At 62.9% G+C, this 115343-nt stretch carries 96 protein-coding genes and 1 pseudogene (1 of these 97 only partly in view); 28 read left to right on the forward strand and 69 right to left on the reverse strand.

The window, feature by feature from the left end:
• Positions 1–135: 135 nt before the first annotated feature.
• The 3 genes from HUK72_RS18325 to HUK72_RS18335 are packed head-to-tail and all read right to left on the reverse strand — an operon-like array spanning position 136 to position 4625.
• A complete protein-coding gene (locus HUK72_RS18325) occupies positions 136–2664 on the reverse strand; it encodes a TonB-dependent siderophore receptor (protein WP_176598225.1) in 2529 nt (842 codons plus the stop codon).
• Between the two features lie 34 nt (positions 2665–2698).
• On the reverse strand, positions 2699–3709 hold the full coding sequence (locus HUK72_RS18330; protein ID WP_176598226.1) for an ABC transporter substrate-binding protein: 1011 nt from the start codon (positions 3707–3709) through the stop codon (positions 2699–2701).
• Positions 3710–3761: 52 nt separating this feature from the next.
• On the reverse strand, positions 3762–4625 hold the full coding sequence (locus HUK72_RS18335) for a TauD/TfdA family dioxygenase (RefSeq protein WP_176598227.1): 864 nt from the start codon (positions 4623–4625) through the stop codon (positions 3762–3764).
• 250 nt (positions 4626–4875) lie between these two features.
• Here HUK72_RS18335 and HUK72_RS18340 point away from each other — a divergent pair, with 250 nt between their 5' ends.
• The 7 genes from HUK72_RS18340 to HUK72_RS18370 all read left to right on the forward strand — a co-directional run bounded on the left by HUK72_RS18340 (position 4876) and on the right by HUK72_RS18370 (position 14425).
• The gene (locus HUK72_RS18340) at positions 4876–6213 is read left to right on the forward strand and encodes an LLM class flavin-dependent oxidoreductase (RefSeq protein WP_176598228.1); all 1338 of its coding nucleotides are present in this window, start codon (positions 4876–4878) and stop codon (positions 6211–6213) included.
• Positions 6214–6376: 163 nt separating this feature from the next.
• Entirely contained in the window at positions 6377–8953 is a 2577-nt protein-coding gene (locus tag HUK72_RS18345; RefSeq protein ID WP_176598229.1) for a TonB-dependent siderophore receptor, read from the forward strand.
• Between the two features lie 4 nt (positions 8954–8957).
• Complete coding sequence (locus tag HUK72_RS18350; protein ID WP_176598230.1) at positions 8958–10475, forward strand: FAD-dependent oxidoreductase; 1518 nt, start codon at positions 8958–8960, stop codon at positions 10473–10475.
• Positions 10476–10490: 15 nt separating this feature from the next.
• Positions 10491–10997, forward strand: a complete 507-nt coding sequence (locus HUK72_RS18355; protein ID WP_176598231.1) for a RidA family protein — start codon at positions 10491–10493, stop codon at positions 10995–10997.
• Between the two features lie 100 nt (positions 10998–11097).
• Entirely contained in the window at positions 11098–12450 is a 1353-nt protein-coding gene (locus HUK72_RS18360; protein ID WP_176598232.1) for an LLM class flavin-dependent oxidoreductase, read from the forward strand.
• Positions 12447–14039, forward strand: coding sequence for an FAD-binding protein (locus HUK72_RS18365; protein WP_176598233.1), 1593 nt, complete (start codon positions 12447–12449; stop codon positions 14037–14039). The genes HUK72_RS18360 and HUK72_RS18365 overlap by 4 nt, the downstream gene beginning before the upstream one ends.
• Positions 14036–14425, forward strand: coding sequence for a 4Fe-4S binding protein (locus tag HUK72_RS18370; RefSeq protein ID WP_176598234.1), 390 nt, complete (start codon positions 14036–14038; stop codon positions 14423–14425). Before HUK72_RS18365 ends, HUK72_RS18370 begins: the two co-directional genes overlap by 4 nt.
• Positions 14426–14902: 477 nt before the next feature.
• Here the strand turns inward: HUK72_RS18370 and HUK72_RS18375 are convergent, their stop codons facing one another.
• Positions 14903–15565, reverse strand: a complete 663-nt coding sequence (locus HUK72_RS18375) for a peroxiredoxin-like family protein (RefSeq protein ID WP_176598235.1) — start codon at positions 15563–15565, stop codon at positions 14903–14905.
• A 159-nt stretch (positions 15566–15724) separates the two neighbouring features.
• Entirely contained in the window at positions 15725–16363 is a 639-nt protein-coding gene (locus HUK72_RS18380) for an amidohydrolase family protein (RefSeq protein WP_255325864.1), read from the reverse strand.
• Between HUK72_RS18380 and HUK72_RS18385 the strand changes: the two genes are divergently transcribed.
• The 3 genes from HUK72_RS18385 to HUK72_RS18395 all read left to right on the forward strand — a co-directional run bounded on the left by HUK72_RS18385 (position 16332) and on the right by HUK72_RS18395 (position 19725).
• Positions 16332–17498, forward strand: coding sequence for an NAD(P)/FAD-dependent oxidoreductase (locus HUK72_RS18385; RefSeq protein ID WP_255325865.1), 1167 nt, complete (start codon positions 16332–16334; stop codon positions 17496–17498). The genes HUK72_RS18380 and HUK72_RS18385 overlap by 32 nt on opposite strands.
• Positions 17499–17588: 90 nt before the next feature.
• The gene (locus HUK72_RS18390) at positions 17589–18494 is read left to right on the forward strand and encodes a LysR family transcriptional regulator (RefSeq protein ID WP_176598238.1); all 906 of its coding nucleotides are present in this window, start codon (positions 17589–17591) and stop codon (positions 18492–18494) included.
• Between the two features lie 7 nt (positions 18495–18501).
• Positions 18502–19725, forward strand: a complete 1224-nt coding sequence (locus tag HUK72_RS18395) for a DNA alkylation repair protein (protein WP_255325866.1) — start codon at positions 18502–18504, stop codon at positions 19723–19725.
• Between the two features lie 36 nt (positions 19726–19761).
• On the opposite strand, the gene HUK72_RS18400 is transcribed toward HUK72_RS18395, so the two are convergent.
• From HUK72_RS18400 to HUK72_RS18460, 13 genes are all read right to left on the reverse strand, one after another.
• Positions 19762–20490 carry a glucose 1-dehydrogenase gene (locus HUK72_RS18400; RefSeq protein WP_176598239.1) on the reverse strand — a complete coding sequence of 243 codons (729 nt, stop codon included), beginning with the start codon at positions 20488–20490 and terminating at the stop codon, positions 19762–19764.
• A 42-nt stretch (positions 20491–20532) separates the two neighbouring features.
• The gene (locus HUK72_RS18405; RefSeq protein ID WP_218036172.1) at positions 20533–22560 is read right to left on the reverse strand and encodes an acetoacetate--CoA ligase; all 2028 of its coding nucleotides are present in this window, start codon (positions 22558–22560) and stop codon (positions 20533–20535) included.
• Between the two features lie 51 nt (positions 22561–22611).
• Positions 22612–23433, reverse strand: coding sequence for an alpha/beta fold hydrolase (locus tag HUK72_RS18410; protein ID WP_176598240.1), 822 nt, complete (start codon positions 23431–23433; stop codon positions 22612–22614).
• A gap of 111 nt (positions 23434–23544) precedes the next feature.
• Positions 23545–24345: an SDR family NAD(P)-dependent oxidoreductase gene (locus HUK72_RS18415; RefSeq protein WP_176598241.1), complete on the reverse strand. Its 801-nt coding sequence runs from the start codon at positions 24343–24345 to the stop codon at positions 23545–23547.
• 11 nt (positions 24346–24356) lie between these two features.
• Positions 24357–25529: an acetyl-CoA C-acyltransferase gene (locus tag HUK72_RS18420; protein ID WP_176598242.1), complete on the reverse strand. Its 1173-nt coding sequence runs from the start codon at positions 25527–25529 to the stop codon at positions 24357–24359.
• 56 nt (positions 25530–25585) lie between these two features.
• The gene (locus HUK72_RS18425; protein ID WP_176598243.1) at positions 25586–27628 is read right to left on the reverse strand and encodes a 3-hydroxyacyl-CoA dehydrogenase NAD-binding domain-containing protein; all 2043 of its coding nucleotides are present in this window, start codon (positions 27626–27628) and stop codon (positions 25586–25588) included.
• A gap of 30 nt (positions 27629–27658) precedes the next feature.
• A complete protein-coding gene (locus HUK72_RS18430; protein WP_176598244.1) occupies positions 27659–28741 on the reverse strand; it encodes an acyl-CoA dehydrogenase family protein in 1083 nt (360 codons plus the stop codon).
• Positions 28742–28746: 5 nt separating this feature from the next.
• A complete protein-coding gene (locus tag HUK72_RS18435) occupies positions 28747–29943 on the reverse strand; it encodes an acyl-CoA dehydrogenase family protein (RefSeq protein WP_176598245.1) in 1197 nt (398 codons plus the stop codon).
• Between the two features lie 141 nt (positions 29944–30084).
• On the reverse strand, positions 30085–31179 hold the full coding sequence (locus tag HUK72_RS18440; RefSeq protein ID WP_176598246.1) for a DUF2855 family protein: 1095 nt from the start codon (positions 31177–31179) through the stop codon (positions 30085–30087).
• 76 nt (positions 31180–31255) lie between these two features.
• A complete protein-coding gene (locus HUK72_RS18445; protein WP_176598247.1) occupies positions 31256–32905 on the reverse strand; it encodes a fatty acid--CoA ligase in 1650 nt (549 codons plus the stop codon).
• Between the two features lie 27 nt (positions 32906–32932).
• Positions 32933–35152 (reverse strand): TonB-dependent receptor, encoded by a 2220-nt coding sequence (locus tag HUK72_RS18450; protein WP_176598248.1) that lies wholly within the window; start codon positions 35150–35152, stop codon positions 32933–32935.
• A gap of 153 nt (positions 35153–35305) precedes the next feature.
• Positions 35306–36265: a nitronate monooxygenase family protein gene (locus HUK72_RS18455; protein WP_255325867.1), complete on the reverse strand. Its 960-nt coding sequence runs from the start codon at positions 36263–36265 to the stop codon at positions 35306–35308.
• 83 nt (positions 36266–36348) lie between these two features.
• Positions 36349–37632 carry a TetR/AcrR family transcriptional regulator gene (locus tag HUK72_RS18460; protein ID WP_176598249.1) on the reverse strand — a complete coding sequence of 428 codons (1284 nt, stop codon included), beginning with the start codon at positions 37630–37632 and terminating at the stop codon, positions 36349–36351.
• A 185-nt stretch (positions 37633–37817) separates the two neighbouring features.
• On the opposite strand from HUK72_RS18460, the gene HUK72_RS18465 reads away from it, so the two are divergent.
• On the forward strand, positions 37818–38963 hold the full coding sequence (locus HUK72_RS18465; RefSeq protein WP_176598250.1) for a helix-turn-helix domain-containing protein: 1146 nt from the start codon (positions 37818–37820) through the stop codon (positions 38961–38963).
• Between the two features lie 36 nt (positions 38964–38999).
• Here the strand turns inward: HUK72_RS18465 and HUK72_RS18470 are convergent, their stop codons facing one another.
• The 9 genes and pseudogenes from HUK72_RS18470 to HUK72_RS18510 form a co-directional block, all read right to left on the reverse strand.
• Entirely contained in the window at positions 39000–39515 is a 516-nt protein-coding gene (locus HUK72_RS18470) for a MaoC family dehydratase (protein ID WP_176598251.1), read from the reverse strand.
• A gap of 15 nt (positions 39516–39530) precedes the next feature.
• Positions 39531–40300: pseudogene (locus HUK72_RS18475) on the reverse strand (SDR family NAD(P)-dependent oxidoreductase).
• On the reverse strand, positions 40297–41085 hold the full coding sequence (locus tag HUK72_RS18480) for an SDR family oxidoreductase (protein ID WP_336950319.1): 789 nt from the start codon (positions 41083–41085) through the stop codon (positions 40297–40299). Before HUK72_RS18480 ends, HUK72_RS18475 begins: the two are co-directional and overlap by 4 nt.
• A 137-nt stretch (positions 41086–41222) precedes the next feature.
• Positions 41223–42350 carry an NADH oxidase gene (locus HUK72_RS18485; RefSeq protein WP_176598253.1) on the reverse strand — a complete coding sequence of 376 codons (1128 nt, stop codon included), beginning with the start codon at positions 42348–42350 and terminating at the stop codon, positions 41223–41225.
• A 120-nt stretch (positions 42351–42470) separates the two neighbouring features.
• Entirely contained in the window at positions 42471–44120 is a 1650-nt protein-coding gene (locus tag HUK72_RS18490) for an acyl-CoA synthetase (RefSeq protein ID WP_176598254.1), read from the reverse strand.
• A 96-nt stretch (positions 44121–44216) separates the two neighbouring features.
• Complete coding sequence (locus HUK72_RS18495; RefSeq protein ID WP_218036173.1) at positions 44217–45506, reverse strand: aspartate aminotransferase family protein; 1290 nt, start codon at positions 45504–45506, stop codon at positions 44217–44219.
• A 324-nt stretch (positions 45507–45830) separates the two neighbouring features.
• Complete coding sequence (locus tag HUK72_RS18500; protein ID WP_176598256.1) at positions 45831–46562, reverse strand: TetR/AcrR family transcriptional regulator; 732 nt, start codon at positions 46560–46562, stop codon at positions 45831–45833.
• 48 nt (positions 46563–46610) lie between these two features.
• Entirely contained in the window at positions 46611–47357 is a 747-nt protein-coding gene (locus HUK72_RS18505) for an SDR family NAD(P)-dependent oxidoreductase (protein WP_176598257.1), read from the reverse strand.
• A 12-nt stretch (positions 47358–47369) separates the two neighbouring features.
• Positions 47370–49730, reverse strand: coding sequence for a TonB-dependent receptor (locus HUK72_RS18510; protein WP_176598258.1), 2361 nt, complete (start codon positions 49728–49730; stop codon positions 47370–47372).
• Positions 49731–50065: 335 nt separating this feature from the next.
• On the opposite strand from HUK72_RS18510, the gene HUK72_RS18515 reads away from it, so the two are divergent.
• Positions 50066–51565, forward strand: a complete 1500-nt coding sequence (locus HUK72_RS18515) for a N,N-dimethylformamidase beta subunit family domain-containing protein (RefSeq protein WP_176598259.1) — start codon at positions 50066–50068, stop codon at positions 51563–51565.
• On the opposite strand, the gene HUK72_RS18520 is transcribed toward HUK72_RS18515, so the two are convergent.
• The 4 genes from HUK72_RS18520 to HUK72_RS18535 form a co-directional block, all read right to left on the reverse strand.
• Complete coding sequence (locus tag HUK72_RS18520) at positions 51545–52714, reverse strand: hypothetical protein (protein WP_176598260.1); 1170 nt, start codon at positions 52712–52714, stop codon at positions 51545–51547. The genes HUK72_RS18515 and HUK72_RS18520 overlap by 21 nt on opposite strands.
• Positions 52715–52784: 70 nt before the next feature.
• Entirely contained in the window at positions 52785–53873 is a 1089-nt protein-coding gene (locus tag HUK72_RS18525) for an acetoin dehydrogenase dihydrolipoyllysine-residue acetyltransferase subunit (RefSeq protein ID WP_176598261.1), read from the reverse strand.
• Positions 53870–54892 (reverse strand): alpha-ketoacid dehydrogenase subunit beta, encoded by a 1023-nt coding sequence (locus HUK72_RS18530; protein ID WP_176598262.1) that lies wholly within the window; start codon positions 54890–54892, stop codon positions 53870–53872. The genes HUK72_RS18525 and HUK72_RS18530 overlap by 4 nt, the downstream gene beginning before the upstream one ends.
• 10 nt (positions 54893–54902) lie before the next feature.
• Entirely contained in the window at positions 54903–55868 is a 966-nt protein-coding gene (locus HUK72_RS18535; RefSeq protein ID WP_176598263.1) for a thiamine pyrophosphate-dependent dehydrogenase E1 component subunit alpha, read from the reverse strand.
• A gap of 313 nt (positions 55869–56181) precedes the next feature.
• On the opposite strand from HUK72_RS18535, the gene HUK72_RS18540 reads away from it, so the two are divergent.
• Positions 56182–57615 (forward strand): aldehyde dehydrogenase family protein, encoded by a 1434-nt coding sequence (locus HUK72_RS18540; RefSeq protein ID WP_369806013.1) that lies wholly within the window; start codon positions 56182–56184, stop codon positions 57613–57615.
• Between the two features lie 106 nt (positions 57616–57721).
• On the opposite strand, the gene HUK72_RS18545 is transcribed toward HUK72_RS18540, so the two are convergent.
• From HUK72_RS18545 to HUK72_RS18555, 3 genes are all read right to left on the reverse strand, one after another.
• Positions 57722–58390, reverse strand: coding sequence for a TetR family transcriptional regulator (locus tag HUK72_RS18545; protein WP_176598264.1), 669 nt, complete (start codon positions 58388–58390; stop codon positions 57722–57724).
• Positions 58387–59670 carry an aminotransferase class III-fold pyridoxal phosphate-dependent enzyme gene (locus HUK72_RS18550; protein WP_176598265.1) on the reverse strand — a complete coding sequence of 428 codons (1284 nt, stop codon included), beginning with the start codon at positions 59668–59670 and terminating at the stop codon, positions 58387–58389. The genes HUK72_RS18545 and HUK72_RS18550 overlap by 4 nt, the downstream gene beginning before the upstream one ends.
• A gap of 64 nt (positions 59671–59734) precedes the next feature.
• A complete protein-coding gene (locus tag HUK72_RS18555) occupies positions 59735–61927 on the reverse strand; it encodes a TonB-dependent receptor (protein ID WP_176598266.1) in 2193 nt (730 codons plus the stop codon).
• 174 nt (positions 61928–62101) lie between these two features.
• Here HUK72_RS18555 and HUK72_RS18560 point away from each other — a divergent pair, with 174 nt between their 5' ends.
• Positions 62102–62875 carry an SDR family NAD(P)-dependent oxidoreductase gene (locus HUK72_RS18560; protein ID WP_176598267.1) on the forward strand — a complete coding sequence of 258 codons (774 nt, stop codon included), beginning with the start codon at positions 62102–62104 and terminating at the stop codon, positions 62873–62875.
• 239 nt (positions 62876–63114) lie between these two features.
• On the opposite strand, the gene HUK72_RS18565 is transcribed toward HUK72_RS18560, so the two are convergent.
• The 5 genes from HUK72_RS18565 to HUK72_RS18585 all read right to left on the reverse strand — a co-directional run bounded on the left by HUK72_RS18565 (position 63115) and on the right by HUK72_RS18585 (position 68272).
• Entirely contained in the window at positions 63115–63906 is a 792-nt protein-coding gene (locus tag HUK72_RS18565) for a class II aldolase/adducin family protein (RefSeq protein WP_176598268.1), read from the reverse strand.
• Between the two features lie 82 nt (positions 63907–63988).
• Positions 63989–64933: an ABC transporter substrate-binding protein gene (locus HUK72_RS18570; RefSeq protein ID WP_218036174.1), complete on the reverse strand. Its 945-nt coding sequence runs from the start codon at positions 64931–64933 to the stop codon at positions 63989–63991.
• Complete coding sequence (locus HUK72_RS18575; RefSeq protein WP_176598270.1) at positions 64923–66290, reverse strand: TonB-dependent receptor domain-containing protein; 1368 nt, start codon at positions 66288–66290, stop codon at positions 64923–64925. Before HUK72_RS18575 ends, HUK72_RS18570 begins: the two co-directional genes overlap by 11 nt.
• Before the next feature lie 347 nt (positions 66291–66637).
• Positions 66638–66973 (reverse strand): hypothetical protein, encoded by a 336-nt coding sequence (locus tag HUK72_RS18580; protein ID WP_066562264.1) that lies wholly within the window; start codon positions 66971–66973, stop codon positions 66638–66640.
• A 1125-nt stretch (positions 66974–68098) separates the two neighbouring features.
• Positions 68099–68272 carry a DUF6771 family protein gene (locus tag HUK72_RS18585; protein ID WP_176598271.1) on the reverse strand — a complete coding sequence of 58 codons (174 nt, stop codon included), beginning with the start codon at positions 68270–68272 and terminating at the stop codon, positions 68099–68101.
• A gap of 536 nt (positions 68273–68808) precedes the next feature.
• Here HUK72_RS18585 and HUK72_RS18590 point away from each other — a divergent pair.
• Positions 68809–69537, forward strand: a complete 729-nt coding sequence (locus tag HUK72_RS18590; RefSeq protein WP_176598272.1) for a cytochrome P450 — start codon at positions 68809–68811, stop codon at positions 69535–69537.
• On the opposite strand, the gene HUK72_RS18595 is transcribed toward HUK72_RS18590, so the two are convergent.
• Positions 69429–70778 (reverse strand): IS66 family transposase, encoded by a 1350-nt coding sequence (locus HUK72_RS18595; RefSeq protein WP_176597181.1) that lies wholly within the window; start codon positions 70776–70778, stop codon positions 69429–69431. The genes HUK72_RS18590 and HUK72_RS18595 overlap by 109 nt on opposite strands.
• Here HUK72_RS18595 and HUK72_RS18600 point away from each other — a divergent pair.
• Positions 70759–71487 (forward strand): cytochrome P450, encoded by a 729-nt coding sequence (locus tag HUK72_RS18600; protein WP_176598273.1) that lies wholly within the window; start codon positions 70759–70761, stop codon positions 71485–71487. The genes HUK72_RS18595 and HUK72_RS18600 overlap by 20 nt on opposite strands.
• Positions 71488–71598: 111 nt before the next feature.
• Here the strand turns inward: HUK72_RS18600 and HUK72_RS18605 are convergent, their stop codons facing one another.
• Entirely contained in the window at positions 71599–72441 is an 843-nt protein-coding gene (locus HUK72_RS18605; protein ID WP_066562934.1) for an NAD(P)-dependent oxidoreductase, read from the reverse strand.
• 129 nt (positions 72442–72570) lie between these two features.
• On the reverse strand, positions 72571–75030 hold the full coding sequence (locus HUK72_RS18610) for a TonB-dependent receptor (RefSeq protein ID WP_176598274.1): 2460 nt from the start codon (positions 75028–75030) through the stop codon (positions 72571–72573).
• Between the two features lie 453 nt (positions 75031–75483).
• On the opposite strand from HUK72_RS18610, the gene HUK72_RS18615 reads away from it, so the two are divergent.
• Positions 75484–76368: a helix-turn-helix domain-containing protein gene (locus HUK72_RS18615; RefSeq protein WP_145907668.1), complete on the forward strand. Its 885-nt coding sequence runs from the start codon at positions 75484–75486 to the stop codon at positions 76366–76368.
• A gap of 103 nt (positions 76369–76471) precedes the next feature.
• On the opposite strand, the gene HUK72_RS18620 is transcribed toward HUK72_RS18615, so the two are convergent.
• Entirely contained in the window at positions 76472–77695 is a 1224-nt protein-coding gene (locus HUK72_RS18620; protein ID WP_066562938.1) for a cytochrome P450, read from the reverse strand.
• A gap of 116 nt (positions 77696–77811) precedes the next feature.
• Here HUK72_RS18620 and HUK72_RS18625 point away from each other — a divergent pair, with 116 nt between their 5' ends.
• Positions 77812–78177, forward strand: coding sequence for a hypothetical protein (locus HUK72_RS18625; protein WP_066563889.1), 366 nt, complete (start codon positions 77812–77814; stop codon positions 78175–78177).
• 35 nt (positions 78178–78212) lie between these two features.
• Here the strand turns inward: HUK72_RS18625 and HUK72_RS18630 are convergent, their stop codons facing one another.
• The 3 genes from HUK72_RS18630 to HUK72_RS18640 form a co-directional block, all read right to left on the reverse strand.
• Positions 78213–79013 (reverse strand): SDR family NAD(P)-dependent oxidoreductase, encoded by an 801-nt coding sequence (locus HUK72_RS18630; protein WP_082749133.1) that lies wholly within the window; start codon positions 79011–79013, stop codon positions 78213–78215.
• Positions 79014–79091: 78 nt separating this feature from the next.
• On the reverse strand, positions 79092–81485 hold the full coding sequence (locus HUK72_RS18635; protein ID WP_066562939.1) for a TonB-dependent receptor: 2394 nt from the start codon (positions 81483–81485) through the stop codon (positions 79092–79094).
• A 149-nt stretch (positions 81486–81634) separates the two neighbouring features.
• A complete protein-coding gene (locus tag HUK72_RS18640; RefSeq protein ID WP_066562941.1) occupies positions 81635–82513 on the reverse strand; it encodes an AraC family transcriptional regulator in 879 nt (292 codons plus the stop codon).
• Positions 82514–82757: 244 nt separating this feature from the next.
• Between HUK72_RS18640 and HUK72_RS18645 the strand changes: the two genes are divergently transcribed.
• Both HUK72_RS18645 and HUK72_RS27330 read left to right on the forward strand, forming a co-directional pair.
• A complete protein-coding gene (locus tag HUK72_RS18645; protein WP_255325869.1) occupies positions 82758–83873 on the forward strand; it encodes an MFS transporter in 1116 nt (371 codons plus the stop codon).
• Between the two features lie 5 nt (positions 83874–83878).
• Positions 83879–84046: a hypothetical protein gene (locus HUK72_RS27330; protein ID WP_255325870.1), complete on the forward strand. Its 168-nt coding sequence runs from the start codon at positions 83879–83881 to the stop codon at positions 84044–84046.
• Between the two features lie 53 nt (positions 84047–84099).
• Here the strand turns inward: HUK72_RS27330 and HUK72_RS18650 are convergent, their stop codons facing one another.
• The 3 genes from HUK72_RS18650 to HUK72_RS18660 all read right to left on the reverse strand — a co-directional run bounded on the left by HUK72_RS18650 (position 84100) and on the right by HUK72_RS18660 (position 86814).
• Positions 84100–84495 (reverse strand): carboxymuconolactone decarboxylase family protein, encoded by a 396-nt coding sequence (locus tag HUK72_RS18650; RefSeq protein ID WP_066562944.1) that lies wholly within the window; start codon positions 84493–84495, stop codon positions 84100–84102.
• Positions 84492–85340, reverse strand: coding sequence for an NAD(P)-dependent oxidoreductase (locus HUK72_RS18655; protein WP_066563895.1), 849 nt, complete (start codon positions 85338–85340; stop codon positions 84492–84494). Before HUK72_RS18655 ends, HUK72_RS18650 begins: the two co-directional genes overlap by 4 nt.
• A 127-nt stretch (positions 85341–85467) precedes the next feature.
• Positions 85468–86814, reverse strand: a complete 1347-nt coding sequence (locus HUK72_RS18660) for an MFS transporter (RefSeq protein ID WP_255325871.1) — start codon at positions 86812–86814, stop codon at positions 85468–85470.
• A 126-nt stretch (positions 86815–86940) separates the two neighbouring features.
• Between HUK72_RS18660 and HUK72_RS18665 the strand changes: the two genes are divergently transcribed.
• Positions 86941–87213 (forward strand): PRC-barrel domain-containing protein, encoded by a 273-nt coding sequence (locus tag HUK72_RS18665; protein ID WP_066562946.1) that lies wholly within the window; start codon positions 86941–86943, stop codon positions 87211–87213.
• Positions 87214–87283: 70 nt separating this feature from the next.
• Entirely contained in the window at positions 87284–87913 is a 630-nt protein-coding gene (locus tag HUK72_RS18670) for a TetR family transcriptional regulator (protein ID WP_066562947.1), read from the forward strand.
• Here HUK72_RS18670 and HUK72_RS18675 read toward each other — a convergent pair.
• The 12 genes from HUK72_RS18675 to HUK72_RS18730 all read right to left on the reverse strand — a co-directional run bounded on the left by HUK72_RS18675 (position 87878) and on the right by HUK72_RS18730 (position 98957).
• Entirely contained in the window at positions 87878–88450 is a 573-nt protein-coding gene (locus HUK72_RS18675) for a VOC family protein (RefSeq protein WP_176598275.1), read from the reverse strand. The genes HUK72_RS18670 and HUK72_RS18675 overlap by 36 nt on opposite strands.
• Positions 88447–89715: a hypothetical protein gene (locus HUK72_RS18680; protein ID WP_066562952.1), complete on the reverse strand. Its 1269-nt coding sequence runs from the start codon at positions 89713–89715 to the stop codon at positions 88447–88449. The genes HUK72_RS18675 and HUK72_RS18680 overlap by 4 nt, the downstream gene beginning before the upstream one ends.
• The gene (locus HUK72_RS18685) at positions 89712–90488 is read right to left on the reverse strand and encodes an SDR family NAD(P)-dependent oxidoreductase (protein ID WP_066563898.1); all 777 of its coding nucleotides are present in this window, start codon (positions 90486–90488) and stop codon (positions 89712–89714) included. Before HUK72_RS18685 ends, HUK72_RS18680 begins: the two co-directional genes overlap by 4 nt.
• A gap of 16 nt (positions 90489–90504) precedes the next feature.
• Positions 90505–91698, reverse strand: coding sequence for a sulfotransferase (locus HUK72_RS18690; RefSeq protein ID WP_176598276.1), 1194 nt, complete (start codon positions 91696–91698; stop codon positions 90505–90507).
• Positions 91699–91819: 121 nt separating this feature from the next.
• The gene (locus HUK72_RS18695) at positions 91820–92950 is read right to left on the reverse strand and encodes a phosphotransferase family protein (RefSeq protein ID WP_066562957.1); all 1131 of its coding nucleotides are present in this window, start codon (positions 92948–92950) and stop codon (positions 91820–91822) included.
• A 2-nt stretch (positions 92951–92952) separates the two neighbouring features.
• On the reverse strand, positions 92953–94035 hold the full coding sequence (locus tag HUK72_RS18700; RefSeq protein WP_066562959.1) for a TIGR03857 family LLM class F420-dependent oxidoreductase: 1083 nt from the start codon (positions 94033–94035) through the stop codon (positions 92953–92955).
• Between the two features lie 60 nt (positions 94036–94095).
• On the reverse strand, positions 94096–94551 hold the full coding sequence (locus HUK72_RS18705; protein WP_066562961.1) for a nuclear transport factor 2 family protein: 456 nt from the start codon (positions 94549–94551) through the stop codon (positions 94096–94098).
• Positions 94552–94562: 11 nt separating this feature from the next.
• The gene (locus HUK72_RS18710) at positions 94563–95756 is read right to left on the reverse strand and encodes a DUF1214 domain-containing protein (protein ID WP_237230090.1); all 1194 of its coding nucleotides are present in this window, start codon (positions 95754–95756) and stop codon (positions 94563–94565) included.
• A gap of 93 nt (positions 95757–95849) precedes the next feature.
• Positions 95850–96614, reverse strand: a complete 765-nt coding sequence (locus HUK72_RS18715; protein WP_066562965.1) for a tyrosine-protein phosphatase — start codon at positions 96612–96614, stop codon at positions 95850–95852.
• Between the two features lie 4 nt (positions 96615–96618).
• The gene (locus tag HUK72_RS18720) at positions 96619–97131 is read right to left on the reverse strand and encodes a VOC family protein (RefSeq protein WP_102999864.1); all 513 of its coding nucleotides are present in this window, start codon (positions 97129–97131) and stop codon (positions 96619–96621) included.
• Positions 97132–97164: 33 nt separating this feature from the next.
• Positions 97165–97956, reverse strand: coding sequence for an SDR family NAD(P)-dependent oxidoreductase (locus HUK72_RS18725; RefSeq protein WP_066563899.1), 792 nt, complete (start codon positions 97954–97956; stop codon positions 97165–97167).
• A gap of 122 nt (positions 97957–98078) precedes the next feature.
• Positions 98079–98957 carry an AraC family transcriptional regulator gene (locus tag HUK72_RS18730; protein WP_066562968.1) on the reverse strand — a complete coding sequence of 293 codons (879 nt, stop codon included), beginning with the start codon at positions 98955–98957 and terminating at the stop codon, positions 98079–98081.
• Positions 98958–99107: 150 nt separating this feature from the next.
• Here HUK72_RS18730 and HUK72_RS18735 point away from each other — a divergent pair, with 150 nt between their 5' ends.
• The 3 genes from HUK72_RS18735 (at position 99108) to HUK72_RS18745 (ending at position 101349) form a co-directional block, all read left to right on the forward strand.
• Positions 99108–100397: a sulfotransferase gene (locus HUK72_RS18735; protein WP_176598277.1), complete on the forward strand. Its 1290-nt coding sequence runs from the start codon at positions 99108–99110 to the stop codon at positions 100395–100397.
• Positions 100398–100487: 90 nt separating this feature from the next.
• Positions 100488–100805, forward strand: a complete 318-nt coding sequence (locus HUK72_RS18740) for a 2Fe-2S iron-sulfur cluster-binding protein (protein ID WP_066562971.1) — start codon at positions 100488–100490, stop codon at positions 100803–100805.
• A 40-nt stretch (positions 100806–100845) separates the two neighbouring features.
• Complete coding sequence (locus HUK72_RS18745) at positions 100846–101349, forward strand: ester cyclase (RefSeq protein ID WP_066562972.1); 504 nt, start codon at positions 100846–100848, stop codon at positions 101347–101349.
• A 32-nt stretch (positions 101350–101381) separates the two neighbouring features.
• On the opposite strand, the gene HUK72_RS18750 is transcribed toward HUK72_RS18745, so the two are convergent.
• Positions 101382–102047 (reverse strand): TetR/AcrR family transcriptional regulator, encoded by a 666-nt coding sequence (locus HUK72_RS18750; protein WP_066562973.1) that lies wholly within the window; start codon positions 102045–102047, stop codon positions 101382–101384.
• Between the two features lie 66 nt (positions 102048–102113).
• Here HUK72_RS18750 and HUK72_RS18755 point away from each other — a divergent pair, with 66 nt between their 5' ends.
• The 3 genes from HUK72_RS18755 (at position 102114) to HUK72_RS18765 (ending at position 105285) form a co-directional block, all read left to right on the forward strand.
• Positions 102114–103052 (forward strand): Rieske (2Fe-2S) protein, encoded by a 939-nt coding sequence (locus HUK72_RS18755; protein WP_066562974.1) that lies wholly within the window; start codon positions 102114–102116, stop codon positions 103050–103052.
• Between the two features lie 14 nt (positions 103053–103066).
• Positions 103067–104140: an aromatic ring-hydroxylating dioxygenase subunit alpha gene (locus HUK72_RS18760; RefSeq protein ID WP_066563901.1), complete on the forward strand. Its 1074-nt coding sequence runs from the start codon at positions 103067–103069 to the stop codon at positions 104138–104140.
• Between the two features lie 62 nt (positions 104141–104202).
• Positions 104203–105285, forward strand: a complete 1083-nt coding sequence (locus tag HUK72_RS18765; protein WP_066563903.1) for an LLM class flavin-dependent oxidoreductase — start codon at positions 104203–104205, stop codon at positions 105283–105285.
• Positions 105286–105467: 182 nt separating this feature from the next.
• Here HUK72_RS18765 and HUK72_RS18770 read toward each other — a convergent pair whose 3' ends face one another.
• The 7 genes from HUK72_RS18770 to HUK72_RS18800 form a co-directional block, all read right to left on the reverse strand.
• Positions 105468–107123: an FAD-dependent oxidoreductase gene (locus HUK72_RS18770; RefSeq protein ID WP_066562975.1), complete on the reverse strand. Its 1656-nt coding sequence runs from the start codon at positions 107121–107123 to the stop codon at positions 105468–105470.
• A gap of 73 nt (positions 107124–107196) precedes the next feature.
• Positions 107197–108117, reverse strand: coding sequence for a TIGR03619 family F420-dependent LLM class oxidoreductase (locus HUK72_RS18775; protein ID WP_066563905.1), 921 nt, complete (start codon positions 108115–108117; stop codon positions 107197–107199).
• 213 nt (positions 108118–108330) lie between these two features.
• Positions 108331–108987 (reverse strand): NADPH-dependent F420 reductase, encoded by a 657-nt coding sequence (npdG, locus tag HUK72_RS18780; protein WP_066562976.1) that lies wholly within the window; start codon positions 108985–108987, stop codon positions 108331–108333.
• Entirely contained in the window at positions 108984–109814 is an 831-nt protein-coding gene (locus tag HUK72_RS18785) for an SDR family NAD(P)-dependent oxidoreductase (RefSeq protein ID WP_066562977.1), read from the reverse strand. The genes npdG and HUK72_RS18785 overlap by 4 nt, the downstream gene beginning before the upstream one ends.
• The gene (cofH, locus tag HUK72_RS18790) at positions 109811–112150 is read right to left on the reverse strand and encodes a 5-amino-6-(D-ribitylamino)uracil--L-tyrosine 4-hydroxyphenyl transferase CofH (RefSeq protein WP_066562979.1); all 2340 of its coding nucleotides are present in this window, start codon (positions 112148–112150) and stop codon (positions 109811–109813) included. The genes HUK72_RS18785 and cofH overlap by 4 nt, the downstream gene beginning before the upstream one ends.
• Positions 112147–113148: an LLM class flavin-dependent oxidoreductase gene (locus HUK72_RS18795; protein WP_240962272.1), complete on the reverse strand. Its 1002-nt coding sequence runs from the start codon at positions 113146–113148 to the stop codon at positions 112147–112149. Before HUK72_RS18795 ends, cofH begins: the two co-directional genes overlap by 4 nt.
• 105 nt (positions 113149–113253) lie before the next feature.
• Positions 113254–115343 carry the 3' portion of a TonB-dependent receptor gene (locus HUK72_RS18800; protein WP_369806014.1) on the reverse strand. Its footprint extends 130 nt past the window's final position, so only the last 2090 of its 2220 coding nucleotides appear in the window; its start codon lies beyond the right edge, outside the window; the stop codon is at positions 113254–113256.

Genomic DNA, 115343 nt, shown 5'->3' on the forward strand with positions numbered 1-115343 from the left:
CGCACTTGCGATGGAACGATGGATCGGCACGATAAACCGATCACATAAAGAACCAAAGTCCCGAAATGTGGATCGCGAGTCAGATTGGGCCGGACTCGCTGATCAGGAAGGAAGAAGCAGAGGCCAGGGCGGCGGCTAAAAGCGCGCCGACATCCGTCCATAATAGAATCCGCCGCTAAGGCCGAACGGCGCGAAATTGCCATAAGCGCCCGACCCATCATAGGCGATCACGCCATGGCGGTCCGGATAGGTGTCGAACAGGTTATTGGCGCCGACCGACAATGTCAGCCGATCGCTGATGTCATAGCCGACGTCCAGATCCGCAATCCATTTCGCGCCGAAGCGGCGATCGCCGCTCGCGACATTGCTCGATTCCACATAGCCGCCGAAGCGGGTCAACCGCGCCAACGCATGCAGCGGCCCCAGCGACCAGTCGTTCGTCAGCACCAGCTTCGTGCGCGGCGTCGCGGCGACCAGATCGCGCTGCGCCTGCCGCCCGAACAGGGTGACGTTGAGCGAGGCGAGTTGCTGTGGCGTGTCGATGACATGGGTGATCTTCGTGCGATTGAAGCTATAGGCGGCGTTCAGACGGAAATTGCCGAGCCCGCCAGTGCGCAGCGTATATTCGGCCACGACGTCAACACCGCGCGTGCGGGTGTCGATGGCGTTGGCGAAGAATTGCGCGCTGTCGACGTCATTGATGCCGTTGGCGACCAGAATGGCACGGATGGCCGATCCGCCATTGGACGCCGTGCCCAGGAATTCGGTCTTGACGATGCGGTCGTCCACCTTGATCTGATAGGCGTCGACCGTCAGGCGGAACGGTCCGCGCTCGAAGGATAGACCCGCCGTGTAGTTGAGCGACTTTTCCGGCTTGAGCGGACTGGCGCCCAGCGCCTGGGCGGCGACGCTGCCGACCGGCAGGAATTTCGAGGTGGTGCTGACCCGCTCATTGCCGATGATCGTCGCCGTGTTCTGCGTGGTCGAAAAGCCGCCCTGCGCCAGCGAAGGCGCGCGGAAGCCGGTATTGACGCCCCCGCGCAGGGCCAGGCCGGGCGCGAATTCATAGCGGGTCGAGAATTTGCCCGATACCGTGTCGCCCGCGCTGTCGTCATAATGTTCGAAGCGCCCGGCGACGCCCACGAACCAGCCCGGCGTGACATCCGCCGACAGGTCGACATAGGCGGCAAGGTTGTTGCGGCTGAGCGTCGCCTCGTCCGCGGGGGAGGTTCCGGTAAAGGACACCAGCCCCGGCGAAGGCGACCGGCCGCCATAGGCGTTGCCGAATGGCGTTCCATCGGCGGGGATCACATAGCCGCCGTCGCGATAGCTGTCCGGCTCCCCAGCGCGGTTGCGGAATTTTTCCCAGCGATGCTCGAACCCGATCGCCACGTCCAGCGGCTGAGCGGTGCCGATGTCGTAGCTGCGGGTGAATTCCAGATTATTGACCCAAAGATCCTGTATCTGCTTGCCCATGAAGAAGCTTGTCGGGCTGGCAGGGCCGAGCGAGGGATTGAGCGTACCTACCGCCCCCAGCTTTACATGGTCGCGGCCATAGCTGGCGGAAAGATCGAAAGACCATCCCGCCGTCAGATCGCCGCGCAGGCCGACGGCCGACTGCCAATCCCATTCCCGGATGCGCCGCCGCGCCTGAAAGCCGGAAGGATAGATGCCCGGCAGGGACGCCTGTCCCTGACCATTGGCCTGCCCCCCATAGCCGGTCTTTGCCGGGACAATGGCGCCTCGCTTGTCGTCGATGTCCCGATAGCTGAGGGTGGAGAAGCTGTAGGCGGTCAGCGCCGCGCCCACGGGCAGTTCTGCATTCAACGATCCGTTGACGATCTTGTCGCGGTTGGAGCGGCCATAGCCGCCCGCGATCAGATGATCGGCATTGGCCTCGCGCGGGTCGGGCGCGCCGTTCACCAAGGGATAGACATAGGGCACGGGTTCGGCCGAACTGTCGGCGCGGTCGTGATATTTCCCCTCCACGGCAAGGCGGATGAACCCGTCGCCGCCGATGCGCGTGCCATAGCTCAACCCCTGCTGCACCAGCGCGCCGCCCTTTTCATAAAGCTGCCCGGCGGTGGCAGAGAAAGAACCGCCCTCCGGCGCGTCGTCCAGCAGGATGTTGATGACGCCGGAAATCGCGTCCGACCCATATTGGGCGGCGGCACCGTCGCGCAGCACCTCGATCCGGCCCACGGCGTTGGTGGGGATCAGGTCGATGTCGACCGGCGTGGAGCCGCCCGATATGCGCGAAAGATTATTGATGAGCGCGGTCGTGTGCCGCCGCTTGCCGTTGACCAGCACCAGCAGATAGTCGCCCGACAGACCCCGAATGGAAATGGGGCGCACGCTGGCCGATGTGCCGCCGCCGCCCAGCGCCGGCATGGTGAGCGAGGGGATGATGTTGCCCAGCACTTCCTTAAGGCCGGTGCGGCCGGTCGCCTGCAATTCCTGGGGGCTGATGACATCGATCGGCACGGGGCTGTCCGCCACCGTCCGTCCCCCGCCCCGGCGCGTGCCGGTGACGACGATCGCTGATCCGGCCGCCTCCGCATCGTCGGCGGCGGCGGGCGGGACCGCGTCGCCAGTCTGCGCGAAGGCATAGGACGGGATGGCGGCGCCGGACAGGGCGGCACCGGCAAGGAGCAGGCTTTTCATCGGGATTCCTTCGAAATGGGGAAAAAAGAGGGCGTCAGTCCCGCCGGGCCAGGGTCGTGGCGTTGAAGGAGGGATCATAGGCGCCGCGAATGTCGGGCAGCGCGGGGATGATGCCGGCGCGGCGGTAGCGGGCGAAGATTTCGGCCTGTTCGCGGACCAGCGCATCGTTTATCGGTTCCGCCGTGCCGACATAGGCGGCGATAGAGAAGCGGGCGACCTTGATGGGCAGACCGGTCTCCTGCGCCAGCGTCCGGGCGAAGGCGTCGGGATGCGCCGCCGCCCAGCCCCGCGCCCGGTTCAACCGCGCCAGGAAATCGGCCAATATCGCCCGCTTGCCGTGGATCGCGGAATCCGATGCCGCGAAGAAACCGGCCTGGGCGGGCAAGCCGCTGGCATCGCCCAGCACCCGGTCGCCATTTTCCATGACGGCAATGCCGACATAGCTGCCCCAGGTCGACCAGGCGTCGATCGCGCCGCTTTCCAGCGCGGCCTTGGCGCCGCCATTGTCGAGATAGGTCCAGCGGACATCGGACGGCGCGAGGCCCGCTTCCTCGATCAGGCGGAGCGCCAGATCCTGCCCGGCCGAACCGCGCACGGTGGCGAGCTTGCGCCCCTTGAGCTGCGCCAAGGACCGGACCGGCGAATCCTTCGGCACGACGATGGCGGAGGCGCGGCCAACGCCCGGCCCCTGGGGGCGATAGGCGAACACCGCCTTGATCTTCGCGCCGCCCGCATAGGCGAAGGCGAAGGGCGGAGCGCCGACGCCTCCCACATCGATCGCCCCCGCGCCCAGCGCCTCCAGCAAGGGAGAGGCCGCCGGGAACTGCGCCCATTCGATCCGGTAGGAAACCCCGTCCAGCTCCCCGGCGGCGCGCATCAATGCCTGGGCGCCGCCGCGCTGGTCCCCGATCTTCAGGACCGGCCGGTCATGGCCGCTCCCGCCTTGCGGGCGGAACCACAGGAGGCCGATGGTCACCGCCCCGATCAGGACGGCAAGGGCGATCCAGGGGACAGCCCTGCGGCGGAGGGTGGGATTGCGCGTCATGGCGTCTCCGAGGCCGGCGGCGGCGAGAAACCGCAACCGGCCAGTCGAGGAATCAGAGGTTTGCGTAGAGCGGTTCGTCCGCGATCAGGATGCGCTCCAGGACGCGCGGGAAATCGCCATAGTTGCGCACGGCATAATGGACCGCGGCCCGATTGTCCCAGAAGGCGACCGAGTTGGGACGCCAGGAGAAGCGCACCTGATATTCGGGCCGCTTATATTGGCGGATGATCTCCTCCAGCAATTCGCGGCTCTCGGCCAGCTCCACGCCCAATATCTGGGGCCGCTGGGTATAGTTGACCCAAAGAATCTTCTGTCCGGTTTCGCGATGGATGCGCACGATGGGATGGGCGACGATGGGATAGTCATGCCCGGAGCCGGTCAGCGCCTCCCGGAAGTCATGGGTGACATGCAGTCCCTCCAGCCGGGCCTTCACATCGTCCGGCAGGCCTTCATAGGCGAGATGGGCGTCGACCCAGATGGTGTCCCCGCCCACTTCCGGCAGGGTGACGGCGCGCAACACCGCGCCCCAGGTCGGCACCAGCCGCCAGCTCGTGTCGCTGTGATAGCCGTCGCCCGGCTTCACGTCGCGATGGATGCGCTTTTCATATTTGGCCGCATCGACCGCGGCGATCTTGTGGATGGGCGCGATCTTGGGATCGGCGGTGGTGCTGGGATGGGTATAGAGCGGGCCGAAAGCGCCGGCGAAGGCCGCATGCTGGTCGTTGGTGAGCGGCTGGTCGCGGAAGAATATCACCTTGTAGCGCAACAGCGCGGCGCGGATGGCGTCGCGCTGGTCCGGGGAAAGCGGCTTGCTGAGGTCGACGCCGTCGATTTCGGCGCCGATGGTCGGCTGAAGGGGGCGGATGCCGATGATCCCGTCGGCGCGGTCCAGAATATCTGCTGCTGCGGAGGACATATCATCACCTTTCAAGTCGCCGGACAATTCCGTGCCTGACCATTGCTAAGGGACGAATGGGCGGCGCTGTTATGACGATTGGGCGGGCAGGCTTTGAATCTGCCAATATTATTGGCGCGCCTCATCCATTCGGAAAATCCGGTCAACAGTTTTGCAGAACGCATAAGTCGCCGTTCATTACGCGTTGGTCGGCGCGCATCCCGGCATTTAGGTTTCTCACCGCCACTTATTTTTGAGCGAGACAGCGATCATGCCCCACCAGCGTCATATCAAGCTAGGCTTTATCCTGCACGGCGTCGGCCGCACCTGGAACGACTGGCGCCACCCAGACCGCGACGTCAACGCCAGCACCAGCCTGGCCTATTATCAGAAGCAGGCCGCCACCGCCGAGCGCGGCAAGTTCGACTTCCTCTTCGTCGCGGACAGCCTGTCGATCACGGAAAAGTCCAGCCCGCATTATCTCAATCGGTTCGAGCCGATCACCATCCTCTCCGCGCTGGCGGCGACGACGTCGCGCATCGGATTGGTGGCGACGCTGACGGTCAGCTATTCCGAGCCGTTCAACGTCGCGCGCCAGTTCGCCTCGCTCGACCATCTGAGCGGCGGCCGGGCGGGATGGAATATCGTGACGTCCTGGCTGGGCGACACGGCGGCCAATTTCAGCAAGACCGAACATCCGCCCCATGCCGTGCGCTACCGCATCGCCGGGGAATATCTGGACGTGGTCCAGGGCCTTTGGGATAGCTGGGAGGACGGCGCCCATGTCGCGGACAAGGAAAGCGGCCAGTTCGTCGATCCCGACCGGCTCCACCGGCTGGATCATAAGGGCGAATTCTTCCAGGTGCGCGGGCCGCTCAACATCAAGCGGACGCCGCAGGGCCAGCCGGTCATCTTCCAGGCGGGCGCATCGGACGACGGGCGCAACTTCGCAGCGAAGCGGGCGGAGGTCATCTTCACCCATGCCGAGGATGAGGAGGCGGGCCAGGCCTATTATGCCGACGTGAAAGCGCGGGCCAAGGGTTTCGGCCGCGATCCGCACCAATTGTTCATCCTGCCGGGCATCTCGCCCCTCATCGGGGAGACGGACGAGGATGCGGAGGCCCGCTATCGCGAGCTGGCTTCGCTGGAATCGATCGACACGGGTCTTGGTTTCCTGTCGCGGACCTTCAGCGACCATGATTTCCGGCAATATGATCTGGATGCGCCTTTCCCGGATGTCGAGCATATCGGGCTCAACAGCCAACAGAGCGCGACGCTGCGCATATTGGCGCTGGTGCGGTCCGAAAATCTGACCTTGCGGCAAGTGGCAGAGCGGCTGGCGACGCCGCGGGGCGTGTTCGTCGGATCGCCGGAAACGGTGGCGGATCGTTTGCAGCAATGGTTCGAAAGCGGAGCGGCCGACGGTTTCGTCGTGTTCGAGCCGCTGCCAGGCCAACTCGACCTGTTCGTCGACAAGGTGATCCCGATCCTTCAGGCGCGCGGCCTGTTCCGCACCGAATATGAAGGCGCCACCTTCCGCGAGCATCTGGGCCTGGCCCAGCCGGACAATCGCCACAGCAGCAAGGCGGCGGAGAAGAGCGCGGCATGATTGCAGCGCAAGGCCGGTGGGATATGTTCCGCACCGGCCCATCTATGACGAAAACTTGATTGCCTCAGAAATCTACCGATTTAGTAGATAAATAACCATCGGGGCGGGATGAGACCCTATCCCGCCCCGGCGGACCATACGACAATCATAAGCGGGGGACTTCATGCAATCGGTGAAAATCTGGGCCAGGGCCGGCGTGGCTCTGGCGGCGGTGACGCTTGCCCAAGGCGCGCAGGCGCAGCTTCCGCCAGTCGAAAATGCGGCGGCGACCGGAAGCGACCGCGACGCGATCATCGTCACGGGCACGCGCCGGACGGATCGCACGGTCAGCGAATCCGCCGTGCCGGTGGACGTCTTCGGCGCCGACGATCTGGCATCGCAGGCGACCAGTGACATCAAGGCCGCGATCAAGAATCTGGTTCCCTCCTTCAACCTTCAGCGCAATGCGCTGTTCGACGGATCGGCCTTCGTCCGGCCGCCGACGTTGCGCGGCCTGCCGCCAGACGAGACGCTGGTGCTGATCAACGGCAAGCGCGTCCACCGTTCCGCGCTGGTGCAGGTGAGCGGCGGGTCGCTTGCCGCCGGGTCGCAAAGCGCCGATCTGTCCCAGATCCCCGGCGCGGCCGTGCAGCGGGTCGAGGTGCTGCGCGACGGCGCCGCCGCCCAATATGGGTCGGATGCCATTGCCGGCGTCATCAATTTCGCGCTCAAGAGCAATGCGCAAGGGCTGAGCCTCAACGCTCGCTATGGCGAATATTATGAGGGCGACGGACGCGACATCCAGTTGTCGGGGAATTGGGGATTGAAGCTGGGCAATGAAGGCGGCTTCATCAACCTGACCGGAGAATATATCAACGCGCATGACAGCAATCGCGCCGTGCAACGTCCAGACGCGGTGGTGCTGGAAACGCTGGGCTATGACGTCAAACAGCCTGTCACCAAATTCGGCAGCCCCGACACCGAAGCCTATCGTTTCTTCGTCAACGCCGAATTGCCGCTGGGCGACGACGCGCTCTATTTCTTCGGCAATTACGGTTATTCGGATCAGGTCATCGACTTCAACTACCGGCGTCCCGTCGCTGCGACGACGACGGGGCCGAACGGCAGTCCCTTCACCTTCGGCAAGTCGATTTCGCTTTATTATCTCGACCGCAATACCGATGGCACATGGAATGCCGATGGGCGGACCTGGAATGACGCCACTATCTTCCCCAATGGCTTCACCCCGCGGTTCCGCAGCACCAATACGGACATTTCCGCCGTCGGCGGCTATAAGGGCGAGATTGGCGGGCTGCATTATGACGCCAGCATCGGTTACGGCCAGAACCGGATCAAATATTATATCAGCGACACGTTCAACCCGTCACTGGGCCCGGACTCACCGACCGACTTCTATGACGGATCGCTGGAGCAGCGGGAACTGAACGCCAATCTGGACCTCCGCTATCCGCTGGAGATCGGCCTCGCCAGTCCGCTCAACATTGCGGGCGGCGTCGAATATCGACGGGAAAGCTTCCTGATCGGCGCGGGCGACGCGGCTTCCTATACGCAGGGCATCTATGCGTCCCAGACGGTGCGGCGCGCCGACGGTTCGACCTTCCTCGTCACCCATCCGGTCGGGTCCAACGGCTTTCCGGGCTATGGCCCGACCTCGATCGTCGATCGATCCCGCGCCAGCCAGGCGGCCTATCTGGACCTCGAAGTCGACGTAACGCCGCGCTTCACCCTGGGCGGGGCGGTGCGTTACGAACATTATGACGACTTTGGCGGCACGACCAATGTGAAGGCGACGGCCCGCTATGCGCTGAACGACGCCATCGCGTTCCGGGGCGCGGCCAGCACAGGCTTCCGCGCACCGACGCCGGGGCAGCTTTACCTGCGCAACCTGCAAACCTCCTTCATCGGCACCAATCCCGTACCGGTGCAGATCGCCACATTGTCGCCCGAGGACGCCGCCGCCCGATATTATGGCGCGACCTCATTGAAGCCCGAGGAGTCGGTCAATTTCAGCGGCGGTCTGGTCCTGACGCCCACGCCGTCCTTCACCGTCACGGCGGACTATTATAACATCAAGGTGACGAACCGCATCGGACTGACCAGCCGGGTTTCGGTGACGGATGCGGACCGGGTGCAACTGGCAGCGCTGGGCGTGGTCGATCCCAATTCGCTGGGCGCGGTCCAATATTTCACCAATGGTTTCGGCACCCGGACCCAGGGCGTGGACTTTGTGGCGAATTACTGGGCAAATACGGGCTGGGGCAAGTTGGGATCGTCGCTGGCGGTCAATTACAACCGCACGAAGCTCAGCTATCGCCGGACCATCACCTTGCCGGGCGGACGGTCCCTGCAACTGATCGACGACGAGCGCAAGCGCGACATCGAGACGCTGCTCCCCCGCTGGCGCGGCGTCTTCACGCAGACGGCGGAGGTCGGGCCGGTCGATGTCGTCGCCCGCGCCAATTATTTCGGCAAGTTCACCAATAACCAGCTTGCTTCCAATGGCGGAGACAAGACTTTCGGCGCGGAAATTTCCTTCGATCTGGAGGTCGGCGTGAAGGTCGCGGACAAATTCCGCATCGCCGTGGGCGGGGAAAATATCTTCGACAATTATCCCGACCGCGAGACCCGGCTGGTGTACCCTTCCACCGGCGCTCCGGCGAGCGGCTTCATCTATCCCGACGCCTCGCCGCTCGGCGTGCTGGGCGGCTTCTGGTATCTCCGTGTCTCGGCGGAGCTTTAAAGGCGTGGCGCCGCTCGACCGGCGCGCCCTGCTCCGGTCGCTGGGCAGCGCCACGCTCGCGGCGGCGCTTCCCGCTCCGGTCGTTGGTGCGACCCGGACGGACGGGGTGGGAAGCGTCGTCGTCCTGGGCGCGGGCATAGCCGGGCTGGTCGCCGCGAGGGAACTGGAGCAACGCGGCGTCGACGTCACAGTGCTGGAGGCGCGCAGCCGCGTCGGCGGGCGGGTGTGGACGCTGCGCGGCGGCGACAGCTTCACCGACACAGAGGGGACGACGCAGCGGGTCGGCTTTGGCGACGACCTGTATCTGAATGCGGGCGCGGCGCGGATTCCCAGCCATCATGACGCTATTCTCGGCCTTTGCCGGGAACTGCATGTGCCACTGGAGGTGCTGGTGAACAGCAGCCGCAGCGCCTTCATCGCGGATGCCAACGGACCGCTGCGGCTGCGGCAGGCGGCGAACGATCTGCGCGGGCATCTGTCCGCCCTGCTGGAAAAAGCGCTGCGCTCAGGCTCGTTCGACCAGACGCTCGACACGCCGACGCGCAAGGCGTTGGAAAGCTTCCTCGCCAGCTATGGCGATCTGGCGGCGGACGGCCATTATGGCGGCAGCGCCCGGTCGGGGCTGGCGCGGCCGCCGGGCGCCTTCGACCAGGCCCAGCAGGCAGTGGCGCCCCGCACGCTCGACCAGTTGCTCGCCAATCCCAATCTGGCGGGCCTGCTGTTCGAGGAAGAGATAGTGATGCAGGCGACCATGCTGGCGCCCGTCGGCGGCATGGACCACATCCCCCGCGCCCTGGCGGCATCGCTGCGCAAGCCTGTCGTCACCGGGGCGGAGGTGCAGGAGATCCGGCGGTCCGGCGCAGGCGTCAGCATCGTCTGGCGCGATGCGAAGGGTGGCGCGCAGATCGTCCGGGCGGACCGGGCGATCATCACCCTGCCCTTGCCGGTGCTGGCGGGGATCAAGGGCGATTTCAGCGCGCCCGTGCGCCGGGCGATAGCCGCAGCGCAGTATCAGGACACGGTCAAGGTCGCCTTCCAGAGCCGTCCCTTCTGGGAGGAGCAGCAAATCTATGGCGGGCTGTCCTTTGTCGGCGGCGAAACCTCCGTCATCTGGTATCCGTCCGACCGTTTCCAGCAGCCGCAGGCGGTGTTGCTCGCCGCCTATATGGCGCTGGGGGCGGCGAAGAGCTTTGCCCAGCGGCCGATCCCGGAACAGGTCGCGCTGGCGCGCGCCGCCGTGGAGCGCATCCATCCTGGTCATGGCGCGGACCTGCAATCGCCGGTCGTCGTCAACTGGCGCAAGATACCGCATAATCTGGGGCCATGGCTGGATTGGAGCGGTGACGGCAACAGCCTGGACGATTTCCGCCTGCTCAACCAGCCGGAAGGGCCTTTCCTGTTCGCGGGCAGCCATTTGTCCCAATATTCGGGCCATTGGCAGGAGGGCGCCGTGCTTTCCGCCCGGCGCGCAGCCGATATAGTGGCGCCGTCCGGCGCAAGCATCACGCCCCGTCACGCCTGAAAGAAGGAGAATATCATGCCGCAGCCTTTCCTACGTCCCCTCGCCGCCCTGGGTCTGCTGGTCGGCGGCGCGGGCAGCGCCCATGCCGCATCGGCGGTGGTCCGTCACGGCGCAGACGGCCCTTCGCCCATATTGACCGGCGTCACCGTGCCGGCCGGGGCGGAGACGCTCTATCTCAGCGGACAGGTGCCGCCCGTCGCGGACAAGGCGGCCGATCCGGCGACGCCCGCCGCCTATGGCGACACGCGGACGCAGACCATCGGCATCTTCCGGAAGATCGAGGCGCTGCTGGCGGCGCAAGGCTATGGCCTGAAGGATGTGGTCAAGCTGACCGTCTTCCTGGTCGGTGATCCGACGCTCGGCGGCAAGCAGGATTTCAAGGGCTTTTCGGAAGGCTATGCCCAGTTCTTCGGCACGGCCGCGCAGCCCAACAAGGTCGCCCGGTCGACGGTGCAGGTCGCCGCGCTCGCCAATCCGGGCTTTCTGGTGGAAATAGAGGCGACCGCCGTCAAGGCGAAATAAACCCTTCTGTTCAGAAGCTTCAAACAGCCTATGAGAAGGCCTCGTTGGTCACTGCCCCGCCGCCTGGTCTAGACTTCCCCCATATTCGGAGGATTTGGACATGGCGGAAACGGCAGAACGGCAATTGCATCTTGGCGCGATATTGGAAGGGGTCGGGGCCGACCATGTCAGTTGGCTCGATCCCGACCTGCCGGGCGATGCCAGCATCGATATAGACTGGTATATCGACAATGCCCGGGCAGCGGAGGCGGCGAAGTTCGACCTCGTCTTCATCGTGGATTCGCCCTATATCACGCCCGACACAGCGCCGCATTTCCTGAACAGGCTGGAGCCGCTGACTTTGCTCTCGGCGGTGGCGGCGTCGACATCGCGTATCGGCCTGGTGGGCACGCTCACCACCTCCTATTGGGAGCCCTATAATGTGGCGCGGCAATTCGGGTCGCTCGACCAGATCAGCCGGGGCCGGGCGGGGTGGAATGTCGTCACCACGGGGCTGGAGGGCGCCGCCCGCAACTATGGGCGGGAGGAGCATTTCGATCACAAGGTCCGCTATGCCCGCGCCCGCGAATTCGTCGATGTCGTGCAGGGCCTGTGGGACAGCTATGAGGATGACGCCTTCCCGCGAGACCGTGCGGCGGGCGTCTTCCTCGACAAGAGCAAGCAGCACCGTCTGGACCATAAGGGCGCGCATTTCTCCGTCGCGGGGCCGCTCGCGCTCAGCCGGTCGCCGCAGGGACAGCCGGTGATCTTCCAGGCCGGGGACAGCCATGAAGGCCGCAATCTGGGCGCGGCCATTGCGGAAGGCACCTTCACCAGCGGCGAGAATTTCGAAACGAGCCGCGCTTATTATGCCGACCTCAAGACGCAGGCCGCGGCGCAGGGGCGCAATCCGGACCTCATCAAGATCCTGCCGGGGCTGGTGCCGATCATCGCGGAGACCGATGAGGAGGCGCAGGCCATCGCCGCCGCGGCGCAGCAGGCGCTGGACGTCGACAAGCTGCTGGTGCAGATCGGCCGGGCGTTCAACTATCATGATTTTTCCGGCTATGATCTGGACGCGCCCTTCCCCGACCTCAGCGGCGTGACGCTGAACAGCTATAAGGGTCATGCCGAGCGCATCATCCGGGAGGCGCAAGAGCAGAAGCTGACGCTGCGTCAGGCGGCTTATCGCTTCGGCCAGTGGCGGTCGGACTTTGTGGGATCGCCCGAAACCATCGCCAATGAGATCGAGCGCTGGTTCACCGGGCGGGCCGCCGACGGCTTCCTGCTGCGCGTGACCCGGCCGAAGGACTTCGCCCTGTTCCGCGAGCGGGTGGTGCCGATCCTGCAGGCGCGCGGGCTGTTCCGCAGCGATTATGCGCACCGGACATTGCGCGGCCATCTGGGCCTGCCGGTTCCGGAAAACCGCCATGCGCGGGCGTCGCAAGAGCCTGCCGCAATCGCCGCCGAATGACGGATCGGCGGATCGATCTTCAGGCCGACGTGCTGATCGTCGGCGGCGGCATGGCGGCCTGCTGGGCGGCCATCGCCGCCGCGCAGGCGGGCGCCGACGTGCTGCTGGTGGACAAGGGGTTCGTCGGCACCAGCGGCGTCACCGCGACCGGCGGTCCCAACCATTGGTGGGTCGCCCCGGAACCCGGCAAGCGCGAGGCCGCCGTGGAAGAGCGTCATGCGCGCAGCTTCGGCCTGGCCGAGCGGCGATGGATGGCGCGCATCATCGAGGAAAGCTGGGCCGCCCTGCCCACCCTTGCCCGCTATTATCCGTTCGGCGGCGACGGCAGGGGCGGCACCTTTTATGCGGGCGTGCGCGGCCCGGAATATATGCGGGCCTTGCGCCATCATGCGACCGATGCAGGGGTCCGGATTCTCGACCATCATCCGGCGCTGGAACTGCTGGTGCACGACGACGGCGCGGTTGCGGGCGCGGCCGGGCATGCGCGCCTGACCGGGGAATCCTGGCGCGTTCGGGCAGGCGCGGTGGTGATGGCGACGGGCGGATGCGCTTTCCGGTCGGGCCTGATCGGCAGCCATGGCAATACGGGCGACGGGCTGCTCATGGCGACGGAGGCAGGGGCCTCCCTGTCCGGCATGGAATTTTCCGTTTTCTATTCGCTCTCCCCCGCCTGGAATTCCACGCGCACCCTGCCCTATTTCGCGGCCCGCTTCTTCGACCGCGAAGGCCGGGAGCTGGATATTCCGCCGCCGATGAGCGGAGAAGCCGCCCATTTCAAGGCCCTGGCGACGGCGATGATGGCGGGGCCGGTGACGGCCGACCTCAGCGACGCGCCGGAGGGGTTGAAGCCGATATTGCGGCGCATCCAGCCCGCCTCCCCTACGCCCTTCGATCGGCGCGGGCTGGATATTTTCCGCGACCGGTTCGAGATCAAGCTGTTCGGGGAAGGCACTGTGCGCGGGACTGGCGGGCTCCGGATCGTGGACGAGGATTGCCGGACCAGCCTTGCCGGCCTTTATGCCGCGGGCGACAGCGCGACCCGCGAACTGGTGGCGGGCGCGACGAGCGGCGGCGGCGCGCAAAATGCCGCCTGGGCGCTGACGTCGGGCCGGATTGCGGGCGCGGCGGCGGCCAGGCGCGCAAAACGCGACGGCAGGCGTCTCGCCGCATCGGCGCGGGCCGTGGGTCAAGCGGGCCTGCGCCCGGCGTCCAGCCCGCGCCCAGTCGATCTGGCGGCGATCCTGCCGGTGGTGCAGTATGCCGCCATCGGCTATGACGCCGCCCTCTGGCGCAGCGCCGCGAAGCTGGAGCAGGCACGCGACGAACTGGACGCGGCCTGGCGGGCGCTGGCCGATCATGGCCATGGCGCGGGTTTGGAGAGGGTCGCGCTGCGCGAGCATGTCGCCATGGTCGCCGCCGCGCGCTGGATGACGGCCGCGGCACGCGCCCGCGATGAGAGCCGGGGCATGCATATGCGCGTGGACCGTCCCGCCACCGAAGCGGCCTTCGCCAGTCGCCTGCTGACCGGCGGAACGGATAAGGTCTGGACCCGCTTCGAAACCCCCGCCTTGCAGGAGGCCGCCGCATGATCGCCCATATTTTCGAAGACCGGTGCACGGGCTGCAACGCGTGCGTTTCGGCCTGCCCCACCCATGTGCTGGACGCCGGGGCGGACGGCCCGCCCCGCATAGCGCGGCTCGACCAGTGCCAGACCTGCTTCCTGTGCGAACTTTATTGCGAAACCGACGCCATCTATGTCGGGCCGGACCAGAGGCAGAGCGAAACCCTGTCGCCGGAGGCGATCCTGGCGTCCGGACAATTGGGCCGCCTGCGGCACGATCATGGCTGGGGGCGCGAGCCGGAACCGGGCAGCACCGGGCATTTGCATGACTTCTGGCAACTCGGCCCACTGCTGCGCGAAGGCGCGGAGATCGCGGCGCGGCGCTATGCCGAACGCCATGCGGAAGGCGCTTAGGGAAGGCCGGGCAAGCCGAAACCCGCGATCCGCTCGGACAGCGGACTAGCGGGTCATACCGAGTTCAGCTCTAGGCTGCGTGGACAAATTCGGAATGTCGGGAAATGGCCAGCCGCCATTCAGCGATACGTGCTCCTGCGAAGGCAGGAGCCCAGTTTAGACGGTTAGAGGACACACTGAGGGCGGGACTGGGCTCCTGCCTTCGCAGGAGCACGTTTTGCTTCAAGGAGCGGACGGTCCGCCTTCTACTCAAATCACTCAGTCCGACGAGTCTTGAATTTGTCCACGCCGCCTAGAATGTGTGGGGATTCAGTGCAGGGCGAGGCGATCCGAAGACCAGCGCAGCTAAAATGGTAGATTTCGAGAACCTCAAAACGAGCCACTTGCCTCGTTTCGACGCTGCGTACTTCAAGCACCGGAGGCGCAGAAAGCCGCGATTTGCAGCCCGCCATGGGCTGAACCCACACACACTATAGGTCAGTCGCGATATTGGTCGACATGATGGAGGACCGTGTCCGCCTCCGGCCGGTCCAGCCAATCGGGGCTGACCTGCAACCAGCGCAGGACGCGTCCGGCACCGAGCAGGAGGAAGGCTGGCTGGGGCAATTCCCAACTGCCCGTGCCCGTGACTTCACCGATCCAGCCGGACGGCGGCGGCGACGGGCGGTGATCGGGCTGGAAGCTGATATGCAGCAGCCGCGCCAGCGCATTGTCGGCATCGGTCGCGACCTGGAAGGGCAGATCGTGCCGCGCCTTGATTTCGCGCAGGAGCAGGGGCGGCTGCGGGCTCAACGCCACGAGCGGAATACCCCTCTGCCTCAGCGCCGGAAACAGGGATTCGGCATAATAGGGCAAGGCGATGTTGCAGGCCGGACAGCCCGCATAGCGAAAGAAGACGAACAGCGCCGCGCCGCCCGCGGTGAGGGCGTCCAGGCTCAGCGTCTCGCCATCCACTTCTTCGAAGGACAAGGGCGGCAGCACCGTGCCCGGCTGGGCCACGGCGGCGGGGTCGAAACGCTCCACCAACTGATTGCGTTGCCGCGCATTGCCCTCAAGCTGCGCCGGGGGCCAGCTCCTCTCGCGCTCCGCCTGCAGGGCAGCATAGCGGGACCTGAGCGTTTCGTTGACTGTGGTGGCCATGATGATCTCCTTCGCCGTGCAGGCCCCTTTTTGGCGACGGCGGCCGGGCGTCGCCAATGAGACTTGGCCCGCCAATCACGAAGAATCTTCATAGATGCCGTTTTCGCGTTCGGGTGAGCGCGTGGACCTTACGGTTTGAACCGTTCAATGCTCCGCCGGCTATGCCAGATCGTATAATTGCATCGCGGTGCCGCCCAATATCGCCTTTGCCTGATCTGCGGGGACGGCGCCCAATATCTGCTCGATGATTTCCGCCGTATAGCCGTGCGTGCCCTCATTATGAGGATAGTCGTTCGACCACATGACCCGGTCGGCCCCGATATAGTCGATCAGTCCCAGGCCGACCTTGTCGGACATGATGGTGGCATAGCAATGCCGCTGCCAATATTCGGTCGGACGCCGCTCCAGCTTGGGCTGAAGCAGCTTGCCCCATCCGTCGCAGGCCATTTCGGCATCCTGCAGCATGCCGGGTATCCAGTTGATATTCGCCTCCGCGAACACGATCCGGAGCGGGGGATGACGGTCGAAGATCCCGCCGAACATCAACTCGCCCATATTGCGCCGGAACGGCATGAAGGTCGACAGGACCACCGTTCCTATGCCGCCCGGCTCCTCCAATGCGGCGCTGGCATTTTCACCGACATGGTAGTTGATCGGCAATCCGGCCTCCTCGGCGGCCTGCCAGAGCGGTTCCATCTCCATGCTGGCATAGAGGATGGGCTTGCCCTCGACATTCTTGCCCGTCGGCAGCGCGCAGGTCGCGGCGATGCTGCGGACGCAGAAGTTCGAGGGCAGCATCGCGATCGTCGGTGACGAAACCGAGCTGCCCTATGAACGGCCGCCGCTGTCGAAGGAATATTTCGCGGGCGAGAAGACGTTCGAGCGCATTCAGCTCCGCCCCGCCAGATATTGGGAGGAACGGTCGGTCTCCCTGCTTCTGGGCCAGCGCGTCGTCGGCATCGATCCTCTCGCGCATGAGGTCCGCACCGGCAGCGGCGCGACGATCGGCTATGGCAAGCTTGTCTGGGCGACCGGCGGATCGCCGCGCATGCTGCCAGTACCCGGCGGCGACCTGCCGGGCGCGCAGGGCGTGCGCACCAGGGCCGATGCCGACGCCCTGAAGGCGGCGTCGGAGACCGCGAGGCAGATCGTGGTGATCGGCGGCGGATATATCGGGCTTGAGGCCGCGGCGGTGCTGACCAAGGCGGGGAAGAAGGTGGTGTTGCTGGAGGCGCTGGATCGCGTGCTGGCGCGCGTGGCGGGCGAAGAGCTCTCGCGCTTCTACGAGCAGGAGCATCGCGGCCATGGCGTGGACCTGCGGCTCGGCGTTACTGTTCAGGCGATCGAGGGTGAGGATCATGTGACCGGCGTGCGGCTCACGGACGGCGAAGTCATCCCCGCCGATCTGGTGGTCGTCGGCATCGGCATCATCCCGGCGGTGGAGCCGTTGATCGCGGCAGGCGCGCAGGGCGGGAACGGCGTCCTGGTCGACCGGCATTGCAGGACGAGCCTCCCCGACATCTATGCGATAGGCGATTGCGCGGCGCATGCGAACGATTTTGCGGAAGGGGCGGTCATCCGCCTCGAATCCGTCCAGAACGCTAATGATCAGGCGAATGTCGTCGCCAGGGGCATTTGCGGCGACGAAATCCCCTATCATGCGATCCCCTGGTTCTGGTCGAACCAATATGATTTGAGGCTGCAGACCGCGGGACTTTCGACCGGGCACGACCAGGCGGTGCTGCGCGGCGATCCTTCGACGCGCAGCTTTTCCGTCGTCTATCTGAAGGCCGGCCGGGTGATCGCGCTCGACTGCGTGAACGCAGCCAGGGATTATGTGCAGGGGCGCATGATCGTGAGCGCCGCGCTGGAAGTCGCGCCCGATCTGCTCGCGGATGCGGACAGGCCGCTCAAGGAGTCACTGCCGTCCTGACCCTGACGAAACCACGCCTGTCCCGGCCCGGACGACCAGCCGGAGGTCGCGGGCAAGGATGCGACGCGTGGCGGTGCGATGGCCGGCATCATGTATAAAACCTCCCTTCACGAGCTGGACGCGGTCATCGCCATCGCCCGCCGCACCTCCTTCCGGGGCGCCGCGCGCGAGCTTGGCATTTCGACCACCGCGCTGAGCAATGCCGTGGCCAAGCTGGAAGCGGGGCTGGGCGTGCGCCTGTTCACCCGGACCACGCGGAGCGTTTCCCTTACCGACGCCGGACGCACCTTCATCGAACAGGTCGGTCCCGCCTTGTACGACATGCACGGCGCCCTGGAGACCGTGCGGTCCCATCAGGCGTCACCTTCAGGGACGCTGCGCATCAACAGCTCGGCCAGCGCCGCACGCGAGATACTTGCCCCACTCGTGCTCGAATTCCTCCGCCGTCACCCCAAGGTTCATATAGACCTCGTCACGGAAGGGCGGCTTGTCGACGTGGTGGCGGAAGGTTTCGACCTGGGCGTCAGGGTCGCGGAATTGGTGCCAAGCGACATGATCGCCGTCCCGCTGGGCCGCCCGCAGCGCTTCGCCGTCGTCGGCTCTCCCGACTATTTCAAGGATCACCCGGTTCCGCTGGTGCCGCCCGACCTTCTCCATCATCGATGCGTCAAGATCCGGCTGCCTGACGGCGAGCCCTTCAAATGGCGGTTCGAGAAGAATGGACGGGTTGCCGAGATCGACGTGCGCGGGCCGATGACGCTGGATGAGGCGAGTCTCGCCCGGGCCACCGTCATGAGCGGCATCGGCCTTGCCTTCTTCATAGAGGCCGATGTGCGGGCCGACGTGGAAGCTGGCCGACTGATCGAGGTGCTGACCGACTGGACGCCGCCGCGAACGCCGCTTTGCCTCTATTATCCCCGCCGGCGCAGTCCCTCCGCCGCGCTCAAGGCCTTTGTCGGCCTCGCGCGCGAAATCCAGGCCCGGACGCCGGCATGAGATTCGCATGCGGGCAACGCGGAGCAGCCTTGCGGCGATGGCCAAGATCGACGAACGGGACATCGACGAACGGGACAGGGCAGCGCATGCCCCTGGCCAAGCGGAGGATAGACAATTTATGACGGATGCGGCTTCTCCCGCTCTTCTGAAGGATATACTCGGCCCGCAAGCATTGGCGAGGATCGCGGAAGCGGGCCGGCTCGCCTCGCCGCGCTTCGATGATGCCCTGTTTATGGCGAAGGCTGGCGAGGGCCTTACGGCGCTGTCGATCATCGAGCGCGTCCGCCATATTGCCGACGCTTTGGCGCCCGCTCTGCCGGCCGGTTACGCGGCGGCGCTGGAGGTCATACGCGCAATGGCGCCCCATCTGTCGCACGGCTTCCAGGCCGTCGCGCTGTGCGAATATGTCGCCCGCCATGGCCTTCATGATTTCGACCGGTCGATGGCGGCCTTGGCGGACCTTACGCGCTTTGGCTCCGCCGAATTCGCCATCCGGCCATTTCTCGAACAGGATGCCCGGCGGACCCTGGCCGTCATGCTGGGCTGGAGCGGGAGTAAGGACGAACATGTGCGCCGCCTGGCCAGCGAGGGCTGCCGTCCCAGACTGCCCTGGGCGACGCGCGTGACGGCGTTGAAGCGCGACCCGACGCTGGGCGCGCCGATCCTGGAGGCGTTGAGGAGCGATCCCAGCGTCTATGTCCGCAAATCCGTGGCGAACCATCTCAACGACATCGCCAAGGATCGTCCCGATTGGGTGCTCGATCGCCTGGACCAGTGGCCGCAAGACGATCCGGGGACGAAGTGGATCATTCGCCACGCCTTGCGCACGCTGATCAAGCAGGGGGAGTCCCGCGCATTGGCGCTGATCGGCGCCGGTTCCCGTGCAGAGGTGGAGGTCCGCCATTTTTCGGTCGCGCCGGACGTCGTGCGGTTGGGCGACAGGATCGCCATCGGCGTCGACCTCGCCTCCACGTCCGACCGGCCCCAGCGGCTGGTCGTGGATTACCGCCTTCATTATGCGCGCGCCGCCGGCAAGACGGCAGCGAAGACTTTCAAGCTGCGGACCTTCGATCTCGCGCCCGGCAAAGCCGCCCGTCTGAACATCCAGCAGACGATCCGGGACTTCAGCACGCGCCGCCATCATGCGGGCACGCATGTGGTGGAGCTTGTCGTCAATGGGCAGACGCTCGATCGCGCCACGTTCGATCTCGCAACCGATGCCGAGCCATGAAAACACAGATTGGCGACCGGCGGATGCCCAGCGGGATCAGATCTGAGCCCGTCCGCCATCCGCGAATAATTCCACGCCCGCGATAAAGCTGGAATCATCCGACGCCAGGAATAGAGCCGCCTTGGCGATCTCCTCGCTGCGTCCCAATCTGCCGATCGGAATGCTTGCCACCAGCCTGGCGATTGTTTCGGGCGAATGATGTTGGAAAATCGGCGTATCCGTCGGCCCTGGACTCAAGACATTCACGCGAATGCCCCGGTCCTTCAGTTCAAGCGTCAGGGTACGGGCCAGATTGCGTACCGCGGCCTTGCTGGCGCCATAGATTCCGAATGTCGGCGTCGCCTTTGTCCCGGCGACGGAGCCGGTGAAGATGATCGAGCCGCCATCGTTGAACAGCGGCAATGCCTTTTGCACGCTGAAGATCACGCCTTTGACATTGACGCCGAAGATCTTGTCGACATGCGCTTCGTCCACCTCCGCCATCGGCGCGATGTCGCCAACTCCGGCATTGGCGAAAAGAATGTCGATGCGCCCGGCATTGCCCACGGTCTCGTAAAGCCGATCGAGGTCCGGCATGCTGGCGACGTCCGCGCGAATGGCCGTGATCGCGCCGCCAATGGTTGAAACGGCGCGGTCCAGCTCCTCTTGCCGGCGGCTGGTGATGAATACCCGCGCGCCTTCCTCGACGAAGAGCTTGGCGCTGGCCAGTCCTATGCCACTCGACCCGCCGGTGATGACGGCGTTCTTGCCGCTCAATTTTCCCATGCCCTTCATCCTCCTGGTGCGTATTCTTGGCGGGAGGCCGGATCAATTGCCTCGAAACTGTGCAGCCTTGGCGATATACCAGTCCACCACATGCGGGTTCGACATCGCTTCCCGGCTCAGGACGGAAGCGGCATCCTGCCCTAAGAACAGCTTCTTCATCGGGACTTCCTGCTTCTTGCCCGAAAGCGTCCTGGGAATCTCGGGCGCGCAGATGATGTCATCCGGCAGGAAGCGCGGCGACAGGCCCGTGCGGATCGCGTCACCGATCCGCGTGGCGAGCGCCTGATCAAGCGCCTGTCCCTCCCGCAGCACGACAAACAGCAGCAATCGCCCGTCCTGTCCCAGAAATTGCAGGTCCAGCACCATGGAATCCAACACTTCCGGAATCGCTTCCACGCAATTGTAGATTTCGCTGGTGCCCATCCGGACGCCATGCCGGTTGATCGTCGCATCGCTCCGCCCGTAGATGATGCAACTGCCGTCCGGGAGTATCCTGATCCAGTCGCCATGGCACCAGATGCCCGGATATTTTTCGAAATAGCTGGATGAATATCGCTGATCGTCCCGGTCTCCCCAGAAATAGAGCGGCATGCCGGGCGCCGGCCTGACGCAGACCAGCTCACCGACCTGATCGATCACCGCCTCGCCGCTGTCATTCCAGGCTTCGACGGCGGAACCGAGTTCACGGCATTGCAGCCGGCCCGCTATCAGCGGAAGCTCCCGATTGCCGGTGCAGAAGGCGCCGCTGAGATCGGTGCCGCCCGAGACATTGTACCACCAGAGATCGGGCGTTCCGATCCGCTCGAATTGCCGCTGCGCCCAGAGCTGCACCTCTTCCGGCAGGGGCGATCCGGTGGCGCCCAGCGCCCGGATCGAGGAGAGGTCGCCGCAGCGATCGAGGTCCAGGCCCGCCTTCATGCAATTGCCGTGATAGGCGGCTCCCGCCCCCAGGAACGTGACCTTGTGGCGCGCCGCGAAACGCCACAGCACGCCCCAATCGGGCCGGTCCTTCGTGCCGCTCGGGCTGCCGTCGAACAGGCAGATGGTCGTTCCGGAAAGCAGTCCCTCGACCTGGGCATTCCACATCACCCAGCCGGTCGACGTGAACCAGTGGAAACGTTCCGCGAAATTATTCTCGCTGTAACTGGGGCCGTGGTCCTTGTGCAGGATGTTGACCAGGGCGGAGACAAGCACGCCCCCCTGCCCATGGACGATCGCCTTCGGCTTGCCCGTCGTGCCGCTCGAATAGAGGATCCAGATCGGATGGCTGAAGTCCAGCCATTCCGGCTCGAACGCCCACACGGCGGCATCGTCGCGGGCGGCGACCGCCGCGAACTGCATTTCGGCGGGCACTCGTCGTTCGGCATAAGGGGTTTCGATCAAGAGCAGGGCGGTGACGCTTGGCAAGGACGCGCGCAGCTCCGACAGGAATGCGCTTCGGTCCAGCGACTTCCCGGCATAGCGCACGCCGTCCACGGCGATCAGCACCTTCGGTTCGATCTGGGCGAAACGGTCGAGCACGGCCTGCGCGCCCATATCCGGCGCGCAAAGGCTCCAGATCGCGCCCAGGCTTGAGCAAGCGAGGAACGCTATCACCGCTTCCGGACCGTTGGGCAGATAGGCGGCGACGCGGTCTCCGGCAACGACCCCATGCTCCCGCAATGCGACGGCGAGCGCATAAGCCTGGCGCCTCAGCTCGCCCCAGCCGATCCGGCGAACCTCGCCCGCTTCATTTTCGGCAATGATCGCAGGCTGCCCGGCGGCGTCGGCGGCCTCGACATGACGGAAGACATGCCGCGCATAATTGACCCGGGCGCCTTCGAACCAAGTCGCGCCCGGCATCTTCTCCTCCCCCAGCACCTTTTCGAAAGGCGTCGGGGATTCGATCCGGTTATAGGCCCAGATGCTTCGCCAGAAGGCGTCGAGGTCCGTGACGGACCAGCGCCACATCGCCTCATAATCCTGGAAGCTCAGCCCAACCGACTGGCGGAGCCATTCGCGGTAGAGGGCGAGCTGGGGCACGGGCTGGGAGGACGTCATGGCGGCGAAGCTCCGAAAGGGGTAACGCATGGGCGCGCCCGCCGGAGACAATCCGGCGGGCGCCGATCATCGGTCCGGCGATCAGCCAAGATCCTGCACGAACCGGATGACTTCGCGGGCGGCAAGCTCGGGCGCTTCCAGCGGCAGCATATGGCCTTCGGTCGAGAAGCAGACCTCCTTGGAATTCGGCAGCGGCCGAAGGGTGGCGCGCTGCTCGTCATTGCTGACGATAACGTCCCGCCCGCCCGTGACGCCCAGCACCGGCAGGCTGATCTCGGAAAGCCTGTCGGTGATGTTGATCGACGGATATTCGTGCCAGAAATAGGTTTTATGAACCTTGAGGTCCATCATCACGACGGCATCGAGGACATGCCCGAACTGGCCGGCGGCGGGCGGGCGCATGTACATGCCGGCGAACAAGGGCTCCATCGTCTCCCGGTCCTGGCCCTTGGTCGAGATGGTGGCCTTTACCTCGTCAGGGGTGGCGCCCCCGCCGCTCGCCGCCGCCGGCGCCAACAGGCTGAGCGCCCGGAAGGTGCCGGGATGATGGAGTTCGGTGAGGAGCCCCATGAACCCCCCATAGGAATGGCCGGCATGCACGGCGCCCGACAGGCCGAGATTGGAAACGGCGGCCGCGATGTCATCCGCCATTTGCGTGAAGGTCCATCCCTCGACCAGATGCGCGGACGCTCCATGGCCTCGCGTATCGAGCGCGTAGATGGTGAAGGCTTGCTGGAGATGGCCGTACAGATCCCGGTAGAGCGGTCCGGTCGACCGCAGCGAATAGCCATGGATCATGACGAGCGGCGGTTTTCCCGATCCCTCTCCGATCACTTCATAGCCAAGCGCGGCGCCCGGCACATCGACATAACGGATTGCGCTGTTATCGCTTTGGGTCGTCATCAGGGGCCTCTCGTTCATTGCCATCGCTCGAAACCTAATCCTCCCGCCGATGCCAACAATGGCGAGTCCGGGCAAAGTGCGGGTCTTGTTTGCCCTCACCGATGGCGGGCATCATTCGTAATTGACGCGCCCGCCCGCGATCATTCCGCCGTCCACCACCAGCTCATGGCCGTTCACATGCCGTCCTTCCTCCCCGGCAAGATAAACAGCCGCGCGGGCGATGTCATCGGGCGTGCCACTGCGCCTCACGGGCGTGGCCTTGGCGAGCGCGGCTTCCAGTTTCGCCAGTTTGGCGGCGGCATGACCAGGTTCGAGCGATGCCGCCGCGGCTGACCCGCCGAAGAAGATCGGCGTCGCGACCGCGCCCGGCGCGATGCTGTTCACCGTGATGCCATGGCCGCCCAACTCGATCGCGGCAAGGCGCGTCGCATGCGCGACGCCCGCTTTCGCGATGCTGTAGAGATAGTCGCCCATATGGCCGCGCAGCCCGGCGACGCTGGTCGTGTTGATGATCCGGCCGCCGCCTTGCGCCCGCATCACCGGCGCGGCGTGCTTCATGCCGAAAAGGACGCTTCCCAGCAGCAGGTCCATCGACGTGGCGAAGTCTGCCCCGGTAATCGACTCGACATCGCCCGGCGTGCCGGACCCGGCATTGTTGAAGAGGATGTCCAGCCGCCCGAAGCGGGACCGGGTGGCGGCGATGGCCGCTTCGACCGCCTTCTCGCCGGCGATGTCGCCCTGAACGAAGGCAACGCCTTCGCCCAGTTCGGCGGCCAGCTCATGCCCCTTGTCGGAGCGCCCGGCGATCATGACCGACGCGCGCTGATCCACGAACAGGCGAACGGTCGCCTCCCCGATCCCGCTGGTCCCGCCCGTGATGAGCGCGACCTTTCCCGCCAGTCTCTTCGTCATGGCCCGCCCTCTCAAAGAACCTCGAACAGTCCGGCCGCGCCCATGCCGCCGCCCACGCACATGGTGACGACGACATGGCGCGCGCGCCGGCGCTTTCCTTCGATCAGCGCGTGGCCGACCATGCGGGCGCCCGACATGCCATAGGGATGACCGATCGAGATCGCGCCGCCATCAACGTTCAGCAGCTCATCCGGGATGCCCAGCCGGTCGCGGCAATAGATCACCTGGACCGCGAAGGCCTCATTCAGCTCCCACAGGCCGATGTCGTCCATCTTCAGACCGAAGCGCTGGAGCAATTCGGGAACCGCGAAGACCGGGCCGATCCCCATCTCATCGGGCTTGGTGCCCGCGACCGCCATGCCGACATAACGGCCAAGCGGCGTCAGGCCCCGCTGCTCGGCCAAACGAGCCTCCATGACGACGCAGGCCGACGCGCCGTCCGAGAGCTGGCTGGCGTTGCCGGCCGTGATCACGCCGCCCTCGCGGACCGGCTTGAGCGCGCTCAGCCCCTCCATCCTGGTGTCCGGCCGATTGCCCTCGTCCCGGGCGAGTTCGATCGTCTGGCGCGAAATCTCCCCACTGGCGCGATCGGTCACGGCCATGGTGGCGGTGACGGGAACGATCTCGGCATCGAACCGGCCCGCAGCCTGCGCCGCCGCCGTCCGCTGCTGCGATTGCAGCGCATAGGCGTCCTGCGCCTCGCGGCCGACGCCATAGCGATTGGCGACGATTTCGGCGGTGTCGATCATCGGCATGAAAATATCCTCATGCATCGCCACCAGCTCCGGATCGGCCTCCACGCGCATGTCCGGCGTCTGCACGAGCGAGATGGATTCGACGCCGCCCGCGACGACGACGTCCATCCGGTCGACGATGATCTGCTTCGCCGCCGTCGCGATCGTCATCAGCCCGGAACTGCATTGCCGATCGATCGACATGCCCGCAACGCTGACGGGCAGTCCGGCCCGCAGAGCCGCCGTGCGCCCGATGATATATTGGTGCCCCTGCTGGATCGAGGCGCCGATCAGCACGTCCTGGATTTCCGCCGGATCGACGCCGGAGCGGGCGACGGCCGCCCGGATCGCATGCGCCGCGACGGTGGGCGCGGGGGTGATGTTGAAAGCGCCGCGATAGGCCCGGCCGATCGGCGTGCGGGCGGTTGATACGATGACGGCATCGCGCATATTCATGTCTCCGCTACTGTGGATCGCCGGCGGGTCCGCCGTGCGATCCTGGAAGGTCAGAAGGCTTCGCCCTTGTCAGCCTTGTCGACGAGGAGCGAGGAAAGCCGCAGACCGCCGATCCTGTCGGCATGGCGGCGCAGTCCGGCGACGACCGCATCCAGCCCGACCGTGCCCGCCCAGAACATTGGCCCCCCGGTATAGGCCGGCCAGCCATAGCCGTTGAGCCAGACGGTATCGATGTCGGACGCGCGCTGCGCCATGCCCTCTTCCAGGATCAGCGCGCCTTCATTGATCATCGGATAGAGCAGGCGCTCCAATATTTCCTGCCGGTCGATCTGGCGCTGCGGGATGTTCCGGCTGGCCGCGAAATCGGTGATAATCCGCTCGACCTCCGCCGAGGGAGCGCGCTGGCGCTTCTCGTCATAGTCATAATAGCCCTTGCCGGTCTTCTGGCCGCGCCGTCCCCGTTCGCACAATATCTCCTGCACGCTGCGGCCCGCCGATTTCTCCGCTTCCCAGCCCAGATCCAGCCCCGCGAGATCGAGCATCTGGAACGGCCCCATCGGGAAGCCGAAATCCAGCAGCACCTGATCGACATCCGCTGGCTTCGCGCCTTCCAGGACAAGCGCATCGGCCTGCGCCTGGCGCGGCTCCAGCATCCGGTTGCCGATGAAGCCGTGGCAGACGCCCGAGACGACGGCGATCTTGCCGATCCTTTTCGCCAACGCCATCGCGGTCGCCAGCACCGAAGGCGCAGTCTTTCCCCCGCGGACGACCTCCAGCAGCTTCATGACATTGGCGGGCGAGAAGAAATGCAGGCCGATCACATCCTGCGGGCGCGTGGTGGCGGAGGCTATCTCATCGACGTCGAGGAAGGAGGTGTTGGTGGCGAGGATCGCGCCCGGCTTGACGATCGCGTCCAGCTTGGCGAACACCTCCTTCTTGACCGCCATCAGTTCGAAAACGGCTTCGATCACCAGGTCGCTGTCCGCCAGCTCCTCCATGCGCAGGCTGGGCGTCAACAGCGCCATCGCCGCCTCGACCTGGGCGGCGCTCATCCGTCCCTTGCGGGCCGTCGCCTCATAATTGCCGCGGATGATCGCCACGCCCCGGTCGAGCGCGGCCTGCTCGCGTTCGACCAGCGTCACCGGAATGCCCGCCGACAGGAAGTTCATGGCGATGCCGCCGCCCATGGTCCCGGCGCCCAGAATGCCTATCTTCGCCACCGGCAGCAGCGGGGTCGAAGCGGGAATATCGTCGATCCTGGCGGCGGCGCGCTCCGCGAAGAACAAGTGCCGCATCGCGGCGGATTGGGTACCGGAAAGCAATTGCATGAAAAGCGCGCGTTCCAGCGCGACGCCCTGTTCGAACGGCAGCTCGACCGCTGCTTCGATCGCCTTGGCGCAGGCGGCGGGCGCCTCGAAATTCTTGAAACGGCGCGCATGGACTTCCTGGAACGGCGCGACGAGCGCGACGTCGCCGGAATCGATCCTGTCCCGGCGCGCCCGGGACACAGGCAATGGCTTGCCGATGGCGGCCCGCGCCAGCGACACGGCATCCTCCTCCAGACTGGCCTCTCCCGCCAGCCGGTCGATCAGTCCGATGGCCAGCGCCTTGCCCGCGCTCACCGGATCACCGAACAGGATGATCGGCAACGCCTCCGCGACGCCGACGACGCGGGGGAGCCGCTGGGTTCCGCCCGCGCCGGGCAGCAGGCCCAGCTTGACCTCCGGCAGCCCCAGGCGCGCGCCGGGCACGGCGATGCGATAGTGACAGGCCAGCGCGACCTCCAGCCCGCCGCCCAGCGCGGTTCCGTGGATCGCCGCGATCACCGGCTTGGCCGATCCCTCGATCGCGTCGCAGACCGCGCCGAGTTCGGGTTCCCTGATGGGCTGCCCGAATTCTGTGATGTCCGCGCCCGCGAAGAAGGTCCGGCCCTGCGCGATGATGACCACCGCTTTGACCGCATCATCGGCTGCGGCCTCGTCCAAGGCGGAGACGAGCCCGCTTCGCACGGCAAAGCCCAGAGCGTTGACCGGCGGATTGTCGGACATGACAAGAAGGACGTCGCCGTTCCGGCGAGTGGTGATGACGGACATGACAGCTCCGGATGTGATCGATGATAAGGTTCAGGCCAAGCGGCCAAGGTCGATGAAGCGTTCGAGATGATGATCCTCGTCCCCGAGCTGATGGCCGATCATCATCAGGCGCTTGGCATAATGCGACAGCGGCAGTTCCATGGTCATGCCGATGCCGCCATGAATCTGGATCGCCTCCTCCGCGACGGTCAGTCCGGTCCGGCCGATCGTGAACTTCGCCGCCGACACGGCCCGCTCGCGGTCAAGGCGGGGGTCTTGCAGCGATGCGGCGGCGCGAATGGCCGCCGAACGGGCCTGCTCTATGTCCAGGGCGACCGTCGCCATGCGATGTTGCAGCGCCTGGAAACTGCCGATCGGAACGCCGAACTGCGTGCGGGTGCGCATATAGTCGATGGTCGACGCCTTGATCACGTCCATGATGCCGACGGCTTCCCAGCACAGGGCGACGATGCCGGCGGCCACCGCCTCTTCCAGCACGGGAAGCGCCTTGCCCTCCAGGCCCACCAGACGGCCGGGAGCCGCGTCCAGACGAAGGTCCCCGGCCCGGCCGCCATCGATCAGCGCATAGTCCTCCACCGTCACGCCCACGGCATGCGGCTCGACCAGGAAGAGGGAAAGACCCGAGGCCGTCATCGCCGGCACCAATATCCCAGCAGCCGCGCCAAGATGCGGCACGACGGCTTTCCGCCCGTCCAGCCGCCAGCCATCCGCAGCGCGGCGGGCGGTGGCCGACACCCGGTCGAGCCGGTAGCTGCCAGGCTCCTGATGCGCGCAGGTCAGCATGCGCCGGCCCGAAAGCAAGTCTTCCGGCAGTTCCCGGCCCATGACGCGGCCAGCGATCAGAACCGCCAAAAACGGCTCGACGAGGAGGAAGCGGCCGAATTGTTCGAACAGTACGGCAATATCGAAGCCGGTGCCGCCGAACCCGCCGGCCTCTTCGCTGAACAGGGCGCCGATCACGCCCATTTCCGACAGGGCGCTCCAATGGAGCGGCGAATAGCCTATGGCGGACCGGGCGGCCTCTAGCCGCGCCTCCATGCCGTAGCGATCGGACAGATAGCGTTCGACGGTGTCGGCCAGCATCCGCCGTTCTTCATCATGCTGGAAATTCATGGTCGTCAAAGCTCCAGCATCGTTTTGGTGATGATGCCGCGCTGCACCTCGTTCGATCCGGCATAGATCGAATGCTTGCGGCCGTTCAGATATTCGACGGTGGCGGCGGTGGCCCAGGGCGGCCCGGGCACAGCGCCGGAAAACCCCTCCTCCAATGCCCCCGCTATGTGGAGCTGCGCATAGGGGCCCAGCGCGCGGCGGGCGAGCGAGGCGATGTCCTGGCGCAGTTCGCTGCCGCGGATCTTGAGCATCGCGCTTTCCGCCATCGGCGCGGCGCCTTCGGCCGAGGCGGCCAGGATGCGCAGTGTGGTGACCTGCAGATTGTCGAGGTCAATCTCCAGCCGGGCCAGCCGCGTGGCGAACATCCTGTCCTCGCAAAGCGGCTTGCCGTCCTTCGCCAGAGTGCGCGCCTGATGTCTCAGGCGCCCCAGCTCGGCCAGCGATTCCCCGACGAACGCCGCGCCGGTGCGCTCATGCGTCAGCAGATATTTCGCGTAGGTCCAGCCGCTATTTTCCTCTCCGATCAAATGGGCGGCGGGCACCCGGACATCGGTGAAGAATATCTCGTTCACTTCATGCTCGCCGTCGAGCGTGATGATCGGACGCACCTCCACGCCCGGCATGGCCATGTCGATGACGAGGAAGGAGATGCCGGCCTGCTTCTTCGCCGCAGGGTCCGTCCGGACGAGGCAGAAGATCATATTCGCGTAATGGCCGTACGTCGTCCAGGTCTTCTGGCCGTTGACGATATAATCGTCGCCGTCGCGCACCGCCGTGGTGCGCACTGCGGCAAGGTCCGAGCCGGCGCCGGGTTCCGAATAGCCCTGGCACCACCAGTCGCTGCCGTCGAGGATGCGCGGCAGCCAGCGCCGCTTTTGTTCCTCCGATCCATATTTGATCAGGACCGGACCGATCATTGTCAGCCCGAAAGGCTGGATATGCGGCGCGAAGGCGGCCGCCGCCTCGATCGAGAAGATATGGCGCTCGACATAGCTCCAGCCGGTACCGCCCCATTCGACCGGCCAGGCCGCCGCCAGCCAGCCCCGCGCATGGAGGATGGCGTGCCATTCCTCATAATCGCGCTTTTCCAGTCGCTGTCCGCGCCTGACCTTTTCCGAAAGGCGACAGGGAAGATTTTTCCGGATGAAGTTGCGTACTTCTTCCCGGAAATCCCGTTCTGATGCAGAGAAATTCAAATCCATCTGGCAACCCCGATTATCGTAGGTGCACTTTTGTCCGGAAGCAGTCCTGACGATAATGACGTTATCCAGCGATTATCAGGTAGCAACTTGCCTCAGACCAATGTCGCGTCTCGCAGGGACTGGTAACGATATGGTCCCGTATCAATCCTGGATGCTGGCCATCGCCGCAAATCTTGGCGAAAACTGTCCTTCCAGCACCGCATTATACAGACGCTCCACCTCCTCCCGACCCGAATGGAAGGAGATGTCGAGCAAACCGTCCACGGCGTCGGCAAAGGGTTCCCAGGCTTCGCTGAGGCGTTTCTCATAGCCCTCCACGCCCCACATCGCGACCTTCGCATCGACATGGCCGGGGGCAAAGAACATCGTCGGCCGGGGGCCTGGAAGACCCGACGCCCGCCCCGGGTCCTCCCAGTGCGAACTGCCCACCGCGCAGCTATAGCGCAGCGCATCCTGGAAATGATGGTGCACGGCCGAACGCAGCCGGGCGCTGCCAGCCATGTCGCCGAACACGGTGGGAGCGACGGCAAGCGTCCCGACCGCCTCATAATCGATCACATCGTCGTAAAAGCGGGTTTCGTCGACGAACCCCATGTTCGAGTCCGAGGTCAGGCCAATGATCTGCAACCCGTCGCGGGACCGGTTCTTCAGCAGGCAGGCCAGCGCGAGAGAAGTCTTGCTCGACGCGCTCGAAATCAGCACTTGCCGGGCGCCGAAAAAGCCATTCTCCACCAGAAAGCCGGTGATCAGGAACGAAGTCGCGAAAAGCGGCCGGAAGATGGACTGCAACGCTTCGAGCCTGGGCGATCCGAAGGCCTTGTCCTCCGATATGCGCCAGTAGCGGTTGTAGACCGCCGACAATTCGGAACGCCAGGGCGACGCGTCAGCGAAGCCCGCGGCGGTAAGGTCGCCCACCGTCACCACCAATTCGCTCGACATCGGGAAATAGCCGTAAATCCGCTCACCGGCGGCCAGCCCGTCCGCCCGGCTTTCCGCCACGTCCGCCATGCCCCAGACAGGCAGCCTGCCATAGCCGTCGGGCGCCGGGAAGAAGTCCCAGTAACGCAGCTTCTCACCGAACACCGCATAGGTGATGTTGTTCGCCGTCAGGGCGAAGCGATCGATGCGCAGGCGCGCCTGCCCAGGCCGCAATTCCTCCGCCGGTTCCTGCCGCCAGGCCGTCGACCGGAAATCCTTCCGATCGATGAGAAAGTCTGTCCTGTCGTGCGTCATCATGCATTCCTAAACCTGTTCGACGCGTCCGTCGATTGCGCCATTACGCGGGCATCCCGCCTGTTGAAGCCATCCGGGCTCATGCCTGTCCGCGCCCGTCAGCGAACTGGCGGCGAAGCGCCTTCTTGTCGATCTTTCCCACGGTCGTCCTGGGCAAAGCGGCCACGCATTCGATCCGGTCGATGCGCGCATAGCGGCTGATCGCGCCGCGCGCCGAGGCGGCCTGAAGCGGCGCGTTGACGGCATCGAGCGACAGGGGTTCCTCCCCCGACGGGACGATGACGGCGATCGGCCGCTCGCCCCAGCGCGCATCGGGCACGCCGACCACGGCCACTTCACCAACGCCCAGCACCAGCGCGATGATCCGCTCCAGATCGAGCGAGGGGATCCACTCCCCGCCTGACTTGATCACGTCCTTCAGCCGGTCGCAAATGGCGATGCGGCCATGCTTGTCGATCGTCGCGACATCCTGGGTATGCATCCAGCCGCCCTTCCAGAGCGCCTCGGTCGCCGCTTCATCGCCCAGATAGCTGGAGGCCAGCCAGGGCGAGCGCAAGACCAGCTCGCCCCGCGACTGTCCGTCCCGCGGCAGTTCGCGCATATCCTCGTCGACGACCTTCGCGTAGACGAGCGGATAGGTGATGCCCGCCCCGGTCATCGCGGCGATTTGCTCACTGCGATCCTCGGCTTCCCCGGCGGGCGGCCGGGCGACGGAGATGGACGGGCATGTCTCCGACATCCCATAGCCGGCAACCAGCCTCATGCCCCGGCGCAGCCCCTCTTCGTAGAGCGCGGGACTGAGCGCCGATCCACCAATGCCCATCGTCCAGCCCGTCAGGTCGGTGCCGGTGCTTTCGGCGGTGTCCAGCAGCATGCGAAGCACCGTCGGCACGCCGTGCGAATAAGTGACCCCTTCGCGCCGCCGCAACTCGCAGATCAAGGCGGGATCGTAGCGGCCCGGATAGACCTGCTTGCACCCCAGCATCGTGGCGACATAGGGCATGCCCCAGGCATGGACATGGAACATCGGCGTCAGCGGCATATAGACCGCGTCCAGGCTGATCGCTTCATTCTGCGTCAAGCCCGACGGCAGGGCAGTCACCAATGTGTGGAGGACCAGTTGCCGGTGGGTGAAGCACAGCGCCTTGGGATTGCCCGTCGTGCCGCTGGTGTAGAAGGTCGTCGCGACCGCATTCTCATCGAAATCGCGAAAGGCGAAGGCGGGCGACGCCTGCTCCAGCAGGACCTCATATTCGCCCGCCGCGAAGGCCGGCAGCGCGTCATCCCCGCCATCCAGCATGACCACGATCGTCCGCAACGCGGGCAGACGGTCGCGAAAGTCCGCGAGCAGCGGCAGGAAGTCGCGATGGACCAGCAATATCTGGGCGCCGGCATGCGCCAGCGTGTAAGCCACCTGTTCGGACGGCAGCCTGACATTCACGGTCTGGAGCACCGCCCCCATCATCGGGACGGCGAAATAGGCTTCCAGATAGCGATGGCTGTCCCAGTCCATCACGGCGATGGTGTCGCCCTCCCCCGCGCCCAGGGCGGTCAGCAACGAGGCGAGCCGGCCGACCCGCCCGCGCAGGTCGCGATAGGTGAAGCGCAGCCGATCCCGATAGACGATCTGCTGATCCGCGCTGGTCAGCAGCGCGGCCTCCAGGAGATGGCCGATCGTCAGCGGATACCGATATGCTTCAGCGGCGGGTTCCACAAAGCGAAGAGGCATTGCTATTCTCCTGGCCTATTCTCCTGGTCAGAATTTGTAACCGACCGAAGCCCCGATCTGGCGCGCAGGCTGGTAGCGCGTGACGCCCAGGGAGCCGATGAGGGACGATACCACGACGACATTCTCCTTGACCTGGCGGTTGGTCACGTTGAGCGCGAAAATGCTGGCGTTCCAGCGGCCGTCCGCGCTCACATAGCGGGCCGACAGGTTCAGCTTGCCGATCGCCTTCTGCGAAGAGACGGGAATGTTGAACTCGCTGAAATAGACCCGTGACTTCCAGTCGTAGCGCGCGCCGAGGGTGACCGTCGCCCCGTCCACGGGAATATCATAATAGGCGCCGCCGCTGGCGCTGTATTTGGGCGAGTTGGGCAGCGCATTGCCGGCCAGTTGGATGCCTTGGACCACGACGCCGTTGATCGTCGCACTGTCCGGCAGGAAGGTCGGCCGGGCGTCGTCCCGGGTGAAGAACTCGTCGAATTTCGCGTCCAGCCAGGACGCGTTGAGATCGAAATGCAGCGGCGGGACCGGCCGGAGCTTGATTTCCGCCTCCACGCCCTTGACCGTGGCGCGGGCGGCGTTCGTCACCTGGACGAGCGGACCCACAATCTGGTTTACCTGCAAATCCTTGTACTTCATGCGGAACGCCGCCAGATTGGCCTGCAGCACGCCGCCGAAATAATTGCCCTTCAGGCCCACCTCGATATTGGTGTTGGTCTCCGGATCGAACGGGATCGCCGCCGCGCCGGCGGAAAAGCCGCCGCCCTTGTAGCCCGTGCCATATTTGGCATAGCCGGTGATCGCCGGACTGAACTTATACGATGCGCCGAATTCATAGGTGACGCGACCCCAGCCTTCGCTTCCGGTGGCAGGCGACACGCCGAAATTATTATAGTTCGAAATCGACTTGCGATCATGCGTGTAGCGCAGCCCGGCGAAGAGACGCAGCGCGTCGGTGGGCCGGTATTGCACCTGGCCGAACCCGGCATAGGATTCCGACTTGATGGAGTCCGCGCCAAGATTGACGGTGACCGCGCCCAGCACGTCGAGCGGCGGCGGAAGGATGCTGATCGGCACCGAGATGTCCTGGCTCAGACTCTCGTGGAAATAATTGGCGCCGACGATCAGGCTGAGCGGCTTGCCGGCGTCCGACGCGTAGATCAGTTCGCCATAGGTCTGCCGGGCGTCGTTTTCCTGAAAGGTCGAGGTGTGGTCCACCGCGGTGCCGTCGCCATCGGTCAAGATGACGATATTCGTCTCGCCATAGGATGCCGTCGCCTTCAATTCGCCGCCGCCGATCTGAAGCGTCGAGACCGAGGTGATGAACTTGGCCTTGTTGTTCTTGTAGCCGTAATTGTTGAACAGCTTGCGGTCGCTGACGTCGCCGCGCGACGCGCCGGCCAGCACGGCGGGCACCGTGCCGTCAGGCGTGCCGCTCAGCCATTGGGAGGGACCGGCGCCGCGGTCCTTCATATATTCCAGGGACAGGCGGGTGACGAACGGGCCGTTGCCAGCCTCGATCTGCGCCCGGACCGAGGCGCTGTCGACATCGTCCATCCTGGAGGGTGCCGCGCTCTTGCCGGTCGTCGGGACGAGGTTCCTGGTATAGCCCTGATTGTAATTCTGGCTCACCGACAGGCGTCCGCGCACCCCATTGGTGATCGGTCCGCTCAGATAGCCCGAAGAACGCACCATCCACGGATCGAAACCGACCGAGGTGTCGATGCCATAATGCAGGTCGGCCGTCGGCCGGTTGGGTATGACGTTGATCGCGCCGCCCGTGGCGTTACGGCCGAACAGCAATCCCTGGGGGCCCCGCAGCACTTCGACGCGCTCGACATCGTTCATGGTGGCGAGGGTCAGGACCGACTGCCCGATATAGACGCCGTCGGCATGCACGGCGACACCCGCATCGGCGCCTGCATTGATCTGGGCGTTGCCGATGCCGCGAATGGTGATATTCGCATTGTTGTTGTAGGTGCTGATCTGAATATTGGGCATGCTGGAAGCGAGATCGGCCAGATTGGCGATCTGCGCCGCCTTGAGCGCGTCGCCGCTAATCGCGGTGACGGCGGTCGGCACGTTCCGGATGCTGTCGCTGCGGCGGGACGCCGTGACGATGATGTCGGAAATCGCCTGATCGCCGGACGTGGCCGCAGCCGCGGGATTTTCGCCGCTCTGGGCAAAAGCCGGCCCCGCAAGACCAAGCGCCGCGATCGATATGGTTCCCAAGAGATGATACCGCGCCATAACCCCTCCTCCTCTGTATATTTCTTGATCCTTTCTAGGGGGTGGTGGACTTCCCTCTAGGACGCCACTGTGCAATTTTCAGGTGGCATTTCCCCTCATCGAACCGATCGCCTCTCAACGTCATGTCGTGGCGCGCGCCGGGGCAAGGCGCGGTCAGACCCTTTCGGCGGTCTTATGCAGGCTAAGCGAAAACTGCCGGACCATATCGTGCAGGATGTCCCGCACCGGCTGCACGGAGTCTATCCGGCCCGCCACCTGCCCGGCCAGCGCGATCGACGCTTCCATGTCTCCGCCGAAATAGAGTTGCTTGGCCTGCTTGAACTCATCGAAGGCGGCGAAGCTCGGCAATTGCTCCAGCCGCGCCGTGCGCTCGCTGCGCAACGCCCGCAGCGACGGCCTGCCAAGGCGGTTGAGCAGCACCGTGCCGGTATCGGAGGCGGACAGGATCGCCTGCTTCCAATTGGGGTGGACCGGCGACTCTTCCGAAGCCACCATGCGCGTGCCGATCTGAACCGCTTCCGCCCCCAGCACAAAGGCCGCGGCCATTGACGTGCCGTCGCATATCCCCCCGGCCGCGCATAGCGGAAGCCGGGTGCGCGAACGGACGAGCGGCAGCAGCACGAAGGTGGATACCGGTTCAGGCCCCTTGAAGCCGCCGCCCTCGCCGCCTTCCACGATCAGGCCGTCGACGCCCGCATCCTCCGCCTTCAGCGCTGCGCTCAACGACGGCACGACATGGAAGACGGTGATGCCCGCATCCTTCAGGCGGCCGCACAATGCCCTTGGGTCGCCGGCGGAGGTGGTGACGAACCGGACGCCCGCTTCATGCAGGAAGTCCACGATGCTCTCGTCGCGCATGAAAAGCTGCGGCAGGTTCACCCCGAACGGCTTGCCGGTGAGGGAAGGCATGCGCGCGATTTCCGCCTTGACGATGTCGAGTTCGCCCGACGACGTCTCGACGATCCCCATGCCGCCCGCCTCCGAAACCGCGGAGGCCAGCGGGGCACGCGCGATCCATCCCATCGGCGCCTGGAAGATCGGATAATCGATCCCCAGCATCCGGGATATGCGGCTGTCGATGGGCGGAGGCGGCGGTACCGTATCGATGCTCAAGGCGAAGCTCCTTTTCTGCTATGATGGGTCGGGCCGGTACGCTGGCGACCGCGCCATGGAAGATCGCGATCGGAATATTTTCATCAATCCGTACTATTTTTGTCGAACGCCCAATTTCCTGCGATGATGTCGTTCAGCGCGAAGGCGAATTCGCGGCGGGCGGCGGCCAGATCCTCGATCCGCGACCCGGTCGCCAGAATGCGGGTGAGCTTGCCGAGGAAGAGCGCCTGCGCCAGCAGAGGATCGAACGGATTAAGCTCCTGCTTCCAGCGGCCCAGCACATTTCTCCATGAAATATGCTGGTCGGCGGTGACTTCCCAGACCATGGCCCTGATGAGCGGTTCCTGATCGGCCCGAAGCCAGATGGAATAATTGGCCACGCAATCGCTGGAATATTCGGTGACCTCGCGAAGAAACACGGTCGCCGTCCGGTCGATAAGATGCTCGAAGTCCGCGTCGCTGCCGCCGAACTCCGACAGGCCCCGCCGATAGCGCTCCTTGGACCGTTGGAACAGCGTCCGCTGCGCATTGACCAGCAGATCGGGCACCGAATCGAAATAATAGAATGCCGCCGCCTTGGAGAGATTGGCGCTCTCCGCGACGGTGCGGCGATTGACCGCCCCCGGCCCCTCGGCCTTCAAAATGTCGATGGTCGCGGACAGGATCTTGTCCCGTGTGGCCGCGGCTTTCGCGCCGGTCCGCGCCGGGCCCGCGCTATCCTTGCCCGGAACCGCCGGACGAAAGTCGAGCAGGTCATGGCCAGCGATGATCTTGCCGATCTGCCGGTCGTCGAGACCGAGACCCACGACCAGCAGGAGCAGGCCGATCAGCGCGTCCGTGGCGACGATCGCCCGTTCGGCAGGCCGGTCCACGCCGCAGGTCGCGATGATGTCCTCCCAGACCGCGACCAGCCGCCCGAACCAATTGCGAGTCATGTCGAGATTGGCCGGGTGACGGGGCATGTCCAACATGATCTCGCCCCAACAGGTGGCGCGCAGCCGTGCCCTGCCTGCGGTGTTCTGCATCAGGTCGATGAAGAAATCGAAGAAGGCGCCGCGCGATCCGCCCTGCTTGCGGAACCGTTCGCGCGCACGCGCGAAAGACCGGTCATAGCCCTCCAGCACAGCCTGGGTCGCGGCGCGGATGATGTCGGCCTTGCTCTCGAAATGATAGGTCGTCGCCGCGAGCGGAACGCCGGCCTGCCCGGCCACGAGCCGATGGGTGAGCCCGGCTATGCCGTGCGAGGCGATTACCTCGCTGGCTGCCTCGCTGATCGCCCGGCACCGGTCCTGGGCGCGAACCTGCCTGGCGCGCGTCGCGGCCGGCCTTGCTCCATCCTCCAGAATCGCGGCCTTCCGCCTCGCCAACGCATTCCTCCCGATTTTCGACGATCACGGCGCGTCCAGCGCTCGCCGCCGTCGAACGGCCACCCCCGACCTTACCGCGAAGTGCCTTAAAGCCCCGTTGACTGTCAATATATTTTTATTCTATTGTACCATTTAACAGGTGGCGATGCGCGAATCGCGAACCACAGCCGATGGAGAGGTCTTCCATGCATGCTGCAACGGCAAATCAGAGCGCGCCGGCCGAGTTTCCGCGCAATTGGTTCGAGCGGACGGCGACCGCACCGGGCCCGCAACTCCAGGCCGTGGAGGTTCAGCCGAACAAGGCGTTGAATGGCGCCAACGAGAACCAGCACATGGTCTCCAGCCACTATGCCGACAATTTCTTCGGCACGGATTTCGCAAGGCGGCTGATGATGTCCGCCGGGCTGTGCGAGCGGTCGGACATGCCTCCGGCCTTCATATCCTGCGCCGATTTCTGGATGATGTGCATCGCCAGCATCAATGAGGCGAATGATGAAAATCACGGCTGCACCGGGCAGCCAATGCCGAAATCGAGCTGGGCGATGGTCTATTCGTCGGTCAACCAGATGGAAACCGTCGGCGCCGGGCTGAAGCGCTTCGCGGAACTGGCGTCGATCATCCCGAACGGCCTGACGATTTCCTTCAGCTACAGCGCTAACGTCGCCAAGCTCAGTTACGAAGCGGGGCCGGGGGTCGTCGATGTCGAACGGGCGGAGCGCTATGCGGAACTGATGGCGCTCGTTTTCCATTGCGTGCTGCTCTGGGGCGCCGATCATCCGATCCGGCCGCGCTGCGTCAAGCTGTCCGAGCATCTGGCCGACGCGGACGGCTCCATGGCCAGCCTGCTCTCGCCCAATCGCTGCCGGATCGGCGGCGGCACGACGGTCAGTTATCATCGCGACGACATGGCCCTTCCGCTCGGCGTGCGGCGCTACAAATCATGGGCCAGTCACGAAACGTCGATGTTCCTGGAACTGGTCGGCAAGTCATCCCCCGCCGAAGAAGCGCCGGAAGAGGCGGACACCACCGTGGCGGGCAAGTTGCGCCAGATGCTGAACCACAGAAATCTTTCGCAGGAACAGGCGGCCCGGAAGCTGGGCATGAGCGTCGCCACATTGCAGCGCAGACTGGCGGCGACCGGCGACAGCTTCCGGGAAATCTCGCGGGAGATCCGGGCGCTCAAGCTGCGGTCCCTGCTGGCCACGGACAGCAATCTCGACGACATCGCGGTCGAGCTGGGCTTTGCCGAGCGCCGCAGCCTGTGGCGCGCCTGTCAGGAATGGCTGGGCATGTCGCCCGCCTGCTATCGCCGGATGCTTCGCGCTCGCTGATCGCGGCGCGGGTCGCCGCGATCCGCCGCCGCCCCGCTATTGCAGCAGGAGCAGCGTCAGCCATGTCGCGACGAGCGCCGGTTTGCCGATCCCCTCAATCTCCACCACCCCTTCATGGCTTTGCTGAATCTGGCCCGGCGACCGCTCCGCCACCGAGACAAGCCTGGAGGCGAGGCGGATACGGCTCCCGGACCGGACCGGATTGATGAAGCGGACCTTGTCCAGCCCATAGTTGATCATCATCTCCACCCCCGGAATCGGGTCCGGCGCGATGATCTCCTGCAGATGCGCGAGCAGCGACAGCGTCAGGAAGCCGTGCGCGATCGTTCCGCCCAGCGGCGTCGTGGCGGCGCGCGCGGGGTCGACATGGATATATTGCCGGTCGAGCGTGGCGTCCGCGAAACGATCGATCATCGCCTGGTCGATCAACAGCCAGTCCGAATGGTGGACGACGCCGATCTGTCCGGCAAGCCGGTCCAGCGCCATGCTCGCGCCCGAAGCGGCGCCATGCCGCGGGTCGGCCGGGGCGTCGGCCTTGGCAAGATCAATCATCCGGTCATTTCCTCTTCAAAGGGTGGCTGCGCCCTGTTTCCGGGATTTCGCAAAGGGATGGGATGTGGAAAGGCCGCCGTCGACGACCAGCGCATGCCCATTGACATAGCTGGCGCCGGGGGAGGCGAGGAAGGCGATCGCCTCGGCTATCTCCCGCGCCTCGCCCCCGCGCTGGAGCGGATTGAGCCGGCCGATCTGGTCGCCCCGGCCATGGGCCCGGGCCGCCTCATAGACCGGCTTCGTCATGCCGGTCTCGATCAGTCCGGGGCAGACGGCATTGACGCGGATGCCCGAGCCGGTGAGCTGCTGCGCGGCGTTCTGGACGAGGTTGATTAGGCCGCGCCCCCTGCCCCCGCCCGCAGCCCGGCGACCGAAGCGGTGCAGATGATGGCGCCCCGGCGTCCGGCATCGATCATCGCGCGCGCGCCGTGCTTGACCGCGAGGAACGCGCCGGTCAGGTTGATGCGCAGCACCTCTGTCCAGTCCGCTGCGTCCTGGTCGAACAACCCCGCAGTGCCACCGCTGATCCCGGCATTGGCGACGATGATGTCCGGAACGCCATGCGCGCGCGTCGCCGCCGCGATCATCGCGGCGACATCGGCTTCGTTGCCTGCATCGCCGCGCATCGCCACGATCGACCCCTGACCCGCCAAGCCGGAATCCGCGTGCAGGTCCATCGCCAGCACCCTGGCGCCCTGCGCGGCGAACAGCAGCGCCGTCGCCCGTCCAATGCCCGAGGCGGCGCCGGTGACGATCACGCTCAACTCCTGGAAATCGCGGCTCATACAATCCCCTGGATCGTGGTGCCGCCATCGACGACGATGCTCTGCCCGGTCACATAGGCGCCCGCCCGAGAGGTCAGGAACAGCGCCGCGCCGGCAATATCCTCCGGCTCACCGATCCGGCGCAGCGGAATCGCCCTGCGCAACGCCGCTTCGGCCTGCGGCTCGTCCCACAGCGCCCGGGCGAAATCAGTGCGGACCACGCCCGGCGCGATGCAGTTCACCCGGATATTATGGGGACCAAGCTCCACCGCGAGATTGCGCGCCAACTGGAAATCGGCCGCCTTGGAAACATGATAGGCCCCGATCACGTCGGAGCCGATCATGCCGCCGGTCGAGGAGATGATGACGATCGCGCCGTTCCGCCGGGCGATCATCTCCGGCGCGACCATGGTGACCAGCCAGTGATTGGCCAGGATGTTGTTCTCCAGCACTTTGCGGAACTGATCGTCGGATATGCCCGACATCGGACCATAATAGGGATTGGACGCGGCGTTGCAGACGAGGATGTCGATCCGGCCGAGCCGTTCGCTGGCCTGCGCGACCATGGCCTGAAGCGCCGCTTTGTCTGAAAGGTTCGCCGCGATCGGGACGGCGGCGGTGCGGCCGAGCGCGGCATTGATCGCTTCGGCCGCCTCTTCGCAGGCCGCCTGCTTGCGGCTGGAGACGATCACCGTCGCGCCCGCCCGCGCCAAGGCTTCGGCAATGGCCCGGCCGATGCCGCGCGACGAACCGGTGATCACCGCGACTTGACCGGTCAGGTCGAAAAAGTCCGCCTCACGCGCCATGGACTGGCTCCGCATCGTGGCCGGGCTGGGGGATCTGTTGAAATGCCGTCATCCTGCCGGGATGGCATCCCTGGCGGGCGCTTGCCATGACCGGGGCGGTCAGAATGGAGATGACAAATTGCCTCAGGCCTCACGCCTCAGCCATGGGGTGCGATCAGATATTTTTCCCCGGTCGCCTTGCGCGCATAGGCCGCGACATGGTCGGGGTCCAGCGCTTCGGCAAGATTCAGCGACCGGGTATAGCGGCTCGCGAAGGTGGTGGTGAGCTCGTCCGCGATCCGTTGCCTGAGCCGGGCGACGCCCGCATCGCCCAGCGTGCGCAGTCGGTAGGTCAGGAGCCAGCCCGAAAGGCCCCATGCATAGGCCAGCCAGCGGTCGATCACGATCGGCGCGGCGTCGAGCTGGCCATAAACATAAACCTGCTTGTAGATGCCGGAGCCATAGCGGTCGAACCCGGCCGCCTTCTTGTTGGCGACCTTCTCCATCGCCGCGAGCAGACGGCCGCCCTGGATACCGCCGGCGATCGGATCGAAGGCCAGCGTCGCGCCGGTTTCGGCCAGCGCATCGGCCAGCTCTTCCTCATAAGCCGCGCTTTCGCTGTTCAACACCCAGCGCGCCCCGGCATCCCGCAGCAGCGACGCCTGCACCTCGTTCCGGACGATGTTCACCAGCGGGATGCCGTCCTTGATGCAAATCCGATTCAGCATCTGCCCCAGGTTGGACGCCGCCGCGAAATGCACGATCGCCTTGTGCCCCTCCGCCTTCATCGTCTCCACGAAACACAAGGCCGTCAGCGGATTGACGAACATCGAGGCGCCGTCGACCACGGTGGCGCCATCGGGAATCGGCATGCAATGGGCCGCGTCGATCACCCGATATTGCGCGTACATGCCGCCGCCCTGCATGCCGACCCGGCGCCCGATCCATTCCCGCACCTTGCGGCCCGCATCCACCACGGTGCCCGCGCCTTCATTGCCGGGTGTCGCGACAAGGCCAAGCCGTCCCTCGACCGAGGCCATCGCCGCCGCCGGAATGGACCCCATCAAAGCCGGCCGGCCAGCGACGGTGCCCGCCTGCAACCCGGCGGGATCGACCGGGCCGAACAGCAAGGCCAGGTCCGAAGGGTTGATCGGAGCAGCCTCGACACGGACGACCAGTTCATGATCTTCCGGCGGCGCGGCGGCGATCTCGGCAAGATCGACCTTCAACACGCCCGATGCGTCTATCGTCGACCGTAGCTGCACTCCGGCGAAATTGCGTTCCATCTCCTGATCCTCGAACCGATCCTGACAACCGGCAGCGCTGATCCGTTCGGGGATTGGAAACAATGACTTTCGACCGCACAGTGCGGGTAAAAAAATGCCTCGCTTCGGGTCCGGCAGGGTCTAACCCCCACCAACCTCCTCGCCAAGCTTTCGCGCCTGTTCACGCAGATATATTTTCTGAACCTTGCCAGTCGATGTTTTCGGAATGATCCCGAATATGAAGTCCTTTGGCGTCTTGAAACCCGCGAGGTGCAGGCGGCAGAATGATTCCAGCTCCGCCGCATTCACCGCATGGCCATCGCGCACTTCAACGAAAGCGCAGGGCACCTCGCCCCAGCGGGCGTCCGGCTTGGCGACGACTGCGGCGATCAGCACAGCGGCATGCTGGTGAAGAACATCCTCGACCTCGATCGAGGAGATATTCTCTCCACCGGAAATGATCACGTCCTTCGAACGATCGGTGATTCGGGCATAACCGTCGGGGTCCAGGACGGCGAGATCGCCCGTATGAAACCAGCCGCCGGCAAAGGCCTCGGTGGTCGCATCCGGATTGTGGAGATAGCCGCTCATGGTGGCATTTCCCCGGAACATGATCTCACCCACCGTTTCGCCGTCGGCCGGGACCGGCGTCATCGTTTCGGGGTCCAGAACGCGCATCGCCTCTTGCGAGATCATGGCGACGCCCTGCCGGGCGTTGAGCCGGGCTCTTTCCTCCGCCGATTTCTCCGCCCATCCGGGCTGCTTCACGCAAACCGCGGCGGGCCCATAGACCTCCGTCAAACCATAGACATGGGTCAGATCGAATCCGCTGCGCTCGCAACCCTCGATCAGCGCGCTTGGCGGGGCGGCTCCCGCAACCAATCCTCGCACGGGATGGGACAATATTCTCGCTCGCTTTCCCAATTCATCGACGAGCATGGCGTAGACGATCGGCGCGCCGCACATGTGCGAAACTTCATGCGCTTCGATAAGGTCGATAACGGCTGGAGGATCGATACGGCGAACGCAGATGTTCGTGCCGCCCTGAGCGGCTATCGCCCAGGGGAAACACCAGCCGTTGCAATGAAACATCGGCAACGTCCAAAGATAGACAGGATTTTGCGGCATCGACCATGTGATGATCTGCGCGAGCGCGTTGAGATGCGCGCCGCGATGATGAGTCACCACGCCCTTGGGATCGCCCGTCGTGCCGGAGGTGTAGTTCAAAGCTATCGGCTCGCGCTCGTCTTCCGGAGGCGCCCACTCTCCGCCCGTCGCGCCTTCTGCCAGCAGCGCCTCATAATCGCGCTGGCCAGCGCGGACTCCGGTTCCGGAATGAAGCGCGTCATCGATGTCGACGACGATGGGCGGATGTGGCAGCATCGCGATGGCGGAAACGACGGTCTCAGCAAATTCGCAATCGGCCAGCAGCATGCGCGCGCCGCTATGGGCGAGCTGGAAAGCGATCTCCTCGGCCTTGAGCCGCGTGTTGAGCGTATTGAGCACCGCGCCCGCCATCGGAACGCCGAAATGCGCTTCATACATGGCAGGAGTGTTGGGCGCGATGATCGCCACAATGTCGCCGCGACCGATGCCGCGACTTCGCAATGCCGACGCCAGTCTCAGGCAACGATCATGGGTTTCCCGCCATGTCTGCCGCAGTGCCCCATGCACGAGTGCCACCCGATCGGGATAGAGCATCGCGGCTCTCGGCAGAAATGACAGAGGCGTCAGCGGCGCAAAATGCGCCCTGAGCGCGTCGGGCGTGGATTCGAAAAAGCCAAGGGCCATGATATTCGTCTTTTTTGCTTTGTTGGCGCATTGCCTTGCGGCGCCGCGCCTGACTGCCGACCCGCCCGCCGACCGGCGGGAGAGGCCTGTCCCCGCTTAGCCGGGATCGGCATCGACGGCGGCGATCACCTCGCGCAATGCGGCGAAGGTCCGTTCCAACTCTTCCACCGTGACGATCAGCGGGAAGATGAACGCCACGCTTCCCCAAAGTTCGCGCGCAATCACGCCTCGCTCGAACAATCCGAGATTGACGCGGTGACAGAGCGCCGCCACATCGTCTTCCTTGCCGCTGGCCGCCTTGAACTCGACCGCCGCCATGACGCCGATCCCGCGAACATCGCCAACGATTCCGAACTGGTCCAAGCCCTTCAGCCCCTCAACGATCGCCGGTTCGATCTCGCGCGACACGCGCTGCGCCAGTCCATTTTCGATGACGGCGATATTCGCCAGCGCGACAGCCGCGCCGACCGGATGCGCGCAATAGGTGAAGCCATGCTCGAAATCGTCCGGAGACGCGTCCAGCACCGACGTGACCTTCTTCGAAACGCCGACCGCCGACATGGGGAAGTAGCCGGAGGTCAGCCCCTTGGCCAAGGTCATCATGTCCGGCTCGAAACCGAATTTCTGATAACCGAACATCTCGCCCGTCTTGCCGAAGCCGGTGACGACCTCATCGGCTATCAGGAGAATGTCGTGCCGGTCGCAGATGCGCCGCACTTCCGCCCAGTAGGAAGAGGGAGGAACGATGATCCCGGCGGTCGCCTGAATCGGTTCAGCGACAAAGGCGGCGATCTTGTCGGCGCCAACCTCCAGGATGATGCGCTCGATCGATCGCGCCGCTTCGAGTCCGAAAGCGTCCGGGTCGAGCCCATTGCCATATTTGTGGTGAAAGGGCGCGTCCGCATGGCGGACCAGGCCCGGCAACGGCAGGCCGAACTGCGGATGATAGAGATCGAGCCCCGTCAGGCTGGTCGCCACGATCGTATTGCCATGATAGCCATGCCTGCGCGCAATGAGCATGCGCTTTTCCGGCTGGCCGCGCAGCAGCCAATAATAATAGGCTATCTTGATCGCGCTTTCATTGGCGTCCGATCCTGTCGACGCGAAGAAAAAGCGGTCGAACACGTCGCCATTCATCGCAACAAGCTTGCTGGCGAGCAATGCGGCATTCTCATTGGTCAGGCCAGCGAAGCCGTGCGAATAGCTGAGGCGTGCCATGGCCTCCGCCGCCGCGCTACAGACCGACTCATTGCCGTAACCGATATTGACGCAACCAAGCCCCGAAAGCCCGTCGAGATAGTCCCGCCCATCAATCGTGACATAGCTGCCCTTGGCCCGTTCGATGACCGTCACATCCTCGACATTCCGGTTCGAAGTCCGGGTCATCGGATGCAAATGATACCGAAGGTCGGTTTCGGCCGTCGCTGATGCCGTTGCCTGTGTAGCCACTATTTCCTCGCCTCAACTGTTCATCCATCGGTGAGGCATCACAATCACAGATAAATATCGATTATTCAATAGATGAAATGCAGATAATTCCGTTAAATTGGAATTTAAACGAATAATTATCTGTTATTAGGTGGAGGGGCACCATGGGTCATCCACGACGGTCGATGACGACGCGCGGCGAAGGGGAGGCTCCGCTCGGAACCGCCCGCTCGGCATGAAAAGTTAAAGGCGCGTTCTGCCCCTCAGGCAGTCAATCCGCGCTCAGGCATTTCCCGCCGCAGCCCGTTCCGACGGCAGCGAGACCATCGGCGCTGTCCGTTTCGGCGCCAGTTCAGCGATATAGCGGGTCAGGTAGGAATGATAGGCGCGCTCCGCTTCCACCGCATAATCATCGGTGATGATATTGTGGCGAAGACAGGACAAGGACCAGACGCTGTCGCTCAACCCGATCGCGATCTCGATCTTGGGGCACAGGAAATCCGGGTCCGCGATGTGGAAATGCCGCTCATAGGTGCGGGCCAATATGCGCGCATAGCTCTCATTGCCCTGGATGTCCGCCATCCGCACCTGCCAGCTATATTCCGACCCCAGGAAAAGCCGCCGCACCACTTCATGCCCGTTGTAGAACTGGCGCGCCCGCTCCCCTATGATGCGGAAGATGTCCCGCCAGTTCACCAGCTCGGCATGGTCGAGATCGGAGGCGATGATCTCCTCGAAAATCTGGAGATAGCGCTGCGCCACCGCGACGACCGCGGCCGCCATGCTGGGAAAGAAATGATAGACCGAAGCGGCGGGGACGCCTGCCGCCTCCGCAATGTCATAAAGACTGAGATCGCCCGCGCCGCGCTCGCTGATCAGCCGATCGGTCGTGTCGACCAGCAATTCGAAGCGCAACCGCCCCTGCACCCGCTGCGGCGCGCGCGGAATGGTCGCGTTCGCAGCGGTTTCCTTGGGCTTTTTCGTTTTCTTCGAAGAGGGTGGAGTCTGAGACATTGGGCTCGATGATGATGTTATGGACGCTGTCCGGGGGTTGATACGCGGTCAGAAGCCGCCTGTCACGTGAATCGCCTCTCCGGTGATCCATCGCGCTTCGTCGGACGCCAGGAAAATCGTCACCGGGGTGATGTCGTCAACCTGTCCTATCCGCCCCAGCGGCGTCGCCTCGACCAGACCGCGTTCCCATTCGCCGCCCAGCAATCCAGCCGCCCGCACCCCCTCCGTCTCGACCGCGCCGGGATGGATCACATTGACCCGGATCTTGCGCGGTCCCAGCTCCTTGGCGAAGATCGCGGTGACCTTGCCGAGCGCGACCTTCGTCGCGCTGTAGATCGCGGTGGTGGGCAGGATCGCGCGAGCGGCCGCCGAACCGATGTTGATGATGGACCCGCCTTCTGGTCCCATAAGGGCCGCCGCCTCCCGCATCATCAAAATGGGCCCAAGCAGGTTCACGTCGAAATGCTTGTGGAAGCTTTCGACCGTGATCTCCTCGAGGCTCTGATAATGATAATAGCCGGCGTTGTTCACTACTATATCCAGCCCGCCGAATGCATCCACGGCGGCTTGCATCAGCGCCCTCGAGACCTGTTCCTCGCGAACATCGCCCTGAACCACCTCGGCCTTGCCGCCGGCCCGCCGGATATTCCCGGCCACCGCCTCCGCACCTGCCCGGTCGGCGCTGTAGTTGACGATGACGGATGCGCCGGCGGCGGCCATCCCGCCCGCAATATCCGCACCGATGCCCTTTGAGGCACCGGTCACGACGGCCACTTTACCCTCCAGCACCTTCATCGATCGCCTTCCTCAATATTTGTAGCTGAACTGCACGCCGTAGGTGGCGGGCATGCCGGCATAGCGGGTGATAACGTCGACAAGATGGCTGGCCGAGCTCCAATAATATTGGTTGGTGATGTTGCGCCCGAACGCGCCGATGCGCCACTTGCCCGACGGGTCCTCAATGCCGGCGCGCACGTCGATCAGCGTGTAGGAGCGCACCCTGAACTCCGGCAATTCGCCAAAACCGCCATTCGTTGCGCCCTGGTGATTGGCGTTCGCGCCGATGAAGAAGCCGACCCGATCGTTCATCGCCCAGCGATATTCGGCGTCAAGATTACCGGACCATTTGGGCGTGTACGGGAAGCGCTCTCCGGCGAAATTGCCCTGCACGCCCAACGGCGTGAAGTTGGAGAAAGTACCATCTATCTCCGAGAGTATATGGGTCACGGCCGGCGAGATGGTGAGCCCCTCGACCGGGCGCAGCACCGCCGACAGTTCGAACCCCTGTATGTGCGACTTGGGGATGTTGATGAGCGCCTCGAGATTGCCGAAGATCGGGTCCTGAAGCTTGCCGCGTATCTGCTTGTCTTCATATTTGTAATAGAAACCCGCACCGTTCAACTGCACCTTGCGGTCCAGCAGCGACAATTTGAAACCAGCCTCGAACGCCAGCACGGTTTCCTGCGTGACGGGCGAGAATTGCACGGAGGAAGACGCAGAGAGCGTCGGGAAGCTGCCCGATTTATAGCCGCGGCTCACATTGGCGTAGAGCAATGTCTGCGGATCGACCTGCCAGTCCAGGCCTGCGCGCCAGGATATATTGTCCTGGTTCAGCCTGTCGCGAACGATGCCGTTGCTAAGGTCGGGCAGAATCGTGCCGCAAGCCCCCGGCGCCAGCGTGGACGGCCCCGCGACGCCGCGCAGGACGTTCGACAGAAGGCCGAAGACCGCAGACGCTTCACCGCTGCCCGCATCGAAGCTGCAACCGGCGAAAGAGCGGCGCACATCCGTGTAGCGAAGGCCGCCATGCAGCGTGACCGATGGCACGATTTCATAATCGACATTGCCGTAAATGGCGGCGGTCTTGATGTTCTGTCGCGTCTGATTGACCAGATCGGTCAGCGGCAGGCCAAGGGCCGAGGACGAGCTGGAGTCCCGGAAAAGGATCAGATTGCTGTCCAACGTGCGGTCGGAACTATAGTTGCCGCCGACGATCCAGTGCCCACCCGGACCGAAATCCCCGCTGAGACGGAGTTCCTGGAAAAATGTCGAGACATGTCCGGTTTGCAGTACATAGAAATTCTGGAAACTCGTCCCGTCCGAATCGATCGGCTGGTCCCGGTCGAAATATTGATAGGCGGAAATGGATGTGATCGTCACATCGTCCGTCAGCGAATAATCGAGACGCGCCGATCCGTGCAGGAAATAATTGTCCCGCCGGAAGGACGTGTTCGGGTCCCAATCGGCGGCGCGGCTGCTGCGCGGCGCCAGTGGATAGGCCTGAAGACCGGCGGGAATGGGAACCAGGTCGGTCTGCGGCGCGATGCCGATCGCCTGAGCGGCGGGCGTGTCGGAGCGATCCCGCCAGGCATTCAGGTTGATCGATATTTTCAGCCTTTCCAGCGGCTGCCAATCGATCAGAAGCCGTCCCTGCACCTTGGCCTGCCGTCCCAGCGTGTCGTTGCGCGTATAGCTTCGCTGCCAATCGTCTCCGCGAAGGCCGCGCACCGCTAGCCGGACCTTCAATGTGTCGGACAGCGGGCCGCTGACATAGGCCTGCGCATCGACCGTGTTGAAGCGGCCATAACTCAGGTCGACGCCGGCGGCGAGACGATCGGTCGGCTTGGCGGCGATATAGTTGACCGCGCCGCCCGTCGAGTTCTGGCCGTAGAGCGTGCCCTGCGGCCCCTTGAGCACCTCGACTCGCTCCAGATCGAGCGCAGCGCCGTCCGCTTCGGCGGGAAACGGGATCGGAACCTCGTCCACATAGATGCTGACTGCCGGGCTTGCGGCCAGGCTGTTCTCCTGGAAACCGATGCCGCGTATCGTGTAGACGGGCGTGGCGTAGGCCGATTGGGTGAAGTTGAAGCCGGGAACGACCTTGATCAGTTGCGAGGTATCGACAACGCCCTGCCGCACAAGCTGGTCGCCGCTGAAAGCCGTGATCGACATGCCGACCTTGTTGACCGATTCCGATCGTTTCTGCGCCGTCACCACGATGTCGCCAGCGTCCAATCTTGGCGCGGAAGCCTCATCGCCCGCCGTGTCGGAAGCTGGCTCCCCGGCGATCTGGGATTGGGCGGGCGAGACGCCCAAGAGCAAGCCGGCGACTGTCAGCGAAAGCGCTGAGGCGGAAACGAAAAGACTATGACGAGGCCCCTTGGTCATTGATATTCCCTTCCCTGAATTTCGCGACGGCGAATGCCGGTCGCGCTCCCTTTTTATGCTGGACGAATTCAGCCCTTCATCGCGTTCAAACGCCTTGGCCTTATGAAAGTTAATCGATATATATCGTGTAATGTCTCGTCAAGAGGAGAGTCGCTCATTTCTTCGGCGCTTTCATAAACCTCGGAAAATAAGCTTATTTCTTTTGTTTTTCCGATATTCTTCTTTGATATGTTGCGAGGACGAGAGCACCCCTCACCTCCCTTGCCACGAACAGAAAGAGTGTTTAATCGATAGTAATCGTGTTATAAGCCTTTAAATGATGCGGGAGTGAAGACATGCTTCAAGCTTATTGTCGCAAACGATCCTATGCAGGCGGAGACCTCGTAGAACTTTGCGTATCGACCGACGCCAAATGGTTCGGCGTCGAGGTTATCCGGGACGGCATAGAGCCTAAGACCGTGTATCGAGCCGGTGACATCGCAGGCGAATATTATCCGGTGCCCGGCGACGCCGTGGAAAATGGCTGCGGATGGCCCGTCGCACTATCCTTTTCTGTAGGCGATGATTGGCGAAGCGGCTTCCACAAGATCCAGCTCACCTCATCCGACGGCGAGACGACGGAAGCCTTCCTCATCGTGCGGGCGAAGGCACCGCAAGCCGCAATACTCTGGGTCATCGAGACGAACACCTGGAACGCCTATAATTTCTTCGGCGGCGCCAGCACCTACACGGCGGACGGCACGGCCTATGCGGCTGGCGCGGCGCGCGTATCGTTCCAGCGGCCGCTGCCGCCCGGCTTCATCAGCCTTCCCCGCGACGCCCATCGCCTGGCGACCGTCAAGGAGGTCGACACCAGCCTGCCCTACGGCAAATGGGCGGCCGAACAAGGACTGACGCTCTGGACAGGCGCGGCGAGCTGGGGCCAATGGGGCCAGGCATTCACCCGCTGGCTGGAGAAGGAAGGCATCGCCGTCGACTATGCCGCCAGTTCCGATCTTCAGGATTATCCCGACCTCCTGTCCCGCTACCGGCTGATGCTTTCGGTTGGCCATGACGAATATTGGACGTGGGAGATGCGGGATACGGTCGAAACCTTCATCGCAAACGGGGGGAACGCGGCGTTTCTATCCGGAAACACCGCTTATTGGCAGGTCAGGATCGAACGCAATGGCGAACAGATGGTCGCCTACAAGGCCGCGGTGGACGCCGATCCGGTGATCGGCACGCCGGACGAGCGGCACAATAGCGGCATCTGGTCCCATGCCCTCACCCGCCGCCCGGAAAATGAGATGACGGGCCTCAGCTTCACCCGTGGCGGATATGCCCGCCTGGCCGGCGCGACACCCGCTTCGGCCGGGGGCTATACCGTCTACCGCGCCGACCACTGGGCGCTTGCGGGTACTGGCCTCAGCTATGGCGATCAACTTGGCGCCGATCTGTCGCTCGTCGGCTATGAATGCGACGGCTGCGCGCTGACGCTGCGCGATGGACTGCCGTTTCCGACAGGGGAGGATGGAACACCGCCGGACTTCGAAATCATCGGCATTGCGCCGGTGGCGTTGTGGACGCGGCAAACGGCGCCCGAGGGCCTCTATCCCGAAGGCAGCCTCTCCGACCTCGAACTTGTCTGCCAGCAGGTCGCGGGCAACCGCGATGAAGCGACGCTGCAACGCTTCGCGCACGGTCACGCCGTGATGGGATGCTATACCCGGCAGGGTGGCGGCACCGTCTTCAGCGGCGGCACGACCGACTGGACTTACGCGCTGGCCGATCCGCAGGTTGCGCAGATCACGCGCAACATAGTGGCGAAGCTGTCAGCCGTCGAGGCTGGCTAAGCGGACCGGCGGGGCTGATCCTGGACGGAAGATGAAGAGATACAGCCCCGCCGCCGTCACAAATGCCGCGATGCCGAAGACGAAGGCCCCGATCACGCTGGCGCCCACCAGGGCGGAGGCGATCAGCGGCCCCATGCTCAAACCCGCCAATGTCAGCGGCATGACGAGAGGAGCCGTCATCCGCGACGCGTCAGCCTCTATGACAAGATCCATCGCGAAGGGCAGGCAGGCTTGCCAGCAGAAGCCGAACACCGCCAGGCCGAAACTGAAACCGACAATGCCGGGTATCGCGATCAGCGTCATGACCGCCGCAGCCTGCACGATGACCCCGCCCGGCAGCACCAGACGGAAGGGCAATCGATAACCGACCAATGCGACGACGAGGCTGCCGATGATCTGAAACGCCAGGCTGATGGTGATCGCCACGCCGACCGCCGCCGTCGTCAGGCCCTGGCGCGCGCCCATCGGTTCGGCATAGCTCCAGCAGGCGCCGATCGCGGAGGCGGTCACGAGGGTGGCGGCCAGCGCCAGCACGACCTTGGGCGTCCAGGCGACGCGGCCGCCTGCCTCCTCGGGCTCGGGCGCGAGGCGATCGCGAATGACCCCGGCGAGCGCGGCCGACAATAAACCCACCCCCGCCAATATGTAGAAACCCGATTCCACCCCATAGACGGGAAAGACTTTGACGGGCAGCAGATAGGCGAAGACAAGCTGCGGCGTCGCCCCGGCGGTAAGGTAGATCGCGTTGAGCCGGGCCGGCGCCGCGCCATGGCTGATGGTCAGGATCGAGACGGCAATCATCGCGCCTTCTGCAAACCCCGCGAGCGATCGCGCCAATGCTATCGTCATCACCGTGTCGGCGCCCGGCGTGATTGCATTGGCGAGCGCCATCAGCAGGCAAGCCGCGACGGCGATCCGCTTTCCTTGCGATCCCGCCATCAACCGCGCGCCGATCCATACGCCCAGCGCCATGCCCAGCACCTCGACGGTCGCAATCCAGCCAAGTTCGACCGCATTGATCTTGCCGGCGTTCAGCAAGGCCCCAAGCAGCAGCGGTTGTATGCCAAGGATCAGGATGCCGACCGCGCCGATCATCATGCTGAGCATGATCGTCCTGTTGGATTGAAAACCCTGCGACGCCTGGATCATGGCCCTACCCCCAATTGGAACGTGGACGGAGCGAGGCCGATAAATCGGCCTCGCTCCCTATATAGTTTCGTCAGCCTGCCGCCAATATGGACCGGAGCGCGTCGGCAACAATGGCCGCCGCTTCCGCCTGCGGCATATGGCCGACGCCGTCCAGCAGCCTGCCGCCCTGCGCGGCGACCTGCTCGGGCGGAATGATCCGGTCAGCCTCGCCAGCGATCAGCGTGAGCGGACAGTCGAGGCGTTCCACATCGAAGACCTCGGCCTGACGCCCGTCCTGGAGAATAGCCTCCTGAATGGCCGCCAATGCCATGTCGACGCCATCGAGCCGCTTATATTTGAGCACGTCATCCACCAGACTGCGCGTGACGAGAGATTCATCGGCAAACAGCATGCGCAGCGCCGCCTCCACATTCCGCTTCTTTTGAGCGACAACGAAAGCCTCAAGATATTGGGCGTTGATGTCCCGGCCAAGCCCCATGGGCGCAAGGAGCGTGAGCGAGGCGACAAGATCCGGCTCCGCGGTCGCCAGCGCCAAACAGACGCCGCCGCCCATGGAATGCCCGACGAGATGAACCTTGCCGAGTCCCAGCGCGCGGATGAAACCGGCGACGATGGCCGCCTGTCCGCCCAGATCGGCCTTGCGGATGCTCTTGTCCGACGCGCCATGTCCCGGCAGGTCGACGGCAATGGTATCGGCATGCTGCGCCAGTTCATTCTGGACGAACACCCAGCCCATGGCGTCGCCGCCAAACCCATGGACGAAGAGCAGCGGCGCGCCTTCCCCATGGCGAAGATAGCTCAGAAGCTGACCATCGACCTCGACCGACTGGGGCCGCAAACTCTCCGCCGCCTCGCCATCATCCTCCGGCGGTTTGAAATCGGCGGCGAAGGCGTCGATCTCCTCCTCGCTCACGCCCGCATCGGCAATGACGCCCAGCAGAGTGCCGACAGGAATGGTCCGGCCAGGCAGGATGGTCTGGCGCCGCAGCACGCCCGCGGACGGCGCTTCCACCGTGCCCGCGAGCTTGGTCGACTCGATCTCGACAATGTCGACGCCGGCTGCAACCTCGCCCCCCAGCGGAACGAGCCATTCGGTCAGCGTGCCTTCTTCCATCGTCAGCCCCCAGCGGGGCATGGTGATCGCGGTGATGTCCGTCATGCTGGCACCTTGGCGTTTACGATGGACTGGACCGCGACGCAGATGTCGTCGGCATCGGGAATATAGGCGTCTTCCAGCGGCGCGGCGAACGGCACGGGGGCGTGCGGCGCCGTCACCAGCTTGATGGGGGCGCGAAGATGCTGAAAGCCGCGATCCGCGACAAGCGCCGCGACATCGGTCGCAAAGCTGCAACGGGGATTGGCTTCGTCCACCACCACCAGGCGTCCGGTCTCCTCGACGCTTTCGAGGATGGTGTCCGCATCGAGCGGAGAGGTCGTGCGCGGATCGATGATGGTCGCCTCAATGCCTTGCTGGGCCAGTCGTCCGGCCGCTTCGATCGCGGTGTGGACCTGCTTGGCGAGCGCGACGATGGTGACGTCCCGGCCTTCCCGGATGACATTGGCCTCGCCAAAGGGAATGGCATAGGCGCCGTCCGGCACCTCCTCCTCTATGTCGTACATCGCCTTATGTTCCAGGAATATCACGGGATCGTCATCGCGGATCGCCTGGATCAGCAATCCCTTGGCATCATAGGGTCCGGATGGCACGACGACCTTCAACCCCGGAATATGCGTGAAGATCGCGTGCAACGACTGCGAGTGCTGCGCGCCGGCGCGCAGGCCGGCGCCGGTCATCGCGCGAATGACGAGCGGCGTCCTGGCCTTGCCGCCGAACATATAGCGGAACTTGGCCGCCTGGTTGAATATCTGGTCGAAGCATACACCGAGGAAGTCGACGAACATCAATTCGGCAATCGGCCGGAGCCCAGTGATCGCCGCGCCAGCCGCGGCCCCCATGATGGCGCTTTCGGTGATCGGCGTATCGATCACCCGTTGACCGCCAAATTCGGAATAGAGTCCCCTGGTCACGCCGAGGACGCCGCCGAAATTCTCGTCGAGTTGGCCGGTGCCGCCCTTGCCGCCGGCCACATCCTCACCCAGCAGGATCACATTGGGATCACGCCGCATTTCGAGGCGGATCGCTTCGTTGATCGCCATTCGCATTGATTTTTTTGGCATCGCTCTCGTCCTAGTAAGAAACGTAAACGTCTTGAGTCACAGCCGCTACGGGCGGCAGCGGGGCCGCCATCGCGGTTTCGGCCGAACGCTCGATCAGATCGTCGATCTCGCGATCGATCGCCGCCAGATCGCCAGCGTCCAGAAGACCGGCATCGATCACCCTGCTGCGGAAGCTGGCGATCGGATCGAACAACCGCACCGCCGCCAGTTCTTCTGCGGAACGATAGGGTTGTTGATCGCCGGTGAAATGGCCGTGCCACCGCTTGACATCGATTTCCAGAAAAGCGGGAAGGCTTTCCTGCCGCGCCCGTTCAATCAAGGCGCGCGCGGCGTCATGGACGGCGAAGAAATCATTGCCGTCGACTTTAACCGCCGTCAGTCCGAAACCTGCCGCCCGTTGCGCCAGGTCTACGCCCGCGCTGTGGTAACTGGCCGCGGTGAACTCGCCATATCCGTTGTTTTCCAGCACGAACAGGACGGGCACCTGCAACACCACCGCCATGTTCAACGCCTCGGCCGTGGTGCCCTGATTGGACGCGCCGTCACCGAAAAAGGCCACCGCGACCGCTCCGGTACGGCGAACCTTGGCGGATAGCGCGGCGCCGACGGCCAGCGGCGGCGATCCGCCGACGATGCCGTTGGCGCCAAGCATGCCCTTGTCCAGATCGGCAATGTGCATCGATCCGCCCTTGCCGCCGCACAATCCGCCCTGCTTGCCGTGGATTTCAAGCATCATCTCTTCGATGCCGCACCCCTTGGCGATGCAATGTCCATGGCCGCGATGGGTTGATCCGATCCAGTCCTCGTCAGTCAGGTTGAGGCACACGCCCACGGCGGCGGCTTCTTCCCCCGCGTAGAGATGCACGAAACCGGGGATCAGTCCGGACATTGAATCGGCACCGACCCGCTCCTCGAAAGCGCGGATTTTGACCATTCGACGATAGGCTTCGAGCATTGTCGCACGATCGAGCTGCATTATTCTTCCCTCTCGATTTATGATCGATACATATCGATTAAAATTTGCTTCGGCGTCAATCGAAATTTTCAGCCATCCGCGTTATATCCCAAATTTACTCTATTTTATGGCCTGCCCGGTTTATAAGACTGGTTGCCAGTCATACCATATTACGATAAATATCGTTCAATAAACGGACACTGGTCGGGAATCGTCGTCGCGCATGCCGCAGGAGCGATAGGGAGGTCGGCGCCTTTCCCGAATATCAACTGATCCACTGGGCTCTCCATAAGGGAGGCGCAGTGCGGACCCGACAGCCAACAAGGAGGATGCAGTGCAAAATTTCGATTCGGACTATCGAATGCTCATAGATGGACGGCTGGTGACGGCCGCGAAGACGTTCGAAGTCTATAATCCCGCCACCGAAGAGGTGATCGCTCACGCGCCTGAGGCCGGACGCGAACAGATGGAAGAAGCGGTGGCGGCGGCCCGTCGTGCCTTTCCCGCGTGGCGCGACACGCCGCTTGCGGAACGGCAGCGAATCGTCGCGGCGATTGGCGCCGTGCTGGATGCGCATGCCGAAGAGCTGATGCGCCTTCTGACGCGCGAGCAGGGAAAGCCGCGCGCGGGCGCTGAATGGGAAATCGGCGGATCGTCGGCCTGGTGCCACGCGCTGGCGGAGCAGACGCTGGACAGCGAGACGATCGAGGAAGGCGATGGGCGGCGCGTCGAAATGCGCCGCGTCCCGCTGGGCGTCGTCGGCGCGATCACGCCGTGGAATTTCCCGGTGCTGCTGGCGGTGTGGAAGATCGCGCCGGCATTGGTGGCGGGCAATACGATCGTCCTGAAGCCATCGCCCTATACGCCGCTTTGCACCTTGAAGCTTGGTGAGCTGCTGAAGGACGTCGTTCCCGCCGGGGTGCTGAACATCATAGCGGGCGGCAACGATCTTGGCGCATGGATGACCTCCCACGATCAGATCGACAAGATCAGCTTCACCGGCTCCACCGCGACCGGCCGCAAGGTGATGGAAAGCGCGGCTGCCAATGTGAAGCGCGTCACGCTGGAACTGGGCGGCAACGATCCCGCGATCGTCCTGTCCGACGTCGATCCCAAGGCCATCGCCCCGCAACTCTTCTGGGCGGCGTTTCAGAACAGCTCGCAATTCTGCGCCGCCGCCAAGCGGCTCTATATCCATGATGACGTCTATGACCGGGTCCGCGACGAACTGGTCGCTTATGCCCGGACGGTGAAACTGGGCGATGGCTCCCGCCAGGGCACGCAGCTTGGGCCGATCCAGAACCGCATGCAGTTCGAAAAGCTCAAGGATATTCTGGCCGACACGCGCCAACTGGGCGTGGACATTCCCGTCGGCGGCGAGGCCATGGACGGCCCCGGCTTCTTCATTCCGGTCACGATCGTCGACAATCCGCCCGACGACAGCCGCATCGTGCGCGAGGAGCCTTTCGGCCCCGTGCTGCCGCTGCTCCGGTTCAGGGACATTGACGACGTGATCGACCGGGCGAATGACACCGAATATGGTCTGGCCGCATCCGTGTGGTCAGCGGATGTCGAGAAGGCGAAGCAAATTGCCGAGCGCATTCAGGCGGGAACGGTATGGATCAATGAAATCCACGTCTTCGCGCCGCATATCGCTTTCGGCGGTCACAAGCAGTCGGGGCTAGGCGTCGAGAATTCGCTGCATGGCCTGGCGGAATATACCAATCTGCAAACCATCACTTCGCGTAGACTTGCAGCGACCGCATAATTGTCATGTCATTTGAGGTTTGTCGAACGCGCATGGGGAAACTGCATGCGCGCGCGGCAAACCTCAAATGATTGTCGGAACGACGATCGGTCCTACAATTGACGGTTCAGCGGCGTTGCGCCGCGTCGGTTCTTTGCAGAATCTGCGGGATGTACATGGCCAGATAGGCGTGGGAGGCACGATGGGCTTCCCGGCGCGCCTCGCCGGTGATGACGCCTTCTTCCTGGACGGACAGGCTCAGCAGCAAATCGAGAATTTCGATGGCGCGATAGAATAGGGTTTCCAGTTCCAATAGATCCGGAAGCAGGAATTGCTTCCGGATTTCCGCGATGATTGCCCGCGCCAGCACATGGTCGTGCATTCTGTCGCTGCGCTTGATTTCGAAGGAGGTCTGCGGGCCAAGCAGAAGCTTCGTCATCGCCAGATCCGCCTCCAGCGCGTCAATGCCCCGTTCGAACATGACGTCGAAAATATCCTTCCAATATTCTTGGCGCGAGACTGGCTGATCCATGGCGGCAAGCAACTCGCCGTCCATCTGGACGGCGAGTTCAGCAAACAACGCCTGCGCATCCGCGTAGAAATGATAGGCGCTGCTTTTCGCCATCCGCGCCTCGGCGGCTATGTCCGCGACATTGATGCCGTTGAGGTCCGATCGTCTCAGGAGGCGCCTTGCCGCATCCAGCAGGAGCTGGCGTCGCACCAGCCCCCGCGCCTGCACGCCCCGCCGTTCAACACGCTTCAGCGGGGATGTTCTTTGACGGGAATGCGCGTTCATGCCGCCGCAATGCCAGCCATGAAGCCGGCGATTCCGGGATGCGGCCGGATCGTTTCACGTTCCCTGTCCATGGCAGCGAAGGTCTCGCCCGCGGCGTCAATGGCCTGAGCCATGTCTTCGTCCGTCATCGCCGCGCAAAGGAACATATTATGCCAAGGATGGAAGTAAATCCCGCGCGAGATCATGCCGCCGGCGAAGGCCGCGCCCAGACGCATATCGGGATCATCGTCGAAAAGCAGGATCGGCATCTGCACCGGCCCGGTCTGCCGGATCGAGAAGCCGTGGGCGCGCGCCAGCACGTCGATGCCTGTGCGCAATGCCATGCCAAGCCTGACCATATCTTCCAGATAGGAGGTCGCCTCGATCACCTCCAGAGTCGCCAGCGCCGCCGCCATGGGCACCGCCTGGAACCAGAAGGAGCCGGTCACATAGACCTTGGCGGCCCCTTCGCGCACGCGATCCGAGCCGAGAAGCGCCGCCAGGGGATAGCCGTTGGCAATCGCCTTGCTCCAGCAGCTCAGATCGGGGCGCACGCCGACCACCTCCCAACTGCAATCCCGGGCGATGCGAAAACCGGCGCGCACGTCGTCGACGATCAGAATGGCGCCCGTCTTGTCGCAGAGCGCCCGGCATCGTTCCGCATATTCCCGGTCGAGCGGCTGCTGGTCCGCGAAGACATCATGCTTGTGCGGCGATGCGAAGATAGCAGCCAGATCCTCGCCCGCCGCCTTCACCGCCGTCTCAAGACTCTCGGCGTCATTATAGCTGTAGTAGATCAGGTGCGCGCGATCCTCGGGCACGATGCCTGCGGGAAAGGGCGAGCACCAGGGCGCGGCGCCATGATAGGCGCCGGTCGCGACCAATATCTTGCGGCGGCCGGTCTGCGCCCGGGCGATCGTCATCGCCATCGTCGTCGCGTCGGTTCCGTTCTTCGCGAACATGGCCCAGTCGGCGTGACTCACCTGGGCGACGAGCCTTTCGGCCAGTTCGACGAAGACCGGCGACGGTCCGGTCAGCGTGTCACCCAATGCGCGCTGCCGCTGTGCCGCCTCTTCGATCCGGGGATCATGATAGCCGAGCAGGTTCGGGCCATAGGCGCAGGCGAAATCAAGATATTCGCGCCCGGCGACGTCCCACAACCGCGCCCCCTTCCCCCGGACGAAGAATTGGGGCGTGCCATAGGGCATCAACCCGTTCGATAAATGCCCATAGACGCCGTTGGGCACGACGCGCATGGCGCGCGCGCGCAGCGCCTCGTCGGTAAGAACTTCGGTAGACATGTCAAAATCCTCTCTTGGGCCCGGCTCATGCCCTGTCGGAGCGGGAGCCGGGCCGGGCCGTGAATTATCGGATGCGGTAGGTGAGGCTGCCCCCCGCCCAGCGCGGCCGGGCAAAGGTCTGCTGCGTGATCCCGACCGGATTGGTGACGTCGAGATTGTAGATGCGGTAAGTCTTGTCAGTGATGTTGTTGACGAAGGCCGCGATCTCGAACCCGCTGTCATTGAACCGGTAGCTCACGCGCCCATTGCCGACCCAATAGGCCGGTTCGCGATCGACCGGCGCATTGAAGGCCGTGAAATAGCTGGCGCCGTTCCGCTTCCAATCCGTTTGCAGCGTCAGCGTGCCAGGGCCAATCTCCGCCTCGTAACGCATCGTTCCGCCGAAGCTCAGGCGCGGGGCCTGCGGCATGCGGCGATCCGCGACGCGGCCGCTTGGCAAGGTGATGTCGAACACCTTGGCGTCCAGATAGGTCATAAATGCTTGCAGATAGAGACCCTGTACCGGGCGTATGTCCGCGTCGACCTCAAAGCCGTTCACGCGCGCATTATTGTTGACGATGGCCTGCGTCAGTCCGACAAGCGTGAAGGCCTGATAACCGCGATAGCGATAATGGAAGGCAGCGGCATTCAGATGCGCTTTCCTGTCGAGCAACGTCAGTTTCGCGCCGCCTTCGAAATTGGTCAGCACCTCTTCATCGAAGGGGATGGAGGAAGGATCGATCGGCTGGAAGGCGGGCGTACCGAAACCGCCGGCCTTGGTTCCCCGGTTCACGCTGGCATAAAGCAGAATGTCGTCCGTCGGCTTCAGATCGATCTCGATCTTGCCGGAATAATTGTCGAAATCCTTATGCGCCAGATCGGGATAGGTGGTTGTGTTGAACAGCAGTGGAGGAGAACCGGTCTCGACCTGGGAAAAATCATATTTCTTGTCGTCATAGGAATATCTGAAGCCGCCGATGACGCTGAGAAGAGGGCTTACCTTATATTCGATCTGACCGAATGCGGCGACCGATTTGGTCTTCAGTACACCACCGAAATTGGTTTCGACGCCAAAAGTAGGCAATTCTATCCGATAGGCGGTCGTCGACTTGATCTCGATCCCATATAGTCCGGCTACCCAGGTGATCCGGCTGCCGGTTCCCGAAAGCCTCAATTCCTGCGAGACCTGATGCGCCTTCTGCCTGGCGAAATAGGTGAAGAAGTTGACCGGAGAGACATCGCTGTCTTCTGTATAGCCTTTGCGCAACGACTGATAATCCGTGATCGACGTCAGGGTCACCGCGCCCAGGTCGCGCTCATATCGCGCGCTGCCGGTCCAATAGGTCCGCTCAAAGTCGGACCGATGGTCCTCCTCCACGCGGCGCGGGTCGGACGGCGGGCGATAGCCGAAGGAATTGCATCCGGCGCATGTGCCATAGACATCCTCGTCCGGACCGACAAACCGCCCCAGCCCATCCGCATTGACCGCGGAAACGGCGGCGGTATAGGCGCCCGCCCCACTGTCATGATCGTTGCGGAGGATCTGCGCCTTCACCAGCAACGTGCCGCCCCCGACATCGGCGGAGAGTTGCGCGCGGCCCGCATAGAAGCGCGTCCCGCCAAGATCACGGCCCAGCGCATTCTTGACGTAACCGTCGCGGCGATCGGTGGTGAAAGCGATCCGCCCGCGCACAGAGTCGCTGATCGGGCCGCTGATCGCCTCTTCCGTCGCGAACTGATTGTCGCTGCCGCCGGTCAGCGTCAGGAAGCCGTCGAGATGCGATGTCGGCTTGGCCGTCACGACCTGAATGAGCCCGCCGGTCGCGTTCCGGCCAAAGAGGGTTCCCTGTGGGCCGCGCAGAACCTCGACCCGCTCCAAATCGAAATTCTGTCCGCTGATCGCGCCGAGCAGCCCCACATATGCCTCGTCATTATAGAAGGCGATCGGCGCTTCCTGCGAATCAGCGAAATCATTCTGCGACACGCCGCGAATATTGAAGACCGTCGCGGTCGGTGAGAACTGATTGACCTGCACGCCTGGCACCAGCGTGGCGATTGCGGTGACATCCTGCCGCCCGACCGCCGCCAATTCGCTCTGCCCCAGAGCGGAGACGGAAATGCCGACATCTTGCAGCCGTTGCGCCCGCTTTTGCGCCGTGACGAAAATCTCGCCTTGCACCGGAGGCTGATCCTGCGGCGCCTGATCCTGCGCCAGAACCGGCGTGGCGACCGCCAAGGCCGCCGCCATTCCGATCGAACATATTCCTTGTCCACCCATTGCGCTTCTCCCTTCCCCATTTATCCGACTTAAGTCGAGTATTATCGAAGCATATCGCCGCGATTCTTCTCCTATTAGGCTATCTCACTCCATATAGAAGTTGCAATAGTAGATTTTAATCGGTTATTATGCGGAGCGTTGGATCACCGTCACAGGCACATCAAGGAGGGCGCAATGTTTTCTCTTCAGGGTAAGATCACTGTCATCACAGGCGCATCGAGCGGCATTGGCAGAGCCGCCGCCGAACGCTTCGCCAGGGCCGGGTCAGAGGTTGTCATAGCCAGCCGCCGCGACGTTTCGGACTTCGCGGCAACTATTGGCGCCAAATGGATTCGAACCGATGTCGGAGTCGAGCAGGAGGTCAAGGCCTGCATGGATCAGACCGCCGCCTGGTTTGGACATATCGATGTCCTTATCAACAATGCAGGCTATTGGGGCCGTTCGGCGGATCTGGAGGACGCCGGCGAGGATGAATTCGACAGGAACTTCCAGATCAACGCCAAAGGCCCCTTCTTTGGCATCAAGCATGCCAGCAGACACATGCCGCGGGGCAGCTCGATCATCACCACGACTTCGCTTGCTTCCGCGATCGGCCTGCCGGGATATGGCGCCTATACCGCAGCCAAGTTCGCCGCGAGCGGATTGCTCAAATGCGCCGCGATGGAATTGGGGCCCAAGGGCATCCGGGTGAATGAAATAAGCCCAACCAGCGTCGACACGCCCATGCTGCGCGATCAGGATTCGGCGGAAGCGGAGATTGCGATGACAAGCACCGCCTCAGCGCTCGGTCGCATCGTCCAGCCCGAAGAGATCGCCGCATTGATGCACTTCCTGGCGTCGGACGATTGCGGCGCGATCAGCGGACAGCAGATTATCGTCGATTGCGGCCAGACCGCCGGGTGCAGCGTGGCCAGCATGAATGCCTGGCTTGGCGCTTCACATGGATGAAATGCAAAGCCGATTTTGCGCCGGGCCGCGGCAAGCCCGGCTACCCGGCTTGCTCGACGGCGCTTGAAACCATGCGAAGAAATGGGGGCGAAGGAAAGGGGGCGAAAGCGGCCCGCCCCCATTCCTTCGCATTCTCGTGACCTTGCGATCAGCGCAGGGACGGAAAAACGACACCGTGGATTCGGCCGCCACCGCGTAGGCGGCCGAACCCGTGCCATGTCGTCGCAGTGCGGCTTCCCCTAGGCGTCGAAGCCGGGCGACTGGCGTTGCGCCTTGCGGAGCGCGGCCTCCCAGACGAGGTCGTAATGCGATCGCGCGCCCTCGACGGGCTTGCGTTCGCGGCGCATCTGGCGGCGGACTTCTTCCTGCGCGGCTTCGGGAGCGATCAGCACATTGTCGCGGCCGACGGCAAGGCTGCGGACCTGCGCCTTGCAGGCTTCCTCCAGATGATAGATGCCGCTGAACGCCTCGCCCGGCGTCGATCCCAGCGCCAACGTGCCGTGATTGCGCAGCAGCATGACCTTGGTATCGCCCAGATCGGCCACCAGCCGTTCCCGCTCGTCCAGATTGAGCGCCACGCCCTCATAGTCATGATAGGACAGGCCCGGAATCAGCGCGAGGGCGCGCTGGTTGAGCGGCAGCAGCCCTTCGGCATGGGCCGACACCGCCATGCCGTCAGCGCTGTGGAAATGGGCGATATAATGGGCGTCCTCCCGCGCGCCGTGGATCGCGCTGTGGATCACATAGCCGGCATAGTTGATGCCGTAATCGCTCTCCCCGATGACATTGCCGTCCAGATCGACCTTGACCAGACTCGATGCCGTGATCTCATCGAACATCAGGCCGAAGGGGTTGATCAGGAAATGATGATCCGGCCCCGGCACGCGGGCGGAGATATGGGTGTAGATGAAATCGTCCCAGCCATAGAGGGCGGACAGGCGATAGAAAGCGGCAAGATCGACGCGGACCTTCCATTCCGCTTCGCTGACGCCTGACTGGCGGAAACGGTCGTCCTTCAAGACTGTGGCCATGGCGATGCTCCTTTGCGCGGGATTTTAGGGAAGCGGCAGGGCGCCGCCCAATGAGAATGGCTGATGAATGCATTGGTGCTGCTCATGCGGCGAATATCCCCGGATCAACGATGGAGGCGACGTCGATATGGACGGGCAGTTCGCCATCGGCATGGAAGCGGTCCACCACCCGTTGCAACGGCTTCACCACCGCCGCATCGGGCGCGATCAGCAGCGGATTCTGCCGTTCCACAATCAAGGCGGCGAGTTTGGGGTCGACCTTCGTCTGCCGGGCGAAGAGGCGGGCATAATCGGCGGGATGCGCCCGCGACCACAGGCTCGCCTTGCGGAGACGGCCAAGGATGTCACGCAGGGCTTCGCGTTTTGCGGGGTTGTCGAGCGCCGCTTGCGACGCGGCGATCAGGGTCAGGCCGCTATTGATCCCTTCCCCGTCGCGCAGCACGCGCGCACCGCGTTGTTCCGCCGCGAGCTGATAGGTGCCGAAGGTCGCCCATGCCTCTATCTGTCCGGCGGCAAAGGCGGCGGCGGCGTCATTGGGCAGCATGAAGCCGATGTCGACCCTTCGCCGGTCGAGCTTCGCTTCCTTGAGCGCTTCGAGCAGCAGATAATGGGATATGCTGCCCCGCGCGCTCGACACGATCACGCGCTTGCCCGCAAGGCCCGCGACGGACCGGATCGGAGAACCTGCGGGCACGAGAATGCCGATGTCCTTGGTGGAGGAGATCGAACCCGCGATGATCTTCAGCGGCACACCCGCCGAGGCCGCGAGCACGACCGGCAGGTCGCCTGCCGGAGCGATGTCGACCGCCCCCGCATTAAGCGCCTCCAGCAGCGGCGCGGCGCCGACGAAATTCGCCCATTCCACATCATAGGACAGGTCGTTCAGGGCTCCCGCCGCCTCCGCCTTCGACTGGAGGAGATGGACCTGATCGCCCAGCACCAGTTTCGTGCGGCCGCTTTTCCCCGCGCAACCGGCAAGACCGAAGGCAGTCGCCCCCGCAAGGAAGGTCCGGCGATCAGAAAGCAAGCGCGATCCGTCCATAATAATAGCCGCCTGCGGGGTTGAAGGGCGACGGGCCATAATAGCCCTGCCCCGTCTGGGGATTGCCCGGCCCGTTGGTTTCGGGGCGAACGTCGAACAGATTGGTCGCGCCGAACGCGAGGGTGGCGAACTGCGTCACCTTTGCGCTGATGCTGGCGTCGGTGATGATCTTCGCGCCGAAATGCCGGTCATCCCCCGCCGCCGTGCGCTGCGTATATTTGCCGTAGCGGGTGGCGGTGAGGCTGAAGCCGAAAATGCCCTTGCTCCAGTTGAGCGTGCTGACCAGCTTGGTGTGCGGCTGAAGCACTTCCAGCTCACCGATCTTGTCGCCGCCGAAGAAGACCGACCCCGCGCCCAGCAGCGAAGCGCCGGTAGGGCCGAACAGTTGCGATGGAGTGGCGACGACGTCCGTCACCTTGGTCTTCGAATAGTTGAAGGCGAAGGTCAGGCCCAGCTTGCCCAGATCGCCAAGGCTCTTCGAATAATCAGCGACCAGATCGAAACCTTTGGTCGTGGTGTCGGCGGCGTTGATGAAATATTCGGCCTGCTCGATGTCCGACAGGCCGTTGGCGGCGAGGATGGCGGAAATTCCAGGCCCGAACAGGCGGCCGGTGCGCTCGATCCGGTTCTTGATGCGGATATAATAGCCGTCCAGCGTCACCGACAGGGATGGCGCGGGCGTGAAGACGAAGCCAAGCCCGGCATTCCAGGTCTTCTCCGCCTTGAGCGGCTTGGCGCCCAGCAACTGGCCGACGGTGGAATCCGCCGTCACCAGCTTGGCGACCGTGGGCCGCAGTTCCGTCTGCCCGGTCTCCGCGTTGAAGAAGGAGGAGGTGCGCCCGTCGGTCTGGGCATAGCCGATCTGCGTCAGCGACGGCGCGCGGAAGCCGGTGCCCACCGTGCCGCGAATGGCGAAGGCGGGGCTGACCTCATAACGACTGTTGAGCTTTAGGCCGACCGGACTGCCCGAACCGTCGCTATAATGTTCGGCACGGATCGCGGCGCCGATATACCAGGCGTCGAGCGGATAAATGCCTAGATCGACATAGCCTGCATAGACCTTGCGGCTGATGTCGGCTTCATCGGCGGGCGACAGGACAATCGCCCCCTGCACCACGGGCGAGGCCGTGACGCCGACATTCCAGTCATATTGCTGATCGCCGGGCCGAAAGCTGTAGGTCGCCGGTTGATAGGCCAGCGGATCGCCCGCGAAGGTGCGGAAGCGGTCGAGCCGATATTCGCCGCCGATGGAGAGTTGCAGCGGTTGGGCCAGGCCAATCTCGACTTCCCGGTGCAGATCGACATTATGCGTCCACTGCCGGGATACTAAATTTCGACGCACATGGTTGAAGATTAAAGATTTGCAAAATTCCAAAATTTGCAGATCCAACAAGATTACCAACAACCTTATGGAACCTACTTCGACTTCTATAAATCCCTTGGTTCTTTGGGTCAATACCAACAAATTTTCGTTCTTGTCGAGGTGATGGACGAATCCCGAATTTAGACCTAACTTCCAAGCCGGGGGACTTGATGCCGAAGATCTAAATCTCGGAAGGCTACGCCCAACAGACCAGCTAGACCGCTTTGAATGAAACGCAGCTGGCGCAACGATACTCGCCCGTCGCGATCTCGATTGGACTTTCCCGGGCCGGGCCACATCGTCAACCCGATGGAGCGCTAAGTGCCTCATGCACTTGGTCGGCTGATGATCAGTACGCTCATCGATCCGATCTGGCGCGGAACATAGACATCGTCGACATAGACGGCCAGCACCGGTTCCTGGATAGGGTCGCTTTCGCCCACGCTGGTGAGATTGCGCTGCTCCAGCAAGTCGGGCGTGAAGGCCGAAATGGCGATAGCTGTCTTTTGCAGATCAGTCGCCCGGCGTTCAGCGGTGACGATGATTTCACCCCTGGCATGAGCATTGTCTGTGGGCTGTAGCTGGGCTTGGGAGGTTTCAAGGACCATAGGAAACAAGACACATAGGGTGCCCGCCAGAAGAAGCTGATCGGAAAATTTCATACTTTGCCCTGCCAAAGCTGCCCCGCGCAGCACAAATTATCTACTATATTAATAGACAATTTGGTCAATTGATTCGTGGCGGTTCACCCATAAGCTACGCTCAAGGTTGCGCGGGTTAGCCGATGCCTTCGCCATTCTTGGATTTAATGTAATTTTGGTCCCTAGCAAGCGACCGATGATGTTTTTCGCGTGAGCGCAAGTTTCTAGGAGTGGCGGTCAGCTTAGGCTTCCCTCGCGCGCAAGCGGAGGTCGCGCTCGTTCGTGATAAACGTCAGTCATAGGTGGAACGCAAGACCGCAGCCGAAATCGCGAAATTCACTAAATCTTAGAGACGAATTTCCGCTACTGGCTGGGAACGCAAAGTCTTCCGCACAATCGCAGGACGGCGAGACCGTATGCCAGCGACTGGGCAGCGATGTGGCTGAAACAACAGTATTAGACTTCCTGAAACGTCTTGAGACGGAGGCAGTATTCAAAAACGCACGTACATCGCTGCATATTCAAAATAAGTTAATAACATTAAATGTCGAGACCAACAAAATATCCAAGAACTATATTGTACTCTTAACGAGCTAATGAAGCCACATGATACCGAAGTCAATATTTTCTCGCTCCACGTTTTTCACGAATGGATTTTTGATATCCACCGATACTCAAAATCCGTCTCCCAATTTCTTTGATCGATTGCAAACCTCTGGATCGCAACGGCGCCCGGTTTGGAGATTTCAAGAGATCGCCTCGCCGGCACCCGCATGATCAGATGGCGTCCCACGACCCCCAGTTCGCCGCGATCCACACGCTACAATGTATCAAACCACGAAATCTCGCCATGGCTCATCTCCACCACCGTCATAAGCGCGTCCTCACTGCCAAATCGTTGCCCTAGTGAAGAGCCCCTCCGCTTCAATAGCAATGGCATTGTGCCTAAACGAATGATCGCCCGCTCTCCATCGATCCGCAGCAGAAAGCGTCGCTGCTGAGCGCATTCGACCTGCAAAGCCACCGCCGATCTTGCTGCGACTGGGTGAAACGGGAATAAGAGCAGTGCAGCCATAACGGAGCAGAGAAATTGCCTGGAACCGACCACTACTCGCACCTTTCATGGCTTCGAAATAGCGTGTCGCCTTAATCCCCAGACGTTCCAGGGGTGCCATTCGCCAATGCATCCGTAATCATGGCTGCCAAGGTTTCTTCTGCTCGACTGCGTACGCCGACGTCCTTGGAAAGCAGGTCGCTGCGCACCCATTGTGGCGCACGCTCGACCACGCGCAATATTATCGCCTGTGTCTGATCGCCCATTTCCTACGCCTATGGCCGCATGGCGTGCTTGACGCAACAAGGCATTACTATTCAAACCAAAAGACATCCGCAAATCTGCGATCGCCTCGGCCCTTATCGCCGAAAGCTGCTGACCACAGGCTCCCACTCATTTTATCCAGCGCGCCCGCAAGGACCGCGTCTGTCGAGATATTATAGCCCATAAGAACGAATCAGTGGCCCGTGCGAGAGTTAGCTCGATGCCAAGCTGCGCCGTACAGAGGATAACATCCATGACGAGCTTTACGCTGTGACCACTCCAACCGGTAGCCAGCTTTTTTGGCGCTTTCGAGACAGCCTGTCATGCTGAAATATATTGTCGCGATTTACGGCTTATCGGGCACAATCTATGATCTGCGTGAGGCAGCAACGACGTTTCCCAGTTTGCATTGCCCACTTTGTCTCGTGAGAGATACTGAGGCAAAGGTGACATTGGAGAAAATGGTACCGTTAGCTCTATATTGAAAATAATCTGATGAAATAATATATATTCAGTTATAATCAAAGAGGTAAATTCGATGTCAAATTGCGACTATGATCTCATTCCTCCCCATGTCGCCGAAGAAGCGGCAATATCCCTTCGACTATTCGATCGTGTCACAATTTCGGAATGTCCGCAGGAAACCCTTATTCCCCAAATACATGAAACTTTAGGTCCTATTACTTGGGTAACCAATATCTTTATGGCTCATCAAGGGGGCTGGCTGCTGACCCGCATGGAGGACATACAGACAATTTTGCGGGATGGAGAGAATTTCACAAAGCGTGGGATGGGCAAGTTCGCGCAATCCATTGGCGAAGACTGGCTGGTCATCCCTACCGAGACAGACCCGCCCGCTCACGGGCAGTATCGCGAAGCGCTCAATCCCTATTTCGCGCCCCAACGCATGGCCGCGATGCGCGACAATCTGCACGAGCGTGCCATCACGCTGATCAACAGCTTCAAGGATCGCGGCCATTGCGATTTCGTGCATGAATTTTCCGAAAAATTTCCGATTTACATCGTGCTCGATTTACTCGGCTTGCCTCAAGAAAGATTGGAGGAGTTCCTTCAATGGGAGAAGGAGATTCTGCACACCAAAACGCTGGAAGCCCGTGCGAGCGTAATTGCTCACCGGGTTGGCCGGTGGAGGGCTGCTCAGGCGACGGCGAATGTTCCGTCGACGAGCTCGCGGATTGCAGCGAGTGCTGATTTTCCGTTGAGGCGAGCGGTGCCGGTGACGGATCGATATCCGGCATGGATCTGAGCGCCCCAGTCTGATCGGAAGCCGTTGGTGACCTTGCGGAACACGACGGAGGAACGGATTTCACGCTCGGATATGTTGTTGGTTGCCGGGACGCTGCGGTTGGTGAGGAAGACGAAGAACTTCGCCCGCCACGCCTTGATCTGCTTGAGAAGGGTCTTGCCGGCAGGGTGCGCGACAGGCGCCCGCATGAGGGTGGTCAGCTTGTGATCGGCCTTGGCGGCGTATGTCGCCAGGGTCGTGTCCTTCAGTTCGTGTCGTCGTTTTCCGACCCGGATCGCCCATCGCAGGTGATCGCGGATCTTCGGTGCAAAGATCGTATCGCCGCAGTCGATGGCGTATTGAACGTCGCGCAGGACATGGGCGAGGCAGACCTGATGCTCTTTGCCCAGTTCCTGCTGGCCGGCATAGCGATCCGACACCCACACCTTGGGCTGGTGGTCTCCCAGCACCTCTTCGGCAACGCTGCGGGCCCGGCGCGGGGCGATCTTGTGAAGCACTGCCTGGTCCGAGATGAACACCCATTGCCACTGAGTGACGCCATTGGTGCGGGTAGTGGTCTCGTCCGATGCGATGACCGTGCCCGAGAGCAGCTTGTCCCGGATCGCCCCGGTAGCCGCGGCCATGCTCTGGCCCATGCGCCTGAAGATATTGGCGATGGCGCCTTCGGAGATGGTCAGGCCGAACAACTCCGCAGAGATACGCGACAGGCGCTCGAAACCGACATGATGGCTATGATGCAGATAGGTCAGCAAGGAACGAATGCCGGGGCCGAATGGCGTCCCCGGCTCCATGCCTGCCGGGGCTGCGGCTCGATAGCGCTTGCCACATCCCCCGCAACGGCCGCCGAACAGTTCTACGCGCGTCACGATCGGGCGGATCGGCGGCAGATCGATATGATCGTAGCGATGGCGGCATCGCTGCGCCTGACCAGATACGTCCGTTCCGCAATGGCCGCAGGCGGCGGCGATGACCCGCTCGGTCTTGTCCGGCGTCTCGGCAAGCGGCCGCGCTTTGCCTTCCCGCGACGGACGCCTGCCCGTTGTGCGCTTGCGCGACTTCTTCTTACCAAAGCCATCCTTCGAAGGCGGAATATGCGAGTTGGACGATGTCTTGCGCGGCTTGCCTACCAGCGCCTCGAGCTCCGATATCCGCGAAACCAGACGCTCAATCATCTTCTGCTGTTGCACCAGCAGGGCGTCCTTCTCGGCCTCACTCAGCCCTATGCGCGGTGGCGTCGCCATGTACAGGATGAATCAGAGCGTGCGGTTATACGCAACCCCTTTTTGCCAACCCCGTGAGCAATTACGTGCGAGCGGCGTGCGTAAGGTAAAGGCCTATCTTGAAGAACAAATCGCCGACCGGCGCGCTAATCCGCGCGATGATTATATCAGTCGCATTTTCGACTATGAGATAGACGGCCGGAAATGGAATGATGCCGAAATTTTCGGCCATTGTTTCAACCTTTTTATCGGTGGACTCGACACGGTTACCTCGATGCTCGGCAATATCTTCACCTTTCTTGCCCGTTATCCGGACCGGCAGGAAGAACTGCGTGAAAATCCAGGCAAGATCGTGCTCGCCGTCGAGGAGTTTTTCCGCGCCTTCGCACCGGTCAGCGTTTTCCGGATCGCGGCGCGCGAAATGGAAATCCACGGGCAAAAGATCATGCCGGGCGATTATGTGGCGGTTTCTACGCCCGTCGCGGGACGCGATCCAAACTTCTACGACAATCCCAATGAAATCCGCTTCGATCGCCGTGGTCAGCATATTTCATTGGGCTATGGCATCCACAAATGCCTGGGCATGCACCTCGCACGACTGGAGCTTCAAACCGCCCTTGAGGAATTTCTCAAGGCGATCCCACCATTCCGTATCAAGGACGGCTTCGAGGTCGGCTATTTCGTCGGAAACATTCTTCATGTCCCCGAGCTTCATCTTCAGTGGGACTGAAAGTGAGATAGCGATCATTCAAAATGAATAAAACGCTGCCGGCTTCATGGCCGGCAGCGTTTTATTCATTGAACGAAAACTCTCTAAATTCGCGGCCGATTTTGGTAAAATCTAGCTCTCGCAGATTGCAAGCAGCGTCTTCTTGAGCAGCGTCTTGGTATGGCTGGTGATCGGCGATACCGCATCGGCGCCCGCCGCCAGTTCTTCAGCCAGCGCGAGGTCCTTTTCGCCGATGCCGGCTTGGCTGGCGAAGAAGGCACGCCGGGCTGCATCCCCCGGATTATTGCGGAAGTCGACGAAACCCGCCATCGGCGGGGTGAGATTGCCGTTGCGCTTCATCACGGTGAGCAGCTTGTCCATCGGCACGCCCGACGCCTCCGCCACATTGGCAACCTCTATACCCAACATGATGCCGCACCAGGAAACGAGGTTGTTGCAGATCTTGAGGGCCATTGCCGATCCGAGCGGACCGATATGCATCGTGTTCGTCGAAAAGGCGTTGAGCACCACCTGGACGCGGGCGGCGACGGACTCCTCGCCACCAGTCATGCAGAAGACGAAGGGACCGTCCTTGCTCATTTCGGTGCGCGTAACCGGAGCATCGATGACGTCGATACCCAGGGGGGCAGCGCGCTCGGCGATATGCTGCGCGGTCTTCGGCTTGATCGTGCTGTGGATGAGCAGGATCGCTCCCCGCTTCATCGCGGGCAGCAGTGCATCGACGCATTCCAGTACCTGCGTGTCGTCCCGCACGCAGATGCCGACGGCGTCGGCATCCTCGCCGACCTCCGCCATGGAAGCGGCGAGCTTCGCGCGGCCCTCGAATTTCGCCAGTGCCTCGGGAAACACGTCGTAAACGGTAAGGTCAAGCGGCAGTTTGGCAAGTTCCCGCGCCTGATCGCCGCCCATGCTGCCCAGACCGATGAAACCAATTTTCCTGATAGTATCTGTCATGAAATATCCCTCAGGCCTTCTCCAAGTTCGCGAATGAGGTAACCACTCCGAACGACCTTCGTAAATCCCAAACGGGGGCTGCATGAATGCCAAACCATTGCGGAAGCGCCAAAGCCGGTCGCTCCGGGACTAGCTTTTCGGTCCGAAACGAAAGGTCGCGCCGATACCCCACGTAAAGGGATCGCCGATATAATCGATCGCCGTGCCCAGTGTCGGCAACTGATCGGCGAAGGCACGGGTTACATATTTCTTTCCGCCAATATTGCGGCCAAAGATCGACAGCTCAAGATTGGGATCTTCGATCTGCAAGGCGATGCGCCCACTCAAAAGCCCATATCCCGGAATGCTATTGATCCGGTTGGCAATGGCAACCGCATCACGATAGGCTTGCGGACGCCGCGGATCGGCGGTGAACAGACCGAAATTCTGTTTGCCGATATAGGCGTAGTTTGCGTAGATCGAGAGTTCGCCAAATGGGGTCGGCACCTTCTGCGTGGCCGATATGCCGAACTGCTTCTTGGGCATTTGCGGCAGAGCCTCGCCGCTGCGATCGACCGAACAGCGGACCGAACCTGCGGCGGTGCCGGCGACGCAATCCGACACGTTGGCGCCGGCGACGGGAACGAACTGCTGCTGTTCGACGAAAGTGCCGGAGACATATTTGCCGTCGAGCAGGGCGAGATTGCCGGAGAGCAGCATCCCTTCCCAGGGAACGGCGCTTATTTCAAGTTCGCCGCCATAGACACGCGCATCGCCCGAGTTGCGGAGGAATTGCGTGGTTGCACAGGCAAGCGCGCCCGGTGGGGTGATGCAGTCGGAAGCATTGCGCTGAACGTCCGACTGCCAGGAATGGAAAGCGGCGGCATTGATGCGCAACCGGTTATCCAATGTGCTGAACTTGACGCCGAGTTCAACGTCCCTGACCTTCTCCGGCTTGAACGGCGGTGTCGCGGCCGAACCATTGCGCATATTGAAGCCGCCGGCCTTGGATGCGGCGCTCGTCTTCACATAAGCAAAAAGGCTGTCGGTGATTTCCACATCGATACCCGCCGTCCAGGCGGGGTAATTATATTTGACCGAACGTGGCAGGCTGCAAGGCGCAACGAAGTCGGGATTCGAGACCAGTTCGGGCGCGCAGGTGTTGGCGGCAAGGTTCGTTCTGTTCATCAGAACAACCTCCCGCTTATCCCATGTCCAGCGGACGCCGCCGGTGAGACGGATCTTGTCGGTCAGACGGTAATAGCCCTGGCTGAACAGGCCGACCGAGACATTCTTCACTGTGCCGTAATTCAGGCCGAAACCGAAATTGGGTGCGGGGGCTGCGGGTGCAAACGACCCGAAGGTCTGCGATACGGACGATTCACGGCCGCTTTCCGTCGAATAATAGCCGCCGAGAATATAGCTGAAGCGGTCGCCCAATTCCCCGGAGAACTGAAGTTCCTGCGAATATTGATCGGACTTGTAGGCGCTTTCGGCCGCCAGAATCTGGGCAGGAGTGCCATCGAGTTCGTTCAGGCCGATCGCGTTGCTGTAACGATAGGCAGAGATCGATTTCACGGTGACGGAACCGATTTCGCCATCGATCGTGAGATTGCCGCCATAGGCTTCCAGCCTGTTATAGGCGTTTCGGCCGCCTGCGGTCAGAAAACCGTAATTGGACCCGACCGGCGGATTGGTGCTGAATGGAATGCCATAGGCATCGTACCAATGGGCTTTGCTGTGCAGATAGGGCGCGAGGGGGGTTGCGGCGTTGATGGCGCTGATCGCCGCGCTCGCGCCCGGATTGACCGCTGCAAGACCGACGAACTGGCCATGATCCTTGATGATATTATAATCGCCGCTAAGCGTGGCGGACCAGTTGTTGCCGGCGGGCGCCCAACGTAATTTGGCGCGGGCATAATGGCTGTTGCGGTCCTTAAGTTCGCTGTTCGAGGTCAAATTCCGGGCATAGCCGTCGTGATCCACGAAATCATAGACGAAGCGCGCCGCCAACTCCTCGCCCATCAATGGCACGTTGAGAACCGCGTCGACATTGCGATAATCATAGTTGCCGCCCTGAATGCGGAACTGCCCTCCGAAATCGCCCGTAGGATTGGCCGTGACGATGTTGAGCGCGCCGCCGGTGGTGTTGCGACCGAACAACGTGCCCTGGGGGCCACGCAGAACCTCGACCCGCTGCAGGTCGATGAGATCGGCCGAACCCTGCGAGGGGCGCGGAATATAAACGCCGTCGACATAGGTTGCGACGGAAGGATCGTTGGCGACGCCCGGATTCAATGCCGGCATGCCGCGGATGGAGATATAGACGAAGCCCGAACCGCCCGGGGCGCCGGTCGCGATCGACAGGCTCGGCGCGGTGCGCTGCAGGCCCGCCACATCGCCGACCTGCGCCTGTTTGATCATTTCGGTCGACAGTGCGGTGACGGCGACCGGCGTGGTCTGGATATTTTCTTCGGTCCGCCTGGCGGTGACCACAATGTCCTCGATTCCCACAGGTCCGGTCTGGTCCGCCGCCATTGCCGGCACGCTAGCCGCGAAAACCGACAAGCTCGCCAATGCGGTCGTCTGGAACCATTTACCTGAAGCCATTTCATCCCCTCCCTGAGCGTTGAATTCGGGCAGGATGCTTTTTCACCTCATGCCCATGCGACAGAGCGCTAACATCAGGAACCGGCGCGGAGAACCGGCTTGAGCGCCATGTCATGCCGGCGATCAAACTAATGTCCTCTTCGCGATGCTTTGGAGATTTTCCGACCAGTCGGCCATGAACGCAATGACGGTTTCGCGATGGGATGTCCGGTTTGCGCGATATGATTGCGAGTCGACGTGCTGCGGACAAGGCCCCATAATGTCCGCTCATGACCGGGTCCAATGACCAGCATGGAAGGCAAGCTCTGAACGCAGGCGCGACACACATGGATCGGGTGCAGTCGCCTTTGCATGCTCCGCGTTCGAACCTGCCGATTTTGTCATATCCTGCTTTGCGGCGCAAACAGGCGCGAATGGAAAGGGACGGAAGGAGCAATGGCAGGCGGGCGACCTATGATGCAGTCAACGGGCACCATCCTTCCATGCCAGCCGCTCACCGTCTCCTATTTCCATGTCGAGAACAGCATCATCGCGAACGGCATTCGTGCCGATATCCGGCATTTTGCGTGGGAACGCAGCTGTGACGCCAGGTTCGAGCCGAACAGTCACTATCTCGACTATTCGCTCGGCCCGCGCGCGCGCGGGGCGCGTCTGCTGCCCGACGGCAAGCGCCATGCGCCACCCTTTGGCGAGGTTTCCTACCTGCCAAAGGGGAGCCAGTTTGAAGCGCGCTGCGAACCCAGCGAATATCGCATATTCTGTTTGACCTTCGAAAGCCTGACAGCCGATCAGCTCTTTCAGAATGAGGTAATGCCTTCGTCATTGCCCCCCTGTTTCGACGTCAAGGCGCCGTGGGTCCGTCAGGGCCTCGCCCGCCTCGCCCAGGAAGTGCGCAATCCCGGTTTCGCGCCCGACATCATGGTCGAAACCATTGCGTTGTCGCTGGTCATCGACCTGTCTCGTCACCTTCAGATCGCTCACAAATGCGATGACACCGCCGATCCACGAATGGCGGGCTGGCGCCTGCGCCGCCTTCAGGAGCGTATCGAGGCGGGACTGGCGGGGCCATTGTCGATCGTCGATCTGGCCGAAGAATGCGGCGTCAGTTCACGGCATCTGATGCGGACCTTCAAGAACACGGTCGGGAAGACCCTGGGCAGTTACATTGCCGATGCGCGGATTGCGCAGGCCAAGCGAGAACTGGTTCAGGATGGCGCCCTTATCAAGGTCGTCGCGGGCAATTGCGGTTTCCAAAGCGTCGCGGCCTTCAGTGCCGCCTTCCGCAAGGCGACCGGCCTCAGCCCCCGGGGTTTCCGGCACGAGATGCTGCGCGGTTGACGCTGGAGCGGTTATCCGATGCAATCAGATAACCGCTCCAGAACCAATTTGACCGGTCAGACCTCATGCGCCCACAGATCACAGTCCCGGGCCATGGGAATATTCAGTCCCATTGCAGGTGGAGATCCGGCACATGCAGAATATTGCCCACGAAATACGGCACTTTGAAGCCGTCCTTGATCCGAAATTCCGGCAAAGTCGTGACGAATTCCTCGACCGCGATTTGCAGTTCCAGCCGCGCGAGATGCATCCCCAGACATTTGTGAATACCGCTGCCCAGCGACATATGCGGCGCCTTACGGTCGAAGCGAATGGCCTGAGGATCATCGTAGAAGGCCGGATCGCGACCAACCACGGGTGAGCTGAAGGCCACATAATCCCCAGGCATAATCTTCTGCCCCTGAATTTCGATGACCTTCGTCGCGATGCGGAAGGCCGTGACCGGCGCGAAGGCGCGGAGGAATTCTTCGACCGCGAGGACGATCAGCGACGGATCAGCGCGCAGTTCGTTCTGCTTATCCGGGTGAGACGCCAGATAGTTGAAGATATTGCCGAGCAGCGACGTAACCGTGTCCAGTCCACCGATATACAGGTTGAAACAGTGCCCCAGAACCTCGTCATCATTCCACAGGCGGTCATCCACCTCAAAGGTCAGGACCTTGCTGATATAGTCATCGCGCGGCTGCTGGCGGCGGGCCTCAATCTCCTCCAGCAGATAGTCTTTCACACAGCGCACGGCGTTGCCGCGGACTTCCCAGTCATTGGAGTGGAGCATTTCCTTTTCCCATTTGAGGAATTGCGCCATTCTTTCCTGTGGTAGCCCAAGCAGATCGAGGACGATGAAGATAGGGAATTTCTCCGAAAATTCCTCGATGAAATCGCACTGACCCCGATCCTTGAAGGCATGGATCAAGGTCCGCGCACGCTCGCGCACCTGTTCCTTCATCGCGAACATCTTCTGCGGCGCGAAATGACTGTTCAGCGCCTTGCGGTAACCGGTGTGAATGGGCGGGTCGGCTTCGGTCGGAATGACCAGCCAGTTCTCGCCGATATTCTGCGCCCATTTGCCCATGCCGTTCTTGGTGAAATTGTCGGCGTCGCGCAGCATCGCCTGCACATCCTCGGCATTTTTGAGCAGCCAGCCGGGTTGGTCACCGGGAAAGATGTTGGTGACATAGGTGACCGGCGGCAGGTCCGCATGCATGGCCGGGATCAGCACCTCCTGCGGATTGTCGTAGATCACCTGCCGGGAAAAGAGCGGCAGCGCCATCGCCAGTTCGGGTGGCACATGATCCGGAAGGGGCTGTTGCGCAGGTTTGGTCATCATATTCTCCGAAGCAAAAAGAGATAATTTCCACCCTTGCCAAAGACAGGTGCGGTCCTGGTCATCCGATCGAGACTGGCGGCCATGCGGATGATCCGCAATGACAGGAGGCGATGCGCATGAGCGAGGTAGAAGTGCCGGATCTGGAACAGGCGATCCGCGACAATTACCGGCTGTGGAACGAGGGAAAGCGTGACGAACTCGACCGGCTTTTCCGGGCGCTGGGCCCCCAAGGCTTTACGATCGAATATGTCGGATCGCCTGCCGTCGACGGTAGCACCGCTATGGCGGAGATGTGGGCGGAATATGGCGGAAAATGCACGACCGAGCCGCTGGAGGTGATTGTCAACGGATCGGAGGGCGCGGCCTATGTAGCCAATCGCCTGCAAACCAAGGATGGCATTGTGACGCTGCCGAGCCTCGAAACCTACAAGGTCGCCGATGGCCGGCTGACGATCCGCTATTTTCATCGGACCGCTCATTAACCCCCTGAGAACCGAAGTGCAGGCGTTGGACACAGCTAGTCCTTCGCCTGCATGAAGGCCAGCAAATCGGCATAATGGGGCTGGTGGACAAGGCCGCCGCCAGAAATGGATATATTCTCACCCGTGATGTAGCGCGCCTCGTCCGAAGCAAGAAAGGCGACCAACGCGGCGATATCATCGGGCGTACCGAATTCGGGCGTCAATATATGCCGCTGAATAATCTCCTTCAGGCCCGGCACGGTTTTTTCGAGGGCTTCAGTCAGCACCACGCCCGGCGCGATGCTGTTGCAGCGGATATTCTGCCGCCCATGCTGGGTCGCCACATATTTGGTGAGGCCGATGATCGCCGCCTTGGACGAACCATAGGCAATGCGCGCAAGATCCCCGGCGGTGCCCGAATTGGACGCGGTATTGATGATCGAACCGCCACCACCGGCGACCATATGCGGGATCGCATATTTGCATCCCAGCAAATAGCCGGTGAGATTGACGTCGAGAATCTCGCGCCAGATCCCGATCGGAATGTCGACGGCGGTGGTGTCCTGCGGACTTTTGTCCGGATCGGTCATCGCCGCATTATTATGTAATATGTCGAGCCTGCCGAAATGGTCGACGGCGCGATCAACCATCGCCTTTACCGACTGCGGATCGGCGGCATCGAACTGGACCGCCAGCGCCTTGTCCCCCAACGGGGCGGCCGCACGGACGGCCGCCTCCTCGAACAGATCGGCGATTACGACGCGAGCCCCCTCCGCAACGAGGCGCCGCGCGACGGCGGCACCGATACCACCGCCGCCGCCGGTGACGATCGCCACCCTGTCTACCAACCTCATCATCTTTCAAGTTCCCCGGTCATGGGCTGGCGGGAAAAAGCCGTACTGGCCATAGCTTCTCCCGCCATCCGCGTTATCCGATCAGAATTTAAACGTCGTTTCCACGCCATAGGTGGCCGGCTGACCAACATAGGCGGCTGTGATGCCCAATGTCCGATAGAGATCGGGGAAGCGCCGCAGCAGATACTTCTTGTTCGTGATGTTGCGACCATAGACGGCGATTTCAACATTGGGATTTTCAAGCTGGAAAGCGATACGGCCGTTGAAAATGCCATAGCCGGGCACACGACCAAAGCGGTTTTCCGTATCATAGGCGGCCTTGGTCGCAGCCGACGCCTGGTCCGCCGCCCTGACGGCATCGAAATGCTGAGCGCCGACATAGGAATAGGCGCCGGTGACAGCAAGCGTGCCCGCTCCCAACGGAATTTTCTGCGTGGCGCTGATATTGAGCTGCTTCTTGGGCAATTGCAGCAGCGGCAAACCACTCAGATCGACGACGCAGCCATTGACGACCCCAGCGCCGTTCGTGCAGCCGCTGCCAGCCACCACCTGAATTTCGCTGAAGCTACCCTTCACATATTTACCGTTTTGCAGCGAACCGTTGACGCTGAGCGTCATGCCTTCCCACGGCACAGCCGTGATTTCATTTTCCATGCCCCAGATACGGACCTTGCCGTTATTCTGAATATATTGGGTGACGCCGATGCCGGTGACGAAGCTGTTGACGATCGCCTGATTGTCATCCTTCCACGTGTGGAAGACCGCGGTGTTGAAACGCAGCCGGCGGTCGAAGAGATCGACCTTCAGGCCGGCTTCGACGTCTTTCACCTTTTCGGGGGCGAAGGCGGGCAGCCCCCCTGCCCGCAGGTTCCAGCCACCGGCCTTGGCCGCGCCACGGGTCGCGAGATAGAGGAAGAGATTGTCGCTGGCCTGCCAGTCGAGACCCAGATTCCAGGCCGGATAATTGAACTTGGCATTCTGCGCCTGATTACAGGTGGTGGCCGTAACCGGTTCCGTCGGGGTCACCGTACAGTTGATGCCGGTCGGCGTCCCCGCCACGGCGACATTATAGGGTCGGCCATATATCTGCGCATTATGCAGCAGGCTGTCGCGGGTGTCCCAGGTATAGCGGAAACCGCCCACCGCGCGCAGCTTCGGCGTCAATTCATAATAGGCCTGGGCAAACAGGCCGAAGGTCTTGTTGGTGACATCGGCGTTCGAATCACGGATGAGTCCGCCGAAAATCTGCGACCGACTGAATTCGTAGCCGCTCTCCTTGCCCGCATAGGCGCCCGTGATGAAGCTCAGGCTGTCGGTGATATTGCCGGAAAGCTGAAATTCCTGAGAAATATAATAGGAACCAGACCCCGCGAAGGTCGCCAGCAACGGGACGGCGGTGCCATCCGTGTCGTTCTGACCATAGTTCATCGAGTGGCGATAGCCGGTGATGGACTTGAAGTTCAGGCCGCCCAATTCAACATTCAGGGTGCCGGAAAAACCGTATACTTCGAGCGTATTAAATGGCCGCACGCCATAGAGTGCCTGCGCCTCTGGAGTCAGCGTACCGATGGTGGCCGGGATCGACGTGCCGGTCGTTGTATTGCCCCACCAGTTTTCCTTGGTCAGCAGGCCCGCGGTGAGCCCCGGCTGGAAGGCCGCAGGAACGATCGCCGGATTGAAGGCCCAGAGCGCGATCTGCTGACCATGGTTGGACTGGCGGTTCCAGTCGCCCGACAGGGTCAGATCCCAGCCATTGCCCTCATATTTGAGCTTGCCGCGAACGAACTTGCTGTTGTTGTCGGAAAAGTCGCGCTTGGTGAGAAGATTGTCGCCATAGCCGTCCCGGTCGTTGATCGCCCCGCTCAGACGAATCGCCAGGCCTTCCGCAAGCGGCACATTGATATTGGCCTGCGCCCCCAGCGTACTGTAATTGCCAAATTCTGCCTTGAACGCACCGCTGAGCTGGTCGTTCGGATCGTTGGTAACGATGTTGATGGCACCACCAGTCGTGTTACGGCCGAACAGGGTACCCTGCGGTCCGCGCAGCACTTCCAGCCGCTTGACGTCCTGAATATCGGTCATGCCCGTCGATGGACGGGGAATGTAAATACCGTCAATGTACGTGGCGACGGCAGGATCGTTGGCGAGGATCGGCTGGAGATTGCCCTGACCGCGAATGGCGACGAAGACGATACCGTCGCCGCCTGCCGAACCACGACCGATGACAAGGCCCGGAGCGGTGCGCTGAAGATCGACGACATTTTCGACCTTGGCGGTCGTCAGCGCTTCGGGCGTAAGCGCGGTGACAGCGATAGGCGTGGTCTGAAGACTTTCCTCGGTACGGCGCGCGGTGACCACGATATCCTGAATGCCTTCGCTGGCACCCGATTGCGGCTGCTGCGCATAGGCAGGCTGTGCCATTGCGGCAATCAGCGCGCCTGTGGCGATCGCACCCAAAGTAGCGGTCTTGCTCATTTTTTCCCTCCCCATCATTTTATTCGGCTTCGATTTGTAAACGCAGAGTGCGTCTAGCTTGGAGATAATGCGCTCCATAGTGGTAGGCTCCTGTTTGACTGTGCGGCGACAGAATTTGGCCGCCGATCGATATTTTCTTACTTGCCGGGTCAATGGACCTGCGGCGGCTGGCAGCGGAAATCCTTGGGCGTCTGGCCCGTCGCGGCGCGAAAGGCAGCGGAAAAGGCCGAAGTGCTGCTAAAGCCGCAGCGCCAGCTGATTTCCTTGATCCGCGCGCCGTCGTTCCGCAGCAGTTCCTTGGCCAAAGCGATGCGGCTGCGCGCGACAAATTCACCCAGACTGACGCCGGTTCCGTCCCTGAACACGCGGGCGACATGGCGCACACTCATGTTGCAGTCGCGCGCAATATCCGCGACGCCAAGGGGAGCGGACAGATTGTCCATCACATAGTCGATGATATTGCGCACCTGCCGCGCACCGCGTGATGTCGTGCTGCCCAATTCCCGTGGACACATGTGCCGGACGAGTTCGACCGCCAGCCCCATGAGCATCGATTCGACAAGAGTCTGGCTCGCAAAGCCGGGCGCCCGCAATTCCGCCGCCAGTCCGGCAAAAAGGCGGCGCATGGAAATATTCTGGACATCGGCGCAGGGGTCCACCCTCTTCAGCGGCTGCTCGCCGTCGAACAGTTCTTCCAGAAATTCGTCCCCCAGCGCGACACACACCAGATGCCGTTCCTGAAGCGCGGGTTCGCCGACATATTGGCGATGCGGCGGCATGTAGAGAATGTCACCCGAAGCGACACGCCGATCGGGTCGGCCCATGCTGACCATGCTGCGTCGCGGTTGACCGTCGAGCGAATAATCCAGATAATGTTTCTCAGGGCTGAAGACGCCACTGCTGGGCAAAACCCAATCGAAATGACGCAAATCCACACGGGCATCGCGAACGGTCGCCACCGCTTCGATGTAGAAATTCTTGACCCCGAACCTGTCCTGGCCGGTCCAATCGCTCTCCGGACGAAACATCGCCACCTCTGCCTGTTTCTCTTCTCTCTGTGCATCAGATAGGCGCAGCACCCACTTTTACTTCTATCTTCGGATAGGTGGTCAAGACGCCCAAGGGCGGCACATCCATAAACCGTACTCGACACAATCTGGCCGAGGGCGGCATGGGGAACATATGCTATGCGTTTCTCACGCACCTCAGCCTGATATCCAAAAACAGGAGGCGCTCAATGTCCATCGCACCGCTCTTGCAGCAGCGGGCGCCATGAGAGCGCTGTCGGAAAAACCCGCCGCCGTCAGCCATTATCCCTGGTATGTGCTGGGCATATTGACGCTGGCGCAGACCTGCCATGGCATCGATCGCGCCATCATCGGGCTGGTGCTGGCGCCGGTCGGGCATGAATTTGCCCTGTCGGATGGACAACTCGGGATATTGGCGGGCTTTGCCTATGGCATATTTTTCGCTCTGGCCGCCCTGCCCTTCGGCGTAGCGGTCGACAACTGGAACCGTCGCAACCTGATGGCTGCGGCACTCACGCTGTGGAGCGGCGCGACCGCTTTGTGCAGCCTGGCGACCGGATTCTGGACATTGCTTGTAGGCCGTGCCGCGGTAGGGACGGCCGAAGCGGGCGGTTCACCGACCGGCATGTCGTTGCTGAGCGACTATTTCGGGGAGGACCGACGCGCAACCGCTATCGGCATCTGGTATCTGAGTTCGGGTATCGGCCTTGCCATCGCCTTCATCGTGGGCGGTGCGATCGTGCAGAACGCCGGATGGCGCTGGGCATTTGTGGCCGCCGGCGTACCGGGACTGGTGCTGGCGCCCCTGCTGCTGCTCACCGTCCGGGAACCATTGCGCGGCGCGCATGACGGGCCGGCCCCGCTGCAAGGAGAGACGCTGAGGCTGGTGCAGCGTATCCGCCTGCTCGCGGCGCGACCGGGACTGCTTTACTGCATCTTCGCCATCGTCCTGATCGCGGCGGGGATTTACGGCATGAGCACATGGCTCACCACTTTCCTGATCCGGGTCCACGGCATGCCCATTGCGCGGGCGGGTTTCCTCATCGCCATTGCCTATGGCGGCCTCGGCTCCCTGGGCGGATTTCTCGCGGGTTGGGTGATCGACCTCATCAACCGGCGCCGTGGCGGCTTCGATCCGGCAAGGACATCCCTGTTCGGCGCGGTGATCCCCTTGCTGACGGCAGTGACCGGCGTCGGCACCGTGCTGTTCCGGGACCTTGATCTGATGCTGGCGCTGCTGATGGCCTGCGGTTTCCTCAGCGCTTCCTATAACGGCCCGATCTACGCCGTCATCGTGACCATCGCCGGGCCGCGCCTGCGGGGCCTTGCGGTATCTCTGGTGCAATTGGGGCAAACCTGATCGGCGTGGGCGCCGGCACTTATCTGATCGGCGCCGTCAGTGACTTTGTCGGGGGGACGGCGGGTGTCGCCTGGGGGATCGGCACCGCCATGCTGTTCACCTTTGCCGGGGGATTATTGCTGCTGCTGGCGTCCCGCGCGATCCGCCGTGCCCAAAATAGCGGCGAAGCATAAGAAAAGGGCGGCCTGGTTCTTCGACCAGACCGCCCTTTGTCATGCACGCCCTGTCATTTGGACGCGGCGTCGCGCTCCTTGCGCCGTGCCTTGGCGGCTTCGATCCCCCGGAACACGGTGGTCGTGTTGCCCGCCCCGGCATAGAACAGTATGAAGAGCGGCAGGAAGTCCAACTCCTCATCGGTGAATTCGTTATTGATGAGGGCGCCGTTCATCTGGATCTCGACCAGATCGGCGCGTCCCAGCATGGCGGTCGCGCCCAGCACCAGCAGGCGCTTCTCCCGCATCGAGAAGATATCGCTCGCCCACAGATTGGCGAACTGGTTGCCGACGATTTCCTGATTGAAGGAAGAGTCGCGATACGGACGGGTCATGTCCGACGATCCCGGTCCGTAGACCTTGTCGAACACTTCAAGTCCCTTCTGCCACTGCGCTTCGTCGATGCTCATGCCTTTTCTCCCATTACATTTTCAAGGCCGACGACCGCCTGATCGGTCCGGCGTGTCAGTTCGACCAAGGGCAACGCGATGCCATAGCTGCGCGCCAGATCGATGGCCGCATCCAGATCCTTGACCATCAGCCCGCGCGTATATTCGCGCACTGCCGCTTCCTGTTCGCTGGACGACGGATCGTCGCGTACCGCCAGCATCAACGGTCCGCCCACGCTGTCGGAGCTGGCGTCGATCACTTGCGCAAGTTGGCGGACATCCACCCCAGCATTGCGACACAATACGGATGCCTCATAGCCGGCGCGCAGGCAGCCAAAGACGATGACGTTACGCGCGATCTTCGCCGCCATGCCCGCGCCGGGGCCGCCCATATGCGCCACCAGCTTGGCAAAGCCGTCCAGCACCGGGCGCACATTCGCAATGGTCTCATCCGTGCCGCCGACCAGGCAGACGAGGCCGTGTTCGCGGGATTTTGGGCCACCGGTCACGCCGCAATCGACCAGTTCCACGCCCGCCGCGTCGGTCAGGGCGCGCACGGCGTCCAGATCCTCGATCGAGACGGTCGCCACCAACACCACGACCATGCCCGGCCGCGCGCGCGACAAAACCCCGTCGGGGCCTGACAGTACGTCAATCGTCTGCTTTGCGTTGACGACGGCGATGATGACGACGTCGGACTGCGCGGCCAGTTCCGCCGGACTGGCGACGACGGGCGGCACCCCTTCCAACGTGTCGGCAGCATCGGCACGAATGTCATAGACCGCCGCCAATTGATTTGTCCGCGCGAGGCATATGGCGACACCCGCGCCGATCTGCCCCAAGCCGATAACTCCTGCTCTTCCCATCCTCATTATCCTTTCCGCCGCCTGTACGCGGTCCTGTAATCGACAGGCCGGGAGGGTGGCATAGCCAAGACCGACGCGTCATCCCGTTCAGGGCCGCTTGGCCGAACCTCGACAGCTTTCCCGTCCTTCACGACGCATTTGCCTCCAGCGGTAGATTTTTTGCGGCGAGAAGATAGTGGAGAACCGCGATCAAAAGCACGGATGCGGATAGCTGCATGCTCAGTTGCAGACCGCTTGCCGCAGCCGAGAGACAGGCCGCCGGCGGTGGCCCCCTCCCCGCAGCGAGACAGTCCGCGGCATAATTCCCCTCGTAGAGAAACACGGCCAAACGATCGCTGAGATAGCCCAGCACCACCGATCCCAATCCCAGCCCGGCCACGGTCTGGCCGAAGGAGTGGAGCGCGGCGGCGGATGCCCGCATGCGCGGTTCGACCAGCGATTGTGTAATGGTCATGATGGCGGGGGTGAAGGCGTAGAGTAAGGTGGTGGCGACGAAGAGAAAGGCGACCAGCCATCGCCAGTCCGACTGATGAATCGCGAGCAGATAGAAGGGCAGCGCCAGCCCCACCGCGATCGCGGGCGCCCATCCGCCCCAGCGTATATCACGCCGGATCAGGCGTCCGATCAGATAGCCGCCGCTGACCTGCCCGACCATTGTCGCCAGACTGAACGAAAGCGCAAACATAAGACCTGCGTGGGCAAGCGGCAGATCGAAGCGGCGGACCAGCAAAGGGATCAGGAACAGGTTGGTCCCGAACCCGACCAGCCCTACGAAACCGCTGCCGAAGGTCAGGTGCAGGAAGGCGGGCGAATGGGCGAGCCGCCGCAACACCATGGCGAAGGGCGGCGTATCCACGCTTTGCCCCGCATCTTTCCGCTCGGGCTCGGGAATCGTCGCGATCAGCAGAAGCGCCAGCAGCAGACCGGGTGCGCCGACCGCCACGAGCGCGAGCCGCCAACCGAATGTCTGCGCGACCGCGCCACCAGCGATCGCCGCTATGGCGCCGCCCAGAGGTACCCCTATCGCTATCAGCGAAAAGACGACCGCGCGGCGACCGGCATCGAACCGGTCGGAAATCATCGAGACGAGCGCCGGTGTGAAGCCCGCTTCTCCGATGCCTACGCCCATGCGGCACAGCAAGAGCTGGACATAACTTCCCGCTGCGCCGGAGAGCGCGGTCATCAGCGACCAGAGCATTGTCACCACAGCGATGATCCGTACCCGGCTGTAGCGTTCGGCCAGCCGCGCCAGCGGAATGCCCAGCACGGCATAGAAGAGCGAGAAGGCCAGCCCGCCGAGCATGCCGAGTTGAAGATCGCTCAGCCGCAGATCGTGGCGAATCGCCTCGCCGACCACGGCGATGATCGTGCGATCGATGAAGTTGAACATGTAAATCGCGCCCAGAAGCAGCAGAAACCATTGGTCGCGTGCGCCTGACCCGCCCCTGCCCTTCATCGCCTCTCCGATTGCCATCCGGCTGCTTTTTTCATGCATGTAAGACAGATAGAACAGATTCTTTTCGATGTGTATTGGTTTTCTCTTGAAACGATCCTTCGACTGCGCCAACAGGTCGCCATCTTCGACAAAGGATTTCAGCATATGAAGACCATCATCATCGCGCTCACGGCTCTGGGCCTGGCCGCGCCCGCCTTTGCCCAGGCGCCTGCGGTGGATCGCAACGAGGCGATCTACTCCGCCGATGGAACCAAGATCGGCAAGGTCGATCGCGTGCTGACCGCCGGCGACGGCGCCGTGAGCGCGGTGCGCGTCATCTATCGCGGAAAGTTCATCACCATCCCCGCAACCACGCTGAGCGCGGGTGAGAAGGGCGTGACGACCAGCCTGTCGAATGCCGAGCTGAAGAAACTGTGATTTTTTGCCCCACGGTCTTGCAGGACCGTGGGGCATGGACCCGTGCCGCGCCTCGGCTTAAAGCGAAGGCATGAGGGCAAACCAACAACCGCTTGCACGGCTTCCCCGGCGCGGCCGACCGCCGCAATCCGAAGGGCCTGCGCTCGACCGCAGCCGGCTGGTCGCGACCTTGCTGGACATGGCCCGGTCGGGCGGAATCGAATCGCTCAATATCCGTCCGGTGGCGCAGCGTCTGGGCGTGTCCCCGCGTCTGCTCTACCATCATGTCCGCGACAAGGAGGAGATGCTCGGCCTGCTGACCGACGAGATTCTGCGCGGCCGGATGCCCGACCTGTCGGCGCCGGATTGGGAAAGCCGCCTCCGCAGCATCGCCCGCGCGGTCCATCTGGCCTATCGCGATTTTCCGGGGTCCGCCGCCTTCATCCTGTCACGCAGCGCCAACCGGCTGGAGCAACCCAATGCGCTGGCGATCCGCCGCGCCATCTTCGAGGCGCTGGCCGAGGCAGGGCTGACACGGCCGCAAAGCGAAGAGATGCTGGTGATTTTTTCCGTCATCGTGCTGGGCAATGTCGTCGTGTCGGAAAGCCTGACCGACAATGACGAACGGCTGGCGATGCAGCGCGATGTGGTGGAAGCCGCCTTCACCCGCGCGACGGACATGCTGCTAACCGCGATCCGCGCCATCGCGGGCGCGGCCTGAGCCTAAGGCAAGGTCGGCGATGGATCGGACGGGGCGGCTGATCCCGTCCCACGCGCGATGGGCGGCGTGCATCCGGTCGAGCGACGCTTCCATCGCAGGCGAAAGCTCCATCAGTTCGACATAGCCGCCATTGCCTGCGCGGGTATCGAACAGCGCGAACCTTTCACCCGACGGCATCATTCCGCTGAACGCCATGGCATAGCCTTCGCCGGACAGCCGCTCCACCCCCTCGTCATAGGGAATGCGCAGCATGACATGATGATAGCCATCGCCATGACGGTCGAGCATTTCGGTGAAGACCGAAGGCCCCTCATTCGTCTGCTGGAGCAGTTCGATCAGCAGTCCGCCGGAAAAGCCGAACGCGACCTTCATCGCCACCTGCGTCGGCGCGCCACGATAGATCTGGCCCGGCAGCACGGGCACGTCGAAAACGAAAAACGGTCCCGCCCCCATGACCCGCGTCCAGTGAGCCAATGCGCGCTCCATGTCGCGCACCACCTGACACAGTTCCAGTATCGAGCCCTTGGGCTGCATCATGCGTCTCCCCAGATTGCGGCATGGGTTCGCAGGCCATGCTGGCGCGCGCGATCGCGCAACTGCTGTTCTCGCAGGGCGAGATCGACCCGGGGAACGCCTGCGTCCACTTCGCGGTCGATGGCCGCCAGATCGACGACACGCACGTCGCGAATGAAGCGGGCGGGGTCGGCGCCTTCGGACACGCCCTGCCAGCGCAGCAGCACCCAGCCTTCTTCGAGGCCCGTCGTATCGATCCAGTTGGCGATGCCCGGATCGACGCCCGCCACCACATAGCTGACCGTGCAGTCTACGGCGGGCGTGACCTGCCCACTGTTGAGGCTGACCATGCGAAGCATCGGATCTGGCGAGATCGTCCACGGGTCGGCGATCTGGATGCCGGTATAATAGCTGCCCGCCGGATCGATGGTCACTAGCAACCCCTGCCCTTCCCCCAGTGCAAAGCGCCCACCGGCCAGATAGCCCCAACCCCCGTCGCGGCCATTGGGTCCGATCAGCCGATTGGGTTCGGGATGGCCGAGAAAATCATTTTTGAAACCCGACCAGAAGGCGACCCAGGCAGGCAGGTCGGCGATGATGGTCCGGGCAATCTCGCTCTCGCTGCGCGGGCGCCGGTCCGATGGCGGGTCGAGGCGACGGACGCTGACCTGTGCCGGCACCTGCCGCCAGTCGCGCTGACTGTCACGGGTATAGACCTGAATCCGCGCGCCCGGCTCGGTCCGCAAATGGGTCGCACCGCCTTCCTGCGGGCCGACGGTCACCGTCACCTGCCCATCGGCATCGCAGAAGGGCAGAAGTTGCTGAAGCGTCAGCGCGCCCAGATTACGGCCAAGTCCCGCATGATGCTCCGGCTCGACCTCGGCAACAATGCTGAACTGTGGCGGATCGGCGGAAAAGCGAATGTCGACGGCATAGTGCCCATCGCCATCGACCGGAATTTCACGATTGAAATTGTCAGGATTGTCGATCGCCACCGCCGCACCCGGATAGATGTGGCCGAACCAGCGCCGCGGGGCGTTGCTGATATTCCAGACGACCTTGGGATCGGCGGGATCACCATTGGCTTCGCGCATGGCGAGCCCCAGCACCCACTGATCGAGCGCACGATCCAGCCCCAGCCGTCCGTCGAGCGTAGCCGCCAGCGGATCGGCCAATAAGAGGAGGCGCGCCTCCTCGCGCGCGGCGCGGATGTCGGCCCGTTCGATCAGGCGTAGCGCCAGCCGTTCCGCCGCCGCCTGATCTTCGGTCCAGAGGGGGTTGGCGGTCATGAAATGGTCCCCACCCGGCCGCCTTCGGTGAAGATGGTGCTGCCGGTCGTGTAGCTGGAGCCGTCCCCCGCCAGCAATATGGCTGCGCCTACCGCCTCGTCCGCCGCGCCGAAGCGCTTGATCGCGTTGCGCTCGGCCAGGCCCAGCCCCTTGTGAATATCGGCCTCTTGTCCGTCCGGACTCATCGATCCGACGCACAGGCAGTTGATCCGCGTGTGCGGCGCCTGCGTCTTGGCCAGCTCGCGCACCAGAAAGAGCAGCGCCGCCTTAGACACGCCATAGGCGACGGCGGGCGGGATTGGCGTGAAGCCGCCGCAGCTCTGGACTGAAATGATGCTGCCCTTGCCATGCGCCTTCATATCGGCCTCGGTCAGTTCGGTCAGACGCCAGGTCGCCATGACATTGACGTCCATCGCCGTTTTCCAGACGTCGTCCGTGTTCGCCCAAAGCCCGCCATCAGCGGCATAGACCACGCCGGCCGCGGCATTGTTGAAAACGATATGGATCGGCCCAAAAGCCTCACGGGCGCCCGCCACCAGCCGTTCGAGATCGGCCTTCTCGCCTGCATCGGCGGCGATGGCGATCGCCCTGCCGCCGTCGGCCGCGTTGATCTCTGCGGCAATCCGGTCGAGCCGGCCCTGCGAGCGGGCGGAGAGGACCACATTGGCGCCCAATTCGGCATAGGCCTTGGCGACATGTTCTCCCACGCCCGGCCCTACGCCGGTCAGGATGGCGGTGCGCCCGTCGAGGCGGAAACGGTCGAGAACGCTCATGCTCATACTCCAGACATCAGGGTCGCGCGCGGTCGAACAGATGGCCGTAGCGCGCATAATAGCCGGCAAGCCGCTCATGCACCTCGCCCGGATCGATGCCGAACTGTTCCGGACTATGCTTGTGCTTGCCAAGGCGGCTGGCGGCCGGATTATCTGCCAGAAAAGCGGTGATGCGGTCGCGATGCTCGTCGGTGAAGGACAGAGCGAAGCGGTCGTAGATGCGCTGCATCGCCGCCATCGGATCGGCAACGATATCGCGATGGGCGAGGTCGAGAATGCGGCCCTCGATCGCCGGATCATTCGCCCGCGCCTCGGTCGCGCGGGCCATCGCCGCGCACCAGGTGTCGACCACCGACCGGCCGATCGCCTTCAGGTCGTCTGCGCCGCCCACGGCAGCGAGGAACCCCGCGATCATGCTCGACAACGAAGAGAAGGTCAGCACCGGATCGCGATGCGTCCACACCAGCATCGCGCCGGGATAGGCCTTCACCAGACCGGGCAGGTCCATCAGATGCTGCGGTGATTTCAGCGTCCAGCGGCCCTTGGGTCCTTTCCACTGATATTGCTGGAGCATCCGCTTGTGGGTGCGATATTGCCCTTCCGGCACGGTATCCTGCAACCAGCGGGCGAAATCGGGAACCCCCAGTTCGGCCGGAAAATTGGTGCTGGCGAAATGCAGCATCATGCCATGATTGCACTCTCCCGGCTGCGTGCAGTCCATCCGCTGGATATCGGCCAGTTGCGGCGCGTGTTTCAGCCAGTTTTCATAAATGGCCTGCACCTGCGCGATGCGCGGATCGCTGTCGAAACTCGCTTCTTCCGGGGCAGGCCAGGGGATATACCATTCCCATTCGCGGGGCGCGCGAGCGGCCGGATCAAGGCAGAGCAGGTCATAGGTGATCGTCGTCCCGGTGCGCGGCAGGCCGCAGACGATCAGCGGGTCCCCCACGTCCTGCGCGACAATGTCCGGATGCTGCCTTTCGTCTTCGGCGAAGCGCAACCGGGTCGCGAGCAAACCGACAATCTTGTGATGCGCGGTCTCGCGCAGCTGGGCAGGCGGGTCCATCGCCTCGACCGCTTCGACCAGCCGGCGAAAGCCCGTCATGAAGGACAGGTCCGGTCCGAAATCGGACAGTCCGGTCGCGGCGCCCGCCTCCGCGATCAGCGCATCGACGTCGAGAGGCGAGCGCTCCGCGACAGCTCCGTTCATGAATGCCCCTCGTCCGACCGCTGCCTCATGACTCGCCTCTCCACTATTATTCCACACTGTGTATTTAATAGAAGAGGCCGTGGTCAAGCAGGCAATTCACTTATGCCCGCAGCGAGCCGCGTCAGGCCGCCTTGTCTTCCACCGGCGTCAGATTCTTCATGAAGGCCACGAAATCCGGTCCCAGTTCGGGGATGGGCAGCCCCAGCTTTTCGGCCAGGTAAAGGGTCATGAAATTGTCGTTGAGCGATTTGTTCGTCGCAGAGATGTTGCCGATGCCGACCTGCCGGTCGAAGGCGCCCACCGCGACCAGCGCCATGCGGAGCGCCGCGACGATGTCATAATAATTGAGATGCCCGGCCTTCTGTCCGCTTGCCGCTTCCCAGATGGCAATCGTCTCGTCCTTGCTCGGCAGGCCTTCCAGCCGGGTGATACCAAAGCGGCGGCCGAACAGATCGTCGAAATAGAGCCACCAGGCGAGGTCAAGCTCCGCCGGCCCCAGTGCCGCGAGTTCCCAGTCGATCAGCGCGTTGACGCTACCGTCGGCCGCGAACATGACGTTCGACGGCGTGGGATCGCCCCACAACACATTCACCCCCGCATCGGCAGGCATGTTGGCGCGCACATAGGCCATGGCGGCATCGACGATGGGCATCGTCCGGCCGCGCCCCGCAGCCTTGTGCCACGCCTCCAGCGCACCGACATATTGATCGAGACCCGGCCGCCCATTTTCCGGCTGGGCGAGAAATTCAAAGCCGTCGCGCCAGTCGATCGTCGCCAGGCTGGCAAAAGCGTTGATGGCATTGGTGAATGTTTGCCGCCGCTGTTCCGGGGTCATCTCGACCAGCCAGCCTTCCAGATTATAATTGGGCTTTTGCTTGGCGCATTCCCCTTCCACCTTGCCCATCACCAGGAAAGGCAGGCCGAGAATATCGGGGTCGAGATGCATGCCGATCCAGGGCGGCACGGGCAGATCGCCGCGCGCATCGAGCGCCGCCATCATCCTGCCCTGAAGCGCGAGGCTGCTGCCGAACACCACTTCCAGATCCATCGGCTGACGGCGGACCACAAGCGTCTGGCTCTGGGCACCAGCCGGATCGACATAGTCGACGTCGACAAAGAAGATGTCCGCCGAAAAGCCCGCGCCCAGCGTCACATTGAGCGGGCGAACGCGGATGTCGCGCCACTCGGGCTTTTCGCTCGCCAGCCAGTCCTGCAACTGGACGGTGATACGATCGGGAGTCAGCAATTCCATGATTACAGCCCCTTCGCCGCCAGCGCGCGCTTCAGTTCGGTGGTGAGCGGCCCCATATCCTTGGGCGACGAGCCGTGGAGCAGAATTTCATCGGCGCCAGCATCCAGGAACCCCATGAGCTGATCGGCGCATTGGGCCGCGGTCCCCACCGCAGCGCCCTCGTCCAGCCATTGCTGCGGAATGAGCCGACTGACGTCGACCAGCTCCTGCCGCGTATAGGCCTGATCCGCCGGCTTGCCGTTGAGGCCTGCAATCTTGGGATGGGCGCGGATATCCTCCAGCACCTTCTTGTCCCAGCCGTTGATGTCGACGATCAGGTCGCCAAAGCCGGGCAGTTCGAAATAGGTGATGGCGCGGCCGCCGACGACGGCCTCTTCCTCGTCCTTGGGCAGGTCCGGGGCGACGATGATATTGTGATAGATGCGCACGGACATGGGATCGCGGCCGGCCTTCTCCGCCGCGTCGCGGACGATCTTGGCGCTGTTCTTCACCCCCTGCGCCGACACGAAGGGATGCAGCAGCACGCCGTCGCAATGTTCGCCAGCGAATTCCAGGCTTTTGGGCCCGATCGCAGTGAAGATGATCGGCGGGGGCGTGCCGCAATGGCGATCGGTCAGATTGATGGCGGGGAATTTGCCCAGCACACCCTCATAATCGATCTTCTCACCCGCCCAGAGGCGCCGGCAGATCGAGATCAGATCGGCCAGCCGCTCCATGGTGATCGGCGGCGAACCCAGCATCTTCATATAGGCCGGAACCGCCCGCGCGAACATCAGGCGGAACCGCTCGCCGCTCATCGCCTGCATCATGTCGGCGACGCTGGCGGTGACGAGCGGATGGCGCATCGTCGCATATAGGGTGCCGGTGATGCGGATCTTCGACGTGGCCTCGGCCACCGCGCCCGCCAGCACCGCCGGTTCCTTCAGCGCATAGCGTTCGGATATCCACACGCAGCCAAGGCCGATGCGCTCCGCCTCTTTCGCTTCGTCGATGCCGCGGCGCGGATCATTGACCCGCCCGGGGAGGATATAGGTGCCGAACTTGTCGAAAAGTGCCTGCGCGCCGGGTTCCACCGCTTCCGTCATTCCCATGTCCTCTCAAATATATGCCACTGCATTGCCGTTGGGAGGAGCATTGGCAACCTGTCAAACGGCAGGTTCGGGATGCACCTCGACATAGAGGCGCGTGAGCTTGAGCGCAGCGATTTTCCACTGTCCGTCCTGACGCACATAGCGTTCGGTATAATGGCCGAAACCGGTGATCGACTGACCGCCGGGGATCGGACATTTGCCCGGCGCCCAGACCACCCGGTCCTGCATCGCCGTGATCATGTCCGCCTCATCGCCGCGCAGGTCGATTTCCGACGAGTGGATCTGATGCGCCGAGCATGCGTCGATGACCGCGGAACGCACCTGCTCCAATATGGCGGCGTGCCCGCTCATCGGGGGATTGCCGGTGTCCTCCTCCACATCCAACACCGCATCGGGCGTGAACAGAGAGAGGAAGCCATCCCAGTCCTTGGTGTCGAGAAAGCGGCAATAGCGCGCCTTCACATTGCGGATCGCCTCATAGTCGAGAAGTCTGGCCAGTTCGTCGCTCATTGGTTCCCCCCTCACCAGATGATGCGCGTGTGCGCGCGGAGCGTGCGTTCGCGAAGCGCTTCGGCGCGCGCGTCCGGTGTCACCAGTACAGTGTCGGCGGGCAGATGGCTGCGCACGTCGGCGAGCTTGACCTTCTTCATCGTCGGCGTGGGCCGCTCGTCGGTGTTGAACCAGCGCCCCTGCACAGCGCCGCTGGCATAGCCCGATGTGTCAAGCCAGTTGTGAACGCCCGGATCGTGCGCGGAAATGACCGCGCGAAAATAGCCGTCGCCATCGACCACGGCCTGCGCCGCATTGAGGCTGGACTGATTATGATACCAGTCGGTCGTCTCATAGAGTTCGTTGGTCAGGATCAGCGACCAATAGTCGACTTCCCTGGGGATCTGCACCTCAGTTATCAGCGCCTCGTCATCGGCCAGATCATAGGCGCCCTCATAATAGGACTGCCGGGCAAGGCCCGTCATCTGCGAGAAGTCGACGACCTTCAGCGTGTTGATCAGCCCCTCGTCGCGCAGTTTCTGCACCTTGTCGGGAAAGGCCAGCGCACAGACCGTCGCCGTGGCGGGAATCTCGGCAAAACGATGCGCCAGTTGCGCCAGCGTCGGGCGTCCCTTGGCGGCGTGATCGGCATCCAGACGCACGATGCCGAAGCGCGGCTCGCGCTCGACACCCCAGTCGCAGGCGACGATCCGGACCATCAGCTTCTCGGTCGCGGGTTTTAGTTCCCACCAGTCGCCATCATAGCCGGCGGGACGCGTCGGCGAGAGGATGACATCGAAGGCCCCATCGGCACCGATATGCAGATCATTGAAATCATTGGCGTCCTGTGCGGGATGATGCTGGCCGGTGCGCAGCGTGTCCGGGCCAAGCTGAGCCAGGATCATCATCCGCGTCGTGCCGCGATCGCCCCGGATGCGATAGGTCCCGCCCTTTTCGATCAGCGCCGCCTTGTAGATCGTATCCGCATTAGGCTGAAAGATATTCTGGCAGATATTGAGTTCGGGCACGAAAATCGGGTGACTGCGATCATGCATGATCGCGTCGTTGGTCGTCCGCAGCACGCCCGACAGCAGCAGGCGCATCGATTCCTGCATAAGCTGTGGATCGCCGCGCAGCCTTTCCGGGATACGGTCGCGCATCAACTGGCCCAGGGGGCGAAGCTGGTCGAGCAAGTCTTCCCATTCGAAAATGCCGTTGTCGCTCATCTCATTCTCCACCATCTTCTTCCGGTTGACGGCCGACGCCCCGGCAGCAGAAGCCCGGCCAGGGTGGCGGACACGCCCGCGCAGATTTCCCGCCTAGTCTGTGGCAAGCAATTGTCTCAGCGCCGCTCGCCGCCCCGCGTCGACACCTGCCGCCTCGAAATAGCCTTCGATCCCGCCCCAGCGCGTCACGACCATATCGAGCGCCCGCGTGAGGAAATCATCCTGCACACCGATCAACACCGCCACCATGTCGTCGGGCGGAACGAAGCCGAAGGTCTTTTGCAGATCGCGCTTGAGATGACCCGACACGCGCAGATTCTGGCCGAATATATCGGACTTGCGATAATCCTCGACAATCACGGGACGCGACACTGCGAGCAGGTCTAGGAACAGGGCGACGACGACACCGGTGCGATCCTTGCCTGCAGTGCAATGGACCAGCATCGGCGTGTCATGAGCCAGCAGCGCGTCGACCATCAGCGGCAGATGGGGCAGAAAGGCCTGCGGCATCAGGCCGTAATTATGCGCCATCACCTCGGCGGCGCGCGCGGCGGTCGGCTCGTGACCGAGCGACATCCACATATCTTCCCCCTGCGCGCGCAGGTCCGTATTCATGTCGAGGTCGAGCATCCGGCAATCCGGGCCGCACCAGTCATGAGGCGCCGCATCCCTCTCGATCGTCGATCGGAGATCCGCCACCGAGCGAAAGCCCAGGTCCGACAGTTCCGCATGATGATCCTCGAAAAAACTGGCCGGGCCTTCGGACCGGAACAGGATGCCGGACCGGACCTGCCCTCCGCCCGCGGTCGGCAGGCCGCCAATGTCGCGGAAATTGAGGCGGGACAGGGCGATGGTCATGCAATCAGTCCTTTACTGGCGGATAGGTGGGGACGACGGCGCGCATCTGCGCCAGAAGGTCGGGCGCCATCCAGACATGCTCGACATAATGGCCCAGCGTCGCGCGCTCGTCGGTATAGATATATCGCAGCACGTCGCCTAATGCGCCCTCGAACACAACCGGGTGCCGCGCCAGGTCGAGCGAGGCGACATGCGCCTCCCAGTGGGCAAGCGGTCCGTCGATCCGGGTCGCGACATGATGAAAGCGAATGGCCAGGTCATCGCCCTCGGGCAGAAAATCGCTGAACAAGGGGGCCGTGTCGCCCACCGGTTCGATCAGTTCGACCTCCACGCCGCCGACCACCGCCAGCGCGATCTTCAGCACCGGCTTGCCGGTCGGGTCTTCGCCGGGCTGGATGTTCGACAACTCGAAGAAGCCGGGCGTGCCATAAGCGTCCTTGAGCGCGGCCATCGCCGCGTCGAGATCGTTGGTGACATAGGCGACCTGGCAATGCTGGCTGTTGGGCCGGGCGAACATGCATATCTCCTGCTATTATCGACAGTCCGTCGGTCAGTTGGCGGACATCTTCCCCCCGTCCACGACCAGCGTGTCGCCAGTGTGATAGGCCGCCATGTCGCTCGCCAGATAGACGACCGCGCCTTCCAGATCGGCCGGCTTGCCCGCTCGCCCGAGCGGCGCCTTCGCGGCGACCACGTCCGCAATCATCTTGCCAACCTCCGGGTCTGCAAATGTCATCTCGGTTTCGATGAAACCCGGTGCGATGACATTGCAGCGCACGCCGATCGGACCGAGTTCGGCCGCCAGCGCCTTGGCGAGGGCATTGAGCGCGCCCTTGGCAATGCCATAATGGGCCATGGTCGGCACGCCCTGGAAGATCGAACCGCTGCCGCAGATGATCAGCGAGCCCCCCGGATCGCCCGCCTCGGCGCGCGCCTTCATATGCCGCGCGCCCTCCCGCAGGGTGAAGACCGCGCCATCGAGATTGACGTCGATCAGCTTGCGATAGGTGGCGACGTCCATGTCCGTGAACGGCACCCGGCTGGCGATACCGGCATTGGCGACCACCGTGTCGACCCGGCCCATGGCATCGAGCGCGCGGGCGAAGCCGGCAACGATCGCGGGTTCGCTGGCGACATCGACCACGTCAGCGAACACCCGCACCCCATGCGCGCGCAACGCCGCTGCCGCCTCCTCATTCCTGTCGGCGCGCCGCCCCCAGAGGATGACGTCACTGCCCGCGCGGGCGAGGCCGCGGGCAAAGCCGAACCCCAGCCCCGAATTGGCGCCCGTGATCAGCGCCACCTTGCCGCTCAGATCGAACAGGTTTTCCGGCACGTCCAATTCTCCCGTTGGCCGCTCGAACATAGGCGGCGCTTTGGCGCAACATTGCTGGCGACCGCGCCGATGGACAAGGGGGGCCAGTTTCGCGATCGCGCCAATGCCATCGCGAAACGGCCCTGCCTTCAATGCATCATGCCTTCACGAAACTGCCGGGGCGTCAGGCCGGTCGCCTTGCGGAAGGCGGCTGAAAAGGCGGCCGCGCTGTCGAAGCCGCAATCCCAGGCGATGACCTTGATCGCCGGGCCGGCCTGGCGCAACAATTGCTTTGCCCTGTCGATCTTGCGGTCGGCGACATAGCGGGTGAGCGTCTGCCCCGTAGCAACCTTGAACTGGCGGAAGAAATGACGGGTGGAAAGGCCGCATTCCGCCGCCAACTCGGCGACGGATGGGGGCTTACCCGGCTGCTCGATGCGATCGCCGATGCGTTGAAGCTGGGCCCGGGACATGCCACTCCCCCGTATTCCGGTATCGCCGCCCGAAACGCGCAGATAGCGCTGTAACTCGATCGCGGCCTGAAGCCATATCGCCTGTGTCAGCATCTCGCTGCAAAAGCCGGGCTGCGCAATCTCACCCGCAATGCGCCGGAGCGCCTCACGCACGGCGGGGCTGCGAACGTCGAGCGATGCCTGCAAGGCGTCGTTCGACAGATCCGGCTCGTCATGATCGAATCCCATCCCGTCGAAGCCGCAGCATATCGATGTCTGCTCGCCCTCGCCCCACTCGGTATGAAGTTCGCTTCGGGCCGGGACGAACAGCACGTCACCCAGGGCGCTGGCTCTGCCCTCTCCGATCCCGCCATAGCCGCCACAGGGACGACCGGGGCGAGGAGACAGCGCGAGATCCAGAAAGCTGCGGGGCGACGAAAATATCCCGCCCTGCAGGCCACGGAAGCGATAATGGTGCAATTCCATCACCACGCCGGGCAGCGCGATCCGGCCCCGAACCGTACACTCCATGGCCGGTGTGACGGGCAGATCATAGACCTGGGAAACAGCGTTCATCTAAACTCTCCGAACAGTTTCGCGTGCCGCGATGCCATCCTGCGCAGCATGGCGCTTTTGCGGAGCATTTGGCGCAGTGGCGATGGCTGCGCACCTTGCGGAAGAAAGGGTCCGTGCTTTTAGATGGCGCATCGATAAAAGGAGAGCGACATGGGCAGTCCCGCGCAGGAAGAGGCCGCGCGCCGTAACATCATTGACATTACCGACCTGCATCACCCCGTGCTGACCGATGTCCAGATGCAGGTGATGGCCGGGGCCGAAGCGGCGGCGGATCAGATCGTCCTCCAGCCGGAGGTCATTTTGACTGCGGCGCAGGCGCAGACCGGGCTGTCGGATTTCGGCGCGGACGATTTTCGCGAACGGCTGGCCGTATGGTGCCAGGCCGTGGACGAGGATGCCAACGCCTCGGCGGTCACGCGCGCCAATCTGTTCCAGATGATGATCCGCTTTGCCGCGACCCGCCTGCGGATCGAGGACATAGTGAAGCGCCACCCGGAGATATTGGACATCCAGATCGTCCGGCCGATCATCGTCGCGGGCCTTCCCCGATCGGGCACGACGCATCTCCTCGGTCTGCTGTCGGCCGACCGCCGGTTCCGCTCCCTGCCCTGGTGGGAAGCGATCGCGCCGGTTCCCGCCCCTGACGAAACCCCGACACCTGAGGATAGCAATCCCCGCTGGACCAAGGCGGAACAGGGCTGGCGGATGATGGAATCCATCCTGCCCCATATGGCGATCATGCACGAATTTTCGCCCGATCATATCAGCGAGGATATCGAGCTTCAGGCGGTCGACTTCTCCTCCTATCTGATCGAGTGGCTCGCGCATGTGCCGCGCTGGCGCGATTATTATCTCAGCCACGACCAGTCGGGCACCTATGCCTATCTGAAGAAGGGCCTTCAGGTCCTGACATATCTGAATGGCTCGAACCGCTGGGTCATCAAATGCCCGCAGCATATGGAGCAGTTACCCGCCCTCTATAAGACCTTTCCCGACGCCACCTTCGTCCTGACCCATCGCGATCCGGTCGGATCGATCCGGTCGCAGCTCACCATGTATAGCTATGCGGCGCGCATGTTCCGCAAGACGGTCGATATTCAGGAACCGCTTGGCTACTGGCCCGACCGTTATGAGAAGCTGCTCCGCGCCTGCGTGCGGGATCGCGACATCCTGCCCCCCGACCGGACGATCGATGTCTATTTCCACGACTGGATCAGAAATCCCGACCCGATCCTGAAGGAAATCTATCGTATTGCCGACATCCCCCTGACCGATCAGGCGCTGGCCGATCTGCACAGCTATCTGGCCGAGCATGGCGAGCAGACAAAGGGCAAGATCGTCTATGATCTGGAACGCGATTTTCATGTGACCGGCGAGGAATTGCGCCGCCCCTTCGCTTTCTATTTCGATCGTTTCCCGGTCCAGGTCGAGGTGAAATAGCCAATCTCACAACCTGCCTTTCGACAGGAGGGAAATCAGTGCGCCCTGATTAGGAGGGGGCATCGATTCCGATTCCAGCAGAGGAATGCCATGCCCGAATTGAATGTCATTACCCGTGACGGCGCCCAGCAGACGATCAAGGCATCCGCCGATACGTCAGTGATGGAAGCCATCCGTGATTCCGGTTTCGATGAGTTGCTGGCGCTATGTGGCGGCTGTTGCTCCTGCGCGACGTGCCATGTCTATGTCGACCCGGCCTTCGCTCAGTCCCTGCCCCCGGTATCGGACGATGAAAGCGATCTGCTGGATGGATCGCCGCATCGCAACGACTATTCGCGCCTGTCCTGTCAGGTCATGATGTCGGAAGCGCTTTCGGGCCTTACGATCACCATCGCGCCTGAAGACTGAGCATAACGCACCACCCCTGAATGAATGAGAGAGGACTATCATGGCCTGGAAAGAAGATATTCGTGAACAGCTCGACGTGTCGGATTCGACCGTACTGACCGACAAGCAGAAGCAGATGGTCAAGCATTGGACCGACCTGCAGGAAACCCTGAATGCCGGCGACTTTGACGGCATGGATCGATTTTTCCATCCCGAATTTCGCTACGGCAACCCCAACCGGCCGGATCTGGGCACCTATGAGCAGTGGAAGACCTCGCCGGTCGCGCTCTACAAGACCTTCTTCCCCGCCGCCTACAAGACCATCGACGCGGTCGGCAAAGGCGACGATGAAATCTGGATCTACGCGACCCATTATTGCAAGCATGTCGGCGGCCCCTATATGGGCGTGCAGCCGACCGGCAACGAGTTTCAGGTCAACTGGTTCTCGATCGTCAAGTTCAAGGACGACAAGATCATCAGCATCTTCAGCATTTCCGACGTGCTGACCATGCTGAAGGACATCGGCGTGGTGGAAGTCCCCCAGCCTGTCGATCCCTATAAGTAAACAGATGTGCCACTGCCCTTCTTCCGCGTCGGTCAGGCGACCGGAGGAAGGAGGGCGGCGAGCAGGAAGGCGGCCAGGCGATCGGCATGCTCGGCCGCATGCATATCATCCACTTCCTGCCCGGCCCCCAGCCGCTGCTGCATCGGCACGGCACAGAAATAATAGCCGACCCCCTGCACCAGCAGCGCCATCAACGCCGCCGTCGACAGGCCGTGAACCGGCCGCTGCAACCGCACCGCGTCGAGCAGACCATCGAGCCGCCGCTGGAACGGCAGCACAAAATGTTCGACGATATGGTCAAGCCGCCAGGTCGAACGGCAGCCTTCCACATTGGTCAGCGACACGATGTCGCCATTGCTCGTCGCCCACAGGCAGAAACGCTGGATCAGATGGCGCAGCCGCACTTCCGGATCGGCCGGCTCGTCAAAAGCGGCTTCGACGAAGGGCGAGGCCTGCGCCATGCGCCAGTCGACCGCGCGTATCCACAGATCCTCCTTCCGGCCGAACCGGACATTCAGGAGATTGTGGCTGACCCCAAGCCGCTTCGACAGATCGCGCAGCGTCGTTCCCTCATAACCGCGCTCCGCGAAGGTTGAGAAAGCCAGGCCCAACAGCTTGTCCTCATCCACGGCCTGGGCGGCATTGAGGGCGGGACGGCCGCGGGTGCGCTGGGGACGATCGAGCATCTGCAGATTCATAGTGAAAAGACGTTGACATATAAATTGTCATCCGTCAATTTAATCGAAAGGAGAGTGGATAGCGCTATGAGTCTCGATTCTGATCTTTGGTGGGCTGTCGCACGGTCCGAGGAAGTGACCTCCGAAAAGCCGCTGTCCGTCGATATCGGTGATCAGCCGGTCGTGCTGTGGCGCGACAATCACGGTATCGCCCGCGCGCTGGAGGATCGCTGTCCCCATCGTCGCGCCCCGCTATCGCTGGGCTGCATCCGCGACAATGGCTGGATCCAGTGCGGCTACCATGGCTGGAGCTATGACGGCGAGTCGGGACGCCTGAAGGAAATCCCGAACATGAAGGACCAGCAGAAATTCCCGCCGATCTACAAGGCCAATGCCTTTGGCGTCAGCGAGCAGGCGGGCTTCGTGCGGGTCTGCCTCAATCCCAAGGCGGAAGCGCCGCTCAGCGCCGATCCCAAATACAGCTATATCGGCACGGTCAACGTCAGTTGCAGCCATCAGGAATATCTGAATGCGCTTTATGACGATCCGAGCCTCGTCATCGCGATCCGCGGTGTCCGCTTCAGCCCCTATCTGATGTCGGAACTGCATGAGGAAGGCGGGATGCTGGTGATGGAGCGCAATTGCCAGTGGCACCCGCTGCATTGGCCGTCGCATTTCGTGGCCGAATTTCCGCTTACCCTGCTGACGCGCACCCATCCGCTGACTGGCGAGACGCAGTTGACGCTGCGCGACGACCAATTCAACGATCTGCTCCACGCCGTTCTTTCGCCCGTCCCCTCGGCGCGGGGGGTGACAGCCGTCCGCTGGCGGGCCGAACTGGGCGTTCGCCATCCGGGCGTGCGCGGCGCGGTGCTGCGCGGGATCAACCCGCTGTCGGTGCTCGCATCGGTCGACGGATCGAAACTGCGTGCCACCAAGCCCACCGTCTCGCTGCATGGCGAGGATCTGCGCAAGGCAATGCTGGAAAGCGCCCCCGCGACCCATGATCAGACCGTAGCGGCCTGAAGGAGGATTTGAAGATGCTCGAAACCGCCGATCGTCCCGTTTCGCACGACGACAATTCCGCCGCGCCATCAGGTGGCAACCCGATCGCCCTGAACGCCATCAACCGCTGGGTGCCGCATAATCTCGTGATGCGCGACAGCTGGTTTCCGGTGGCGCATGATTATTCCGTGACGGGGAAGCCCGTCCGCCGCGCCATCTATTCGCACCCCATCTTCCTGTGGCGCGACAATGGCGTCGCCGTCGCCAGCGAATTCCATCCCAATGAGCGGATCGCACGCGACAAGAGCGAATTTACCGACGCACGCGGCCGGTATCCGGTGATGGAACATTATGGCGTGGTCTGGGTGTGGTTCGGCAACCCGCTGGCGGCAGACCCGGCCCATCTCCCCAGCCTGCCCTTCCTCCCTCCCAAGGGTGGCCTGCCGCGGCACATGACCGCGACCGTCCGCTTTGAGAGCGCCGCGCCGATCAGCCTGGAAAATCTGATCGACCTTACCCATGCCGACTTCCTGCATGCCGACGTCGTCGGCGACGAACGGTCGGACAGCGAAACCGTGGAAACCTTCTACGACAGCGAGACCGTCACCATGGTCCGCACCTGCGTCAACAAGTCGGTCGCCCCGGTGATGAAATTCTTCAGCGGCATCAAGCAGCCGACCCAGAATGTGCGGCAGGTGATCCGCATCTATCTGCGCTCTCACTGCGCCATCGCCTATGGCCGGTTCAGCCCCGGTGACGATGTGCCGCTGTTCCACCCCTGCACGCCCGAAACGCGGGACCGCACGCGGATGGAAATGGTCATGAACACCTCCAACGCGGGCCTGATGTTCCGCCATGTCATGCCCAAGGCGGGTTACAAGGTGTCGCGGCAGGACAGCTACATGACCTCGCCGCAAAGCCCGCGCTATATGCGCCATACCGACCGCAAGGACCTGCACAGCAAGTTCGACCAGGCCGGGCAGCGCTATCGCATGGCGATGATGGAACTTGCCGACCGGCAGGCGAAGGGCGACTTCGCCTATCGCGACAATGTCAGCGCCGATTGCAGCGACATCATCGGCCTGCGCAAGGAACTGTTCCAGTTCTGATCTGATCTCTCCCCATGGGCGGACGGCAGCGTCCGCTCCTTTTTTCCTTTTCCGGAGTCGCCATGTCCAAGCTCGTCAATGCCGTCGGCGGTGAACGCCGCTGGTGGGCCGTCATGCCCACCCTGCCTGCCCCCGCCATGGCGGGTATCGGCCAGCAGATGGAACAGGCGGGCTTCGAGGGCTGCTTTTCGCTGCAAATTTACGGCCCGCCCTTCGTTCCGATGGCTGCGACCGCCGCGCTGACGAGCAGCCTGAAGGTCGGCACCGGCGTCGCTATTGCCGGGACGCGCAGTCCGGTGGAAACCGCCTACGCGGCGATGGACGTCGATCGCATTTCCAATGGCCGCTTCGTGCTGGGGCTGGGCTCCAGCATCAAGAGCTGCGTCACGGGCATGTATGGCGAACCCGAACGCAAGCTGCTGTCCCACCTGCGCGAAAGCGTCAAGGTGATCCGCTATGTCATCGCCAACGCGCATAAGGGGCTCGATCCGATCGAGGGGGAATATTTCTCCGCCGATTTTGAGGAAATGATGCTGACCGCGCCCCCGGTGCGGGAAGAGATTCCGATCTGGATCGCGGCGCTACAGGACAAGATGACTGCGCTTGCGCTGGAAATCGGCGACGGTCTGATGGTCCATGCCCTCTGGTCCGCGGCCTATACCAGGAGCCGACTGCCTTTCATCAACGAGAAGCTGGCCCAATATGGCCGCAGGCGCGAAGATATCGAAATCAACGCCTGGCCTTGGATCGCGGTCAATGATGACAAGCAGAAGGCGATCGACGACAGCCGCGCCACCGTCGCGGCCTATTCCGGATACAAGGAATATGAGCCCTTCTTCGAGGCGATCGGCTTTGGCGATCAGGCGCGCGCCTGCCAGTTGAGCCTGGGTGAGCATGGCGACATCGCCAAGGTCATCGGCAATGTGTCCGATGCGATGGTCGAAGCCTTCGTGACCTGCGGGCCGGTGGACGAAGTTCTCGAAAAAATCGAGCCGTTCTGGGATGTGGTGGACTCGCTCTGCCCGATGACGCCCTATCGGGATCTGACCATGGACCAGCTGACCGACTATAATGCGGGTCTTTTCAAGCTGGTGGCGACGGCTCGGGCGCGGGCCGGCATGGTTGCCGAACCGGCGTACAGCTAGAGCGCGCTGCGTTAAATTCGGCGCAGGTCGCGCGCTCTAAGTTTCTGTTGTCGCATCGTTTATGCGGAAAACCGGTTTCCACTTTTCCGCACGATGCTTTAAGGTTGATCTCAGTAGTTGCTACGGCAGGAGCCGGGGCCAAGGATAACCTTGACCCGGCTCCTGCCGTCCCCCCCAAAGAATCAGGCCGGCACCAGTGACTCGGCCATGGCTTTGCCGGCGATGAACCCTGTCACCATGGCCGGGCCGACATTGCAGCCATGCGCCGGCGATTTGCCGCGCCAGATGGAATTGGCATCAAGCCCGGCCGCAAACAGTCCTGCTACCGGCGCGCCATCTGTTCCGATCACGCGGCATTGCGCGTCGATCTTGAGGCCCACCGTCGTGGACCCGTCGCCCGGATAGATTTGGATGGCATAGAAGGGTGCCTTTTCCACCCGACCAAGACACGGGTTGGGCTGATGCCTGGGATCGCCGATCTCGATATCGATCTGCGTGTCGCCCTTGCCGAAATCCAGATCCTTGCCGGTCTCGGCATAGCGGTTCATTTTCGCGACCGTCGCCACCAGCCCGTCGGCGTCCACACCGATCTTGTCCGCCAGTTCGCGCAGGCTGGGCGCCGCTGTGACATAGCCCGCCGCGATCAGTTTCTTGAGACCGCCGCCGCCGGGATACACCATGCCCATGCCATATTTCTTGATGAACGCGGCATCCCCGATGATGTGGGCGGGCACGGTGCCGCTCTTGTGCATGGCCTCGACAAAGTGGACGGACGCCTCATTCCCGAAACGCTCGCCCTTGGCATCGACCGCGATGCAGCCGGGCTTCGACATGTCGATCAGATGCGCGTAGCGCGCGACATAGCCGTCCGGCCGCGTCATCTTGGAAACCACGGCCCAGACGGCATTGACCAGATTGTCGCCGTCCAGCGACGCCCCGGCATCCAGCCCCATATTCATCCCGTCACCGGTATTTTCATAAGGCAGGATCGAGATATGCTCCTCGGCATAGGGGATATAGGCCTTGCGCAACTGCTCACTGGCCGAAAAACCGCCGGACGCCAGCAGGACGCCAACCCTTGCTTCGATGTCCTCGCCGCCGACGCGCACGCCGGTCACGCGGCCGGCCTTCACCAGCAGCCGATCGACAGCGGCGTCCTTGCGGAGCGTGACGCCAGCATCGATGGCCGACCGGATCAGCCGCGCCGCCAGCGCATTGCCCATGGTCAGCCGCGTACCGCGCGGATAGCGGCGCACCTTGTCCAGGCCGAATTTCGCGGCCAGCTTGCCGAAATGGAACAGCGACCTGGGCGACGGCATTTCGGCCAGATAAGGAAGGTCGAACAGATCGATCATGAAGCCGCCCGGCGCGTTGAACTCCTCGCGTGCCGGACGAAGCTCGGCGAAGTGATCGCCCAGTTTCTTGCCGTCATATTCCTGCGGCGAAAGCAGTCGGCCATGATCGGCGGCGCCGCCGACTTCAGGGTACCAGTCACTGCTGGGCGGCGAGAGAAGGAAATGAACCTCGCTGTTCTTGTCCAGCCATTCCACCATTTCCGGACCGGCGTCGAGATAGGCGTCGATCAGCGCGGGATTGGCCGTCGGTCCGATCACGTCCAGCACATATTGGCGCGCCACGGCGCGGCTGTCCTCGACACCGGCGGCCTTGGCCTGCGGGCTGTCGGGAATCCAGATGCCGCCGCCCGAAACCGATGTCGTGCCGCCGAAATGTTCGGCCTTTTCAAGCACGAGGACCGACAGCCCGGCGGACGCGGCCCTGATCGCCGCAGTCATGCCCGCAGCGCCCGATCCCACCACCACAACATCATATTGGGCCATCAAGTCCTCCCGATCAGTCTTGCGATGTCCATGAGGAAAAGCGCGCCAGCTCGCGCCTTTCCCCCGGCAGGTTTCAGATTTTGGGCATGATTTCCTCGGCCACCCACTGGAGCCGCTCAAGATATTCGGTCAGCCCGGATATGCCCGGCGGCAGCGGAACGATGGTTTCATTGACCCCCAGTTCCTTCAGCCAGCCCACCTGATCGATGACCTTTTGCGCGTCCCGCGTCCCGGGCGCGCGCGGGTCATCCATGATCTCATGATGCGCGCCGACATTGAGCATTTCGAGCGCAAAGAACATGTCGATCGGCCGTCCGTCATATTCAGGCTGCGAACGGATGAAGTCGAGGCATTCCGGGAATTTTTCCGGCGGGGTGCGGAAGGGCGACCAGCCGTCGCCGAATTTCGCCACGCGCCTGAGCACCGGTTCGGCATCGCCCCCGAACCAGATCGGCAGACGCGGTTGCTGCACCGGCTTGGGCGCGAACCCGACATTTCTGAACCGGACGAACTCGCCCTCGAATTCGGGCTTTTCCGATGTCCACAGTTCCATGATCGCGGCGACATATTCATCGGCCATGCGCCCGCGCTGGTGGAAATCCACACCCAGCATGTCGAACTCTTCCTTCAGCCAGCCGACCCCGAACAAGGCCGTGGCCCGGCCGCCGCTCAGCCAGTCGAGCGTCGACCAGGCCTTGGCATGAACGATCGGGCTTTGCAGAGGCAGGATCGACACCGAGGAACTGAGCTTCATGTTCCTGGTACGACCGGCGAGGAAGGCGAGTGCAACCGTCCCATGAACATAATGGTCGCCCGACAGCGCTATATGTTCCTGTGGGATGATGAAATGTTCGCCCAGCATGCATTTGTGGAAACCAAGTCGATCGGCCGTCGCCACCGCCTGTCCGATGTCATCTCCGGTCAAAGCATATTCCCAGGGCTGCGTCATCGCGGCGACGTGCATGCTGTTGGGAACGCCGATGTTGAGCTTCATGATGATCCTCCCATATTCTCCGGGCGAAAGGATAGACGGGGCGGGGTGCGCGGCACCTTCCCGCCGGAAGGGGAAGCCGCCCTGAAATCTGTGCCCGACGATTTTCGGCACGGCAAAATGCCCTTCCCCCATCCTCACCATCAGCCGTGCCCTGTCCGAAGAGAGGGTCAGGGCTTTCGATGGGCGGATTCCTTCGAACCCGTCAAGGCAGCGTCACGCCTCCAGCGGCACGAGTTCGCCCGTGATGCGAATGCCCGCGCCGTCGACCTTATAAGTCTTGTTCATGAAGATCAGGATCGACGTCAGCGCTTCGGCAGCGGCGGAATTGACGAGCGCACCACCATGCAGCCCCCGCAACCCCATGGCATCAGCCAGTGCCACAACGCGCGCCCGGGCATCCTTGTCATCGCCAAATACCAGCACGTCGCACCCGACATCGACATCCTTCGCCAGCTTGTGCGCGGCGACATTGTGGAAAGCGGAGACCAGCGTGACATCCTGTCCCAGCACGTCCTGCGCCTTCTGGGCGGCGGAGCCTTCATCCGGCAACTGGACGCGCATCACCTTGGGCGGAACGAGCGGGACAGTCGTGTCCACGACCAGCTTGCCCGCGACATGGGGGGCAATGTCGCGAAGCGTCGCCTCCTGTGCGGCAAAGGGCACCGTCACGATGACAATGTCCGCTTCCGCCGCGACATCCGCATTGGCGCCCCCGCGCAGACCGTGCCCCAGTTCCGAGGCTGCCTTTTCCGCACTTTCGGCTTTTCGCGATCCGATCGTCACGGGATAACCGGCACGCGCCAGCCGCCAGGCGATCGCAGCGCCCAGATTGCCGGTGCCGCCGACGACGGCAATGGCAGGAAATGTCATAGAATGTCCTTCGATTGGTTGGCGGTAAAGCGCATCATGTCTGCAAATACCGCGGAATGGGACGTGAACCCGCCGTCGGCGACAATCGAAGCGCCGGTGATGTAGCGGGATTGATCGGATGCCAGAAACGCGACTACCTCTGCAATATCCTCCGGCCGACCGAGATAGTCGACCATATTATGCTCCCGCATCAGCGCCTGTGCCTCCGGCGGCATGTTGCGGTCCAGAGCCTCCGTCATCACCAGCCCGACAACGACGACATTGGACCGGATGCCCTGCTTTCCATATTGCGTGGCGATATAGCGGGACAGGCTGAGCAGGCCGGCCTTGGTCGTGCCATAAGCGGGAAAGTCGAGATCCCCGGCGAGGCCCTTGCCCGATCCGGTAAAGACGACCGAACCGCCGCCCGCAGCGATCATGCGCGGGATGGCATGTTTTGCGGTGAGCATCGCCCCGCGAAGGTTGACCGCAAAGGCACGGTCCCAGAAGTCGGCATCCATATCTGCGATCAGCCCATCACCGGCCAACATACCGGTCTGCGCTGCATTGGCGTGCAGGATGTCGAGCCTGCCGAAACGATCCACGACCTGGGCGATGCCGTTCGCCACCGTCTCCTCGTCGGTGACATCCATGATGAGGGCGATCGCCTCTCCGCCAGTTGCCTCGACCCGCGCGACGGCTTCATCGAGCGGCGCAGCCTCCGGCCCTGCCACGGCGATCTTCGCCCCACGGCCCGCCAGCATGAGCGCGGTGGCCAGACCGATGCCGGTTCCTCCGCCGGTGACAATCGCAACCTTGTCCTTCACCGGATATTGCAGGTCGGTCATAGCGTCTCCGATAAGGCAAGGGGCCGTGGCGGCACCGGTTGATAAAGTGTCGTGCGCTGGCGGACAGGCCGTCCCACCGAGGCCGCCAGAGCCTGCATTTCCTTAGGCCCGAATTCCTGCCCATTGACGCCACCGGCAGCCCGGGTAATCGATTCATCCATCAGCGTGCCACCCATGTCATTGGCGCCTGCATTCAGGATCGCCGCGGCCCCTTCCGGTCCCATCTTCACCCAGGACACCTGGATATTGGGGATCACCGGATGCAGCACGATGCGCGCCACCGCGTGCATCAACACGGCCTCCCGATAGCTTGGCCCGGACCGTGCCAGCCCCTTGCGCCAGATCGGCGATTCCATATGCACGAACGGCAGCGGCACGAATTCGGTGAAGCCGCCCGTCTCCTCCTGCAACCCGCGGATGCGGAGCAGATGGCGCGCCCAATGGCGATATTCCTCGACATGGCCGAACATGATCGTCGCCGTGCTGCGCAGGCCCACCCCATGCGCCACGCGCATCACCTCGATCCACTCATCCGCCGTCACCTTGTCAGGGCAGATGATGGCGCGAACTTCGGGATCCAGTATCTCCGCCGCCGTGCCGGGTAGCGTGGACAGCCCCGCTTCCCTCAGCCGTGCCAGATAATCCTCCAGCGGCAGACCGAGCGTGCGCGCACCGTGCGTCACCTCCAGCGGCGAAAAGGCATGGATATGAATATCGGGCGCGGCCTCACGCACTGCCTTCAGGACATCAAGATAGGTGTGACCGTCATAATCGGGATGAATCCCGCCCTGAAGGCAGACTTCGGTCGCGCCGCGATCCCAGGCTTCGGCCGCGCGGCGTCCGATCTCCTCCATGTCGAGCCTGTAGGCCGGACCGCGCATGGCCTTGGTGCTGCCCTTCGAGAAGGCGCAGAAACCACATTTGTAGAGGCAGATATTGGTATAGTTGATGTTGCGGTTGACCGCATAGGTCAGCATGTCGCCCACGGCCTGCCGCCTCAACCGATCGGCCTGGTTGACGATGGCGGTGAAATCATCCTGCTCGGCATCGAACAGGGTGACAATGTCCGCTTCGCTCAGCCGCTCACCCTCCTCCGCCGCGGCAAGGATGGAGAGGACCGATCGGGAGGCCAGAACGGGCTCCACGGCCATGATGTCGGGCGCGGGATCGCCATGCCCTGCGGACCAGTCGTCGACCTTGGGCAATCCCCGCCCGTCGATGGCACGCAGGATCTGGGTGGCGATGGCTGGCGCTACCCAATCCCGCGCGGCGAGCGCATGACGCGGACCGATGGCGAGCCGCTGCATCAATATGCGGCCCGCGGCTTTGGTGGCGTCCTCCAATATCTCCAGATGCGGCCAGGGCGCCTCCGGGTTTACATGGTCCGGCGTCACGGGCGACACCCCGCCCCAATCATTGACGCCGGCCCGGATCAGCGGCGCCAGATCGACGCGATCGTGGAGATTGGGCGGTGCCTGGATCGTCATCTCAGGCCCCAGGATGATCCGCGCGGCGGCGATGCCCCAAAGATGATCGTCAAGCGACGGTTCGGCATGATCCGCCATCCGCGTTCCCGGCTTTGCGCGGAAATTCTGGATGATGACTTCCTGAACATGGCCGTAGCGGCGATGCAGATCGCGAATGGCGACCAGCGCTTCCACCTGCTCATCGCGGGTTTCGCCGATGCCGATCAGCAGGCCGGTCGTGAATGGCACGCGCGCCCGTCCGGCCTCCTCGATGGCGGCCAATCGCAGGGCCGGCTCCTTGTCGGGCGAACCGAAATGCGGGCCGCCGCGTGCGCACAGCCGGTCGGAACTGCTTTCCAGCATGATGCCCATGGAAGCGGAATGCGGCCTCAACAGCGCATAGTCGGCGCTGTCCATCAGACCGGGATTGAGATGAGGCAGCAAGCCCGTCTCGCGGAACACCAGTTCCGCCATTTCGGCAAGATAGGACAGGGTCGAGTCATGCCCAAGCCCCGCGAGAGCCTCACGCGCAGCGGCATAGCGGGCCTCCGGCCTATCGCCGAGCGTGAAAAGGGCTTCCCGGCATCCGGCCGCCGCCCCCGCGCGGGCAATGGCCAGAACCTCGTCTCTGCTGAGATAGGCATCACCGGCGCGGGCCGGCGTGGTGGCGAAGGTGCAATAATGGCAGACGTCGCGGCACAATTTGGTGAGGGGGATGAAGACCTTGCGCGAATAGGTCACGCGACGGCCATGCGCTGCGACCGTCATCGCCTCCGCTGCCTCCATCATGTCCGCAAGGGACGGGGATCGCAGCACCGCCGCAATCCCGGCCGCTTCGTCTTCGCTCAGATGCAGTAGATCCAGTGTCACATCGCACTCCTCGCCAGGGCAAGCCCGCGAATGGTTTCTAGCGGCGCCGCATGTCCGGGCAAGGCCGCGATGAAGGTCGAGACGCCCATCGCCTCAAGTTGCCGCAGCATGTCCGTGGCCGCGTCGACGGGTCCTGCCAACGTATCGAAATCCGCCAGAAACCCGGTCAGCCCCAATTCTTCCATCAAGGCCACATTCCTGCCGCCGACGACCACATGTTCGGTCGGGTCATAGCGCGCGTGCAGTTCATCGATCTTGCCGCGAAACTGCGTCGGGACACGCGCCAGCGTTTCGGGCGTGCGGAAGGCCATGCCGTTGACGACGATGAACGCCTTGAGATCGTCAATGGCTTGGTCCCGGCTGGGACGGATCGAGGCGAAGGAAACGACCCAAATATCGATCGACAAAGGGTCCCGCCCCGCCGCCTGCGCCGCTGCCCGGACCGTATCGATCCGGTCCTTCAGCGCGTCGAGATGGCGTTCACCCGCGAACAATATGACGCCATCGGCTTGCTCGCCCGCCAGAGCCAGCGCCTTGGGACCGAAGGCGGAATAATAGATCGGAATCGGCCGGGCAAAACGGAGCGGCTTGATCTCCGCTCCGTTCAGCTCCGCCGGCCGTCCGGCAAACAGGTCCCGAAGCGCCGCCAGTTCCGCCCGTATTTCCTTTTGCGTGGCGGGCGGCCGCCCGATGGCCAGAACCGTGCTGCCGCCCGTCGCCAGGCCCAATGCCACGCGCCCGCCGGAAAGATCGTCGATCGTGCTGAGCGCGGAAGCCGTTACCAGCGGATGCCGCATGAAGGGCGATGTGACAAGCGGCGCCAAAGTCGCTTTCGGGGCGTCCAGTGCAGCGAGGGTAAGCGACACATAGAGTTCGTGCCAACCCGCTGGCGAATCGCCCACAGTGATCAGCTCGAAACCGAGATCGGCAGCAAGACGGACTTCTTCGCGAAATCCGTCCAGCCTGTCCCCCCACATGCTGCATATGCCGAGCTTCATGGCCATCCTCTCGGGAACTTCCTACGCCCTGCCGCCTCGGCGCAAACCTGTCCTTGTAGAGGGGGAAGGCGGACGGATCGCTCACCCTCCCCCCTCACAGGCGTTTTAGAATGTATATTTGGCCGTGACGCCCCAGGTCCGCGGATCGCCCGCATAGACCGAACTGGTGGGGAAGGACGGCAGAAGAACGCTGGAGGCCGAGAAATATTTCTCGTTGAAGAGGTTCTTCACATAGACGCCCAGATCAAGGCCCGTGCCCCCGATCCCGCGCCAGTCCAGCCGTGCATTGGCCAACTGGTAACCCGGCAGCTTTTCGCCGTTCTGACCGCCGAAATCGTCGGTCATGAACAGGTCGGCGTTGAGCACGACATCGCCGTCAGCCGGACGGATCGGCAGGGTCCAACTGACGCTGGCCGTGCCGGAAAAGCTGGGCGAATATTTGTTGATCTGGCCCTCGCCCAGCACGATCGTCGAAGGCAGCCCCGCTGGAACGGTCAGGCTTTCCACCTTCACATTGGTATAGGCGGCGTTGAAACCGACGGTGAGGCTCCGCACGGGGCTGATCGATGCTTCCAGTTCCACGCCCCAAATCCGCAGATCCGCGACATTGGCGGCCAAAGACCCGTTGGTCGGCGAATCCGGGGTGCCATTCGGAACGGTCGTCTGCGTGTTCAGGAACTGAAGGGCATTTTTATATTTGCTGTAATAGGCGGCGATATTGAGGCGCCCGCGTGCCGATCCGACATGATAATCATATTTGGAACCGATCTCGACGTCGGTGATCTTTTCCTCTCCCGTTTTCTGGAAAGGACGAAGATCCGCGCACACGCCTCCGGTCGCGACGCAGGCCGGGTTTGTGCCGCCCGTGGTAAAGGGCGTTTCGAACAGCGGCGTGTTCACATTGGCGCCCCGATAGCCGCGCCGCGACACGATATAGAGTAGCCAGTCCGGCGTCGCCTTGTAATCGAGCCCGATGGTCCAGCTCGGCTCCTGCCCCTTGTTGGATACCGTGCCGACGCCGTCGGCCAGACCTAGGGCGGCGGTGTTGAGGCAAGTGGCTTCATCGACATAATTCGTGCCGATGGTGCCACCGCAGGCCGATACCTTGTCCCAGCTGTAACGCGCGCCCAGATTGAGCTTCAGCTTGTCGGTAAATTCATAACCGATCTGGCCATAGACCGCCCAGTTCTTGTTGCGAACATGCGCCGTCACCGCCGGAGCAGGGACGCCACCAACGGAAAATGCCGTGAACTGCGACCCGCTGGGACCGTCCGGCTTGTCATTATTGTAAAATGCGCCAACGATGAAATTGAACGAACCAAAGTCGCCCAGCAACTGGGTTTCATTCGTCAGATACTGCCGATCCAGCACGGATGACGCTGTGAACAGGGTGAACGGCACGGCCGAAGGCGCGGGAGACGGTAGACCCGTGGGTATCTGCAGCAGCGGCAGGCCGCCGGTGTTGATCAGCTGATAACTGTAATTCTTGCGATAGCCGAAAATGTTGCGCAGCGTCAGATCGCCAAAGCTGAAAGACGTATCATTGGTGATAGACGTGGTCTTGCGATAGGCCGCACCGCCGTTGATGCCGCCATCGAACGATCCGCGACGATTGGCCTTCTGCGCCTGCAGCGCCGCCTGCACCTGCGGCTCGACTACCCCCAGCCCCAGCGCGGCGAAGGGGTAATTCTCACGCAGCAGATAAAGGCCGCCGGCCAGTTCATCGCCCTTGAAATATTCATAGATGGTCGTGCTCTTGAGGCCCTCGACCGGCTCGACCAGCAGCGACAGGCGGAAGGCGTCCTGATGGATATTGTCGAAGCCCGGGCCACCGTCGAAGGCGATCCTGCGCGGGTCCTGCCGGCGGATCTGGCCCGCCGCGCGGAAGGCGATCTTATCCTCGATGATCGGGATATTCACCGCGCCTTCCAGCTCGCGATAATCGAAGCGGCCGTAAGTGCCCTCCACATAGCCTTCGAACGCGTAACTCGGCTTCTGACTGCCGATCACGACCGCCCCGCCCAACGTGTTACGGCCGAACAGCGTCCCCTGCGGCCCCTTGAGCACCTGAATGCTGCCGATATCATAGGTCGGCACGTTCGACCCGACGGACGGCAAGGGGGTGTCGTTGAGATAGATGACGACGCCCGGCGTCACTTCGCCCAGCGGCAACTGGCCAATGCCCCGCAGGGTCA

This window comes from Sphingobium sp. 15-1, from assembly GCF_013375535.1.
Lineage (GTDB): Bacteria > Pseudomonadota > Alphaproteobacteria > Sphingomonadales > Sphingomonadaceae > Sphingobium > Sphingobium aromaticivastans.

Bases quoted from the DNA above. Each gene is read 5' to 3' on its own strand.
- HUK72_RS18405 (WP_218036172.1), bottom strand. From the start codon at position 22,560: ATGCGTTACCCCTTTCGGAGCTTCGCCGCCATGACGTCCTCCCAGCCC.
- HUK72_RS18370 (WP_176598234.1), top strand. From the start codon at position 14,036: ATGATCGCCCATATTTTCGAAGACCGGTGCACGGGCTGCAACGCGTGC.
- HUK72_RS18640 (WP_066562941.1), bottom strand. From the start codon at position 82,513: ATGTTTCGTCCGGAGAGCGATTGGACCGGCCAGGACAGGTTCGGGGTC.
- HUK72_RS18510 (WP_176598258.1), bottom strand. From the start codon at position 49,730: ATGACCAAGGGGCCTCGTCATAGTCTTTTCGTTTCCGCCTCAGCGCTT.
- HUK72_RS18680 (WP_066562952.1), bottom strand. From the start codon at position 89,715: ATGACCGCCAACCCCCTCTGGACCGAAGATCAGGCGGCGGCGGAACGG.
- HUK72_RS18585 (WP_176598271.1), bottom strand. From the start codon at position 68,272: ATGGGCGATCAGACACAGGCGATAATATTGCGCGTGGTCGAGCGTGCG.
- HUK72_RS18615 (WP_145907668.1), top strand. From the start codon at position 75,484: ATGATGCAGTCAACGGGCACCATCCTTCCATGCCAGCCGCTCACCGTC.
- HUK72_RS18550 (WP_176598265.1), bottom strand. From the start codon at position 59,670: ATGTCTACCGAAGTTCTTACCGACGAGGCGCTGCGCGCGCGCGCCATG.
- HUK72_RS18495 (WP_218036173.1), bottom strand. From the start codon at position 45,506: ATGACCCGGACTTCGAACCGGAATGTCGAGGATGTGACGGTCATCGAA.
- HUK72_RS18360 (WP_176598232.1), top strand. From the start codon at position 11,098: ATGGCGGAAACGGCAGAACGGCAATTGCATCTTGGCGCGATATTGGAA.
- HUK72_RS18355 (WP_176598231.1), top strand. From the start codon at position 10,491: ATGCCGCAGCCTTTCCTACGTCCCCTCGCCGCCCTGGGTCTGCTGGTC.
- HUK72_RS18755 (WP_066562974.1), top strand. From the start codon at position 102,114: ATGAGTCTCGATTCTGATCTTTGGTGGGCTGTCGCACGGTCCGAGGAA.
- HUK72_RS18630 (WP_082749133.1), bottom strand. From the start codon at position 79,013: ATGATGAGGTTGGTAGACAGGGTGGCGATCGTCACCGGCGGCGGCGGT.
- HUK72_RS18665 (WP_066562946.1), top strand. From the start codon at position 86,941: ATGAAGACCATCATCATCGCGCTCACGGCTCTGGGCCTGGCCGCGCCC.
- HUK72_RS18445 (WP_176598247.1), bottom strand. From the start codon at position 32,905: ATGCCTCTTCGCTTTGTGGAACCCGCCGCTGAAGCATATCGGTATCCG.
- HUK72_RS18500 (WP_176598256.1), bottom strand. From the start codon at position 46,562: ATGTCTCAGACTCCACCCTCTTCGAAGAAAACGAAAAAGCCCAAGGAA.
- HUK72_RS18560 (WP_176598267.1), top strand. From the start codon at position 62,102: ATGTTTTCTCTTCAGGGTAAGATCACTGTCATCACAGGCGCATCGAGC.
- HUK72_RS18760 (WP_066563901.1), top strand. From the start codon at position 103,067: ATGCTCGAAACCGCCGATCGTCCCGTTTCGCACGACGACAATTCCGCC.
- HUK72_RS18410 (WP_176598240.1), bottom strand. From the start codon at position 23,433: ATGACGACCCAAAGCGATAACAGCGCAATCCGTTATGTCGATGTGCCG.
- HUK72_RS18375 (WP_176598235.1), bottom strand. From the start codon at position 15,565: ATGGCCACCACAGTCAACGAAACGCTCAGGTCCCGCTATGCTGCCCTG.
- HUK72_RS18430 (WP_176598244.1), bottom strand. From the start codon at position 28,741: ATGAATTTCCAGCATGATGAAGAACGGCGGATGCTGGCCGACACCGTC.
- HUK72_RS18720 (WP_102999864.1), bottom strand. From the start codon at position 97,131: ATGTTCGCCCGGCCCAACAGCCAGCATTGCCAGGTCGCCTATGTCACC.
- HUK72_RS18490 (WP_176598254.1), bottom strand. From the start codon at position 44,120: ATGGCCCTTGGCTTTTTCGAATCCACGCCCGACGCGCTCAGGGCGCAT.
- HUK72_RS18745 (WP_066562972.1), top strand. From the start codon at position 100,846: ATGGCCTGGAAAGAAGATATTCGTGAACAGCTCGACGTGTCGGATTCG.
- HUK72_RS18695 (WP_066562957.1), bottom strand. From the start codon at position 92,950: ATGGAATTGCTGACTCCCGATCGTATCACCGTCCAGTTGCAGGACTGG.
- HUK72_RS18660 (WP_255325871.1), bottom strand. From the start codon at position 86,814: ATGGCAATCGGAGAGGCGATGAAGGGCAGGGGCGGGTCAGGCGCACGC.
- HUK72_RS18330 (WP_176598226.1), bottom strand. From the start codon at position 3,709: ATGACGCGCAATCCCACCCTCCGCCGCAGGGCTGTCCCCTGGATCGCC.
- HUK72_RS18390 (WP_176598238.1), top strand. From the start codon at position 17,589: ATGTATAAAACCTCCCTTCACGAGCTGGACGCGGTCATCGCCATCGCC.
- HUK72_RS18605 (WP_066562934.1), bottom strand. From the start codon at position 72,441: ATGACAGATACTATCAGGAAAATTGGTTTCATCGGTCTGGGCAGCATG.
- HUK72_RS18600 (WP_176598273.1), top strand. From the start codon at position 70,759: ATGCGCGGTGGCGTCGCCATGTACAGGATGAATCAGAGCGTGCGGTTA.
- HUK72_RS18325 (WP_176598225.1), bottom strand. From the start codon at position 2,664: ATGAAAAGCCTGCTCCTTGCCGGTGCCGCCCTGTCCGGCGCCGCCATC.
- HUK72_RS18450 (WP_176598248.1), bottom strand. From the start codon at position 35,152: ATGGCGCGGTATCATCTCTTGGGAACCATATCGATCGCGGCGCTTGGT.
- HUK72_RS18480 (WP_336950319.1), bottom strand. From the start codon at position 41,085: ATGGCGCGTGAGGCGGACTTTTTCGACCTGACCGGTCAAGTCGCGGTG.
- npdG (WP_066562976.1), bottom strand. From the start codon at position 108,987: ATGACATTTCCTGCCATTGCCGTCGTCGGCGGCACCGGCAATCTGGGC.
- HUK72_RS18685 (WP_066563898.1), bottom strand. From the start codon at position 90,488: ATGAGCGTTCTCGACCGTTTCCGCCTCGACGGGCGCACCGCCATCCTG.
- HUK72_RS18715 (WP_066562965.1), bottom strand. From the start codon at position 96,614: ATGACCATCGCCCTGTCCCGCCTCAATTTCCGCGACATTGGCGGCCTG.
- HUK72_RS18400 (WP_176598239.1), bottom strand. From the start codon at position 20,490: ATGGGAAAATTGAGCGGCAAGAACGCCGTCATCACCGGCGGGTCGAGT.
- HUK72_RS18335 (WP_176598227.1), bottom strand. From the start codon at position 4,625: ATGTCCTCCGCAGCAGCAGATATTCTGGACCGCGCCGACGGGATCATC.
- HUK72_RS18515 (WP_176598259.1), top strand. From the start codon at position 50,066: ATGCTTCAAGCTTATTGTCGCAAACGATCCTATGCAGGCGGAGACCTC.
- HUK72_RS18625 (WP_066563889.1), top strand. From the start codon at position 77,812: ATGAGCGAGGTAGAAGTGCCGGATCTGGAACAGGCGATCCGCGACAAT.
- HUK72_RS18670 (WP_066562947.1), top strand. From the start codon at position 87,284: ATGAGGGCAAACCAACAACCGCTTGCACGGCTTCCCCGGCGCGGCCGA.
- HUK72_RS18520 (WP_176598260.1), bottom strand. From the start codon at position 52,714: ATGATCCAGGCGTCGCAGGGTTTTCAATCCAACAGGACGATCATGCTC.
- HUK72_RS18435 (WP_176598245.1), bottom strand. From the start codon at position 29,943: ATGGATTTGAATTTCTCTGCATCAGAACGGGATTTCCGGGAAGAAGTA.
- HUK72_RS18465 (WP_176598250.1), top strand. From the start codon at position 37,818: ATGCATGCTGCAACGGCAAATCAGAGCGCGCCGGCCGAGTTTCCGCGC.
- HUK72_RS18655 (WP_066563895.1), bottom strand. From the start codon at position 85,340: ATGGGAAGAGCAGGAGTTATCGGCTTGGGGCAGATCGGCGCGGGTGTC.
- HUK72_RS18395 (WP_255325866.1), top strand. From the start codon at position 18,502: ATGCGGGCAACGCGGAGCAGCCTTGCGGCGATGGCCAAGATCGACGAA.
- HUK72_RS18730 (WP_066562968.1), bottom strand. From the start codon at position 98,957: ATGAACGCTGTTTCCCAGGTCTATGATCTGCCCGTCACACCGGCCATG.
- HUK72_RS18345 (WP_176598229.1), top strand. From the start codon at position 6,377: ATGCAATCGGTGAAAATCTGGGCCAGGGCCGGCGTGGCTCTGGCGGCG.
- HUK72_RS18710 (WP_237230090.1), bottom strand. From the start codon at position 95,756: ATGAGCGACAACGGCATTTTCGAATGGGAAGACTTGCTCGACCAGCTT.
- HUK72_RS18380 (WP_255325864.1), bottom strand. From the start codon at position 16,363: ATGCTGCCCTCGAACTTCTGCGTCCGCAGCATCGCCGCGACCTGCGCG.
- HUK72_RS18595 (WP_176597181.1), bottom strand. From the start codon at position 70,778: ATGGCGACGCCACCGCGCATAGGGCTGAGTGAGGCCGAGAAGGACGCC.
- HUK72_RS18415 (WP_176598241.1), bottom strand. From the start codon at position 24,345: ATGACGAAGAGACTGGCGGGAAAGGTCGCGCTCATCACGGGCGGGACC.
- HUK72_RS18545 (WP_176598264.1), bottom strand. From the start codon at position 58,390: ATGAACGCGCATTCCCGTCAAAGAACATCCCCGCTGAAGCGTGTTGAA.
- HUK72_RS18650 (WP_066562944.1), bottom strand. From the start codon at position 84,495: ATGAGCATCGACGAAGCGCAGTGGCAGAAGGGACTTGAAGTGTTCGAC.
- HUK72_RS18440 (WP_176598246.1), bottom strand. From the start codon at position 31,179: ATGATGACGCACGACAGGACAGACTTTCTCATCGATCGGAAGGATTTC.
- HUK72_RS18565 (WP_176598268.1), bottom strand. From the start codon at position 63,906: ATGGCCACAGTCTTGAAGGACGACCGTTTCCGCCAGTCAGGCGTCAGC.
- HUK72_RS18705 (WP_066562961.1), bottom strand. From the start codon at position 94,551: ATGAGCGACGAACTGGCCAGACTTCTCGACTATGAGGCGATCCGCAAT.
- HUK72_RS18420 (WP_176598242.1), bottom strand. From the start codon at position 25,529: ATGCGCGATGCCGTCATCGTATCAACCGCCCGCACGCCGATCGGCCGG.
- HUK72_RS18770 (WP_066562975.1), bottom strand. From the start codon at position 107,123: ATGGCCCAATATGATGTTGTGGTGGTGGGATCGGGCGCTGCGGGCATG.
- HUK72_RS18505 (WP_176598257.1), bottom strand. From the start codon at position 47,357: ATGAAGGTGCTGGAGGGTAAAGTGGCCGTCGTGACCGGTGCCTCAAAG.
- HUK72_RS18750 (WP_066562973.1), bottom strand. From the start codon at position 102,047: ATGAATCTGCAGATGCTCGATCGTCCCCAGCGCACCCGCGGCCGTCCC.
- HUK72_RS18385 (WP_255325865.1), top strand. From the start codon at position 16,332: ATGCTGCGGACGCAGAAGTTCGAGGGCAGCATCGCGATCGTCGGTGAC.
- HUK72_RS18740 (WP_066562971.1), top strand. From the start codon at position 100,488: ATGCCCGAATTGAATGTCATTACCCGTGACGGCGCCCAGCAGACGATC.
- HUK72_RS18365 (WP_176598233.1), top strand. From the start codon at position 12,447: ATGACGGATCGGCGGATCGATCTTCAGGCCGACGTGCTGATCGTCGGC.
- HUK72_RS18525 (WP_176598261.1), bottom strand. From the start codon at position 53,873: ATGACGGACATCACCGCGATCACCATGCCCCGCTGGGGGCTGACGATG.
- HUK72_RS18580 (WP_066562264.1), bottom strand. From the start codon at position 66,973: ATGAAATTTTCCGATCAGCTTCTTCTGGCGGGCACCCTATGTGTCTTG.
- HUK72_RS18775 (WP_066563905.1), bottom strand. From the start codon at position 108,117: ATGAAGCTCAACATCGGCGTTCCCAACAGCATGCACGTCGCCGCGATG.
- HUK72_RS18795 (WP_240962272.1), bottom strand. From the start codon at position 113,148: ATGAAGCTCGGCATATGCAGCATGTGGGGGGACAGGCTGGACGGATTT.
- HUK72_RS18590 (WP_176598272.1), top strand. From the start codon at position 68,809: ATGTCAAATTGCGACTATGATCTCATTCCTCCCCATGTCGCCGAAGAA.
- HUK72_RS18700 (WP_066562959.1), bottom strand. From the start codon at position 94,035: ATGACGGAAGCGGTGGAACCCGGCGCGCAGGCACTTTTCGACAAGTTC.
- HUK72_RS18555 (WP_176598266.1), bottom strand. From the start codon at position 61,927: ATGGGTGGACAAGGAATATGTTCGATCGGAATGGCGGCGGCCTTGGCG.
- HUK72_RS18530 (WP_176598262.1), bottom strand. From the start codon at position 54,892: ATGCCAAAAAAATCAATGCGAATGGCGATCAACGAAGCGATCCGCCTC.
- HUK72_RS18765 (WP_066563903.1), top strand. From the start codon at position 104,203: ATGTCCAAGCTCGTCAATGCCGTCGGCGGTGAACGCCGCTGGTGGGCC.
- HUK72_RS18610 (WP_176598274.1), bottom strand. From the start codon at position 75,030: ATGGCTTCAGGTAAATGGTTCCAGACGACCGCATTGGCGAGCTTGTCG.
- HUK72_RS18620 (WP_066562938.1), bottom strand. From the start codon at position 77,695: ATGATGACCAAACCTGCGCAACAGCCCCTTCCGGATCATGTGCCACCC.
- HUK72_RS18635 (WP_066562939.1), bottom strand. From the start codon at position 81,485: ATGAGCAAGACCGCTACTTTGGGTGCGATCGCCACAGGCGCGCTGATT.
- HUK72_RS18735 (WP_176598277.1), top strand. From the start codon at position 99,108: ATGGGCAGTCCCGCGCAGGAAGAGGCCGCGCGCCGTAACATCATTGAC.
- HUK72_RS18535 (WP_176598263.1), bottom strand. From the start codon at position 55,868: ATGCAGCTCGATCGTGCGACAATGCTCGAAGCCTATCGTCGAATGGTC.
- HUK72_RS18425 (WP_176598243.1), bottom strand. From the start codon at position 27,628: ATGTCCGTCATCACCACTCGCCGGAACGGCGACGTCCTTCTTGTCATG.
- HUK72_RS18675 (WP_176598275.1), bottom strand. From the start codon at position 88,450: ATGATGCAGCCCAAGGGCTCGATACTGGAACTGTGTCAGGTGGTGCGC.
- HUK72_RS18485 (WP_176598253.1), bottom strand. From the start codon at position 42,350: ATGGAACGCAATTTCGCCGGAGTGCAGCTACGGTCGACGATAGACGCA.
- HUK72_RS18645 (WP_255325869.1), top strand. From the start codon at position 82,758: ATGAGAGCGCTGTCGGAAAAACCCGCCGCCGTCAGCCATTATCCCTGG.
- HUK72_RS18785 (WP_066562977.1), bottom strand. From the start codon at position 109,814: ATGACCGACCTGCAATATCCGGTGAAGGACAAGGTTGCGATTGTCACC.
- HUK72_RS18470 (WP_176598251.1), bottom strand. From the start codon at position 39,515: ATGATTGATCTTGCCAAGGCCGACGCCCCGGCCGACCCGCGGCATGGC.
- HUK72_RS18690 (WP_176598276.1), bottom strand. From the start codon at position 91,698: ATGAACGGAGCTGTCGCGGAGCGCTCGCCTCTCGACGTCGATGCGCTG.
- HUK72_RS18340 (WP_176598228.1), top strand. From the start codon at position 4,876: ATGCCCCACCAGCGTCATATCAAGCTAGGCTTTATCCTGCACGGCGTC.